Genomic DNA, 92,886 nt, shown 5'->3' on the forward strand with positions numbered 1-92,886 from the left:
GTATTCAAAAGGGCTATCCGGAACCATTTTGTTCCAGAGATTCTTCGTAAAATCCACTGATGAGGAAATTTGGTTTGTGTTCAATTTAACAGCTATGAATTTTGGATCGCTTTCACGCTCAAAGAGAAAGAGCGGTTCAACTTTTTCCCTTAATGATTTAAAGTTGAAATCTCTTATAATACCTGTTACGAATCCATCTTTCCCGTTATATGATGAAAACTTTTTTCCGATAGGGTCTTCCCATCCCAGTTTCGTTACAGCAGACTCATTTAAAAGATAATGTGTACCTGTGTAAGGGCATGCTGTATCGCCAGGCAGATATCCTTCTTTAAGATGAACTCCAAAGGTGCTGAAGAAATCCTTATCAATTGCAAGATATCCCATAGGCACTGCACCTTTTACATTACCCTCATAATCGATTGAAGCGACCCATTTCATTTCTCCCGGCAGATCGGAGGTCACTCCCGCTGAAAGTATATTTGGGTTCCGTATGAGTTCATTTTTGAATGAAATGATCCTGCTGCGCATAGTGTTGTCGTTTATAGGGATGATCATCAGCTGTTCTTTTGAAAAACCAAGATTCAGATTCTGAATGAATTTCATCTGCCTGTAAACAACAAGAGAAGAAGCAATAAGAACAATTGATATCCCAAACTGGAAAAGAACAAGCAGGCCCTGTATCCCGATACGATTTTTTGTCTTTGTAAATGGCTTTTTAAAAGTGTCCATCGGACTAATCCGTGATGATATCCAGCCCGAAGCCAGACCAGTTATAAAGGTAATCAGTAGGAATAGTAAAATATATGCCGGCAGCAGGCTTTTGACTGAATAATTCTTTGAAAGATCAGAACCTACAAGCCGTGAGAACCATGGCAGATAGTCGCTTATTGTTAAAGCAGCAGTTATAATTGAAATACCAACGAGAACCGATGCGTCTGAAATATATAAGAAAATTAATTGTGCCCTTCTTGCTCCCATTATCTTACGAATACCAAGTTCTTTAGTCCGCCGGTTATTCATTGAGAATGACAGATTTATATAATTTATACAGGCAATTGAGAGTATAAGAAAGGCAATGGTGCTTAATATGTAAATACTTTTAATATCGCTGTTGGCAGCAAATTCTCCTCCCATATTTGAGTGAAGATGTATAGATGTCAGCTCTTGAACATGATACTTTTTATTATCCCCGAAATCGGCACCATCATCGTATTCCTTAGTTGACTGGCTGACATATTTTTCCAAACTGTCGGCATTGACTGTCTGATTTGCCATAAGGTAAAGATTTGTTACAGTACTCATACGGTCTTCCAGAAAATCTTTTCTGAAGAGTGTGGTTGCTGTTGGCATCGAGACCATCATGTCGAATTGAAGATGAGTATTACCCGGTATATCTTTCATAATACCTGTCACGGTAAAGTCGATGGTACGGTTATAACGAATTGTTTTTCCTACCGGATCTGATTCCCCGAAATACTTTTCAGCTGCTGACTCTGTTAATACGACACTATTTGGCTGTGAGAGTACTGATTTGGGATTTCCAATAAGCAAGGGGAAGGTGAAAATGTCAAATACTGTAGAATCGGCTAAAACTATTCTGTCTTCAAAAAATGATATATCGCCCGACGAAACAAGTCCTTTTGATAAACGGGTTATCCTTACCGTCTTTTCTATCTCAGGAAATTTATTCTGAAGAAATGGCCCAAGCGGATTTGGAGTCTGGACCCAGGCCTCATTTTTTCCTCCAAAATTAAATGTGCCATAGACTCTGAATATCTGATCAGAATTTTTATGAAACCGGTCGAAACTAAGTTCATAGCTTATATAAATCAATATGAGGCTGGCTGCAATTATTCCGATTGTCAGACCGGCAACGTTAACAAAAGTGAAGAGTTTCTGATTCTTGAAATTCCTTATAGTGTATTGTAAATTTTTAAAGATCATGATTAATTAATTATTTAAAACTCTATGATTCCAAAAACATGCCAGTAATTTATATGTCTGATATAGAGTCATTTATGTAATTTTTGAAATTTGTATAAGTTAATATATTTTACAGTTATGTGTAAATTTATTTTACGTGTTGGAAGTTTAGTATTTACACTAATGTTATTGACTGTAATCTAATAAGGTAAATATGTTTTATTCGTATCTTAAGGCTTCAACCGGATTTTTTGTTGCGGCCCTCCAGGTTTGAAGGCTTACTGTTAGTATTGCTATTCCCAGTGCGATGATCCCTGATAAGCCAAATATCCACCAGCTGAGTTCAGTTTTATATGCAAAGTTCTGTAACCATTTATGCACTATGTACCAGCCTACAGGGCAGGAGATAACAAAAGCTATTGCCACAAGCTTAATAAATTCACTGCTTAGCAGATACATCACTTCTACGATTCCGGCACCATTAATTTTACGTATTCCAATCTCTTTGGTACGTTGAATTGACAACCAGTTAATCAGAGCAAATAAGCCCAGACATGAGAGGAAAACAGCCAGGATTGTAAAGGTACCTACTATATTGGCCAGCCTCTCTTCATCCTGGTATCTGGCATTGTATTTATCTTTTATAAAAAAATATTGAAATGGTACCCCCGGAGCCAACTCCTCCCAGGTTTCACTGATGAATTTGATAGTCCGCTGATAATGCTTCTTATCAATTCTGAGGGTCACATAGCCTGCCAGCCAGTTGGAACCTGTAAAACGGTAAATAACAGGTTCAATCTGAGTCTGCATCGACCGGATATTCATATCTTTTATAACACCAATAACTGTTAATGATTCCTCTTCATGCTTAAAACGGAGCTTTTTCCCGACAGGATTGTCCCACCCCAGTTTCCTGGCTGCTGTTTCGTTAATAATCACATTACTGAATCTGTCAGATGCTATTGTATCTGTCAGGGCCCTTCCGCTGACAATGGGAATCTGAAATACATCTGAAAAGTTTTCATCTATTGATGTTACGACCATTTCTCTGGAGTCTTCGGCTGAAGATCCCTCAGGAATTACTGCAAATCTGTTAGGAAAATTGTTCCCCGGAATATTCTCTGTTATAGAGACTCCTTTCATTTCGTATGCCTGTGCCTCTCTCTCCATAACTGAGGCAAATAGCTTTGCAAATTCCAAACGATTGCTTTCATCTTTTACCCTAAGCTGAACAGAAAGAAGGTCCTCTTCATTGAATCCAAGATCATGATTCTTCATAAATGAAATCTGTCTGGAGATAAATAATTGTGTAATAATCATTACTATAGTTATCAGAAACTGGGTGATTATAAATCCTTTACGAATCCCGGGTTTATTACCCCGGGAAGCAATCTTTGCACGAAGGATCTGAACCGGCTGATACCTGGAAAAAATGAGTGCAGGCCAGATACCCGACAAGAAACCGGTCAGGATTCCGAAGGCCAGAAGAGCTAAAATAATTTTTCCGTTTGCAAAATTGATACTTATATTCCTTTGAGATAATTCGTTAAACCACGGTAAAAACATATCAGACAGATATACTGCGATTACGACTGCTATTAAGGAAAGTGTAACAGATTCTCCGAGAAACAGGCTTGAAATCTGAAATCTTCCGCCGCCTGCTAGCTTTCGCAGTCCGGTTTCTCTGGCCCGTTTCCCCGATTGGCTGGTTGAGAGGTTAACAAAGCTGGCACAGGCAATAAACAGAACTGCAATGGCAATGGCCAGAAGTATGTAAAGATACTCTTGTGAAACCGGGGGCAAAATATCACCAGACACCCTATTGTCTGTATGGATACTTGCGAGAGACTGAATGTCATAGCTTTCTCTTCCTTTAAGATAATCAGGAAAATATTTCTCAGGAATTAAATCAAGATCTGCTTTTAAAGAAGAAACATTCTGATCTGTGAAAGTCTTTACAAAAGTTACAGCTCCCCCTCCCCACCACATATTTTGCAGATCGGGATACATTTTTTTCAGAACAAGGTGAGAGACAAGCAGGTCGAACTTAAATATCGAATTCTCTGGCAGATCTTTCAGAATCCCCTCCACTCTGAAACTGAAATCACCTATTATCAGCTCTTTTCCCAGTGGATTTTCATCTCCAAATAATTTCTTCGCAGTTTTGTCTGCAAGAACAACTGATCCGGTATTCTCAAAAATTGTTTTTGGATTGCCAGTTAACAGCGGGAAGTTAAACATTTTTAAAAAACATGAGTCGGCAGTGTATCCGGTCAGATTGAAAAAAGTTTTGCCGGCAATCATAACCGGTTCATCATCACTCAGGAAGAGAGATAATCCGGTAACCATCTCAATATCTTTGATATCTGCTCTTACCGCTTCAGGTAAAGGCAATGGAGTGGTCGCTCTGAAATCGGTTCCTCCTGTACCTTTATTAACCGATATGATCCTGTATATCTGGCTACTATTCCTGTGAAAATTATCATAATTCATTTCAAAATTCACAAAATAGAAAATGAGTATAGTTACAGTCATTCCTATTGAGAGTCCGAGAAGATTCATCAACGAAATATTTTTCTGTCTCACCAGGTACCTTAACCCAATTCTAATGTTATACCAGATCATACCTTTGTTGATTTTAAGATAGTTTTATACGTACCATATTCAAAGATAATTTGTTATACACAACTCTTCGTTTCGCATTTCAGTTTGAATGTTAAGTTTCATTACCATCTCTACAGCTTCTTTTAACCTTTCTGGATTTACAGGTTTTGAAAGGTAGTCAATGCTTTCTGCCTCAATATGATTTATTGCATTCTTCTCATATGCTGTTACAAAGATTATGCTTATTGGTTTGTCCAGGTATTCAAGCAAATCGAATCCTGTTTCTCCCCTTAACTGAATATCCAGAAAAACCACCTGAGGGTTGTTTTGGTTGATCAGCTTAATTGCACTTTCACAGGAATCGGCTTCTCCTGCAATTTCAATTTCAGGATATTCTCCCAGTAATCTTCTCAGATTTACCCTGGCCAGTCTTTCTTCGTCTACTATTACTGCTTTTAAGTGTGTCATCGCGAAAATCATTTGATGACAACAATTGCAACCCGTATACCAAATTTGCATATATCTGATTTACTGTCATATAGATTATTGGCAAGATTGTTATACGTCAAATATTTTTACAGATAAGTGTAAAATATTTGTACTAATCTATTTGCTTAATTAATACTTCATCTGGCTGCTGAAATAATAATGGTATCTCTGCTGACAGTATATGCGCCAAAATAACCGAGTGCACCATCACTTAAATTGGTATTCGGATTAGCCGGCGTTGTAAATGACATCATCTCTGAGCCACCGGAAATTGGGAATAACGTCTTATAATATTCGTATGTATTCTCATCGAGTGAGTATAGCTCAACTACAACAGTATCATTCTGTTGATATACGTTATTGCTCCATTTTAATTCAACATTATTTCCATTATAAACATCATCATCATAAAGTTCTTTGCTAATCCTGGCTTTTGTTTTATCGTTAATGTTGTAAGTTTTTAACCTGTAAAAATTGCGATTCTCCTCCGGATCGGAAAAGTGACAGCTTACCACATAACCAACCTCATAAATAATGCTTTTTGGATTATACCTGCAGGTTAATGAATCAATATTAACTTTTTGAGGAATAGTTGCTTTTGCCATATAGGTATCTCCTTCCGAAAGTATGCTGAGAGTATAATCCACACGTGATTTAGCATGTACATGTTCTGCCAGATAACTACCAGGTTCAGTTTCATTTAGCTTTACGACAGCACCTGAATTGTCTGTTAATAAAATAACAGCACCTGAGACAGGCGGGTTTGTTTTACGGGTAAAATAATCAGTTGTCTTTGACAACTTTATGATGAATTGGTTATCAGAATCACTAATTACACCTTCAATTACAAGTTTTGGTTTCATATAGTCCAGATCAATTTCGATTATACTTTCACATGATGTTGAGAGTATAAGAAGGCTAAGGAAAATCAGTAACGGTTTCATTTGTTTAAAAATTAAAATTATAAGTGACAGAAGGGACTAATTGAAAAAGAGATTGTTGAACTGCTTCTGTTTTAGAAGGATCATTTTCATTTTCCCTGAAACTTATTGAATAGGCGTTTTTACGGGCATAGGCATTGTAAACTGAAAAGTTCCAGCTCGATTCAAATTTTTCCCGCTTTTTGTTTGTAAATGTCAGCCCTAAGTCAAGCCGATGGTAGTCTGGCATACGGTAGCCATTTCTGTTAGTATATGCAGGAACAGTTACTCCATCAATAACATATTTCCCTTCCGGAAAAGTAACTGCATTTCCGGTGTTGTATACCCAATTCGCAGACACATTCAGCCTATCATTGAAATTATACATCAATACAATTGAAACGTCATGTGTCCTGTCGTGCTTTACAGGATACCATTCCCCGCCATCAATTTCATCAATCGACCGTTCAGTTCTTGATAGTGTATATCCGATCCAGCCTGTTAAGTCACCTTTTCTTTTTTTGATAAAAAATTCTGTACCATAAGCTCTACCCTTTCCGAATACCAGCTGAGATTCAACATGTTCGTTTAGAATAATATTTGCTCCGTTCTGATAATCAATCTGGTTTTGGAAGTTTTTATAATATACCTCAACTGATGTTTCAAACATATTGTCTTTGAAGTTTTTAAAAAATCCCAGGGCAACCTGATCGGCAACCTGGGGTTTCACAATTTTACTGCTTGAGATCCAGATGTCGGTCGGGAAAGAGACTGTTGAATTTGAAAGAAGATGCAGATATTGAGCGTTCCTTGCATAAGACATTTTAACAGACAGTTTTTCATTAACAATGTAGTTTAATGTCATTCGTGGTTCAGGAATTCCATAATTCTTAATTATATCCCCTTTTTTGTATGAAACTGAGCTGGTTATCTTATCATTTTCATTATATGTATACACTGTACCCGGACCAATAACGGAGCAAATTGAATATCTTAAACCGTAATTGATTATTAACCTGTCTGAAATATCATACTTATGAGAGATGTAAACAGCACTTTCCACAGCATTTTTCCTGTCAATAACTTTTGAGTTGGTAATATTTTCATTTTCTGATTTCAGCTCACCCGGATGGAATGTATGGTCTATTGTATTAAATCCGAATTTAATAGTGTTTTTTGTATTGATAAAGTATTGAAAATCTTCTTTTAAGTTGAAATCTCTGATTCCTGAAGTAACTTCTAATAGTTCCCCGATATTATAACCGATACCATAATTATAATCGCTGTATATAAGCGAGCTGTTCAGGAAAAGTTTATTGCCGAATATATGATTCCACCTTAATGTTGCAGTTTTATTCCCCCAGTTAAAGCCAACCAGATCTGATATTTTAAATACATCCCTGCCAAAATACCCTGACAGGAAAATCCTGTTTTTATCATTTATTTTATAGTTCGCTTTTGCATTAAAATCATAAAAATAAAGTTTGGTGCTTTTAGCAGCAGGATCTTTCCATAATGGTAGAAAGATATCTGCATAGGTTCGTCTTCCTGAAATAATGAAGGAACCTTTGTCCTTAACTATCGGAGCTTCTATCGTTAGCCTGGAGGCTATTAAACCTATGCCCCCCGATGCAGCAAGTTTTTTGGAATTGCCTTCCTTCATTTGAATATCGAGTACTGATGAGAGACGGCCACCATAATTTGCCGGAGAGTTACCTTTATAAAACTCCATGTCTTTTACAGCGTCTGAATTGAATACTGAGAAAAAACCGAGTAAGTGTGCTGAGCTATAAACGGGTGCCTCATCAAGAATTATCAGGTTTTGATCGGCACTTCCACCCCTCACATAAAAACCGCTATTTCCTTCACCTGCAGATTTTACTCCCGGCATCAGAGAAATGGTTTTTAAAATGTCCTGCTCCCCAAATATTACAGGAACAGACACCACGTCTTTCGGAGATATTTTTACGACACTCATTTCCGGAGCCTTTATATTTCTGTTTGAAGCTTCGCTTACTATTACTACCTCTGCAATTTCAACTGATGCCTGTTGCAATTCAGCATTCTTATTAATATTACCGGTAAGTTCAATAACTTCAGTTTTAGTATTATAGCCCAGGTATGAATAATGAAGAGTATGTATACCAACTGGCAAGGTAATTGAGTAAAAGCCATATGCGTTAGCCATTGCACCTTTATATAACTCTTTTATCTGCACTGTAGCTCCTATCAATGCTTCCCCGCTTTCTGAGCTTCTGATGTATCCGCTGATAGTATAATTTTGTTGTGCTATGCCTTCTGCAGGCTGCACAACTGTTTGGGAAAATCCAATTTTCGTGATTGTTAAAAGGATCAGGATATAGATATTTGTTGTTGTTTTCATATACTTTGTATGTTTTAATAACATCAAAGTAACTGATGCATCAGCCTCAATCAAAGGGAAATATGATTAGCGGTCAGATAATGTGATAAGTGGGAAACCCTTTGCGATGAACCAGATTGCCAATAACAATTCAAGTAAAATCAGTGGAAGATTCAGTCCGAAGTAAATTGAAGTCAGGATATCTATCATGTCGAACATTATCAGAAGACTTGCAAAAATTGTGAATATTGTACCTAAAAGACCCCAGAGTGACAGCCATCTGGGAATGAGTTTTGATTGATACAATAAAAAATAAAACATTAAACCCCCAATACTTGAGGCAAGAATCATTGCGACATGGTTCACAAAATCACGTCCTGACCGCAATAAATCACCTAAGGTCTGAAAATAAGATAAATCAGTTGTTCCTACCTTAACAAATCCCTGGCTTAACGACAATAACAACAGCAGAATTACAAATCCAATTATATTTAAAACTGCTGCAATAATCCTGAAACTAAGAAACCCAAGAGCCAGGCTCTCTTTGTACTTTCTTAAAATCGGATATAATATTATAGCAAAACATATACATGAAATAGTCCAGAGAAACTGAAATAGTGCTGCAAATAGTACCTGGTTTGTATTTGCAGATGCTTTTAACAGATAATCAGGAGCATCAATTGCAGGTGAAATACTTAGTACTCCTGCGACTATCCCAACGATATATATAACTCCGGCAAAAACTGTTCTTTTCCTGTTTGAGTTCATAATTTATTATCATTTATCTTTTTTAAAGCAATTTCGTATTCCTTGCTAAACTCTTTATTTACTGAATATTTCTCATATAATTGAATGCACTTACTGTAATAGTCTAAAGCTTTTTCATTTTTGTTCTGTGATAATAGTTCACCATATGAATAATTCAGAATGAATGAATCTGGATACTCCTGAATTGCCAGAGTATAAACTGCAGATGCTTCTTTTGGCATATTGTATTTTTGATTCAGTTCTTTACACAACTGATTGAATTCTGTTTCATCAATAAAATATCGCTTATCATTTCTGAGCGTATAGTATTTTTTAATGGCTGCATCAATACCTTCATGGCCAATTATGAATCCCATATCTTTTGCAATTGATTTTTTAGGCAGGGAATACCCTTGTCCATGGAGAATATTAATTATCTCATCTGTAATTGCATAATCGAATTTAACACCAAGTTCAGTCCGGTAGTAGTTATTTTGAAAAAGAATAATGTCAATTGAGTCTTCAACAATCCTTGTAGAGTAGGCCTTATATCCATCGGTACTTCCGCCATGACTTATTAATGTAAGGGAATCGTGCCCAACAACCTTGTCGGTAATCCACCAGCCATAACCATAATATTGCCAGTCTTTAATATAGCGTGTAAATATCTTTTTATATAAGTCCTTTGACAATAGTTTTTGAGTTTTAAAACATTCATCATTGAATTTAGCCAGATCTTCAACAGTTGTTAGAATTCCTCCTGAGCCTTTTATGAGTGACATATCAATAAAGGATGGATTCATATATCCTTCCAATAAATGATACTCATACCCGTATGCTCTTTTCAAATCAATATCAAGGTTTTTATCATGTTTGGAATCATTCATGCCAAGAGGTATAAAGAGGTTCTCTTTCAATAAGTCAGCAAAATCCTTTTTTGAAACTTTTTCGCAAATGATTGCAAGAATATTATAGGCAATTCCACTATATAAAAAACTTGTTCCTGGTTCAAACTTCAGATCAAGATCCTTTATTAATACTAAATATTGGTCGGAATTATAAGTCCACCGGACAAGCTTTTTTGAAAGGTTAGGAATTGCTCCATGATCAGGAATACCAGATGTATGAGTTAACATCTGATGTATTGTTGCCTCATTTTTTCCGGGGCCGGCATAGTTAGGGATATATTCATTTATGGTAGCATTTAAATCTATTAATCCATCGTTTACCAGGATTAATGTCATAAAAGCTGTTATCGATTTTCCAATAGAACCGGCCAGAAATTTAGTATCAGGAGTATTCGGTATATTCCATTCCCGGTTCGCTAATCCAAACGCATTCTTGTAGATAATATTTTCACCCTTTTTAACCAGAATTGTACCATTGAATTGGCCGTTTTCGGCGTAGGCGCTCATCAGATCATTAATTTTATACTCTGAACTTTGTGAGAACAAATTCTGACTTACTAACAAACCGCATAAAATTGCTATAGCTAAATTTCTCATTCTAAAAACTTATTGTTTACAAGCCTAAAAACAGGTAATTATTCTGATCGTTGCATTTGCAATTACAATCCAAATAAAAAATAATAACAAGTTCAACCAAAGAGAAATATGATTAACGGTCCTATTAAATGATAAGTGGTAAGTATGAGTAAAATCTCAGGTATTCTAGCTAAATGCTTTTAGCTTTTGTGCATATCTGCGACTGACTTCAAGTGGTTCGGGAATGTTCTTTAGATAAGCTCTGTGTTGGGAATTTGATTTCTTTTCAATGCGGTCGACATGCTCCATATTAATAATACTCGAGCGGTGGATCCTTACAAAATTATTATCAGGTAATTCTTCCTGCCATTGTTTCAGGGTTTTTAAAACAAGACAATGCCTTCCTTCAATTGTTACAATTTTTGAATAATTACCCACAGGCTCTATGAATGAAATTGAGCTGACTTTTATAAATTTTGATGTATAGTTATTCAGCTTTACATAAATACTGTCGGAGTATTCATATGTCCTGGTTTCACTCTCCTGTGCCTTTTCTTTTCTTACAACCTTCTCAATCGCAATATTCAACCTCTCAGGATTAACAGGTTTCAACAGGTAATCAATTGCATTTACCTCAAAAGCCCTTATGGCATACTCGTCATAAGCAGTTACAAAAATCACCTTTATTGAATTATTAATAACTTCACATAAATCAAACCCTGTTTCACCACCTAACTGTATGTCGAGAAAAACCAATTGTGGATTATGCATGTTAATTAATTCTACAGCAGATTCACACGAATTGGCCTCTCCGACTATTTTTATTTCAGGATGACTTGAAAGAAGCTTTTTAAGATTTAACCTGGCCAGCCTTTCATCATCAACTATGATTGCTTTCAGGGTTGTCATATTTTATTTGGATTTTCAATTTCTATTGTAGCGCAAACCCAACCTTCATCTTCAATAAGAGAAAATGAATAGTTTTCATCGTAATATAATCCCAGCCTGTTTTTTAAGTTATCAATGCCATTGCTTGTTCCGTTATTGTTCTTATCGGATGATGGAGCCGGATTTAACAATTTACCAGTATTTGATACACTTATTACAAGCTTATTGTTTGCCAGAACAACTGAAAGGCGAATAATCAGTTTTTGCTTCATTGTCTTTGTACCGTATTTAACTGCATTTTCAATAAGCAGGTGAATAATAAAAGATGGAATTGAAACAGATTTGGATGTTTCTTCAACTGAGATCTCATATTCAAATTCCTCTTCGAATCTTGTTTTCTGAATTTCAAGATATTTCAAAACTGATTCGACCTCCTTTTCAACAGTGACTGTCATTTGTTGTTTGTTAAGGGTATACCTGTAATATTCAGACATATCAATAACAAGTTTCTTCGCCTTTTCAGTATTATCATCAATTAAAGTGTAGATAGAGTTCAGTACATTAAACAAAAAATGGGGATTTATCTGGTAGCGCAGCATTTTAAGCTGAACGTCCTTGGCCAGTGTCTCGGCTTTATGAGCTGTTTCTCTTTGTTTTCCGGCCTGCACAACAAGATGAGTGAGGAAGTATGTTGCAGTTAAGAATAGGACAACCAGACTCATGCCGGGAGTGTATTTACCAATAATCTCAAGTGTTACCGGATTCTGAACTGGTAATCCACATTTAACTGCCATCCATTTAGCTAAATACAGAACCAGGGTTGGTATACTAACTGTAAATACGAATATCATAAACCATAGAAGGAACTTTTGCTTTCTAACTATTGCCCATCTGTAACCAAGCATAATTATGAAAATGAATGGTAATAATGAAATGAATTCAAAAAGAAAATTCAAGAGTATTTTTCTTGTATAATTCATTTCAGGTGGAGCCCATACGAATGAATCAACCATTCTCACAGCTGTCAGAAATAACAGAACTACCAGCAAGTGGAAAAAATACTGATGCTTCTTATGAAGTGCCTTTAGCATATTAAACGTTTGTTAAAAAATTTCATTCATCATACATTTATTCATATCTCCTTACATGCTTTTTCTGCTTTTTAATTTATTTATTCAGGTGTAGCTATGTAAAGATATTTTAAAAATTCTAACCATCCAATAATCTGTTCGATAATAACTTAATCCAAAATTCAAAAAAGGGAGCCATGTTTCATTGTTAAATTAAAACCTAAAACTATGAGTTGAAAACTCTTTTGAATTTTGAGACTGTATATTGGTTTATGAAACATGGCCCGTATCAAATGTAGAATCATTATTATAATGTTGAAAAACTATTATACAAATGGTCAAAATCCACTACGAACTGCTATTTCAAGGCTACCTGATGCTTATTAAAAGAATAAAAGCCGGTGAAAATTTTCACCGGCTTATTCAGATTTATCAGTGTTTAATCTTCATCTGATAAATGTATATAGAGAAGTCCCCCTTTTACACTTCATCATCTAACCATCTGGTACGGCGGAATCCGGTCACCTTGTAAACCTTGCCAGCTTTTCTGGTGTCTGTCATAGTAAAGGTTATCTTATCCGATTTCCCGCCGGTTGCAGTATCATATCCATCCATTACAATGATTCCTTCTGTAATTGTAAATGTGGGTGAGGGTGTTGTTGTATAGTAGGTATTCTGGACATTCCCACCGCTAAAAGATTTTCCGGGAACATCGCAACTTATTTTTCCGTCAAATCTTCCGGTATAGGATGAAGAAGTGGAAGTAGTCCTTATCCACATCTGATTAGTGCTGTTATCAGCAGTATTGAATGTAGACATTACAATAAGACCACTTGTAACATTTGGAGTAACACTTGTATCTGTAAATCTTACAAGCCATTCTCCGCAGAGCGGATAGACAGGACTATATTCAATTTCATAATCCTTATATGTTTCACAACCTGATGCCGCAACAAGCAGTAAACAAAATATTGCTATTTTATAAAAAGCTTTCATTTTCATATTTTTTTATTAAACATTTCTTTTATAATTATTTATGCCACCATAATTTTACCTGGATAGGAATTGCTGTCGATGTATTTTTGTTGTAATCAGAAGATGTTTTTGGATAAATAAGTCTTCGGGGAAACTCACCTGATCCGAGCACAGAATTCATTGATGGGGCAAACTCCCCTATTACATATGAGGGATCCTGAGAACTTACAGTCCCCGCTTTCGGGAATCCTGTTCTGTTTGTTTCAAGAAAAGCTTCCCATGCCTGGCATCTGACTGCGGCTATCCATTTCTGTCTCCAGATTGACTCCAGCATTGTTGCTGACGAGGTTTGATTAAATTCATAATTTTTACCCGGCCCAATGAATTCATCGACATTAAAATTCGCAGGAAATACAAATTCAATATCATCTGCATCTTTTGCAGCTTTCCATCTTTCGAATGCAGCCCTGACACCATTGTCGTAATCCACTTTTGCTTCAGCAGGTTTCAGCAAAAGAACATTTGCTTCGGCTTTCATAAACTCGACTTCTGCGAGCGACATAAAATATACCGGATCGTTGGCTTTAAGCAAAGCTCTCGATGTTCTGTTGGCATAAGCAGCACCTAATGTATAGCCTCCCTGTGGCAATCCAACATAGTCCCCGTAAACAGCATCAGGAGTTACTGCCCTTTCCATAAATACAGATGCCCGTGGATCTCCGTTTTTGAAAAGATACAAAGCAAGTGTGGAACTAGCCCGTATATTTTGAGGGGTATTAAGTTTACGGCGGTCGTTTTCAAAAAGCGGATTAGAACTGTTCTCCTTATTTTCAAAAACTGCTATTTTGCAATCGGCATTCAGAAGATCGCCTTCAACCAGCAATGCCTGAATTGCAGTTTTATTTGATGCAAAATCGGGATCGCGCATAAATATCTTGAGCTTCAGCGATTTCGCAAACTTTGTCCACATATCAATATCTCCCTTGAATATAAAATCAGTATTTCCCATTGGCGATGATACAGCCGCATTTTCAGCATCTGCTTTTTTAGCCAGCGCTTCATTCAGCATATTTATTAAGGAAGCATTTACAGTTTTTGCATTGTCGAACTTTGGATTAAGATAATTCTGAAAATTCAACGCTTCAGTGAATGGAATATCACCGTATGAATCAGCCAAAATATTATAAACATAGGCAGTCATTATTTTTGATGCCATCCAGTAATGCCACTCGCCGGCATTTTCGGCTTTCTTCATCGATTCCTGAAAATCAGTCAATGCACCTGCGTACAATGCACCCCAGCTGCGTGTAATATATGAGCTGCTGTTCGGGATGTTGTACGAATCAATACCAGTATACTGGTTACTCGCCGAATTCTGAGCATAGTGCTGCGACCACATACCTCCAAGCAACTGTAAATCACCACCAACAACAGAAGAGGTCCATATTAGCCCTGAAGCAAAAAACTTGTCAGACTTTACTTCAGAGGGATAGTTTGGATCTTCGTTTATATTTAGTTCGCATGAGTTTATCATCAAACTCAGCAAAACGATTCCAAATAGATATTTTTTTCTCATTTGTTTAAATTTTTAATTTTTAGAAAGTTATTTTCACATTACCTCCAAAAAACCTTGAGCTTGGTCCTGCTGAAAACTCCCCGAAATCTGAAAGCAGATCATTACCATAGTTTGTAGCCTCAGGGTCAACAAAATTATTTGTTGCCGGTGTCCACATCAGAAGATTCCTGCCGACTACGCCAAATTCAAGACCTTTTAGCGGTGTCTTTGCAATCAGATTTTTTGGAACTGAATAAGAGAGTGTAACCTCACGAAGCTTCAGAAAGGTTTTGTCAAGAACCATGTTCTCATACATTAATGTATTGGTTGAGTGGTTGTAGTATGAATACATAGCTGTTCCAAGGATCGGAATATCATTCTCAACATAAGTGTTGCCCACAGCTCTTACGGAATTGGGAACAATGAAGGGCTGCCTTTCATTGTAAACAGTTAGTGACGAATTGCCATCAAATGCAAGCATCTCAGCTGTGTTGCTCCAGAAACTGCCACCCTGGCGATAATCAAGGACAGTGGAAAGGGATATACCTTTAAAAGTGAACCGGTTATTTAAACCAAGTATAAAATCCGGCTCTCGTGAACCGACAATCTTTTTGTTTACAGGATCAACCAGTGGCCTGCCGGCACTGTTTACAATTACCTTGCCATCGGCAGTAGTTAAAGCCTGTGGTACTTTGAAAATACCTAATGGCTGTCCGACTATAGCTACGAAGTCAACACTATAGGCACCTGAAATGCGATATTCCTGAACATCATCCCAGAGTTTTACAACTTTACTTCTGTTTTGTGAAAAGGTTGTACTTATTTCCCATTCGAAATTTTTTGTTTCAACCGGTACAAGTAACAGTCTTACTTCAAATCCTTTGTTATCGACCTGTCCAACATTTCGCGTGTAGGCAGTGAATCTGGTTTCAGGTGCAACACTGGAGGAGATAATCTGATCCTTGGTGCTCTTTAAATAGTAAGCGAAGTCAAGTCCAGCACGGTTCTTGAGAAATTTGAGGTCTGCACCGAACTCAATATCAGTAGTGATTTCAGGTCTAAGGTTTATATTACCTTCCAGATTGCTTAATGACATTCCAAGTTCTCCCCCAACGGGCATATTCAAATTACCAAATCCCAGGAGAATATTAGTCGGAATATACTTTCCATATGTCCTGTATACTGGTGCATCATTTCCTGTTTGTCCCCAGGCAGCCCTGATTTTGGCATAATCAAGGATATTTCCGTTTTTCAGAGCAGGGATAGCTTCAGTAAGCAAAACTGCACCATTTACCCCGGCATAGAAATAGCTGTTCTTTTCAGGAGGAAGAGTTGAGGACCAGTCATTCCTGACTGAAAGTGTTGCAAAAGCCCATTCTTTAAAAGAGAGATCAAATTGCCCCAGCGCACCTACCAGAATCCTTTCCGATTTGGTTGATGTTGTAACTGGTTTGTCCGATCCGTTACTCAGATTATACCAGTTTGGAACAGCCAGTCCATATAAAAAGGCATCGGAGCTGTAAGTATTAATCTTATTGTAGTTCATACCAGCGACAGCATTCAACCTGAAATCTGCACCGAGTTTATAATCACCGGATATTAATCCGCTGGCATCTATTTGTCCGTTAAAACTGTTGAATTCATCATAAGTGCCTGGCTGATCGGCTTTTGAACCATAGTTCCAGGTTTCAGGTGCTATTTTAGCTACCGCATTGAAACTGTTCTGCCGGAAATTAGTAAAGTCCCCTCCGACTCGTGCCAACAGCTTTGTATTTGAAAAGATATCATATCCCAGTTCAAGTTTACCGTAAATTCTGTCGTCCTGATAGGTATTACCATTATTGTCTATCACCCAGTATGGATTCTCGGCATATAGTGTGAAGAAATTATCGATATTATGATAAATACTGTTGTAATCCTTAAGCTGTGTTAACTGAATGTCAACAGGCATTTGCGATAATTCCTGGAACAAAGTGGCCCCGTTACTGCCCTGTCCTGATGATACTGCTGTAATATCCTTCCTCACATAGGAGATGTCATAGCTGGCATTAAATTTCCTGTACCTGTGATCACCCCTGAAGGATATAATATTACGCTTGTACAGATCCGCTTTTGTTGGAACTACTCCGTCGGAGTAAGTATTCCCGTAAGACAAAGCGAAAGAGTTTTTTTCGTCACCACCGCTGATGCTGATGTTATTCTGGAATTCCATACCTGTTTCATAAAAATCCCTAAGATTGTTTTCCACGTACGTGAATGGCTTTTTCATTACCACATAACCGGCATATGTAGGGGGAATATAACCAGGACCATACCAATCGTTTGAATATGCACCCCAGACATTCATTCTGCCATCAAGCTTCGGACCCCATGAACCATTTTCCGCAGGGTCCCAGTAAGGCCAGCCCTGGCCGAAATTATGTTGAGTCTGCGGGGTTCTTAATATCTCTGATGCAGTAGCAGAGCCACTGTATACAACTGAGATTTTTCCTTCCCTGGCACCCCGCTTTGTTGTTATCATTATAACACCGTTGGCGGCCCTTGAGCCATATAGTGCAGTTGCCGATGCGCCTTTCAGTACAGTTACTGATTCGACATCATCGGGATTGATATCGTTCGCCTGGTTTCCAAAGTCAACAGAATTGTTTGTCAGATCGTTACCGGCAAAGTTATTCGACATTGGAATCCCGTTTACTACATACAAAGGCTGATTGCTTCCGGTGAAGGATGACACACCCCTTATGTATACTTTCTGTGAACTGCCTGTACCTCCACCAGAGGAGATTGATAATCCAGCTACCTTGCCCTGTAGCCCGGTTATCAGTGAAGGTGCCTTGGCTGCAGTGATCTCATTATTACTGATTGTACTTGCGGAATAGCCAATCGACTTTTCACTGCGTTTTATACCAAGTGCTGTTACAACTACCTCAGCCAGACCAACAAGGTCAGATTGAAGGCTTACATCAATTACGGTGCGGCCACCGATAACAACCTCCAGAGATTTCATCCCGATATAAGAGAAGACAAGGGTGGTCGCATCCGTAGGAACCGGCAACGAGTATTTACCATTAATATCCGTAGTGGTACCTGTAATTGTTCCCTTCAGCTGCACTGTGCAACCGATTACAGGACTGCTGTCTTCAGATCCCGTCACGGTACCGGTTATCACCCTTGTCTGGGCATTTAACAAGGTTGAAGTGATCAGCAAAACCAAAATAAGCAAATAGACTTTTTTCATGAATTTCTGATTAGGTTAATAATTAAAAAAATGCTACAGCACATAATTGTATATGTGTCTGTAACATTCAAAATTGGCAGGTTTTGCATTTACAGGAAAATAAAATCTACGAGCAGCTTTTTTAACCTACAAACGGCAGATTATTCAAAACAGATTGCATGCAGCACTGACTGAATTCCTTATTCCAATTCAAAAGTCAATATCCCGGTAATGTATTATCCTGCGGGACTCTTCGTACTTTATAATTGCAGTTCATCCCGTATTTTGACAACTCGTTGTATTCAATTTCGCGGGAATCATTTAAGGAATACTTTTATTATACCATTTAAGTATGTAATTTTATTTCCGGAAGAGAGGCTAATGAGAAACAATTATGAAGAGACAAACAGCGCTGATAATTGACGATGAGCGTCTTGCAAGGTTAAATCTTCGCAAGAAATTAAACATGTTCCCTGAACTTGAGGTAGTCGGAGAAGCATCTGGTGTAGAAAGCGGGGCCAAAGCTATCAGGGAACTGAATCCCGATCTGCTATTCCTCGATATAGAGCTGTCAGACGGAACAGGATTTGATCTGCTGAACAAAGTGGAATTCAAGGGAAAAGTAATATTTCAGACTGCTTATAATGAGTATGCATGCCGTGCCTTTGAAATCAATGCACTTGACTATTTATTGAAACCTATTACTAAAGAGCGGTTGAAAAAGGCTATTGATAACCTTTCCAATTCCTCAGATGAGGATAGTGAATATATAAATCAGAAGTTCAGATACGACGACAGGATAATGATTGAACAGAGAAAAAGTATCTACTTTATCAAGGTCGAAAATATAATTTGTATTAAAGCTGTGAGGGAATATACATCAATCTTCGAGAAAGGCGGAAAAGAGTATGTTGTACTAAAGTCAATCGGTAACTGGGAAAAAGAATTGCCCGACGAGCATTTTGCCAGGATCCACAGAAACTGTATAATCAATTTCAATTATATCGAACGGTCAGAGAGGTATGGCAATACCGCAAATATTAATCTTGCCGGAATGAAAGACTCAATATTGATCAGCAGAGGATATTACAAAGTGATAAAAACCAGATATTTCTATAAATGATTATATTGAGGTCCGGCCACCCCTAGTTTAAAACTTATCTTTTAAAAAATCATATTTATTGGGTTCCTGCTCTGACAAGGAGATCCCTCATTCCTATACACCTCCGCAAGCTCCGGTTTTCGGAATTCGGGATGACAGGACTTTTGGAGCAATAAGTGAGGAAAGAAGCGGCGAGCCGCAGCTGGGTTCAGGAGAAATGGAAGTTTGTACAATTGCGGCTTGCCGCTTCTTTCCCCTTTGTTTCAAATAGTTACCTGTCATCCCGAGTGGTAACGAGGGATCTCCGGATTCAAGCAGGAAATATTATAAACATGTTATTAGTTTCCATCATCTACCACTGGGAAGCTACCAATTACCATTCATAAAGTTATTAATGCCACTAGTAAAATATTTTTTTATAATCTGATCTAAGAGCTTAATTTTGATATAGTAAGTGAAAACTTAGTTTAATTTATAAGGTAGCATTTCATAAATTTAACAGATAACTGTTTGCACCTTAATATTTTATCAGGATGAAAACAATAAAATTAATTGCAGTACTTGCTCTGTTGAATCAAATAACCTTTTCGCAGACCCTTCCTCCTCCGCCACCACCACCTCCTCCCCCGGCTTCGGGACAGATTAGCAAAGCCGACAGTCTCTTTAATGAAGGAAACATCAAAGAAGCTGTCGCTGAATACAGAAAAATGTACATGAAAAATCGTAGCGATGCAGTGACAGTATATAATTATGCCTGTGCTTTATCGCGCAATGGCCAGATTGACACTGCTTTTAAGTATTTATATCTAAGTGTAAACCTTGAGCCTGGTGCCAGGGCACTTACAAACCCTGATCTGCTTCCGCTGAGAGAGAACAAACAGTGGAACGATTTTGAAAACCACCTTATAGGGTTGCTGAACGCGAAATCGGGAAATCAAATAAAAGATATCCCTTATGCAAAAGCATTATGGAGGCTTCTGTGCATGGATCAATACTGTTTTTATGAAACATTGCTGGCAGTAAGGAAGCTGGGACTGGAATCTCCTGTTGTTCTGGCAATGAGACGGTTACAGACTATGCAGAACCAGAAGAATCTCGAAGAACTTGAGGTATTGCTTCAGGAAAAAGGCTGGCCGAAAAGGAGCCAGGTTGGCCCTGCAGCTGCCGGAGCTGCATTCTTTATTATTCAGCACTCAAATGCAGAAGCACAACAAAAGTATATATCAATGTTAGGCGAACGGTGCCGCGAAAATGAGGCAGATTGTAACCAGTACGCTCTTATGTTCGACCGCATGAGGATGAACCAGAATTTACCTCAAAGGTTCGGGACTCATCACAATCTGGATCCGGCTAAGGGAAAGACAAATGAGCTTTATCCACTTGAGGATGAGACTAAAGTTGATGAATGGAGAAAGGAGATTGGTCTGGAACCACTTAAAGATTATCTCATCAGGGCGAATATCAAATATTAGCCTTTTGCAATTTCTTTTCAAACACCGCGGCTGAAATCCCGACTACGATCGCACCCAGGGTGATGAGGATGCCCATGATGACGCCTCCTGCAATGTCATCTGAGATGCTGGTAATTATGAAGATTTCTCCGGCAACAACAAAACAGATAATGGCAACAGCACAAAATTTAATGATACGTAAAGCTTTCAGAGTCTGTTGCGAGAAGAACTTATCCTGTCCGGCATAGCCCAACACCCTGAATGCTTTATAATGGGCTATGAAAAACGGAATTGATGCTATATAAGCATATGCCAGAAAGGGATCTTTGAAATAGATCTCAAAGAGAGTGGCATTTGCATTCCTACCCTCAAGATGAGGTTCCCATAGCAGGAAGGTAATAGCTAAGATGCTGAGAAGCACAATCACTGCCTGAAAAAATAATATGAAGCTTTTTTTCATCGGATTTAATATTAATTTTTCTGTTCACTTTTACTTAAGTGAATCTTAAGAATGAAACGTTTTCTTATTACAAATATATCACGTTATACGAATAAAATAATATTAAATCAGTATCTGTATTCATCTCAAAAAAACTTTGAATATGGTTTCATAACACAAATTATGAGTAATTTAGTTAGCTCCATTAAAGATTCTATGAAAAGGGTTCTTATCATTGCCGGTGCAATAATTCTTATTCTCACTTCATGTGAACAGGAAAAGATCATTCCGGAACCTGTACCCGATCCGGTTCCGGATCCTGTAAATATCAAAAAGGATAGTTTGGTTAAGGAAACAATTTTCCGGATCGGCAAAGATCTTTATTACAAATACAGTGATATTGAATTATATGATTCGTCAACTCATATCCTTTACTTCAAGACAACACATCCTGAATTTGACAAAAATGACCGATCCTATTTTACATTCTTTGTAAATAAGGACTCGATTTATAAAGGCGATTTTTGGCCTTCATTTCTTTCCTCTTGGCCAACAAGGCCATATGTTTCTACATGGCCTTTCTGGCTTCAAAATTTCGCTTTGCGTTTTGAAAATAAATATAATGTAAAACCTGATTTAAGAAATGATCCTCGCATAATTAAAGCCTTTAAGGATCATGAACTTCTTCATTCAGGACTTATAGTCTCGATTAACTCTGTTGAATGCGGGACTTCAGAAGTTAAATTCACATTTACTTTGACAAATAAAGACAATTCCACACTTCTGTTTCTCGATCCTGAAAAAATGGGACTTAACCTTTTTCATTATTACACCAATGGTCTGCTTTTTAGAAAATTGCCATGGACAACAGCCACTACTACTGTTAAGATCCCATATCAGGCACCAGCTTACAACAATATGTGGAAGAGAGAATGGCTTTCTGTGATTAAGCCCGGGGAATCAAAAACATTTGTTATTAATTATCCAATCAGTTCACAATTTAATTCCGGCGACTATGAAGTTACATTTAATTATCCCGGATTACTCTTCCAGGTCAGCAGAGATGAATTAATCCAGGCCGACGGAAGGATCTGGCTGGGAGATTTTATGGCGCGAATAAATATTGTGATTAAATAGTCTAGAAAAACTGTTTCCTAAAAGGGGCAAAAACCAATATTATGAAAACTTTCAAAACTTCAAGGTATATTCCGGTCCCTCCTGAAAGTATATTCGCCGCTTTTACAGATCCTGAAAGATTTGCACGATGGTGGGGCCCCTCGGGCTTTACCAATACTTTTAGTCAGTTTAATTTTAAAATTGGAGGGAAATGGTCATTTATAATGCATGGCCCCGATGGAGTAGACTATCCTAATGAAGCAGAATTTATTGATATTGTCCCGAATGAAAAAGTTGTTATAAGGCATCTGGTGCAACCATATTTTACACTGACTATCCTCATTACAAAATCAATCACTGACTCGTTGGTTAACTGGATTCAGGAATTTGACAGTGAGGAAGTAGCAGAAAGTGTTGCCCATATTGTAGAACCTGCTAACGAGCAGAATCTTGACAGACTTGTAGCGGAAGTTTGTAAAGTTTAACTATTTTGCCATGTAATCATTCACAGTAATTGAAGAAATTTGATATTACCAAATAAATACTATGGCACAAAAGATTCTCATTCTTATAAATGATGCACCTTATGGAACAGAGAAAGCGTATAATGGATTACGTCTGGCTATGCAAATTCAGAAAGATTATGAAGACACTGATTTATGTGTATTTCTTATGGCTGACGCTGTAACGTGCGCTCTTCCAAATCAAAATACCCCAAACGGATACTATAACATTGAAAGAATGTTGAAGTCAGTTCTGTTGAAAAAAGGCAAAGTTAAACTTTGTGGTTCCTGCGCTGAAGCGCGTGGAATAAAGGAAATGGTACTTATTGATGGTGCAGAATTAAGTACTATGAAGGAGCTGACTCAATTGACCTTTGAGAGCGATAAAGTAATTACATTTTAACTAATCCTTCTTCAGATACAACTTCATTGTTAATATTTCTTTTTGATGTCTATCCGCTTTGGCTAACTAATAAAAATGCAAGTAAGATATAACGGGATGATAAAAGAATATCTGAAAATTGATTTTAAATATACAATTTTTATGATTAGAGCGCTGATCAATATATTCCTTCTGAATTTAATCTTTACGGCTACCCTCAATAGCCAGACAATTGAATTCGTTATTAAATCACAGGAGAGATCATTTGAAGTAAAGAAATTCAGCAGATATCATTATGCTGCATTTGATCTGCAAAATCCAACAACATTTACACTCATCTCAAAACTGAAAATCGATAAAGTTGAGATAAGTCCTCTTAATGAAAAAATTCAGTTCATACTCAAAGAAAACAGGGTGGTTTTTACATTAAGTAAGCCTGGGTACTCATTGATTCGGATTAATGACACCATAAAGGTTTTTATTCTCGCAGATAAGCCAGAGAAAATGCCAGTTGGCGAAATCATAAATATCGTCCGAAATTATGGCGTTGATTCAACGGGAAAAACAGTTGAAACCTCAAAGATTCAAAAGGCACTTAACGAAATTTCAGGTACAGGGAAAATTTTGTATTTTCCGCCGGGAAGATACACTTCTGGTCAGTTAAAAATACCAGGCAATTCTAAAATTCATATCCCCAGGGGTACTGTTCTGAATGCCGATACAAGTTCAAATAACTCATACTTTTCAACAGATAATCTGGAAACAAAACGATTCCTGTATTTTAATGAGGCTGAGAATATCGAGATTAGCGGATATGGCACCATAAACGGGAATGGGAATTATCTTCGGAGCAGATTCGGCGATGATGCCCGGACCAGACTTATACTAGGTGCAAAATCCAGAAACATACACATTTCGGGGATTACACTTCAGGACCCTGGTTCATGGAATACGCAGGTAATTTTATGTGAAGACATTATTTTCACTAATGTAAAACTCCTGAATAATATCGACCTTGCAAATACCGACGGCTTCGATCCTGACGCTTCCAAGAGGGTCCTTATTGAAAACTGCTTCGCTTATTGCGGTGATGATAATGTGGCGGTTAAAGCCACAAACTATTCCGGCTTATTGGGTGATGTAGACGGAGTGACAATCAAAGGTTGTGTCTTCCTTACTAAAAAATCCTCGCTTAAGGTGGGAACAGAGACACGATGTGAAAATATGAGAAACATAATCTTTGAAAATAACGATGTTTTAGAGTGTGACCGCGGAATGGCACTTTATGTTTCTGATGGTGCAACTCTGGACAATATAATTTTCAGAAACAACAGGTTCGAGCGCAATTATTCCGATGCACAGAAAAAAGGCATCCATTTTGTTGTAAGTAAAAGAAATCCTGACAGCAAGCTTGGTAGTATCAATAATGTTTTAATTAAAGATTGTTCCTTTTTAGGTCCGTTTCCCAAAAAATCATTAATAAAACATGAGGGTACATCAGTCGGAATAAATGTCATTATTGACAATCTCATAATCGGCGGGAAAAAAGTGGAAACATTTGAAGAGGCAGGAATAGAAAGAATCAATGCAAATGTCTCTTTTAAGTAAAACACCCATATTTGTTCAGTTTACATTGTTGGCGCAATTTTATATGACCAATGAACAACCTTCCCATTATTCTGTTATTTACTTAACAATAAAAACAAAAATCTATGAGTAAAATTATAAAATTCGGTGAAGATGTGGAAGGTTATAACATTCCTGTATTAAATGAAAGAGAAATAAGGGCAGCCGCAGGAATGCTGTTTCTGGTACTATTCATTTCTTTGATGCAGATTTTATATAAAGGAAATTTCCTGATGATAAAGTATAGTATAATTGTTTTCCTAACTGACTTTCTGATTCGTGTCTTCATAAATCCAAGATTCTCACCTACACTGATTATCGGGAGACTGATTGTCAGGAATCAAACTCCTGAATATGTAGGGGCTCAGCAAAAGAAATTCTCCTGGATAATCGGTATAGTATTGGCAACTACAATGTTCATTCTGATGGTTGTGGTAAATTCTTATAGCCCGATAACAGGAATTGTCTGCCTGATCTGTCTTATATTCCTGTTCTTTGAATCAGTATTCGGGATTTGCCTGGGCTGTAAGTTCTATTCCCTTGTTTATAAAGAAAAAGCCCAGTATTGTCCGGGCGAAGTATGCGATGTAAAATCGAAACAGGAGATTCAGAAAACAACATGGGCTCAGATACTGATAGTTGCCGGACTTGTCATATTTATTTTCCTGGCTACCAAATTATTTAATGAGGAATTCAGCAAAAAACCACATGCTCTGTTTGGGGTTCCCGAATCCGTACAACCAAAATAGCATATTTTTTCTGCTACTTCTTTTTGTTTCCCTTCCTGCTTCCCAAATCAAGATAGTTTGGATTATGAGGATTCTTTGGATTTTTGTACCATCCTTTGTGATTGCCGTTGTCCTTTTTTACGAGCACGACACATGATGCAGTACTTAACAGAAACAGCGCACAAAGAACAAGCACTGATGCCATTTTTATCGCTTTCATTTTTAATGTTTTAAACCGATGAAAGGTACGCCTGTTCGTATCAGAACAGTTATACAATTCCAGAATTGATTTGCATAATTCACACTATAGCTTAAACAGTTGTCTAAGGCTGTTTTCATCTCATTCCGATTATTTATATTTGTTTAATTAAAATATAAGGTATACTTTTTGTTATATTTACCTGAAGGGATTATTCCGGCCACGACGGATTATTTAAAAAGAAGTGTATGAAAACAATATTTACAACCTTGGTATTTCTGCTAACAGGACTTGTTGCTGTTTTCGGTCAGGATGATTTTAAGGTGATAAAAGTCAATGGTACAATCGTCCTTAAGGCCAAAGGTATTTCGCTTGAAACAGGGACCGTTTTCTCTGAGAAAGAAGATCTGCTTTTCAGATCAGAAGATGCCACTGCTGCTGTTATAAATTCACAGAGAGGCAGGCTGGTTCTTACAAATAAAAATCACGATCTGGCCTCTGCCAAATCAAATCTGTTGCCTTCAATGTACAATATCAGTTCCCGCAGCGCATTATTGTCAAATGATTCTGATATCAGCACTAATTTTTCAGGAAAATATGTTGTTATTGATAAACAGAAGATAAATATTGATAGCAGGGCATATCCCATGAATAAAGATAACTTCTTCTTTCTCAGATACTTGTATAAAGGGGAAGAAATAAACAAAAAGCTGGCATTTTCAGGCGATACTTTGATACTTGATAAAATCACACTCCTGACTGTGGATGGAAATCCGATACCGAGTGCCGATAATACTTCAATAAAGCTCTTTTACAGGAAAGGGACTGAATCAGTTTTCATAAGTGAGTTTGATCTAATTTTCCCCGATATGAAACAGCTTGTAAAGGAGACAGAAATTATACTTTCCGAGATAAAAGACAAGCCTGCTAAAACTAAAGTAGCAGAAATTGATTCCTTTATAAATGAGTATTATGGTAAGGTGCAAAGGGAGAATCTTACTGAATGGCTCGAAACAACCTTCGGAGTAAAATAGGTCATTTCAAGACAGAATGAAATATATCCTGAATCTCATAACCTTTTCCCTGTTCATTTTAAACGGGGTTAACTCGCAAGAGGTTGTATTTCCGGTAACTAACTATACGACAAAAGATTATGGACTCAACTTTCATCCCACAAACCTCGCTGTTGTTCAGGATCACCGTGGAATAATCTACGCCGCTAACGGATTCAAATTGCTGGAGTATGACGGGAACAAATGGAATTCATACCCTATCAACAAAGAGACATGGATCCTTTCGCTGGCTGTTGATTCTTCAGGAATAATTTATGCCGGATCACAAAATGAGTTCGGTATGTTTGCCCCCGATTTTAAAGGAGAGCTTAAATACAGGTCCCTGTCTGACTCACTTGATATAAAGGACATTGATTTTACAAACGTATGGAAAGTGCATTGCTTCTCAGGAGGTGTTTTATTTCAGGCCGAGGAGAAAATGTTTCTCTATAAAAACGGAAAAACAATTGTGATTAATCCTGAAACTTCATTCCATACTTCCTTCATCGTAAACGACAGATTATATGTACGGGAAAGAGGAACAGGATTACTTGAATGGAATGAAAACACTTTAGTCAGGATAAAGGGCAGTGAGATCTTTGACACAACTGGTATTTTCCTTATGCTGCCTTTTGGAAGAGGCAAAAAGAACATATTAATTGGTACACAGGAAAAAGGATTCTGGCTTTTCAACCCTGAGAATAACTCAAATCCCTTCAGAAAATTTGATGTTGAAGACCTTCGTCTTCTGGAGAAGGCAAAGATTACAGGTGGTGTTCTTACAGGTGAAGGATTACCTGCAATAAGCACTATGCTGAATGGAGTTGTAATAATTGATACGGCAGGCCGTACAAAGGCTCTGATAAACAACAGACACGGGCTGATTGACAACGATGTGAAACAGGTAATTCCCGATCAGAGTCAGAACCTGTGGGTAGCCTTGAACAAGGGTTTAAGCAGGATTGAAATTAGCTCCCCGCTGTCAGTAAATAATGAGAAATCAGGTATTACAGGCGATGTAAACGCAGTAATTCGATTTAAGAATCTTCTTTATGCAGGCACAACAACTGGTCTGTTTGTTCAGGAGACTGGAAATGACAAAGAACTCCCTTTCAAACCGGCTTATGAACTTAATGTTCCGGTAAGGAGCATGATTGAAGTAAACGGAGTATTACTGGCAGGAACAGATGCCGGCCTTTTTCAGATCTCCGGTAAAAATATCATGAAGTTAGGCAATGAACCATCATTTACCCTTTTCTATTCTGATGATATGAAACTTCTGCTGTCAGGCGGAAACAAAGGACTGACAGCGTATAAATCCGATGGTAACTTCACTAAAATCAATTCGGTCAGGATTGAAGAAGAAGATATCCTTGGTATTGCCGGTGAAAAAGAGAGAACAGGCACTGATGCTGAATTCTGGATTGGAACCAGATATAATGGGATAATACGAATTAAAGTTACGAAAGAGTTCAGCATAAAAACTGACAGCTATAGTACCTCCGACGGACTCCCTGAGGGATGGATAATCCCCGCTTCCTTTAATTCTAAAACCCTTTTTCAAACCACTCAGGGGTTATACTGTTTCACAAATGAAAATATTGTAAGAGAGTCACTTCCCGATTCATTGAAGGATAAAGAAGAGTTCTCGAAAGGATATTTCTCTGAATTTGTAAATAATGACGACAATTTTAGTGAAGTTGTTTCATTTATTACTGAAACAAAAAACAAGATCTGGGTCTGTGCAGATAACAGGGCAGGATATCTCGATAAAACCGACAGCATGTTGTGGGTCAGCAGGCCATTCAATGGTATTGAAGCAGGAAAAATCAACACTATTTATCCTGAAGACAATGGCGTAAGCTGGATCGGAACAACTGACGGTCTGATAAGATTCGACGGGAATATTTTAAAAGATTATGATCAGTATTATCACACCCTGATCAGAAAAGTTACCCTGCTAAATAATGATTCGATCATATTCAGCGGAACTAATTTTAGTACAGACCAGGGAGTATTAAAAATAACTACTGCACAGAACAAAGGCTCTAAACAGGAATTACCTTACCGGTTTAATTCGGTAAGATTCGATTTTTCAGCAGCGTTTTATGAGTATTCTGATAAAACATTGTTTTCATACAGACTCGGAGGTAATGATTCTAAATGGAGTCAATGGACAAAAGAGACATTTCGTGAGTATACCAATCTGCATGAGGGGGAGTATACTTTCAGCGTAAAAGCAAGGAATATCTATGGAACAGAAAGCATTGCAGCCCAATACAGCTTCAATATTCTTCCTCCATGGTACAGGTCTGTTGTTGCATATATCTCATATGTTATTCTGGCAATAATTCTGTTCTGGCTTTTTGCACGTCTCTATTCATACCGGCTTAAACGGGAAAACATAAGACTTGAAGGAATAGTTACTGAAAGAACAGCGGAGGTAGTCAGACAAAAGGATGAAATTGTATCGAAGAATATAGTGCTCGAATATCAGAAGAAGGAGATCGAAGACAGTATCAGGTACGCCAGGAAGATTCAATCTGCTGTAATCCCTTCGGAAAAAGTGTGCCGTGAAATTTTACCTGAGAGTTTTGTAGTATTCAAACCTCTTAATATCGTAAGTGGTGACTTCTACTGGATCAGTCGTGTTGGTAATAAGACAATATTCACAGCAGCCGACTGTACCGGGCATGGAGTTCCCGGTGCCTTCATGAGTATGCTTGGAGTTGCATTTTTAAATGAGATTGTTAACAAAGACAATGTTACTTCTCCTGAAATTATTCTCAACCATTTAAGGGAAAAGGTTATACAGGCACTACAGCAGCAAGGCATATCAGGCGAAGCGAGAGACGGAATGGACATTGCCATTGTAGCGATTGATAATCAGGAAAAAAGACTCGAATATGCCGGAGCATATAATCCTTTGATAATGATAAGAAACGGAGAGGTAACTGATACATGTGGCGATAAGATGCCAATCGGGATCTATGAAAACATGCATCCTTTCACCAGGCACGAGATTGCTATTGAAAAAGGAGATGTATTCTATATGGCTTCAGATGGATATGAAGACCAATTCGGCGGTCCTGATGGCAAAAAGTTCAAATCGAAAAGGTTAAAACAACTTCTCCTTGAGATACATAAATATCCGATGGATATGCAGAAGGAGATCCTTGAAAAAACTTTCGAGGAATGGAAGGGTGATCTTCCGCAGGTAGATGATGTTGTACTTGTCGGACTATCCGTTCAATAAGAGCTTCTACTCCAACAGTACGAATGCTCCCCAGTAATAAGGATCATATTTTGCCCTCATTTCTTTCTGTGTAACATAAAAGGCAGCTTTTATCTCTTTCAGTTTTAACAGGTTATTATAAAAATCACTCATAAACTCGACAGTCTCCTTATCGGGTATTTCCCACAGGCTCATTATTATAAACTTCACGCCGGCCATTTTAAGCGAACGCTGCAATCCATAAACTCCTTCGCTCCCCTTTATATCACCAAGTCCGGTTTCGCAGGCTGACAAAACCACCAGATCATTTTTGCGCATATCGATTTGGGTAACCTCCTGGGCTGTTAAAACACCGTCATCAGTTGTGGTTTTTTCTGTATTTACCCATACATCATTTGCACCTGCGAGAACAAGTCCGGAACGCATCAATGGATTTTCATTGTTCACAAAACTGTTTACACCGTAAGCGCCTCTTACACCACGAAATGCCACCTCTCCGTATTCAACTGTCTGTTTATCATCTTCAAACCGCACATCATTCGGGTCGTCAAAAAAGAATCCGTGTGTAGCCAGATGAAGAATATTATATTTACCGGCGTTCTCCTTAATGAATGATTCGGTGGCATTGTTTCCACTCAGATATCTGACATCTATTTTAGCCTCACCAAGTATACTGTTTACAACATCTCCCTCATCTTTTGTACCTTTCAGATAGCCCCACACCTCAGAGCCGGAAGCAGCTTCACTATACTGAATCCCTCCCAGGATCAGAGCCGACGGTTTGTTACCTGCTGAGAATAGATTCTGAGCTGCAATATTGCCTGTACTACCCTTGATCCCGATCTGATATTTGTCGCACAGATATACACCTTTTCCATCGCTTATTGCAGGAAACGAAATCTTATTAAGGAGACCCGATGGTGAAATATATACATTTTTTACTCCTGCTAAATATGCTTCAAGAGGCTTCCAGATAAGGTTATAAAGCTTCTCGTCCTGCTTTTTTGCTGTACCATATATGTTGTTAATATCATTAATATTATTAGCTCCACTCCCATCGATAATTGCCTTGAGCTGATCTTCAGTAAATAGTTTAATCATTTCAGGGGATTCAGAATTTGCTTTTAACATCAGAGCGCAATAAGTCACTTCATTACCTCCATCCTTTTCCATCCTTTTAAAGTCAGTAAACTCAATAGCTGCCTCATCAGGTTTAAGGCTTTTCCTGACATCTTCCCATGTAATTTGTAATCCTTTTCTGTAGTCGCTGAAATCCTGGGAACTGGATACGAGTTCCCTTTCGATCGTATTGGCATTGGTTTCAAGCACAGAAACATCCTTATCACGCATCTCCACCGGAGTAGAATATAGCCTTGAGATCTCCTTCTGCAAAACAATCCATTCGTCGTATTTCTTCAGCAACTCAGGGTTATTACTGTTGAGAATCGCCAGTCTCATTGCAGTACTCGACTTAAGCATCAATCCTTTATTGAGCATGACATTATCATAGGTATACCGGGTAATCAGAGGATTCGTCCTTTTCCTCATGAGTGAGTAAGAAGAGAAAGCATGAGCGTCTGACAATCGGGTCTTATAATACATCTCCTTTTCAGCCTCAGACAGATATGTAAAATCCTGAAGCATCTTGTGATTTTTGACATTTATGTATTCAAGAGTAAGCTCCTCTTCAGTTTTAAAATCATCAATATTTGCATAAACAACAATTAATGACTTCAACATTTCACCGTACGCCGGGTGGTATGGGCCAACTGCCTTTCTGATATTTGAAGCCTTGCCTATAACAGCTCTGATGAGTGCATTAGTTAAGCCATTCATCTCATCACTTGCAACACTGGCCTTAGTATTTGAAGCACTCACTTCGTTGAAAATATTGTTACTGATTGCAATGATAACGGGTTCAGGGGCCGGATCGAAATTCAGTGTCTGCGGTAATTTCCCCGACATACTCATTTTATTCATCATTGCAACTACCCTGAGCGACAGATTTGCATCCTCAGCCATACTGTTAAATGTCTGTATCGACTTTTTCTTATCACCATTAAGATTATACCAGATCCCGAGGTTATATTTTATCGAGAGGTCAAAAGGGTGTGGTGTCTGACAGTTTAAACTGAAAACAGAATCCGATTTAATAATCAACTTACCGGCATCAGATAATCTTTTACTGTTCTTATTTTCTGCACTTTCATAATATTCTGCAGTCATTACCACAGATGCAAGGTTATTCATCATCACTGCATAGACCGGGTTATCCTGCTGATGAACCTTTTCAGCTATATCAGATGCCTCACTTATAGTTTTGGATGCAATTTCAAAGTTTCCGATTTCATAGTACATTGCCCCAAGGTTATTAAGGCAAATGGCTGTTTCAATCCGATCAGGTTTTGAACTTTTCTTAAGTATCCCGATTGCTTCAATAAAATTGTTTTCAGCAAGCTTATAGTTACCTGAATTATAGTAAAGAACAGCAAGGTTATTGAGTACGGCAGCAAAACCAGTACTCACAGCACCCAACTCTTTCCTGCAGAATTCAGCCGACCGGATAAGTCTTGTTTCAGCTGCCGGCAAATTGCCTATGTTATTGTTCCATGCAGCCTGGTCAGAATTATTCATCATAGCCTCTAACTTCGACTTTTCGCCATTTTTGGTATAAATCGCTTCTGCCCTTTTAAGGTATTTATCCTCCTGGTTAAGAAAGATCATATCGTTTTTGGCACAACCCATATCATGATATACTCCGGCATAATTGTAAAGGATTTCTGCGTACTCACGACTATCAGTTTTGTAGAGATCCATCGCTTTCTTGTCAGCCTTCCGGATCAGTATAAGTGCCTCTTCGTACTCTCCTGCCCGCCTCAGAATTATTGATGCAGCCTGTAGACAGTTCACATAGTTGGGATCATTGATTTTCCTCAGCGATTCCAGTAAACCTGATTCCTTAATTATGAAATATTTTGCCTTTTTGTAATTGCCAAGATAATAATGAGAATATGCAAGATTCCGAAGCATATTGCAATACTGGATATTATTTTCACCGATTGTCCCTCTCATAATAGCTGCTGACTCTTCTGCATAATAGAGTGCCGAATCATAACTGGCCTCAATCATGAATTTCCTGTGTAAAGATTCGGCACTGGTCCATTGTTGAGACTGGCAGAGTTGTGACGAGACAGAGCAGACCAGAATTAGTATATAAAATCTTTTCATTGGCGCATAAAATGATTGATACGAAATTAATTAAAAAGTATTATAATTGTTAGATTTGAGTAATAATCGGACCATCATAAAAACTTCTGTAAAATGAAAAACCGCCTTCTCATTGTTCTGCTATTTGCTTTCCCTTTGTTTTTAAGTGCCCAGGATACCATTTTTGTAAAATCAGGGCAGGTTATACCTGCAACAATTGTCGAAAAGAATAATACAGAAATAAAATACAAGAAATTCGGTCAAAGAGAACCGGCGGCAATTTACTCAGTATTTATAAGTGATATAAAAAGTATTCATTACCAGGATGGAATAATAGCTGATTATACACAGGCGGGTCAGCCGGAAACAGAAAACAAGCCTGTAGCTCCGATTGATAATGCAGGCACAATGAAATCCATAAAATTCAGTTTGGGAGGAGGAGTCCAGAATTTCAACAGGAAGACTGATGACAAATTACTTGTATTCTGGCGCGACAGGCTGGGCGATCCGAAAGCAACAATCGGAGGAAATACCCGTTCATTTCCTTTTAGTTTCAAGATGAACATGGCTCTGGGGAACATGAAAAGACACTGGTTAGGTGATGAGGTCCAGTTCTTCGTTACACCTTCAGATGCCATCTATGCAACTAACAGTGCAGGAACGTACGAAATACAACTTAAGAATTTTTATACAAGTATAATTATGTATTACGGTCGTTCCCTAAACCATAAGAATAACCTTATTGCAATAATAGAACCGGGGCTCGATCTGGCCTTTATGAGCGGGTACATAAAACTCAATAATATTCAGTATAACATGTATTCAAACACCGGAATGGGATTCCACACAGCGTTAGGTGCTGACTGGTTCATATCAAAAAGATTCAGTGCAAGCTTACGAGGAGGCATCCGTTCAATGAAAATTAAAGCGCAATGGGAAGACCGTACCACAGACCCGATTAAATACTATAACTTTTATGTCGACCCTCATAAGGGAGATGAGTTATTAACTATCAAATGGAATGGCCCTTACGTGAGCTTAGGGCTTTACTGGTCGTTCTATACAAAAATGAATAACCAGACGATAGATGAGTAGTTCCGGCTACTAGAACTTCAGTGCCAGACCAACTCCGTTTGACTGTAAACCCACGTCAAGTTTATATGACACTGGTTTATTAACAGCCGAATTATATAAAGTAACTGAATTTCTGATCTTCGACTTACCGGAAGCTGACATTATTATTGCTGCAATAATAAAACCGCCATCTATAACAAGTCCTGGAATACCGGCACGAATCTTTTCCTCAGAAGTCTCTTTCTTATTTACAACCTGGGTAAAAGCGAAGCTGGTAATCATTACACCAAAAGCACAGCTTGTACTTAAATTGCACAGTTTCTTTCCTTTTTCATATGATGCCAGGGCTTCGGGATGATCTTCCATAATGAGTCTTACACTTCTTGATGCCTGCACTACGCCATCGAGATAAACATTTTTCTTTTTGGCAGTAAGTATCCCCCTGGTTACGGAAGGAGTTGAAATATCACCCGCAGTTTTTTCCGACTCCCTTGCTTTATTATAGGTAATCTCTCTAGCTTCTTTTTTATATTTAACACTGGCTACATTTGACTTTGGCACTGTGTACAACGGTCCTGAAGGATTATCATATTCCCGATATTTGATAATGTCAGTTCCTTCTTCAACAATATTTACTTTTAATTCCTTTCCACTTTTAAGGATTAGAATATCCTGCGATAATAAAGGACTGCTTAGTCCGTAAAGAGCCAGCAGGAATACTGTGCATACCCTGATGACATTAAGAGTTTTATATTTCATATCAGATTTTATGGATTTCCCCAATAATATCCTAAAGATATAAATACTTTTGGTACTTATATCAAAATATTCCGCAACATTAATTACCCTGATCGGTACCGGGCTTTTTCCTGCTTTTCTTATACCTGTGCTTAAAACCGCCTCTCCCGGTTTTCGCAGAAGAGTGCCGGGGAGTGAATACTTCCGGATGATTTTCAATGATATAAGCAGGCAGAGGATTCTTTGTTACCTCGTATCCGATAAGTTTCTCGATGTTCCTCATCTTATACAAATCCTCCTTACTTACAAGGGTAACGGCCGATCCTGTTGTTTCTGCCCTGGCTGTCCTGCCCACTCTGTGAACATAATCCTCGGCATCCGACGGAACATCAAAATTTATCACAAGATTTATATCCTTTATGTCTATCCCGCGGCTTAAAACATCAGTGGCAACAAGTACCCTTGTTTTTCTCGATTTGAACCTTGCAAGAGTCTCTTCCCTCTCCTTTTGTCCAAGGTCGGATGAAATTCCCTCAACGAGATATTTTTTTGAACGAAGTCCCCGTACAATATCACTCAGTTTCTTTTTTGTCGGACTGAAGATCAGGATACTTGTATATTCCGGATTATCAGCAATCAGTGTATTTATCAACGGAATTTTCTGATTATCGCTCAACATATAGATAACCTGAATAACACCTTCGGCGGGTTTCGACATCTCAAGTGCAATCTCAACAGGATTCTTCATTATATGTCGCGACATTGCCCTTATCTTAGGAGGCATTGTGGCACTGAACATCAGCGTTTGCCTTTTTTTTGGAACAGCAGAAACTATACGCATAATATCGTCATAAAACCCGATATCAAGCATACGATCAGCTTCGTCGAGTACCAACACTTCAATTTGATTGAATTTTACATAACCCTGATTTAGATGTGAAATTAACCTTCCCGGAGTTGCTACTATAATATCAGCTCCCTTTGACAGGGCAGCCTTCTCCTGGTCCCAACCGCTGCCATCACCTCCGCCATATACTGCTAAAGATGTAATATTGAGAGTATAAGCCAGTCCCTGTATCTGCTGGTCAATCTGTATAGCAAGTTCCCTGGTTGGAACAAGTATTAGCGTATGGGTATGACTTGGCCGTGTAATTGAAATAAAATTCATTATCGGTAAGAGAAACGCAGCAGTTTTACCTGTTCCGGTCTGGGCACAGGCAATCAGGTCCTTGCCAGAGAGAATAACCGGAATAGCCTTTTCCTGTATTGGTGTGGCTTCCCTGAAGCCCATGTAATTTATTGATTCCAGCAATTCGGGAACCAGATCCAGTTCATCAAATATCATTAATGTCGTATAAATTTATAAATATTACCCCTTCTTCCACTTCCTTCATTTGAGATGTAAAGTTCACCTGTCGGGGAAAAACATATTCCTTCAGGTTGCCTGAAAAGGGCGGGATCGAGATGATAGATACCGAGAGTTTTACCATCTCTTCCAACACTGATCAGAACCCTGTTACTCCCCGAAATAAGATATATCTCCTCTGTAACCGGACAAATTGCAATACCTGAAGGCTTAAAGCCATCAAGTGTCTTCAGGTCAACAAGGAATGCAGGTTCTCTCTTTAGTTTCTTCAGTTGCAGATCAAAATAATATACCGCTTTTGATTTCCTGTATTCTGAATCCTTAATGTCCGGAGTTCCTTTGCAGGCTATTAAAAGTGAGTTTGACTGTATGTCGTAAGTGAGTCCTTCCGTGTCATTCTTAGATGACAACGGGGTGTTATGATCTGTAACCCTTATGCTCTTCTTATCGAAATTTTCTATTTCAAAAATATGCCCGTCACTCCTTAAAACATAAACAGTTTGGTCTACAACTGCAATGTCCTCAAAGTCACCATCTTTGCCAAATCTGTATTTTTCTAAGATCTTTTTATTGCCAAAATCCAGAACAAAGATATCTGCCTTTTCATCCTGTATACATAATATCTTATTGCCATCAAAATATGCAATTCCGGAAACCTCAGTGAGATTTTCCGGCAGAGTATATTTTTCAATCGGATTATTCAAATCATAGGGGAATGACATTTTAGAGTCTGAATTATTAATGTCTTTTTTTATCATTGCAGAGTTATAATCTGAAGGGGTATTGCCGCATGATAATATCAATAAACCGTATAAAAAGATAATTGATATTAATGTGCATTTTTGATCCATTATTAACAAATATCTCCGGAAAACACTAATTCTGAGCATTATTCATTTGCATAAGCTATGGTTAACTGTCAGATAAAATTTATAATAAACATATCAGAACTTCGTTAGCCCTGTCTGCTATATTATTTGCAAAAATACTTTAAATTATTGCCGGGTTTATCCAATTTTACTAATATATTTATTGGTAAGTTCAACAAGCAGAGTTAAAGAAAGGTATTCACAGACTTTAAAATGATAAAACTATGGATGTTAATTCTTTTGTACAGGACACCACATTATGGAGTATCCTGATACGCTTTTTTGTAAATCTGTTAGTGCTATATATCCTTGTAGTTTTAGTGTATTACAGGTTTTCAAAGAAGGAAGAGTTTTTATTCTCCTATATCCTTATCGGAGTAATGATTTTTCTGATCTGCGGGATCCTGGGCACCCTGGATCTTCAGATGGGACTGGCTATCGGACTATTTGCAATTTTTGCAATTATTCGTTTCAGGACCATTCAGTATTCTGTTAAGGATATAACATATGTTTTCCTTGTTATCGGGATTTCTGTAATCAATTCCCAGGCTAATATACCACCTCCGGTTATTGGTGCGGTAATAATTAATATCAGCGTTATACTCATTACACTTTCCCTGGAATTGTTTCTGCAAAAAAAGAGTTTAAGCAAACTTGACATCATCTACAGTAAGGCTGAATTACTTAAACCCGGAAACAGAAAAGAACTCTTAAAAGACCTCTCACATCATACTGGCCACGACATAGTAAAGGTGGTTATCCAAAGAATCAATATTAAAAGAGGAAATGCTGAAATTGAGGTGTATTTCAAAGATAATCTGAATGATTGACTATAATCATTCTGGTTTCTAAAGCAAAGAAAAACATCCTAACTGTTTAAATATTGGTCCGGTTTGCAGTAGAATGCTTTCATACAGGATAACCTGAGAGACTGGCACTAACTGGAAAAACTGATTTTTATACCTCTCAACTTCAGTTTTAAATGTCTCATTGTCGTTGATATGCTTAATCCTGCCAAGAGTAAGATGAGGATTAAAAGGTCTTTCTTCAGTTTTTATGCCAATACTTCCTAATCCATTTACTATTGCCCTGTTCAATTTCAGCAGTTTTTCAGATGTCATTAACCCAATCCAGATTATACGCGGGTCGGAGATGCTTCTGAAAATCCCTGTTCCGTTCAGGGTCAGGTTAAACATTCCAAATCCATCACATTTCTCCCTTAGCATCTCACATAATGGTGAGATTTTAGCCTCAGAGGTATCTCCAAGAAATACAAGTGTAATATGAATGTTCTCAGGTTTTGTCCATTTTATTGCTTCATTCTTTAGGTTGTGTTTAAGCATTGAAAAAGTATCAAGAAGGATTCCTTCCGGCTTAATTTCTAATGCAATAAAGATCCTCTTCATTCTATTTTACAATCTTTATTTAATGTGTTTTATATTTAAAATTAAAATATAATTTTGACCTGACAGAATTTCATGAAAAAATCTCTTCCAATAAAAGCCGGAAAGAAACACTCCGTATTTCTTTTAGCACTGCTTCTTATTTGCAATCAATATGATATATTTTGCCAGGGAAATATCTCAATAAGCAGACTGCAACTCGAGAATGGACTCTCGCATAATTCTGTTTACTCAATTATACAGGACGAAGAAGGATTGATCTGGATAGGAACAAAGGATGGTCTGAACAGTTATGACGGATACAATTTTAAAATATACAAGCACGAATTTTTCGATAGTGCATCTATTTCAAACTCATGGGTGAATGCTTTATTTGAGGATTCAAAAGGATTTATCTGGATTGGGACAGAAGGAGGAGGCCTGAACCGGTTTGATAAGAAATCCGGCGAATTTATCAGATTCAGGAACAAACCGGAAGTCAGGAATAGCATTTGCAGCGATATTATCTACTCAATAGCAGAGGACAATAATTCTGATATCTGGATAGGAACCAGAAATGGAATAAGTGTTCTGGACAGTACCCGTAAAAACTTTAAAAATTACTTTTACGATCCTTTAGATCCGGGTTCATTATCATCAAATATTGTTTATGATATTCTGATCGACAGTAAACAGAGGATCTGGATCGGAACCTACGGCGGAGGTCTTAATCTCTATGAAAAAGCAAAAGGAGGGTTTAAGCATTTTAAGCACAATCCCACGGATAAATTATCTATTTCCGGTGACACTATCTGGCAGGTAAAACAAGCTGTTAATAATGAAAAACAGATCTGGATCTCCACATTTTCAGGACTTAATAGTCTTGATGTATCTTCTGACAGGTTTACTCACTATATTTATAATGAAGGCAAAAGCTCTGCAAAAGGGGATAATACCTTACAGGCAATGCTTATAGGCAGAAATAACAGGATCTGGATTGGAACAAAGGAAAGCGGACTAAATTACCTTGATCTGAAAACTAAGAAAATTTACCATCTTGAAAACTCACCGAATGAAAATAAAAGTCTCAGCGATAACCAGATCCTGAGTTTATTTGAGGACAGGTCAGGTGCATTATGGATTGGAACAAAAAACGGGGGAGTTAACTTATTAAGCAGTAATAATTTCAACAACCTGAACATGGATAAGGGGAATCCCAACAGCCTTCTATCCAAGACAGTCTGGACAATCCTGGAACAAGGCCAGTTTTTATGGATTGGAACAAATAAGGGTTTGAGCAGATATAACCGGTTAACAGAGACGTACACCCACTATCTGGCGAACCAGGGAAACAAATCAATTAATGTAAACATAGTATTTTCTCTTTTTACCGATAGAGATGGTGATCTCTGGATAGGAACTTCAGAAGGCGGTTTGAATTGTCTCCCGAAAAGCTCTTCCACATTCAGGTATTACAAGCAAAATGTTTCCGATAGCCTGTCACTCAGCGACAACACAATTCAGTGCATTACCCAGGATAAAAACGGGATTCTGTGGATTGGAACCGCGAAAGGAGGACTTTGCAGTCTGGACAAGTCAACCGGATTAGTTAAAAGATACATGCCAGACTCAAAGAATCCGTACTCAATATCAGGTAATTACATAAATGATATTGTTGTTGATTCGAAAAACAATCTTTGGATAGCGACAGCCGGAGAAGGACTAAACAGACTCGATGAAAAAAGAGAACATTTTACCAGATACATTAATGTTCAGGCGGATTCAACAACAATAAATGACACATATATTGAATGTCTGTTCCTGGATAATGATACTATCCTGTGGATGGGAACATACTCAGGGGGATTAAACAGGCTGAATACCAACACAGGCAAAGTAACCCATTTTACTCAGAAAGACGGACTGCCAAGCAATATGGTTGTTGGTATTCAGGAAGACCTAAGACATTATTTGTGGTTAAGTACAAATAACGGATTATGCAGATTCGATCCACTATCCGGACAAACTATAAATTTTAACAGAAATAACGGTTTAGAGAACTACGATTACAATAAAGCATCGGTCTTCAGGGGTGAGTCAGGAACCCTCTATTTTGGAGGAACTAACGGACTGACCTGGTTCAACCCTGATGAGATTATTTATCAGGAAAATAATTCGCCGGTACGCATTGTCGACCTGGAAATTCTTGGAGAGTCACTTATCAATGTCAAGAACCAATCACTGAAACTTCCAATAAACAACAATGATACGATTGTTCTGGACTATAATCAGTCATCTATTACCTTTGTATTTAGTTCACTCTTCTTTTCTAATCCCGGAAGTATAAAATATTCCTATTATCTTGAAGGTTTCGAGAAGAAATGGAATAACTCTTCAACAAATAACTCTGTTCATTATGCAAATATTCCTCCGGGAAATTATGTTTTTAAGGTTAAGGGTACAAATAACTTCGGAGTATGGAGCGAGAAGCCTACTGAAGTAAATCTGGTAATTAATCATCCATTCTGGCAAAAAACATGGTTCCGCCTTGGAATTATCATCTTTATTTTAGGCATAGTATACCTTATAATAGTTTTAAGAGAGTACTCACTTCGCAGGGATAAAAGAATATTAATTGAAAAAGTTAAAGAAAGCACTATCGAGATCCAGCAGCAAAATACTGAGATTTCAGAACAACGTGATTTTGCCCTGCAACAAAAGAAACTTATCGAGGAGCAAAATGCTGAACTGGAAAAACACCGCAGCGGACTGGAAAAGCTGGTTCAGGAAAGAACTTCGGAGCTCGAAGTCGCGTTAGCAAAAGCAGAGGAGTCTGAACGCCTGAAATCAGGCTTCCTTGCCAACATGTCACATGAGATTCGCACTCCATTAAATGCAATAATTGGTTTTTCAGGCCTTTTAAACGACAGGGAACTTTCAGACCAGCAGAGGGAGGAATACAACAGGATAATAAATCACAATTGTAAAATGCTCCTTCAGTTAATAGACGATATCCTGAACATTTCGATAATTGAATCGGGCCGTCTGAAACTTGACAGGAAGGAGTGCCAGATAGATAAAATATTTACTGAACTGGAAGAGATTTTTTCTAATAAAACAAGCTTACACGGAGAGAAGAATGTAAGGCTTATAAATGAATGTAAGGCAACGGATCTTTCCCTTAATACCGATCGTATCCGCCTGTTTCAGATATTGTCGAATCTGATCGACAATGCTATCAAATTTACTGAAAAAGGGTCTATTCATTTTGGATATGAGGTGCTGGGAAAATCAGGCAATCAGTATATCCGGTTTTATGTCAGGGATACAGGTATCGGACTCACTGAAAAGCAGATCAGCCAATTATTTCAGCGTTTTTCGAGAGTGGCTGATTCGAACAACAAGCTTTACCGTGGAACGGGTCTGGGTCTGAGTATCTGCAAAAACTTAGTGGAGTTGCTGGGAGGCAAAATCTGGGTTGAGTCAGTACTTAATGAAGGATCAACCTTTTACTTTACTCATCCCTATAAATCGAACGGTGATACTGCGGAATTGAATAAAACTGATCAAAATGAAATAATATCTGAATTCCCGACCCGAAAAGTCATACTTATAGCTGACGATGATTATGCCAGTTTACTACTGATAAAAGCAATTCTTTCGAAAAGCAATTTTGAAGTTCTGCTTGCTTCTGATGGTTCAGAAGCATTAAAAACTGTAAAAAGTACTCATGTTGACATTGTACTGATGGATCTGGGAATGCCAGGAATGGATGGGTATGAGGCAACAAAACTCATAAAAGAATTTAATAAGAATATAATTGTCATAGCTCAAACAGCCTATGCATATGATTCTGACAAATCCAAAGCATTCCAGGCTGGTTGCGATGCAATGTTAATAAAACCTCTTAAGCAGCCTGAACTTACAAATCTTCTTCAGCAATTTTTAAAGTAATCCAGATAATTTAGAAACCCGCTGGTTATTGTACTCATTGATAAAACAGCGTGAGTGTGTGGGAGTTTTGAGAAAAAAGAAGCGAGAGTGCTCGCTTTCGCTCTCACTCCCGCTCTTTTTTAAGTGGTGCCACCAGGAATCGAACCGGGGACACATGGATTTTCAGTCCATTGCTCTACCGACTGAGCTATGGCACCTCCTTTTCGGACTGCAAATATAAACCTCAAATCTGAGTAAGCAAATAGTTTATTAAAAAAAATTCTATTTGGAATCATTTTAATCATGTGGTACATTTGCATCTTCACTAAAAGCATGCGATGGATCTTCTCCTTCACTCACTCGATAATGGCATCAGGCTGGTTCACCACAGGATCCCGGGAATGGTAGCTCACTGCGGGATTATTATAAACACCGGATCCCGAGATGAAACAGAAAAAGAACACGGGATAGCTCATTTCATAGAGCATATGCTATTTAAGGGAACCGGTAAACGTAAAGCATACCACATACTTAGCCGTCTCGAAGATGTCGGGGGAGAGTTGAATGCCTACACAACCAAAGAGGAAACAGCAATACATGCCTCATTTCTCAAAGAAGATTATGAAAGGACAATTGAACTTATAAGTGATATTACATTTAATTCAATATTCCCTGAGAAAGAGATTGAAAAAGAAAAAGATGTTGTAATTGAGGAAATCAACAGCTATCTGGATAATCCCTCGGAGCTCATTTTTGATGATTTCGAAGAACTAATATTTGCCGGTCAACCTATTGGAAGAAATATTCTGGGCTCTCCCGAATCGGTTAAATCATATTCCAAAAAAACCGTAACAGACTTTATCAGAAACAATTACAATACTCATGAGATGGTCTTCTGCTCTGTCGGAAATATCTCGGATGATAAAATACTCAAGCTCTTTAAAACCCATTTTGCAGGTATTGTTACATATAATAATGTACCAAGGGTAAATAAAAGCTGGACATACAAACCTGCCAGTCTTACCAAAAAGAAAGACACATTCCAGAATCACTGTATCATTGGAAATCTTGCTTATGATCTGAAAGACGAGAAAAGAATGGGCATGTTTCTTCTTAATAATATTCTTGGCGGACAGGGACTTAACTCAAGGTTAAACCTGTCACTCAGAGAAAAGAACGGATTAGCTTATAATGTTGAGTCGAGCTATAATCCTTACTGCGACACCGGGATCTTTTCGATTTATTTCGGAACTGATGCCCAGTACCTTAATAAAAGTATCTCAATTGCTATGTCAGAACTGAATAAACTCAGAACGACAAAACTCGGAACAATACAGCTGAGCAAGGCAAAGAACCAGATAAAAGGTTATCTGGCAAGAGGATATGAGAATCACGAAAGCCTGATGTTAAGCCTTGGAAAAAGTCTTCTTGTCTTTAACAAGATTGACACTATTGAAGATATCTGCAAAAAGATAGACTCAATCACTGCTTCAGAATTACTTGAGACTGCGAATGATATTTTTGAGCCGGGAAAGCTCTCAACTCTGACTTATAAATAGACCGAAGACGGAAGACCGAAGACGGAAGTGAAAGAAGAATTTCGGATTGCGGATTGTTGATTGCGGATAACTTCGGTCTCCGGTCTTCAAGCCTTTTAAGAATATAATATGAACAGAAAACTTGATCAGTACATCTCTTCCCACTCCTCCCCTGAAGATCAGGTTCTTGCAGATCTTTACAGGCAGACTCATATCAGGTTTGTAAATCCTAATATGACATCCGGCCATCTGCAGGGGAAACTGCTCGAGTTTATCTCGGTAATGATTAATCCTGAGAATATACTGGAAATAGGGACATTTACAGGTTATTCGGCAATATGCCTCTCAAGGGGACTGAAGCCAGGAGGCAAACTCATAACTATTGAGTTGAATGATGAACTTGAATCATTTTCTCATTCCTATTTCTGCAGGGCAGGCGTGGATTCTAAAATTGTACAGCTTACAGGCAATGCTATTGAATTGATTCCTTCAATTGATACTACCTTCGATCTTGTTTTTATCGACGGAGATAAACGGGAATACACCGAATATTATAATCTAGTAATAGATAAAGTAAGACCTGGAGGCTATATTCTGGCCGACAATGTTCTGTGGGGCGGAAAAGTAATTGAGGATGATTTAAAAGATCCCCAGACAAAAGGGGTTATCGAATTTAATGAAATGATTATCAGTCAAAAGAATACAGAAGTTGTTATACTTCCGGTAAGAGACGGACTGATGCTAATAAGAAAGACGGCGTAAAGGCGCAATGGCTCAATGGCGCAAGGGCGCAGGGGACAATCAGATCTTTGCCTTTAAGCCCTTATGCCTTTATGCCTTTACGCCTTTCATTATTGGTACAGTTTTTGAGATACACAGATAAATTCACATATATGAACCGAGCATGTTTAATTAAAAACAAAAACTTGCATGAACAAAATCAACATGCGAGCTGCATCCGACCTATTAAAATTAATTCTATACGGATGAAAAAGATTATACTTATTTCTGTCTTCTTTATTTCAGTATTATTTGCTCAGGCACAGGCTAACAGAGCAGAGCTGCTTCAGAATCTTGAACAGAATCAGACAGGAAACCAGAATGGTAAAGTTACAGCCACACTTAAATCATCAAGCCGTCTGTTCAGTACAAAGGATGATCTTACAACAGTAATACTTATTGTTCCTTCCGGATCACATGTTGAAGTACTTGGTTCTGACAGCACATATTTTCATGTACTTTTTGAAGAGAACGAAGGATATATTTTCAGACGTCACGCAGTAATAGATATGACACCTGTTGTGGTAACAGAGGCAAAACAATCTCAGCCTCAGCAACAGGCTAAGAATACCCAAGCTGCTCAGAATGAGCCAATGAGCAGGTTCGCCTATCTAGAGAACAAATACGGGTCAGGTATGGCAGCCCGTTTAAACGCAGGAAAGATATGGAAGGGGATGAATTCTGAAATGGTTAAAGACAGTTGGGGAAATGCAGAAAGGATTAACAGGACTATAAGCGGCAACATAATAAAGGAAGAGTGGATCTTTAAGAGTACCTGGCTCTATTTTGAGAATAATACTTTGATTGACTGGGGACCGATACAGAAATAAACAGTTCAGGATATTATATAAAGAAAGAGGGCGCTCAGATGAGTGCCCTCTTTTGTTATCGCCATTATTTGCCTTTTGGCTTGGCTTTTGTTGCACCGGCAGCTGATTTTTTTCCTGCAGCAGGAGCAGCTTTTTTTGCACTTGGTTTCGTTGCCATTTTTTTTAAATTTGGTTAGTCCCAGCTAATGGAGTGGAACTTTCTCCCTTAAATGATGTAGAGTCATTAAGCATGCTAATACAAATATACTATTATTTTTATTTAGACTAATTATACGGAAGGAATATTTATTAACAGAAATAAAAACGAAATTGTTAATAACCCGGATCAACCAATTAAGCGCATAGAACTCTAAGCATGTGCAAAGTACGCAAAGTCAGAACACAGTTATTCAGCTCTTTACGTCCCGAGAATTAACCTGATCGAGTTAAAGAAATAAGCCCCCTTTAGGGGGTTGGGGGCAAAAATACTGGATTAAGAAGAGGCTTTTAGAAAAGAAGAGAGGCTGCCTTTTTTGAGACAGCCTCTTAAATTTGAGCGGGAGACGGGACTCGAACCCGCGACCCCGACCTTGGCAAGGTCGTGCTCTACCAACTGAGCTACTCCCGCAAATTCACGGGCAAAAATAAGAATTTTTTTTTATCCGCCAAAAACAGTCTCTTTAAAGTTATTATTATTATTTTCGGTCAGTTTATTTTTATAATCCCTTAATCCTTAACTATCTCCTTATGAAAAAAACAATTATTTCACTTTTCATCCTGCTAATCGCTTCTCTTTATTCGTGCAAAACACAAGAAAAAGAGACTTCTCTAACCATTCCATTCGAGAAATATACCCTTGCAAATGGATTAACTGTAGTGCTAAATGTAGATAAATCAGATCCGATAGCTGCGCTTGCAGTCTATTATCACGTAGGATCAAGCCGCGAAGTTCCCGGGAAAACCGGATTTGCTCACTTATTTGAGCACATGATGTTCCAGAAATCAGAAAATGTCGGTGAAGACCAGCTGTTTAAAAACATTCAGGGTGCCGGTGGTACCCTTAACGGGAGCACCAGCCAGGACAGAACCAACTATTATGAAGTTGTTCCTAAAAATGCACTTGAGATGGCAATGTGGATGGAAGCCGACAGAATGGGCTTCCTGACAAACACAGTAACAAAGAAAGCACTTGTAAATCAGCAGAATGTTGTTCAGAATGAAAAACGTGAAAGCGTTGATAATGCTGCTTATGGATTCAACTCGGGATTAATCGCAAAAAATCTCTATCCAAAAGGTCATCCTTACAGCTGGACAGTTATCGGAGAGATGGAAGATCTGGCCAGTGCCTCAGTTGAAGACGTAAGAGCTTTTCACAAAAAATTCTATGCTCCTAATAATGCAACTCTGGTAATTTCCGGAGATATAGTTCCCGAAGAAGTTAAAGCACTTGTAGAAAAATATTTCGGCGAAATCCCATCAGGTGAGAATATCGAAAAAAGAGGCGCTATGCCTGCAGCTCTCGCAACAACAGTTAAACTTTACCATGAGGATAATTTCGCAAAAGCCCCACAGCTCACAATGGTATTCCCAACTGTCGAAAGGTATTCGAAAGACTCCTATGCTCTCAACTTCCTTGGAGACCTTCTTGCAAATACCAAGAAAGCTCCTCTTTATACCGTACTTGTTAAAGACAAGAAGCTTACCTCAAGAGTCATGGCCAGAAACGGATCACAGGAACTTGCAGGAAACTTCACAATTTCTGTTGCTGCAAACCCTGGTGTCAACCTAACCGATGTTGAAAAAGCAATCTTCGAAGGTCTGGCAAAATTTGAAACCGACGGATTCACCGAAGAAGATCTTATCAGAATCAAAGCAGGTTATGAAACAAGCTTCGTAAGCCGCTTCTCAAGTGTACAGGGAAAAGCATTCACATTTGCCGAATATGCTATGAACACCGGAGATCCTGAATACTACAAGAAAGACCTTGCAGCAGTCCAGGCAGTTACAATGGCTGACATTAAAGCTGTATATGATAAGTATATTAAAGGCAAGAATTTCGTTCAGACAAGCTTTGTTCCTAAAGGCCAGGCAAACCTCATTGCAGAGGGATCTGTAAATGCCGGCATTGTTGAAGAGGATGTTACAAAAGCAGCAGAAGTTAAAGCAGTGGATGTGGCTGAAGAACCAATTGTTAAAACACCTACAAAATTTGACCGTTCTGTTAAACCAGCAATCGGTCCCGATCCGGAAGTTACTGTTCCCCAGGTATGGTCAGCCACGCTTGCAAACGGTATCAAAGTATCAGGTATCAAACAGAGTGAGCTTCCTCTTATTCAGTATTCAATAGTAATCGATGGCGGACATGTTGTTGAACCTCTTGAGAAAGCAGGGATCTCTAACCTGGTTGCTTCGATGATGAATGAAGGAACAAAAAACAAAACTCCTGAACAGCTTGAAGATGCCATAGGTCTGCTTGGAGCATCAATAAGAGTAAGCTCAGGCAATGAAGATATAAGCATAAATGTAAGTACACTATCAAAGAATTTTGAAAAAACAATCGCCCTTGTTGAGGAAATGCTACTCGAACCAAGATGGGATGAGGAGCAATTTGCACTTGCAAAAAGCAGGATTATCAATTCGCTGAAAAGGAACCAGGCAAGTCCCGATTATCTTGCCTCAACAACTCTGAATAAACTCATCTTCGGTGAGAATAATATTCTTGCAATTGAAGCATCAGGGACTGAGGAGAGTGTTAATTCAATTACAATTGATGATCTTAAAGCATTTTACGAATTCTTTTTATCACCTTCAATTTCACGACTTCTTATAGCGGGTGATGTTGACCAGCAGACTGTTGAAACTGCATTTGCAGGTTTGACAACAAAATGGCAGCCGAAAAATGTGGTACAACCAAGTCTTAAGCTGCCTAAAACTCCAGAGAAATCAGCAATATATTTTGTCGATTTCCCAGGCGGAAAACAATCAGTTATTGCGATCGGTGGTCCATCATTACCAAGAACAAATCCTGATTATTATCCGGCATATGTTGCAAACTACAAGCTGGGCGGATCATTCAACGGGATCTTTAATCTTATATTAAGAGAGGAAAAAGGATTTACATACGGTGCACGGTCGAGTATTATGGGATATAAATCTTATGGCATCTTCAATGCCTCTTCGAGGGTGAGGACAAACTCAACACTCGAGTCTGTTACTATCTTCAAGACAGAGATGGAAAAGTACAGACAGTCAATTCCACAGGAGTATGTTGATTTTACAAAAGACGCACTTATAAAAGGTAATGCTCTCCGTTTTGAAACTCTTGGAGGACTTCTTGGAATGCTTGAAACCATGACATCGTACAACCTGCCTGTAGATTATATCAAGCAGGAAGAATCTTTTGTAAAAGGTCTCACAGTTGAAAAGACTCTGGAACTTGCAAACAAATACATTGATCCTGCAAAAATGTACTATGTTGTTGTTGGCGATGCCAAAACACAACTAAAAGAACTCGAAAAAGTTGGCTTAGACAAGCCGATACTTGTCAAGTAATATACTGTCAGACTGAGCTTGTCAAAAGCCTCTGTGTCTCTCTGTGTCTTCTCTGTGCATCTCTGTGTAAAAAAAATTAAGAACTTACACAGAGGAAGCACAGAGGAAACACAGAGTTATATTGGTTACATTAACAACTAGTTGTGTCCGAATGAAGAAAACATTTATCTTTCTGCTATTAGCACTCCTGACGCTTATCGTGGGTGGACAGGGGAATGACCTCGATAAAGGACAGGTTGGTTATATTCCTTCAGCTGAAAACCTTCAGAACCGTGAATGGTTCAGGGATGCACACTTCGGAATGTTCATCCACTGGGGAGTTTCAAGCGTACTCGGCAGGGAGATCGGATGGGCCCTGTCCGGTAAAGATGTAAATGACTACAGGGAAAACATTCATAAATTCAATCCTTCAGAATTTGATGCCGCTGCAGTAGTAAAACTGGCCAAAGATGCCGGAATGAAATATATCACATTCACAACCCGGCATCATGACAGTTTCAGCATGTTCGACACAAAATATTCCGATTGGGGAATAATGAATACCCCTTATGCCAAAGACGTCCTGAAGATGCTGTCCGATGAATGCCAGAAACAGGGGATCAGGTTATTCTGCTACTATTCACTTACAGATTTCTACCGTCCCGATTACTGTCAGGGAAACACAAAAAAGGGCACAGGGATAACCGGCGAATGCAACTGGGAAGAGTATATTCAGTTTATGAAGAATCAGTTAACAGAGATTCTGACTAATTATGGTCCTATCTACGGGATCTGGTTCGACGGACACTGGGATCAGGTTCAAAGACTGAGCAATAAACAGAACGGTAACCAGATCCGGAAATGGGGTTATGATGAGATTTATAAACTTATACATGAGCTTCAGCCTGGTTGCATGATTGTAAACAATCACCACCTGTCAACCTTTCCGGGTGAGGATTACCAGACATTTGAAAGAGATCTACCCGGGAGTAATACCGGAGGCGGGTATTCAGCAGATGCTGTTATTTCAAAGGATCTTCCGCTTGAATCGAACGACATAATCGGCAAAAGCTGGGGATATGTAACAAATGATACAATTGACAGATCGGTAAAAGAGCTGGTTCATTTACTTATCAGGTCAGCCGGACTTGGCTCTAATTTCCTGTTGAATATTGGTCCGACACCAGAGGGCAATGTCAGGGAAGCGCATAAAGAGAGACTGCTTGGGATGGGGAAATGGATGCAGACCTATGGCGAGACCATTTACGCTACAAGGAAAAGCATCATGTCGCCCTCAGACTTGGGTGTAGCGGTAGAGAAAGGAAATAAAGTTTTTCTGCATATAATTAATCCTGAAAAGCTTGATAAGGAACTTACTTTAAATAATTTCCCCTACAAGGTCAATAAGGCTTTCAGATTTGAAACTGGCAAAAAATTAGAAGTGAGGGCAGATAAGGCTTCATCATCTCTTAATATTAAAACCGGAGAACTTAATTCAGAGCTTATTGACAATGTAATTGTATTGCAAGTGTCGAAATGAAGGACCGCAAAGCACTTATTATTTGCATCAATTGATTTTTATTCTAATTTTGCACTTCTGAAATAATTCTGCCCGGATGGTGGAATGGTAGACACGCAGGACTTAAAATCCTGTGACCATTGCGGTTGTGCGGGTTCAAGTCCCGCTCCGGGTACAGAAAGCCTCGATTTATCGGGGCTTTCCTCATTTAGTAGGTGCAAATCAGGTGCAAATTTTTATTTTGTAAAAACTCTAAATTGACTTATTTTTAATAATGAAAGTCAATATGAGTAAACCGCAATTTAAAGAGCTACTTGAAGAGTATATCTTAAACCTCGAAAAGGATTATGATTCTAATCAAACAGGGAACAGTAATCATCCTACTTACTCTCTGATTAAAAATACCTACCAAAAGATTGAAGACAAATATTATTATAAGAAGTTAGGCTTCACCCTGATATACTTCTTTTTCTGCGTAATATATATAGCAATAACAATTGCCTTCCCTTCTCTCCCATTGGAATTCTTCATAGTATCCCCTTTTATGATCTTATTTTTCTTTTATATAGTAGTAACCAAACTTATTAAAACACCAGACTTAGTTGATATTATAAGTTTAGGAGATAGGATCTTACTTGTAAGAGAAAAAATAAAATACTATGATTTTGATTACCTTGAAGTTAAAGAAATGATAATTGACATCGATAAAATTTGCCATTTAGAAAGAATGGCATACTTAAAAAAGTACTATCAATTAATGAAACCAACATTTAATGGTAATAAGAATAAAAACACAAATTATGAATCAAATCCTGTTGAAAGATTGATTGCAATTGATCAAATTATTGAGACTACAAAAATTCCTTTACAAAATGAAGAAAGAGCTTTGTTGCTTTCTTGCATCCTAAGAATTAGTGATTCAGATTTCCCAAATGTAAAAACGACATTGAATGTTATAAACAAAATCAAGAACAAAGAAGAGTTGAAGGACAATGAGTTAAAGAAGGTTGAAGCGATAAAGGAGTCACTACGAAACACTATAACGATTCTTCAGGTCGCTACAAAAAATACTGAAAATTTGTTTAATACATTGGATAAAACTACTTAAATACAAAGTCATTTCAGACCTGAATTTGACTTAATTAGATAAGATATTGTCATTTTTTTGTACTGAAACTAAAATCAAGACCAGATGGATAATATCATTATAGTTAATCCCAACGATTTTTGGGATAAGCATCGGGAAATTACAAAGCAAGTCATAAGGGAAGAATTAGATAAAGAGAGTCCTCAGAGAGAAAACGGCGAAGATATCCTGGTTATTGAAGATGTGTGCAAACTCCTCAAAAAGTCAAAACAGACTATCTACAACTGGATGGATGCAGGAATAATAAAAGGCCATCATATAAATGAAAGTCTCTTCTTTTTTCGAAGTGAAATAATTGATCTTCTAAAGGGCGGTATTAAAGAATATAAGAAGAAGTGACGTAACTTTCTCATAATCAGTATAGCAAAAGTATCTATGAGATACTTTTAAAGTATGCACTAGATACTTATAAGGTATTTATTTTAACCTAATCAGATACTTTTCAGGTATATAGAAGTTGTGTAAAAAGTATCATTTTATTGTAAAAAAGTTACTTGTATGAAATATATCCCTTTAAATAAATTCCCGGAGTATGACGAAAATCCTTTCATGGAAAATGCTCTTGAGGAGATAAACAAACATTCAATTCAGAAGAAAGTATTTGTCAGAGGGAATAAATCAGTATTTAACCATGTAATAAACGACAATGGAGAAATTGTTGCACATAGCGCATTTTTGCGCACAATTGAGGTAGATGAAAGTCAATTCGTTAAAGTCTACCTAAGCCGGTTTGCAGCTTTCTATGATCTTAATAAGGCTGCAATGAAGGTGTTCGGCTACATTCTTACAAAATGCGTAATACCCAATAAGGATATTTTATATATAGATTTTGGCGAAGCAAAGGATTTTACAGGCTATTCTGCAAATAATATAATTCGTGCCGGATTGTCTTGTCTTGTAGAACAGGGAATTATTGCCAGGTCAACAAATCCTTATAAATACTATATGAATCCATTAGTTGTGTTTAATGGCGACAGGATAACGTTTGCAGATTCTTATATTAAGAAGAAAAAAAAGATTTCTGATTCAAATAAGAACCAATTATCAATTTGGTCAGCGGAATTATGAATTATTAATAGTTTGGGTATGAACTGTAACGAAGCCAAAAAAATTGACATAATTAGTTTCCTTGCAAAAAATGGAATTAATCCTGACTATAATCAAGGCGTCAACTATTGGTACAAATCTCCTCTCAGGGATGAAAATAATCCTTCCTTTAAAGTAAATTCTTATAAAAATCTCTGGTTTGACTTTGGAATCGGAGATGGCGGAGATATCATCAAACTTACAAGCTTGCTTTTTAAGGTTGATAGTTCGAATGCGTTAAAGATTTTATCTGTGAACCATTATTTTAGTCATCAAAAAGGCTTATATGAGGCAGATTCAAAGGTATTAATCACTAATGTAAAAGAAATATCAAATATTCAGCTAATTAACTACTTAGAATCACGGAAGCTAAATCTTAAACTGGCAAAAGAGTATTGTAAAGAAGTTTCATTTATTCTTAATGATAAAAACTTTTACGCTATTGGATTCCAGAACGAATCAAAAGGGTATGAACTCAGGTGCAAATATTTCAAAGGGTCCAGCTCTCCTAAAGATGTGACTCAAATTAAGAATAATGCTGATAAGCTCTTAATATTTGAAGGATTTATAGATTTCCTATCATGGTTTAGTTGCAAACTATTTTTTACTGGAAAGCATGATTACTTAATTCTAAATACTCTTTCATTCCTGAACAAAGGTAAAGCTTTGATAAAGGAATATAATGAAGTGTTACTCTTCCTGGATAATGATGAAGCTGGTAAGAAGGCTACTGCTGAACTTATTGGATCTAGTCTTTCTAAATGCATCAATATGTCCACGGGTTATTCAGAATTTAAAGATCTTAATGATTCATTATTAAGAAGATAAATAGTCGCACTTTCATCTTAGTATGCTCAACGTTTCTGGTATTTTAAGTAAATTATATAATATTTTTAAATATTTATAATATTTTATTATGTTATAATATTTAAAATATATTATTTTTATGTAATATTTATAATATTCACAATATTTGCACTTTTATAAAGAGAATAAATGAAGAAAATAGTTATTGCTAATCACAAAGGTGGAGTTGGAAAAACCACTTCATCAATAAACATTTCTGCCGGGCTCGCAAAAAAGGGAAAAAATGTACTTATTATAGATGCAGATCCTCAATCCAACCTTACAGAGAGCTTTGGCATTTTTGATCCCGTTAAAGATTTATACGTTTCTTTCAGTAAAGGAGAACCGCTACCAATAATAAATGTCAAAAAGAATTTATCCATAGTCCCAAATTCTTTGAATTTCTCAGGAATAGAATTGGAAATTGCAGGAAGAATGCCAAGAGAGATTATACTAAAAGAACTTATGACAGGGCTTGACAAAACTTATGACTACTGTATAATAGATTGTCCTCCCTCACTTGGCTTAATTACCCTTAATGCCCTGGTTGCTGCAGACGAGGTCTACATACCAATGGAAGCTGAATTTTTGGCATATAGGGGAATTGATTCGATTGTTGGAATTATAAATCTGGTTAAGAAGCACTTTAACCCTGGACTTAAGATAAAAGGAGTATTTTTCACAAAATATAATGAGCAAAGGGTTCTTACCAAAGAAATTAAAAACCAGATTAAAGGATATTTCGGCGACAATCTTATGAAAGCAGCAATAAGAGTTAATGTAGCACTGGCCGAGGCTCAATCAAGTGGGAAAGATATATTTGAATATGACTCTAACAGTAACGGGGCAAAAGATTATATGAGCCTGGTAAATGAAATTATAAAAAATTAAGTCATGGCAAAGAAGAACTTTGATAACCTCACTAAGAACAGTCACCTGGGTGGAGGTTTAAGCAACCTGATTCCGGAAATGAACAATGAGCAGGAATCGAAAAAACCTAAGGTAGTTTACAAGGATGTTCCCAAGACTTTTCTAATGGTACTCGAAGATTATGAATACCTGCAAACCTATTCAAGATACATGGCTTTTCATAGCAACTCCAAATACCCCTTAAAGAGGTCCCTGAGCGATGCTATTAAGTTACTAAGGGAAGCTCACCCGGAAATACAATAGAATAAAAAAAGGCCCCTGAGATTCATTTTTCAGGGGTCTTTTTTCCTGGAGTAAAAAGAAAGAGGTGGCAGATGTGAAAGTTTATAATGTGAAAGTCAATGTCTGCAATACAACCATGATCGAGTGACCGGGTTTATGCCACCTCTAATGTTCTAAGGTAAAATAATTTTAGGGTTTAAACAAAAAAAAGGGGGGTGTATACCCACCGAAATTTACTTTTCTTCAGTTTTTACCTTACTTTGAAATTCTACTGTATCAACTGTACAGGTAAGAACCGCAATTGCTTTCTTAGCATCTTCTTTGTCGATGTAAGCCCTTGCTGAAACGTCGCCCTGTATGGTAACTTGAGTTCCAACTTTAAGGAAAGGGAAAACTTTTTCACGGTTCCATAGTGAACACTCGAACCATGTTGTTTCAGTGACTTTTTCACCGTTTTTAGCTGTGAAGTGTTTATCACAAGCAACGTTAAAGTTAAGAACTTTAGAATCACCAACCTGCGCAACTGGCTTCACTGAGCGAATGTTGCCTGTAAAAATTGTTACGATCATAGTAATAAATTTTTAAGTAAATAATAATATAATGCTGTAAACCAGCAATTTTACGTGAAGTGCAGCCTACAAGAATAAATAAGGAAAAAAGGAAACGCAATAAATAACATAGTGGCTTTATGGCGTAGTCTTTTGAGCGGGGCGGCATGTATTGCATTGGCCTCCATTTTAATCGTTAGGTTAAATTTATGGAAAAATCTGGTTAAATGACCATGAGGCTTAGCCGAATACCGCTATTCCTTAATTTGATTTTAAGTAAAAGCTGGCTGAAGCGTTCCCCCTGCCGAGCGAGGATCACACAGCGAGGAACTTTTCAATTCACAAAGGGTGCAAAAGGAAAGTAGTTTTCAATTTGTAGCCTTCTTCATACAAACTGAAATCTCCTTTTTAGACAAACATTCTTTATCTTCTGTGTTTGGCTAAAAACCTTGTGTAGGCAAAGCCTGCCTTTATTGATCTTTAAACACAAAAAAATACCCCGAAGGGTATTAATTTTATATCTGACCTTCGTCAGCAAAGCTTCTGTAAAGATCTCTTTCAGGAGTGAGGATAATATGATCGAGGAGTTGAATGTCAAGGAGATTTCCAGCCTCTTTTATTTTATTTGTTATTTTCAGATCGCTCTCGCTTGGATTGCTATTTCCTGAAGGGTGATTATGAGCGACGATTATTCCTGAAGCGTTAGCCTTGATGGCATACTGGAAAATCAGCCGTACATCAGTTACTGTGCCGGAAAGTCCTCCTTCAGAGATCGTGGTAATTCCAAGGACCTTGTTTGCCCTATTTAGCAGGAGCATCTTAAAAGACTCCTTATGTTCAATTGAGTTTTGATTCCAGGAGTCGAAGAAGATCTTGTGTGCATCCCTGGAACAACTAACTACAAGGCGCTCCGAAGGTTTAACTTTAGTCACGTAGGTAAGAGTAACTTCTGCTACATGAAGAAAATCGATTGATTGCTGGGTGGACTGTGTGTTTTTCATAATACGATAGAATTAAGTTAAACAAAGTTTTTACCAGCGGACGAAAGCCAGAAGGACTAAATAAGTGCAAAAGGAAACGGAATAAATAGTGCAACGGTTTTATGCCGTAGTCTTTTGAGTGTGTTGGATGTTTGCGGGTATCGCCATCGTTTTAGGACTTATGGCTAACTTTGTAAAAAACTTGTTTATAGACGTGAGCCTAGGGCGAACACCACTTCTGAATTATGATTTTAGTCGTGTACCATTGTACCGATCAAATCATCGCATTAGCGCTATGAAGGGTTTAGAACACACAGAAACTTTTTCAGCTTCGAGGCTTCCGAAGCGAAGCGAAGCCTGCAATATAGCGACACGGGAATAAATAATGTGATAGTAGAGAACACCACTTCAGTGAAATGCCCTTGAAATTTAAATGTTTATAATATATCTAATAATTCTAATACATTATTTAAATATAATATCAACCCAAATTAAAGTGCTAAGCATTATTCCATGGTCCTTTCTCATAACCTTGTTTATCTACTTGAGAAAGTACCTCATTCATTGAACCAGTTCTGTATCCCGTCAAATCAATTGTTATATACGTGAACCCTGATTTCTTACATATCTCTTCGAGTTGACTCTTTAAACCCCAGGCTTTATCCATTTCAGAAGGAATAAATTCAAGACGAGCAAGATTGTCATGGCTTCGTATTCTAAACTGAGTAAATCCTAGTGTTCTGAATTCAAATTCTGCTACCGCAAGTCTGTCAAGCTTCACTTTTGTTATCTTTTCACCATAAGGAAAACGCGAAGCGAGACATGCATAAGACTGTTTGGTGGCAGTTGGGAGATTTAATATTTTTGAGAAATGACGGATATCTCCTTTAGTAAGTCCCGAATCTGCCAAAGGAGAAATTACACCTTTTTCCTTCTTTGCTTTCATTCCCGGACGAAAATCTTTAAGATCATCAGCGTTACTTCCATCAAAGACAACTTCAAAACCTTCTTTTTGAGCTATAAATTTAATTTTACCGAACAGTTCGTTCTTACAATAATAACATCTGTCAGGCGGATTATCTGCGTAACCGGGAATATCAATTTCTTCAGACACAATTATCCTGTGTCTTATGCCGAGCATTAATGCAAGAGACTTAGCTTCCTCAAGTTCATAAAAAGGGTAGGTACTTGATGTGGCAGTAATCAACAACAATTTGTCTCCATAAACATCTTTTGCCATTCGGGCAAGAAACGTACTGTCGACTCCCCCTGAGAATGCTATGACCGCACTTTTATATCTGCCTAAAATGTCAAGAAGTTTAATACGGTTTTCTTCCATATTTCAAAAAATTAAGTTTTCCTTATTTAGATAGCTATAATTGATTACAAAGAAGTATAAATATTCATTTACTCGATCTCACTTTTTAGCTTGCATAATGAATGATTCCATAAGACATCATGCATAAATGAAGGAAATATGATTTTGAGGAATTGGCTGGAGAAATTGAATCCGACGAAAATAGATAATAATTGCTCACCATTAATTTCCTTATTTTCTTTTTTAAATCCATCGATTTCAAAAAGTAATATTCCACCTCGTCCGAATCCATCGAGAATCTCATAACGAATAGATTGACCGGGGATAGCATTTACAAGACGGAGGTTAAATGAAAGTGGTTTTAAGAAAATATTATAACGAATTATACTACCGGGTTCATTAGGTTCACCTGAAATTCTGCTCACCTTAATAAATCTTGGATTAAAATATTTCCTGCCATTATCCCCAAATTTACCTAATTCACTGAAGATCTTATCCTTGGGAGAGCTTATTCTGATCGTGTACATGCTTTTAAAATCCAATGATTTTATCTCCTTGCTATTCCAGAATTCGTTTATTATCCTTTCTGTCTTCTCTTCAAAAAGCTCCTTTGCGACACCGGTGGTAAGTCTGCTGAAATTACCCCATTTCAATCCAAATACTAATTCAGTAAAAGAATTGCGTAATGTGATAAAGAAACCGCCATATATTATTGACCATAGTGCAAAAGGGTGATACATATTTAAGATGATATTTCTATAATTGTCTTCTCCGCTTGCTATGTTCCAGAGTATTTTTTCAAGTTTCCTGTTCTTCCTTGCCTGTGTCTTCCTTTCAGTGATAACAGCCTGATAAATTATCCTGCTGAACAAAGAGTTGTTAAAGCATACTCTTATGAAAATAAACACAAGTTTCCCCAGTTTGTTATTTATCTTATATTTTCTTATAACTGATATATAACCAGCTTTCAAGCTTTTTTTATCAATGCCTCCTGAAAGGATCACCTCCGCAATTTTTACTGATATTTCATATGCAGAACCTATACCGTCTTTATACAGATTGGAAGTAAACATATCACCAATAACTACAATTCTGTCTCCAAATGGTTCTTTTGCCACTCCTGTAGTCATAAATGGACTACAAACACAAATATTCTTTAATTTTAACCATTCCGGAAGTATGTTTTTAATATGGGGCAGGTGCATGAATTCATCTATTATCCGAAGGTTATCCTTTGGTTTTGCTTTATCGATGCATTTTCCAATTAAAACAACGGTAATATATTCTCCCTTGGGCACTATTGAGATCATCTCCAGTTTCAAGTTAGGGGAACCATGTAAAATAAAATAAAGTTCTCCCTTAATCTTTTGAATGAAATCATCATTTCCCATGGAACTTAATTCAAAAATGATGGTTTTTCTAACCTGGGGAGGCTCGAACCCTGGTATAATCTTCTTTAGCCAGGAGACAGGATATTCTGTTTTATCCGGTCCATGACCTAATTTGCCATTCACCCCACCTGCAAACGCAACAAAATCTGTTTCTAGTTCCAGAGTATTGCCGTTATAACTTACAATAATTTTGCCCTCCTTGGAGTACCTAAGGTTAGTAACTTCAGCATTGATTATATTCGCCCCTTCCTTTGTAGCACTACTCAGCAGAAAGTTATCAAAATTATAATTGCTGTCAGTCCTTCCTTTTGGTCTGGATCCTCTGTAAACTGACTTAATATCTCTTAATACATCAAGAGATATTGTTTTCCAATCGGCAAATACATTGATAATTTCAGCAGTATCCAATATAATCTCGGGAGGCAAATCGAGCCCAAGGTCAGTTAAGGCATCACAGACTCTCGGGCTTAATCCTCCTGCACAATAATTGCACTCTCCGATGGAGCATTCATTAACAGTTTGTCCCTGGATACTCAATGTCGGTTTCTTTTCAAGAATGAAGACTTCAATTTTCCTGCCCAGCTTTTTAGCTTTTCTTAAAAGATTCAGAGCGAAAAATGAACCTGAAGGTCCGCCTCCGATTATGACCACTTTCGAACCATCGATCAGCTTCAATGTTTGGTAAGAATTTCCGGGAGGCTTTAAAATATCGAGGTTCATGACTGATTTTATATTTATGTTATATCTGTTTCTTGTCAGGCAGAGTATCATAACCTGATTTGAAATGTCCAGGAATTAATGATCGTACCAGTCCTGTGAAAGTTATAAGCCATGACACAAGCGCGATATAAATAAAAATGTCATATATCCAGTGCAGAAAAGGTATATTTAATGCTTCAGCCATCCGGTATGTGGCAACGGTATACATTCCCTGAGGAAATACTGCCCCCCAATAAAGTGCGTCATATTTCAAAGGATATTTTTTGTAGACATGTCTCCAGATTGCCAGTATAAAAAGCATTGGGATCCACCATGTACCTGTAGCCCAATAGAATACCGTAAAACCTTTAAGAAAAGGGAGCAGCGATTGCAGAAAAGGTGCATCGGGGGAATTGATTATTAATACAGACCCGGCAAGAGTGGAGATGGCCATTGCGCCCATGTTGATCCAGTACGGAGGAGCAAGGTCTCCGGGAGAAAATTTAAAAAATGTATAACGATAGAATATGAGGGATATCATCCATATATAAAACATGCCTCCCCATAACCACATTGAGAGCGCAAAAAAGTTAACTTCTACCCTGTATGGCTGCTGTATATGAGAAGCAACCAGAGCACTGAGTATTGCAACCGACTGAGTGGCAACAATGGCGGTAAGCCAACCTCCTGATATTCCTTTATCAAGAGTGGGTTTATCCTGTTTGATTGTCAGGGAAGTGAATATTGAATAGGTTAAAAATATCCACAGTAAAACTCCAGTTATCAATAATATCAATGCCACATTAAAGATATCATACATCAATATATACTGGGCTCCTAGAACACAAGTCCCGGCAACTGATGTAAAAAAACCCGGTCCTTTCTGATGGTCAGTCAAATCGTTTACCACTTCCCCCAGAAACCAGATCAGACGCAGAATGGTCAAAATCCATAAGATGACAAAGAAAACGTTATTCAATAAGAACAAAACATTCGCAATAAGATTCAAATCCATTAAGTGCGAAGCAATGGAGATGATTCCGGTAGCCATTACAAGTGCAAAATAGGCAGGAGAAAGATTCTTAATTCCCGTTTTTGTTTCAAGCATGATGTGTCCAGAAAGCATTGATTTAGACTTTTAGTTAAGTAAGGTAGCTTTGCTTGTAATATTCTTAATGGCAATGCGTTGCAAAATTATGCAAATTGCTGCCAACACTGCAAGGAACATCCAACATGTAGTCCAGACTCCTGTTGTTTTCAGAAGATAACCAAATAAGATAGGACCGAAAAATCCTCCAAGCCCTCCAATGACGCCTACTATCCCCCCCACTGTACCCATATTGGCAGGATAATAATCTGAAATATGCTTAAAAACAGCTGCACTTCCTATTCCCATCATTATACCAACCATAAAGATAAGAACCATTAATATCCACTTATTGGCCTGAAAATAAATATGAGTAATTCCCTTAGCCAGAAGTTGTCCTTTGCTTACTGTATCACCTGCTCTTACATTAGGTTCATGCCGGAATATTGCAGTAGGAAGGAATAAAAATCTTTCATCTTCATTGTTGATACCGAATCTGATAGTAACCTCGGAAGAATCACCTGTTTTGTTCTGAAGAAAATATATATCCTCACCCACCAAAATCTCACTTCCGGAGACAGAAGTTACTGTACCCGGTTTTGTTGCCATAATTCCCTGGCCAGGAGTCTGGATTTCGGTTCTGGGTACAAACAGAAAGAACAGGCAGACTATTGAAACACCAAATACCCACAATAGAACTGTGCGTGCACCAATTTTATCGGCGAGCCAGCCTCCTGCAGCCCTTACTAATCCGGCTGATAAACTAAACGTGCTGGCCATGAATCCAGCCGATACAATAGATAATGAATAGACGTTTACATAATATGGAATGAGCCATTGGGCAAGAGCAACAAAACTCCCGAAGGCAAAGAAATAATATAGTCCGAACCGCCAGACTCTTGTTTCTTTCAAGGGCGATAACCGCTGACCCATTGTTTTTGAATCTTTTGGTTTTCTGTTTTGTGTTCCTAAAAGAAAAATTACTCCAACTATTATAAGCATTATAGCATACAATTTCGGCAAAGTACGCCATGCTTCAATATAAGCACCGTCTTTTGTTAGCATATTGAGAATGGATGGTGCAAAAAGAGTGGTGAGAGCAGCTCCAATGTTACCGGCACCAAAAATACCCAATGCTGTACCTTGTCTTTCTTTGGGATACCAGAGAGATGTATATGCCACACCGGCAGCGAATGAAGCTCCTGCTATTCCAAATCCGAAACTGAGCAGAAGAAAAGTAGTGTAGCTGTCTGCCTGTGACAGTAAGAACATAGGAATAGCACTGAAAAACAAAATTGCCGACATCACCCATTTGCCTCCGAATTTATCGGTAAGGATTCCTACCGGCAGCCGCAAAATCGAGCCTACCAATACCGGAACGCCCAACAGCCAGCCAATCTGAACCGGGCTCCATTTAAATACTCCTTTACTGACAAGGAATGTAACCAATACTCCATTTATCATCCATGCAGCAAAACAAACAATGAATGCAAGAGTGTTAAAGAATAAAATCCTGTGAGCTTTTCCGCGAGATTCTGATTCCATTGCTGATAAAATTTATTCAATTAATTATTGATTGGCTTAACTCCTTCGCGTGTGTTTTTGGATGCACGCATCTCCTTCTGGTCTCGGTTCCAGATTACAAGCTGATAATTACGCCATAAATAAAATACGGGATAAACCAGAAAGTGCATCAATCTTGTAAAGGGGATTAATCCGATAAAAATGAATGCTGATATAGTATGAATTTTGATAAACAATGGCATCGTGGTTATTACTGATATGTCGGGTGAAAGTATTATCAGCGATCGGAGATATGGAACGAGTGATGATACAAACCAGCTTGTGCCCCAACGGTAAAAGTAAGCGACTAAGAGACCAGTAACTACCTGAATTCCAATAACAGAATAAACTATCAGGTCCATTGATGAAGTAACAGAATGAAGTCGTTTTACCTTAATTCTTCTTATAATCAGCAACACGAGCCCGGCAAAAGTTATTAAGCCGAAAGCAAATGCAGTAATCTCTATGATCATAAGCCCGGAAGGCATTGCAGTCAGAAAAATTATACTCTTTGGCATTAAGAATCCGATTAAATGGCCAATAAGCAGGACTACTATACCTGAGTGAAAAAGCCGGCTTCCCCAGAATAACATATTTGATTCGAGGAATTGTGATGAATGACTGGAGACCGAATAGCCATAATATTTTATACGCAATATGCTGCCGATGATAAAGATAAGAACAGCTGCATATGGTAATCCAATAAGAAAAAACAGATCTGTCATAGTCAGGTTTTAATGTTTCTTATTATTCATTTTGGTGAAGTCCATTCCACAAGCGTATATTCCTGTAGATTCGATCTCTTTCTGGTTTATTATATAGGGTTCCAAAATGGAGTTACAATAACTGCTTTCAAGAACCATAATAAGGACTATTATTAAGTTCCTATAGATGTTCTGGTCAGTTCTGAAGTTTTCAAGCATATGTTTTAATGCCGGGAGCAACATTATAACTACCAGTTCTTCCCTGAATTGCAGATCCTTTATTTTCGGAATCAGTGTAAGAACGTTCGGCAAATGATCAGGAAACTCAGTGCCACAGTTATTTTCTGCCTTCAGTTGTTCACTTTTCATGTTTAGGAGAAATTGCCCTCTCTTAGACTCTTCTCCGAAAAGTACATAGCCGACATCAAGGTAGCATGTCGCATTGACATCGAATGTATTAATATAATATTCCTGAAGCTCAGAAATAGGTTTGAATGTAAAATGCTCTTTAACAGGTAAAAAAAGTTCAGTTGTCTTGAGCCCATATTCATTAAGTTCAGAATGGAGTAAATCAACCACCTTCCTGAAATCTCTGTCGGGGTAGCAAAATAGCTGAGCAATATGACTACAAACCTGCATATCAGAAGACCCTTTTTGTCTTTATTTTTTCACCAAAACCGGAATTACCTTTTCTGTCGTCCGTACTCTCTATCATTTCAATAGCTTCTTCACGGTGTTCGGGCGGGATAACAAAACGTTCATCATATTTAACAAGAGAAGTAAGACGGTAAATAGAATCTGCAATGTCAGGTGTTAATCCGGTGGACCGGAAGGCAGAATCAATAAAGGTTTTTTCGATATCATTCACAGTTACGCTTCGCCTGTGATACCTGACAGTCATCAGTTTCTTAAGAACTGTTTTTATAAGCTCCTGATTCCCGTCAGAAAAAAGATTTGCCAGGTATTGTACTGGTAACCTTGTCTCATCAATTTTCCCCCATAAGCTTTCAGTAGCAGAATCGTACATACCATTTGTGACTTTCCCAATTACCGGCAACAATGGTGGCACATAAAACAGGTTTGGCAAAGTGCGGAATTCCGCGTGAAGAGGCAATGCAATTTTCCACTCCTTCACAAACCTGTAAACAGGAGATTTTTGCGCAGCTTCTATTGTAGAATCGGCAATTCCATTCTTTTTAGCCAGCTTAATTACCCTGCTGTTATGCGGATCCAGATAAATATCTAACTGTCTGTCTATGAGCTGATCATCGGTTGATGATGCAAATTCTTCTATTTTGTCAGCATCGTATAACAATACGCCCAGATATCGGATCCGTCCAACACACGAATGCATACAGGCGGGAGCCTGCCCTGATTCTATACGCGGATAACAAAGCAGACATTTTTCCGATTTCCCTGTTGTCCAGTTATAATATGATTTTTTGTAAGGGCATGCAGTCACACATAATCTCCATGCACGACATTTATCCTGGTTAATAAGTACTATTCCATCTTCGCCGCGTTTGTATACTGCTCCGCTAGGGCATGCAGCCACGCATGAAGGGTTGAGACAATGATTGCACATTCGCGGAAGGTAGTGCATGGTCATCCTTTCAAGCTGAAACATCGATTCCTTTTCTTCAGCGCTGAGATTGTTTAAATTGATATCATTTCTTCCGTAATCCGGCGTTCCGCTCAAATCATCATCCCAGTTTGGCCCTCCCTTAACATCGATTGGGTCACCGGTTACAAGAGATATGGTCCGGGCCGATGGCTGGTCATCTCCCGGAGGGGCTTCAAATAAATGGTCATAATCATAGGTCCAAGGTTCGTAATAATCATCCATTACAGGCATATCCGGATTATGATAAAGCTTAGTCAAGCCAGTAGGCTTGCCGGCAACACGAAGTTCGAGTTTATCGCCATTTTTCACCCATCCGCCTTTATATATCTTCTGGTCTTCCCATCTTGTTGGATAACCGGTTCCCGGCTTTGTTTCAACGTTGTTCCACCACATGTATTCAGCACCCTTCCTATCTGTCCAGATATTCTTACATGCAATTGAACAGGTGTGACAGCCAATACACTTATCAAGATGAAATACCATTGCTATTTGTGATCTGATATCCATAGATTTTCAGTTTTTCCAATTTAGAATTCCAGTTTTTTCATTTTCTGAACAATAACAAAAGTATCCCTGTTAACACCAACAGGTCCCCAATAATTAAAATGATATGTGAACTGACCGTATCCTCCTGCAAGTAGGCTTGGTTTCAGCCTTAATCTTGTAAGACTATTATGGCCCCCCGATCTTTTACCTCCCCTGACTTCCGATTTAGGAACAGTATAAGTGCGTTCCGTTGCATGATAAATAAGACAGATCCCTTTTGGTATCCGTGCACTAACTATTGAGCGGGTACTGTAAACACCATAATCATTGAATACCTCAACCCAGTCGTTATCATTAATACCCAATTCTTCGGCGTCCTCTTCACTCATCCAGCATGGTCCTATTCCCCTCGAGAGGGTATGCATTCGTATATTGTCGGTGTAGGTTGAATGTATTCCCCACTTGCCATGAGGTGTCAGTACATTCAATACCAGTGACTTACCTGTAGATTCAGAGTTCTTCAAATCACCCAGGACACCCGGTTTTGGCGATGGTTTAAATGTTGGCAGGTTCTCTCCAAACTTAATATACATTTCGTGATCGAGGTAGAAATGCTGACGGCCTGTTAGAGTTCTCCATGGAACTGATTTTTCAATATTATATGTAAATCCTGCATATGCCTTTCCTTCGCCCATGGTGCCTGACCAGACAGGTGAATTAATATATCTCCTGGGCTGCGATTTCAGATCGTCGAAATTCAGTTTTACGTTTTTATTACCTTCCGACAGATCAGTGAGTTTAAGGCCTGTACGTTTCTCTGCATTTTCATAAGCCCTGTTTGCAAGGACTCCGTTAGTAAGAGACGACAAATGCAGAATGGCATTAATTACCTCTTCATCATCCTTTAGCGATGGGTAGAGTTTCCCGTTTACCTCCTGCAAATGATCCTTGTAACTGAACATCATGTCATAAAAATCGGAGCAATTAAAATTGTTACCATGTGCCCCTATCCCATTTCTGATATTAGGGCCAAGTGAAATAAACTTATTGTAAATCTGGGTAAAGTCGCGTTCCAGTACAACAATGTTATGCATTGTCTTTCCGGGTATAGGCTCACATTCATCTAAACTCCAGTCTTTTATAGTTTCCTGTGAAATTTCACCGATTGAATCATGTGCAATTGGCAGGTTGACGATATCTTTTACAGGGAGGGGGATATGAACTTTGGCAAATTCAGAGGTTACCCGTGCTATATTCTTAAAGATATCCCAGTCTGATTTGGCTTCCCATGATGGTTTAACAGCAGCCGAAAGAGGGTGAATAAACGAATGCATATCGGTACTGTTCAGATCGTTTTTCTCGTACCACGAAGCAGTTGGCAAAACAATATCTGAGTACAGAGCAGAAGTATCCATGCGAAAGTTGATATCAACGATCAGGTCAAGTTTTCCCTGCGGTGCTTCATCGTGCCATTGAACATCCTTAACAAGATCTTTTGATACTTCTGAGGCAATCGAATTGTGATGAGTCCCAAGGTAATGTTTAAGAAAAAATTCATGTCCTTTGGCACTTGACATTAATGCATTACCGCGCCATATATACCACACGCGTGGAAAATTTATCTCTGCATCCGGATTGGCAACAGAGTGGGTAAGTTTTTTGGATTTAAGCTGTTGAACAACATAATTCACGATTGCTTTGTCATCCTCTGCCCCGTTTTCAACAGCTTCCCTGGCAATCTCGAGATTATTCTTATCGTATTGCGGATAAAATGGCATCCATCCGTTCCGGACTGCTTTCACGATCATGTCGGCAGTATGTTTTTCTGTAAGTTCATTTTCAGGAACTGTATTGTAATCGCTATGGTTACCATCGTATCGCCATTGGTCAGAATTCATGTAATGCCAGATAGGGGTCTGTTGCAATCGAGAGGGTCCCTGCCAGTCCTTGGCTGCCATTATTGCGCCCCAGGAATCAACCGGAGCAAGTTTCTCCTGTCCCACATAATGGTTCATTCCACCTCCGTTCTTTCCTATACAGCCTGTAAGGGCTAGTGCCATTTGTCCGGCGCGGTATATCAGATTGCCGTGATACCAGTGGTTTATACCGGCACCAATTATAATCATGCACTTTCCCCGGGTTGCTTCAGCGGTTCTGATCCATTCGGCAGCAAACTGAAGTAATGTTTCACTTCCGATACCTGTGAACATCTCCTGCCAGGCTGGAGTATAGGCTGAATACCTGTCTTCATAATTTTCAGGGTAATCGCCCGGAAGTCCTCTGCTGACCCCATACTGGGCCATAATTAAATCATAGGCAGTTGTCACCGGTACTTTCCCGTCAATAGTATCAATCAGCTTCACCGGAACTCCCCTGAGGCGTGTTTTATCCATTGCGTAATCGGTAAATTCAACCTGAAATACATCATCTTGCCTTCCCAGAATAGTTAATATAGGGTTGTATTCCGTATTATCCTCACCATCAATAGGCAAGGTACTCCAGTTACCATCTTTTGAGTCCCAGCGATGACCAACACTTCCGCGCGGACAAACAAGCCTTCCACTCTCACCATCAATGTTCAGGAATTTCCAGTTCCCATTTTCAATATTTTTTAATTTCTCTGTTCTGTTTGCTCTCAGTAATTTACCGGGAGTATATCTGGTACCTTTTTTTTCAAGTTCTACGAGAAAAGGGCTGTCGGTATATTTTGCAGTATACTCCAGAAAGTATGGAATCTGTTTCTCATAGTGTGCCTCTTTTAAAATTATGTGAGTAACTGCCATCCAGAAGGCACCATCCTGACCTGCGTGCACAGGGATCCATGTATCGGCATACTTGGCAACCATATTAAAATCAGGTGAGAATACAACTGTTTTAGTCCCGTTATGACGAGATTCTGCAAAGAAGTGTACATCAGGGGTTCTTGTCATTGCAAGGTTAGCACCCATTACGGCAACGAATTTTGCATTGTACCAATCAGCACTTTCAGCCACATCTGTCTGCTCTCCCCACATTTCAGGAAATGAAGGAGGGAGATCGCAATACCAGTCATAGAAGCTCAGGTTCAGTCCTCCCATAAGTTGCAGAAATCGTGAACCGCTGGCATAACTGATCATTGACATAGCAGGTATTGGTGAAAAACCTGCAAGCCTGTCGGGTCCGTATTTCTGAACAGTATAAATGTTTGCGGCAGCTATCATCTGAAGTGCATCCTCCCAAGAGACGCGTCGCAAGCCCCCTTTGCCCCTTGCCTTTTGATATATTCGACGTTTAACAGGATCTTCCTGAAGGTTTTTCCATGCGGTGACAGGATCTTGCGATTTATTCTTTTCTTGCTGAAACAGATCCAGCAATGCGCCTCTCATAAGAGGGTATTTAACTCTTATGGGGCTATACAAATACCATGAAGCTGATATGCCCCTCTGGCAGCCACGTGGTTCATATGGAGGAAGGTCATTATCAAAAACCGGATAGTCAACAGCCTGGGTTTCCCAAACGACAATCCCGTCCTTAACATGAATATTCCAGCTACAACCACCGGTGCAGTTAACTCCATGAGAACTTCGGACAACCTTATCATATTGCCAGCGGCTGCGGTAAAAATCCTCCCATTTCCTGGTTTGTGGCGATATTAAATCTTTGATCCAACTCATATTATCTTGAATATCTTGTTACTATCTCGAGAATCTTTCCTGCCTCTTTAAAATTTCATCATTTACACTTTTACGTTTTCTTCTGTACCATATAAGAGCAATTGAAAGAATCAGAAAAAGGCCTGAGATTAAGGCAAAATGAAAGAACCAGGTTTTCTGAACAATAGGTTCAACCAGATTCTGTGCGTCAGCACTTTTCAGAAATAACTGCAGATATGCAATCTCTTCTTCAGTTAGTTCATTATGTTTATAGGCAATAGCCATCGATGGAAACGGAGGTACACCTATAATCCCTTTAAGTCCGGCAAACCCGTTTAACCTGGTGAAGGACTTTGAAAGATCTTTGGCAAGTGTTCCTCCCCTGGAAATGTTATTATATGAAACATTATGACAAGCAATGCAGGAAGTTCCGCCATTACTGAATCGTATACTTCCGTTAAACAAAGCAAAACCTTTATTTATATCATAAGAAGAGTTTGTTTTCAGAATTGAATCAACTTTTTGTTGCAATGCTTTCATCGCAGGGTCGATATTATTAATACCTCCAGATAAACCTCCATCTATAAATGCAAGAATTTTATTAATCTGTTCAGCAGTAAGCTTATTGTCAGGCATTGGTACATTGTTAAATTCAGTAAAAATTGCCTTTGCCTGCTGATCTCCCGATTTGAGCATTCCTACAGGCGATTGAATAAATCTTATAAGCCATTCATTAGTTCTCAGTCTTGTAACTCCTTTCAAATCTGGTCCTATCATACGACCGCCTCCGATTGAATGGCAGGCTGCACAGGGTTTGAACAATTCTTCACCCTCCTGAGCCTGAATAAAAAAAGTCGTAATGCAAAACAACAAAAGAGTAGAGAGCACACTAATTTTAATATTAATTTTCATTTCCTTTTATATGATGAGTAGGTTATAATAATTAAATTTTTCTTATACCGGAATCTCAAATTGTGTTTTCCATACAGTTGAATCGCTAATTGATGAAACAGTCACCTCAAACATTTTTCTGTTTGACTCTGAGACTGATACTCTACGTTCAATAATTTTCCCGTCACCGTTCTCTTTATGTCTGACAATATCTCCGACACGTGGCATAAAGGGATATGAAATTGTCAGACGCTGATCATCATCATCAGTTAATTTCATAGCTTCATTAAACAGAATATTTTCAAATATTTCTGCAAATTCAGAATCTGGCGTTTTCTCCTGCCCACTATTCTCTAATCCTTTAATCCATTCCATAAATATGATACTTGTGTTCTTCCTGACTTCAGTCTCAATATCTTTTTTAAATGGGCTTCTTACATGCTTATGATTTGAAAACCAATAGTCAAATCCAGGATTCAGGAATCTGGATTCAACAAGAGAGTGGTAATTGTCCGTTTCAGATTTAGCTTTAGCCATACTAATATTAGCAACGTTCTATTTGAAAAATATTTTACCTGCCTTTTTTATTTTTAACAGGTTGATAATTATATATATGATTACACCCCATACAGCCGCTAAAATTCCATTTGCCAGCAATAACAACCAGACAGGGCTTTTGTCGCGCGAGCCCCACAATGACCTCCTGCTAAATATTTCATCCTCTGTTTTCAAAGGCATTCCCCACTTTTGTTCAACGGTTACAGTTGCGTCGTTATATAAAAAGCTGTTTTCAACTTTGCTAAGTATAGTTACATTACCTTGAAAATCCCCGATGATATTATCCGGGAAAAGGACTGTAACTTTTCCATCGTTTCCCGAGAAATTTGTTTCCTGACCTAACTGCAAAAGACCAAAATCACGTTCGATATAGAAGTGTACATCAATTTCCGTTAGAGGCTGTTTAAGAGAGTCAGCGCTTCTGATAAAGGCTGTAATCGTTTTTTGTACATCGTTAGCAGTTAACTCAATTTTCAGATCCTTTGCAGGAGGCAATGATGAAGGATTTACGAGTATCCTTAAATAATTTATAACGGACCATATTTCATTATCCGACAATATCCCTTTAAAAGGAGGCATTTTATTCCTTCCTGATTTTATTTTATAGAAGATTGTTCCATCGGTCTGATTCTGAACTGTATCTGAAATTAAATCTGCGCTGGCCAGCAGCCCCTTTCCATCAGCTTTTGCACCATGACAGGCTGCACAGGAATTGATATAAACACTCTTACCGACAGAAATATTCCTTGGATTTATTTCAACAGGATTTTCCCTTCCGGCATCTTCAGCAACTACAAGCCATTCACCAGTCTGAGAGTATGAGTCCAGAGAAAAGGCAAGCATAAGAGCGCTGATAATAATCCTGACAATATGCATATTACTATTTATAATTATTTATGGTTACTGTATCAATGCCTCTTTCATGCGCTGTTTCGCTTATTGGGATAATGGGAAACACCTTTATGAATAATGATATTGCAAGAGCCACCATGGCAATACTTCCAATGGTTATACTTATCTCTGAAAATGTCGGATTATAATGGTGATATGAGAGGGGATAATTCTGAACCGGTAAATATGGATGAAGCAGAGTAGGAGTTACGATTAAATATCGTTTAAAGAATGCCCCTGTTACAACAAAAACGGCAATTATCATAAGAGGTTTCGGCTTTCTGAAGTATCTGAAGATCATAAGAATTATCGGTATTATCATTCCTGCAAACTGGACAAACCAAAAAATCAGTGCAAATTCCCCTTTAAAAAGGTCTAAAATATGCGCTCCCTCGGCTGATTTCATTTTATAGGCAGGTACCATAAATTCGTTGATGTTAAAATACAGATATAACACTGATGTAAGTACCATCAGTTTGCCCATCATATTAAAATGTTCGTTTGTAATATAATGTTTGCACTCATATCTCTGTCTGATAAAATACATTACGACAATAACGGAGGCTGCTCCTACCATAAAGGCGCCGGCAACAAAATATGGTCCGAATATAGTACTATCCCATCCAGGTCGAAGTGTCGAAGCAAATAACCAGGAAGTAACGGTATGAATCGAGAATGCTATGGGTATAATTAAAATCATTAGAGCATGTATTGATCTGTTAAGCAGCTTAATCTGATCTTCAGTCCCCTGCCATCCGAGTGAGAGTGATTTATACATGGCTTTCCGCCACCTGGGTTTATCTGACATTTTCTTACTTAGCAGTGCAATATCTGGTATAAGAGGTATGTAAAGCAACAATAAGCTTATAATCAAATAGGTATTGACAACGAGTATATCCCAGACTATTGGAGATTGAAGCCTTCCGTAAGCAAAAATATGCCAGAGCCTGTCAGGACGTCCCATATCGACAACAATGATTGCCAGTGCAACAAAAAGTGCAGACACTGCAATTATTTCAGCTATTCGTGTAAGTGGGGTTGCCCATTTGACATGACTTAGTTTTAAGATGGCAGAAATTAACGAACCAACAAGACTTACTGCGATCAGAAACACAAAATTTGCAATATATAGTCCCCATGAGGCGATGTCGCGCATGTCCGTTGTACCAAGTCCGAACTTTAACTGTCTGACATACATAACCAAAGCCAGAGCTATAAGTATTAACAAAAAACCGATCCATATTTTGAATGACTTGTTTGTTCTGTTCATTGAAACAGTAAGGTCCTTAATAATTTCCTCTAATTGTTCTTCCTTAACCTGCTCTTCCTGTCTGTATAGATCTGTCATTTATGCTGAAATTATCCGTTAGAAATTTCACTTTCCGGCAACATGGTCCTGTCTTTTGGTGGCAAATAATAAACAGAAGGAGCAGTTCCCAGGTCTTCCATTAAACGATATCCAGCATTTTTCGCAAGCAATTCACTCAGGATAACTGTATCTCCCGAGGTACCGTTGGTTACTGAATCCTGATATATATTCCCAAAATAATAAACACCATTAGGGCAGGCTGATACACAATAGGGTAGCTTCCCTTCACGAAGACAGTCTGCACTGAATGTACATTTTGTTACCGTACCCTTTTTTTGCGGAACATTCTTCTCGATATCATATGGTACATCTTTGTACTTATCTGCATCCCGCGGTTCATACCAGTTAAATGACCTGGCCGAGTACGGACATGCTGCAATACAAAATCTGCAGCCAATGCAACGCTCATTATCAATAAGTACTATGCCGTCGCTTCGTTTGAAAGTGGCATCGACCGGACATACTTTGACACATGGCGGATTATCACAATGCTGGCAGTGCTTCGGCATATAATATGGTGCAGTATGCTCACTATCCTTCATTAGCAGAACATTTAAATGATGCTGCTCCGGACGGAGCTGATGAACTGCCTGACACTTATCCATGCATTTCCTTGCATTTTTGCACCTCGCGAGATCAACTACAAGAACAAACTTCTTTCCGGGAAGACCATTACGACTTGTACTGTTGTGATCAGGTGAAAGGTTTTTATTAAGTGTTGAGATGTAAGCTGAATCAACTTCAACCAATTCATTGCTGCTATTGAGTAAAGTTACTTTTTTCCCAGATTCGGATCCGGGTGACTTACTATCACAACCCTGCGTAATGACAGAAGAAATGGATAGTGATCCCAAGCCAAGAGTGCCAATCTTCGCTAAAAAATTTCTTCTTGAGTTTTCCTTTTCAGTTTTTTTCATTTTAAGACTGTTAATCCTAATCTTTACAATTTATTAAACTTTATTTAATAATTAAACTATTGACAATTAAAACATAACCTGAAGTGAATTATTTCCGGTAAAAATTGTAAAATCCGGTTGATCACCTGTAACCCAAAAATCAAAATTATAAAATATTTTTATAAAAAGACTATAAGGTCTGATTGTATTTTATAATATTTACATAATTTTGTAATAAGATTAAACGTAATGTTCAACAAAGAGACCGAATATGCCATGCGTGGATTAGTGTATATCCAAGTGCAGAATTATGCTGGTATAAGGCCCGGGACTTATGAAATTTCACGGGAGATATGTGCTCCCCGGTTCTTTACTGCGAAGATCCTTCAACGGCTTGTAAGAATGGGATTGCTAAGGTCATTTAAAGGAAAGAATGGCGGGTTTTATTTTGATGCCGACAAACCCGAACTCACAATTAAAGAATTAATTTATGCAGTTGAAGGGGACAAGAAAATTACCGGTTGTGGATTTGGCCTTGAAATCTGCGGATCAGATAATCAATGTTCGATACATGACCAGTATGTTCCCATCAGGGAGGCTATTGAAAAACTAATTTCTACAGAAACAATCCAGTCTCTGGCTTTAAAGCAGGAAGAAGCAGGGGAAAAATTTAATTTGGAAAAAATCAATATAAAAAGACTTATGAGAAATGTAACAAAAATTTTATCAGATGAACATCAGAACATTGTCAAAGTAACCGATATTGTTTTGAATGAATGCGACCAGATGGAAAAGGGTAAAAGTACCAACAATGCATTTTTTGAAAAAGTGATTCTTTTCATTCAGAAGTATGCCGACGGATTCCACCATAAAAAAGAAGAGGATATTCTGTTTAAAACTATGCTTAGCAGTCTCGATAATATGCATTGCAACCCTATTCCTGTAATGTTAAATGAGCACGATGAAGGAAGGGAGTATGTAAAATATATGATTGAAGCCCTCAGCCAGAATAATAAGGAAGGACTAATTGAAAATGCCAGAGGATATTGCCATCTGCTGCAGGATCATATTTATAAGGAAGACAATATTTTATACCCTATGGCAGAACAATCGCTTAACGAGGAACAGAAAAAACAGGTTGAAGATTCATATAAGGAAGTTAAAGTTGTCGAATATTTAGATACAGATATTCATACGTTTATTGACAATCTAAAAAAATGAAATATTCCGGATCCTGCCTGCAGCTGTAATCCTTAAGTATTTCAAGAAATATATTATTTAGAAGAAGGATTTTAATATTCCTATAAATATGTGGATCCCAAAATATTGTAATATGTTATATCCGTAGATTTATTCCACATACAATCTTTCTTTTGAGCGAAAACAATAATGAACAGCTGAATTATATCAGGGAATAAGTGTCCTGAGAAATGATTTTACTCCCGGGTAATTTTCAACAATCCTGTAAACATCACATTCGCGACAGTCTTTATTTAAACACGATGAACCTTTTTCTGAGGCAGCCCAGCAAGGAGATTTATCACTTACATATGCTTCGCATTTTTCACGTACGGCAACATCGCAGTTCGTTACGGCCCAGCATGGAACCATTGCAAATAATGATCTTATCCCGGCAATATTTAAACCATCGTCAACCAGTAACTTGTGTATATATTTCAATCTTAAAATATCTACCTGGGAAAATAAATTCCGACCGGATTTTTTCTTAAATGGGATTATAAGTCCTTTGTCAATGTATTGTCTTATAGAATGAACTGGTATTCCGGAAAGACTTGCTGCTGTACTCAGAGTGTATACAGGAGTGGTGCTGTTAATAATATTCATTTCCGAAACCATAAATCTGGAATATTTTTTACTTCATAAAGTACAAATGTAGCTATTGTTTCAGGAAATCAACAGTATGTGTGACAAACATGTAATTATTCCCTGTTCATATTGTTAATTATTTAACAAAAAGATATTCAATATGTTATTTATCATATTACGTATATTATTCAACTATTTATTTACTTTTGATAAATATATGTGATTTCTTCAGTACCGTTTTTGAGATTTAATCAATTCATTTTTGATATTAACATATTTCACTCAATTGCGAAACTCAACCCATGCCTCACTCAAAATCCTGAAACAATTCGAAATATCAGGCTTTCAGCTCCGCCTAAAATTTGATCCAATTCAGGTTCAGATTCTCTTTGTTACATATTGAAATTAATAACTCTGATAATATGAAATCCGCTCTTCTATCTATCCTTTTAATGGTATGCGGCATACCAATCAACGCCCAGCAAGCCATCTCTTCTTCTGGCGGTAATGCTTCCGGCAGCGGTGGTTCTGTAAGTTACTCCGTTGGACAGGTGGCCTATACTAACCAAACAGGCTCAAATGGTTCAGCAATACAGGGGGTTCAGCAACCCTTTGAGATTTCTGTTGAGACCTCCATTGAGGAAGCCAATGATGTGTCCCTTGAATTCGTTGTATATCCCAATCCTGTAACAGATTACCTGATTCTTAAAATCAATGGCATCATAGAGACGCGATGCATCGCGTCTCTATACAATATAAACGGTATCATCCTGCAGACAATAAAGGTTGAAACAAATGAAACTACAATTCCAATGCAGGGATATTCGTCGGGCACCTATTTTTTAAAGCTATCGAAAACGATGCAAAATTTTGTGTCGACACGGGTAATCAAAACCTTTAAAATAGTTAAACATTGATGGTAGAGACGCCATGCTTGGCGTCTCTACACAAAACATATACAAGAATTGAATAAATTAAACAAAACCATATGAAAAAATTATTTACCCTCCTGACAGCAGTAATAATCGCTGCAACAGTTTTTTCCCAGGCCCCTTCAAAATTCAGTTATCAGGCTGTTATACGAAACTCAGGTGGAGTTTTGGTACAGAGCCAGGCAGTTGGAATTAAGATCAGTATTTTGCAGGGATCTGCAATAGGCTCCGCTGTATATGCAGAAACACACACTATTACAACTAATTCAAACGGTCTTGTAACCCTGGAGATTGGCTCAGGTTCTGTTTTTAGCGGCAATTTTGGCTCTATCGACTGGAGCAACGGGCCATATTTTCTGCTTACGGAAACAGATCCCACAGGTGGAACAAGTTACACAATAAGCGGTTCAAGCGAATTGGTAAGTGTGCCTTATGCCCTCTATGCAAAAAATGCTGAAACAGCTGATTACAATAATCTCTCAAATCTGCCAGCCTTGTTTAATGGTGCTTATAGTAGTTTAACAGGTACCCCTGTTATTCCGACAACAACCAGTCAGCTGACAAATAACTCAGGATTTCTGACTTCTTACACAGAAACTGATCCAGTTTTTTCAGGATTTATAAATATTACCTCGCCTGCAAATAACCAATTATTAAAATATAATTCTGTTTCAGGCAAATGGGAAAACTGGACTTCCAATTTTCTTACAGGTTTTACAGAAACTGATCCCTTATGGACCTCAGCCAGTTTAAACTATTACACAAAAAGCCAGACAGATGTACTTATTGCCGGTCATGCCCATGATGATGCTTCGACAACAGTAAGCGGATTTATGAGTGGAACCGATAAAACTAAACTAGACGGATTAACAAATGCAGATGGTTCTGAAACCGTAGTAACTTCTGGTACCAATGTCTCAGTTACAGGTTCCGGAACCACCGGCAGCCCATATATTATTAATGCGGCAGGAAGCAATGGCTGGAACCTGACAGGAAATGCGGGTACTGTTGATGGTACAAATTTTATTGGTACTACTGACGGAGCTCCTTTTAATATAAGGGTCAATAATCAAAAAGCCGGAAGAATAGATCCTGCTTTATTTAATTCTTTTTATGGTTTGCTGGCAGGCAATTCCAACACCACCGGAAGTGCTAACGTTGCTATTGGAAGCGGGGCACTCCGCTCCAATACCATTGGAGCAGGTAATACTGCCAGCGGAACAAATGCACTTTACTCCAATACTGAAGGACAAGGCAATACTGCAACCGGAAGTAGTGCACTCAATTCAAACACCACCGGAAACAGAAATACAGCTACCGGTCTTTTAGCTCTCAGAGCAAATACAACTGGATATTATAATACTGCAACAGGCTATGCCGCATTATATTCACAAACCACAGGATTCGAAAATACTGCCTATGGTTACCAGGCACTTAACAACCTCACAACATCATACAGAAATACAGCTACCGGATTCCAATCTCTTTATTCCAACACTGGATATGATAATGCTGGTTTTGGATATCAGGCACTTGCTGATAACACGACCGGAGTATCAAATACAGCCACCGGAAGTAATTCCAACAGGTTTAACACCACAGGGTCAGCTAATACATCAGCCGGATATTCTTCACTTTATTCAAACACACAAGGCTATTCCAATACTGCTATTGGATATCAGACGCTCTATACAAATACCACAGGAAATTCAAATACTGCATTGGGATATGATGCAGATGTAAGCACGGGTGCACTAACCAATGCTACTGCAATTGGTGCAGGCTCGATCGTAAATACGAGTAATTCCGTTCAGTTAGGCAATTCATCTGTAACAAAGGTTTATGCCGGAACAGGTAACACAGCCACACTTATTGCGGGAGGCTTGCAGATGACAGGAGGAATGCCCGGAGTAGGCAAAGTACTTACTTCAGATGCGAGCGGAGTGGCTTCATGGACAGCCCCCGCTGCAGGAGTAAATGCCGACTGGAATGCAGTTAGCGGAGCTTCAGAAATTTTAAATAAACCCGTACTTGCTATAGTTGCCACAACTGGTAGCTATACTGATTTGACCAATACGCCTGTTGTAGATGGTTCTGAAACTAAAGTACAATCCGGAGCCAATGTTTCAGTTACAGGTTCCGGTACTACCGGAAGCCCCTATATTATTAATGCAGCAGGAAGCAGTGGCTGGGGCCTCACAGGAAATGCAGGCACTGTTAATGGTATAAATTTTATTGGAACCACGGATAATGTACCATTAAACTTCAGAGTAAATGGCCAGGTAGCAGGCAAAATTTTCCCGGCAAACAATGATACATATTTTGGATACCAAACAGGTCTTGCTAATACAACCGGTAACGGAAACACTGGATTTGGACATCAGGTTCTTATATCTAACACATCTGGAAATGACAATGTTGCATCCGGATATCATGCACTAAGATATAATACAACAGGGAGCTCAAACAGTGCATATGGTACGATCGCCCATTTTTCCAACACTTCAGGAAGTAACAATACTGCAATTGGGAACGCTGCCTTATATTCTAACACTACAGGAAATTCAAATACTGCATTGGGAAACTATGCCGATGTAAGTACCGGGAGCCTGACCAATGCCACTGCAATTGGTGCTAGTGCTATTGTAACAGCTAGCAATAGTATTCAACTTGGCGATGCTGCAGTAACCCAAGTCTTTGCTGGAACAGGAACTACTGCTACGCTAATAGCAGGTGGTCTTCAAATAAAAGGTGGAACACCAGCAGCAGGCAAGGTACTCACTTCGGATGCAACAGGTGTTGCAACATGGCAGGCTGCAGGTGGAGGAGGCGGATGGAGCCTTACTGGAAATGCCGGTACTGTAGATGGGACAAATTTTATTGGTACAACAGATAATATTCCTCTCAACTTCAGGGTAAACAATCAAAAAGCCGGAAGAATTGATGGGGCACAGCAAGTTACCTTCTATGGGTATCAAGCAGGCAACTCAAATTCTACCTCAACAAACTCTGCTTTTGGCTATCAGGCGCTGTATACAAATACCTCGGGCGGGAACAATACTGCTATTGGCCGAATGTCAATGATGTATAATACTACCGGAGGTTCAAATACAGTTATGGGTAACCTGGCACTACTCTCTAATACCACTGGAGACAATAACGTAGCAATAGGTGATAATAGTGCAGTATCAAATTCTACAGGACGATATAATATTGCAATTGGTTCCTTTGCGCTTAACTCAAATTGGGTTGGATCCTACGCCACGGCTATAGGTGCGAGAGCAATGTATTATTCCAATAGCACCATGACCCCATTTACTAATTTTAATGTGGCTGTTGGATTTGAAGCCCTTAGAGGGTCAACAAATGCCGCTGCAAATACAGGAAATGCGAATACCGTAGTTGGATATCAGTCGATGTTAAGTAATACAACAGGAGTCGATAATACTGCCAGCGGATTTTCCTCCCTTTTTTCTAATACAACCGGAAATTTGAATACTTCATACGGAAGCGTTGCACTTTACTCTAATGCTACTGGAAGCAGAAATACAGCGATTGGGACTAGTGCACTTATCAATGCTACAATGAACGACAATACTGCACTTGGGAGAGGTGCCGGTAGTAATATTACAATAGGAAGTAATAATATTGCAATAGGCAGTAATGCCCAGGTACCCACACCTAACGCCAGCAACCAGGTAAGAATCGGAGATGCAAATATCACCTATGCGGGCATACAGGTGGCCTGGACAGTCACCTCAGATAAACGATTCAAATCAGACATTCAGGAATCAAACCTGGGATTGGATTTTATTACCAGCCTGAAACCTGTATCATATTCCCGTATCAACGATGTCAGCAAAAAACGTGAATATGGTTTAATTGCACAGGATCTGGAGGAATCATTGAGCATGTCAGGTGCAACCAATAATGGTATTATTGCAAAAGACGATGAGGGCATGTACAGCGTTCGTTATAATGATTTAATGGCCCCAATGATTAAAGCTATCCAGGAACAGCAACAATTGATAAAAAGTTTGCAGGAAGAAATCGGGCAGTTGAAAGGCCAGAATGAACAAAAACAGTCGATACTGAGCATACTGGAAGTCGAAAATGCTGCAATTAAATCGGATCTTGAAAATCGTTTGAAAGTACTTGAGGAGCTGATCGCAAAAACTGCACAAAAGTAATCTGGTAGGGACATTGACCTGATTTTTGAATGAATAAACGAACCTTATGCCGCCACCATTAATCAAAACAGTTATTGATTATTCTCTTACAATAATTTTTCTTCCGCTGCTCATTCCTGTAATGCTGATACTAGCTTTTATTGTCAGATTATCAGGCGAGGGTCCTGTTATTTACTCTCAGGAACGCATTGGAAGGTTCGGGAAACCCTTTTTTATCTATAAATTCAGATCGATGCACTTTGCTAATAATGGAGGAGTGCCTCTTGTATCCTGTATAAATGATAAACGATTAACAAAAATCGGAAGGTTCATGAGAAAATATAAAATTGATGAAATCCCTAATTTTATTAATGTTCTTTATGGCGAAATGTCGCTTATTGGTCCCCGCCCCGAACAAAAATATTATATTGATCAGATCGTTCTAAAAGCTCCTCAATATACATTGATTCAGACTATTAAACCAGGAATCTCCTCATGGGGTCAGGTTAAATACGGTTATGCTTCAAATGTAGATGAGATGCTGGAAAGACTTGATTATGATCTCTATTATATGAAAAACAAATCGTTATGGCTTGATCTGAAAATATTGTATTATACCATTCTGACAATTCTGAAGGGAGAAGGAATTTGAAGAGGTAAGAAAAGCAATATCCCAATCTGGAAAATTTCGTTCTAATTATTTAGCTGAGTGAGAACTTTAATAATCAGGAAATTAACATTTCCCAAGAAGAGATATGTTACAAGTTTCCCAAAACACAGAAATATGGAATTTCGATAAATTCAATCCGCTTTATTATATCCTTTAACTTTTCATTCCAATCAGCAGGGTATAACTCTTTCAGGGTTCTTTCTAATAAGTTTTTTATTATTATATAACTCAGTAATTAGAAACCATGTTGGTTTCTCAATTCCTTTTCGGGTTGTATTGATTTCAACGTTGGTATCAAAATAAAGGTCAAGTACTTTCTTAACAACTTTAGTGTACAACCTTTCCTTTGAGCGATAATAATAATGAACAGCTGATTTATTTACACCAGCCTGCATTGCAATTTGTTGAAGTGTAGTTCCGTGATATCCGAATAACATGAAGATCTTGTATGCAGAGTCAAATATTCTATCTTCTGTTTTTGCTAATTTTTTAATCATGTATTTGGTTCTAAGTTATAAGAAAGCATATGTTTCTCTTTCTGATCTTACAGAATTATTCTTTCAGTATTTTTCTTGCCATTTTCAGTCGATATACCTGAAATCTCAATATATTCGAATGATATTGGTATTCCTAAGGGATTATTGGTTGCCTTAATAAATACACTTTCAAGCTCAGAGAGTTGATTATTTATTTCTGAATAAGCCTTGTAATTGCCTGTTATTGATTTTTTACGATAATTTCAATCCGGCTGAATCTGCTATTTACTAACAGGAATGAAGATTTTGTTTCATCCATCGAAGTACATTTCAGTCAAAAATCTTCCGCTGAATAAAAGACAATTCCGCAATACTGCCATCCTCTTCATACCTTTCCAATACATCTTTACAGGCCTTTCACTATTCAGAATATTATCTGCTGAGAATTCTGCTTCAAAAATTATTGTGTTTGTATTAAACGACCTCTGAAGGTAGAACAACATTTTATCAGTCTTTGGCGGCAAAGGGTAGTAAGACTGGGCCTGAGTAGCATACAGATTGATAAATAATAGAATTCCTGTTAGCAAGTGATAATTCATCATACTTTTATTAAAAACATTTAGAAATCAAATCTGAATCTCATCCTTATGCCATATTCAGACACATTTGGATTATCCAGATATGTAAACCGTCTAACGAGATCAACCCTGAAGAATTTGAAGATATTGCTGACTCCAATGCTTCCTTCAATGTAAGGAGTTTTACCAAGTGTATAGGTATTTGGAGTACCGTTTGTCTCTACCGGCAATCTGAACAGATCGGTTTTGCAGCGAAGGATCATTGGTCTTGGTAACATTGCCATACAATGCTTTTAAAGTAATTACTTCTCTTAATTTCAAACCATTTATGACCGGAATTTTATTAAGAAAAATCCATTAAAAGAATGATCAATTAACAAGGACATATATTGGTCGGTTACAAACTCAAGAAAATTCATCATATTGTATGACTCTATCTGATAGGAGTAGGATTGGTTTGCCTGAGGTATATTCAACAACTGATACGGCACTTTCCGAAAATTTTTCCGCCACTCAATGAGACAGCCGAATAGCCCAGAACAGAGAAATAGAATCTCTTACGGATAGAAAAACGCAGGTTCTGATAGTTGTAATCATTTCCCCAGGCTTTTGAACCGGCAATGTACCGCAATTCGATAACGGGGTATTTTCCCATTATTGGGATACGGTAAGTTTTACCCTGATAAAATTTTTCGTTTGGTGCGTACCTTAAATTGATATAGAATTCAGATATACTCAAGCTGTTTACATCGTTGTATTGCGATAAATAATCTGTATAGTTGAAATAAAGTGTCCCCCCGGGTGCCTGGTTAGTAAATCTGTATCCCAGAGTGTATGAAAAATTATTCTTAAATTCATTAAGATTTTCTATTGTTAATGTTTTATTATAGAAAATTTTATCATTCACACCTCTTTTGATTGATAAGAGAAAATTATCTTCCATCAGAAATTTCATTTGCTGACCCGGAAGCTGAGTTTCGTTCTGAATGCTGATTTTCAAATTTTTTGCAGGGAATTGCATGATGTCTCTTCTCATGAACGACCATGTGCCTCCCAGGTAATACTTAAAGCGTTGATCGGTAAAGCCGTAGGCTCCATAGGTCTCTAAACTGAATCGCTTATTGAATTCATAAGTGGTCCTACCTCCAAATCTCAACCGAAAACCTTCGATTGGATTGTACATATAAAATGTACTGACCGGTCCGATTTCGAATTTGCCCAAATCTGTATATCCAAACAATACAAGGTTGCAACATTCTTTACTCGCTTAAAAGCCGGAATATTTAAAATACTATCCATTGCAGTATAAGTGCCTGCCTCGGATTTACTAAGTGGTGTTGGTCGTGATCTTTCCCAGTATTGTTTGCTGCGATCCATCGCACTATCTGTAATTTTGATCTTCTCCCCTTGACAATAGTTTTTCATTTTCGGTGGGACTGAATCTGTAATTAGTGTATTTGACAAACTTTGGCCAAATAGTCCCCTGCTTTTCTTATTAATTCCAAAATTTACAGAGGTTTGATCCGTTGACAACATCAAATTATTATTTCCTACTCTTTCATACTCCTGAATAATCTTTATGTCAGTTACCCAATTCAGGTTAATATCTTTATTTACCGACATTTCAACTCTTTTAATTGCATAGCTGCCATCCGTTGTTATATATAAGTATCCCTGAAAAAGAAAATCATTTTTATTTCGCGAACCAAAATACATTCGGGTATATTTTTCACTGCCTGATTGTATGGTATCTACTATATAATAACGGTAGAAAGTTGTTGCTGAAGAGGCAATAGGACTCAGGAACTGATTGGATACTAATAAGATATTTTCATCGTAGATGTTAATGTCCTGGTATAAATATTTGATATTTTCTTCCAATCCCTTTTATTATCAACTCCAGGAATTGTAACAACTTTATGTGCTGTTATGGCTTCTTTTACTTTCTTTGGCGAACGCAGATAGGAATAGTCCGATATTGATTCTTTCAAATATATCGGCAGGATCTTTTTCCCATTGTTTTTGACTGAATCTATATTTTCGAACACAAACTGAAAATGTCTGAAGATTTTTTTCTTCTGATAATCCTGAGTTATGTCGTTGATTGCAAATTGAACTTTCTCATATTTCTCATTTTCGAGTAGTCTAAAGCCTCAATGCTATTTTGCTTTTTATTGGCAATTACTTTTCAATTAAATCAACTGCAGCATTATTCCTATTCTGATATTTTGTTTTCTAACAACAACTTCCTGCAAAACCTGGACCGCCGGATCCATTTTAATTACTATATTTTTTTAGAATTCTTCGATAAGAAAACAATTTCAGATTTATATCCGACATATGACGCTATAACCTTGTTTTTAGAGGGTAAAAAAGTTTTTTATTGTGAGTGCAAAACCTCCCTTTAAATCCGTTATGGTTCCATCTCCATAATCTGGTAAATAGATATACATAAGCCATAGGCTCATTAGTCTGCATCGACTACAACTCCATTAAAACCTCTTTTGAATTGTTTGAGACAAACAAATCCAAAGATGTAAGGAAATAAATAAACTGAGTAATGACTTTTAAGTTCATGCTAAACGAATAGTTTTTGGAAATTTTCAGATTGATTACATACTGCCATATTCTGTTTTATGATAATTCCATTTTCTAAAAACCCAGTATTTTTGCATAGTATAGTTAAAGACAATTGATTCAAATAAATCGGTTGCAATACGGTTTGATTCTGTAATCGAATCCCAGAAATGTTGTAATAAGATATAGCCTGAAGACTTTAACAGAATACTGTTAACTACAACGAGAACAAAATTTCATTAACTGCGCTGACATTGATTTTTATAAGGAATATCCTTGGAATAGAAAGTCCATTTTTTACTAGCCAAAATTTACAATGGCTCAATCACCCCGCCTATGGCAATACTAATTGTATAATGCAAATTAAATATCTGGGTGAAGAAAACCATAATGAAGTAATCCACAGTCCACCTAGAAATGCTGAGAACTGAGCTTTTATAAATACAAGCAATTTCAGGCGATTTTCCGGTATTTGTTCTTTTTCTTTTCATTATTATCGTATTCATTTGCAAGCTTCAATAGCTTACCAGTATCTATAATATTCATTACTAACAAGATAACTGTGACTAACAGAGAGACATACTGAATTGATCCCTTAAAAGCACTTCTCCCAATAAAATCAAAGAGATGATAATTCGAACTCGGTGGGGCCAAAGAGACCAGAATCAATAGAGTATTTGCCTGTAACTTTCTGTATCGAACCGAAGTGGTGATCATTCCCAACCATACAATACCACAAAGCCAAATCCAACAATTTCCCAAGGCCCTTAGTATAAACAACAAAACCCAGCCCCATTAAAATAACTCCTAACCAATCAAATATGATGTCGAGTGCGAACCCGTACCATTTCCGTTCTTATGCCGATAGTAGGCAATTCTTCCATCGAGCGAATTGCCAACCAACTTATTGCATATCCCAGTACACCAAGCAAAAGATATGGTGGCCATATATGCAGCTAATAAAAACTCAAAAAGTAAGGAGAATATTGCTCTCCAAATCCAATACCTGTAAGCATATCCGAAACTTATCCACGAAGGAATACATTGAACTAAAAATGCCAGTGCTTTTGCTCTAGCTTTCTTAGAATATTTGTTCGTTCCCGTCAACAGAAATGAGTTCTATAATTTTGTTATGATTGAAATCTGCAGTTTCCATAGTTTTGCTTAAAATTGTTTTTGAAAACAACAGTGAAATCAAATCTTAACTTTTCAGTCATTAACCCAAACCGAAGAATATCCAACCGAAGACTGAAATAGATATTGTAATAATCAGACCCATGATAGGATTGACAAAAGAACCCAATATCCTCAAGAAATTTCGGATGATAATAAAAAGTCAGTCCCAGATTGGAGCCTGTTTAATGAAATCCGCACCCCAGCATTCAAATCACCAAACATCCACGTCGATTCGCCTTTAACCGAGATATCAGCTTTTCTTAGTATTCTCATCCGTTTTGATGGCAGCTATATATTGGAAATTGTATTATGCCAGCGAATGTTACTGGAGATTCCTTCCAACTTTTTCTCGCCCATGCCTCAGGATGAATTTGAAGAGAACTTTAAAAACGGATATGCACTTTCCCTTCGAATCGGGTGTTTATATTTGTTGTAACTGAAACCAAATTCCTGATAGTTAGTAGCAAAAATCTCCAGACTTTACATTTACTTCACCATTTTCCAGAAAAATCGCCATCCTGCCCGTTGGAAATGATGGCATAGCGTCCGAAAAGACTAAATTCTTCCATCTCTCCCATTTAACATATAATATAAGGTAATTTGAGGCATGTAACTTGGTGTGCGCATCTGATATGACCTCTCCTGATACATACGGAGAATAATTTGCGGTGTCAGGACAACCAATAATCGTGAGTTTTTACTTTCTCTGAGATAAAAATTCGGGAACTATTCACCTCAAACCACAAGGGTCTAATGTTTCCAATATCAGTTGGGGAACGTAAACATAGCTATTCCCTGGTTTACCTGGGATAATCTCCATATGGCCAATGCGCCGGGAATGGAATCCCGGACCCGTCCAAAGACAGAAACTACATAAAAAGCTGGGATCAAAATACAATAAGAATGAATTTTTCATGTCTGTATATATCAAATATTAACAATTATCTCGGTATCGATCTTTGGCAGGAAAACCATTCCTAACGGTAAATAGCCAACCCGGAATCTGGAAAACCAACACTTCATTTAAAGGAATTTCCCCATTATTACCAACTATATTCATAAGATATAAAACTCTGCTTCCCACACGAAATAAAAATGCAGTTCCTGAGGCAGGAGTTATACCTGATAGGAGTCTGGTTTTAATTTCACCCCCAATAAATAAACCCGCATTCTTCCCCGGGCCTACCAGTAATAATTATCGGGATAGTGCTGGCTGACTTATCCAGTATTTGTTGCCAAATGTATGATGTGAATGAAGAATCCGAGATTAAGAGGTAAGAATTCAGTATTTTCAGAGAGTTTATAATGTAAGAATCTTGGGGAAACTGTAAACTCACGCTATGCAGATCATCTTCAGAGATCATATACGGGACATAACTTATAAAAAATGAGACATCCCGCTTATCATTAAAAAAAAGTATAACCGGCTCCTGTAGATATAAATCCAATTCCCCTGCATACTGAAATTTGACGTAAGGTAAGGCAGAAACCTCCTAAACCGCGATGAATCAGTAAGCATTGAGTTCTGGCTGTCTGCATTCCCCGAAATGCAAATAACAAGATCACAATTAATCCTGCGTTAAAGACCACCGTTTCAATATTGAATTCATCATTTGAGATTTGAATAATATAAATGCTTTGTTGCTGTACACCATACGTGTTTATATAGGGAATGCTATCCTGATAAGGAGCGAGTATCTCATGTCTGTGAGAATGACCATGCAGGGGTGAACAAAACATTGTCATACTTGGCAATCGTTAAATGAAATTCTGTTTTAAGGGGAGCTGTCTAAAATCTTCGTTAAAAGGTGGTGTGTGGAAAACCACCACAGCTACTAAATTGCGTTATCAGGCTCAAGTTCGTTTCAAGCCATTTAATGTCAGGCACTAACCCAACCTATTAAATTGTATTCCTGCTATTGTATTAATGAATATAAATTTTACAGTGCTGAAAATAAAGATGAAATTCATTCACCAAACATCTTCTCATAGGCATAGCTGACATTCCCGACAAGGTCATCTGATTTCCAACAGTCACAAAATATGGACTTTTCAGTCTCAGTAAGATATTGTTTATCCAAAATTCAGACTGCTTTAGCAAGCCGAAATCAGAAAAATCACCTGTATGTATTGCAGATCAATCCCGCAGCATCCTAGCTTAATCGCGACAAAGGCTGCTGTTTCATCCACACGCGCCCGGTGCGTATCACCTGTCACCGCAATTGTAATTGTATCATCAGTTGTCTGTCCTTTCAGCTTTTCAATATTACTTGCATTTAAGCAGAACTGTTCTCCGGAGAAAAATCAACGATATAGGGAGAATAATCGATCATATCCGTACAAGAGACAGAAGTCAGTACAATTATAAAAAGCAGTATTCTCATAAGACCATCTGATAATGAAGGAAAATATACCGTTATTATTTTTTCGAGAGATAGATTATTTTCACGGGATTTTAAGTCACCTGACAGATTAATGTACTCTGTCAAAAGAAGGCCGGTTTGAAAATCCTAATGACTCATAATTGGAAAACCCCAATTCCCTCCTTCGGGAAAAATAAGACCTTTGCTCATCCTGCCAAAAACCAGTATTTTCATCATGCACAAAACATTTCATAGCATATTTCCCTTCCAGTAAGTTCTCAAATGTCACTGATGATGAACCATTAATTATCTTCCCTGTAAGTACCTTTAAATACTTTTTAAAATGTTCATCCGGGGAATGCATCCTCCCTGCTGTACAAAGCAAATTGTACTGTGCCATCTGAATTTCAAGCCTCATTGCTTCTACTGTAAAATCAAAAGTAACTTCATGATCACTGTTAGCTGAAGAAAGTAGCAGGATAAGTAAAAATGCCCTTTAGGATACCTATTGCTCTCTTCATTTTAATTTTCTTTTCTTTTTGTAATTCTTTTTTACTTCGGTATCAACAACGTAGTAAACCATAGGTAACAGATAAACCGACAGAATTGATGACAACAGTCCTCCGATGATAACCAGGGCTGCCGTTTGTTTCCATTCACTTGCTGTACCCTTAAGCTAAAGCAATGGGTAACATTCCGATGGCCATAGCAAGTGTGGTCATTAAAATTGGCCGCATACGCTCCTTTCCCGCAATGATCAACGCCTCTTTATAACGTTTGCCCCGGAAACGCTTTTAACTGATTAGTAAAATCTACAATAAGGATGGCATTTTGTTACAAGACCCATGAGCATAATCAGACCAAGTTGAGCAAATAATGTTAAATGATTCAATGATAGATTTAAGACAGGAAGGCCCCAATCCAGCCATCGGTAAAAATAAGGCTACAAACGGATAAATATAGCTATCATAGAGAGCTACCATGATCAGCCATAAATACATAAATGAGATTAGTTAGAACCGAACCCAAGGCTTTAAAACTTTCATTCTGTCTTAATATCTGCTCCCCAACCAGGTTAATTTCACGCCTTCAGGCAATGGTTGAGGTTTTCAAAAGCTTATTGCTTCATCAGCTAATGTGCCGATGGTCTTCCAAATGATTCAGATGTCAGTGTTATGGATGGTTGTCTGTCTAATCTTTCCAACAATGAAGGCGAATTATCCTGCCTGACTTCTGCGATTGTGATACTGATGGAGTATGTTCATTGGATTTACGATGGAAAGACGTTGTACATCTTCGTACTTTCTCTGTTAAAGTCAAAGCCATATTCTGACCCAGGATATTCTGTTTCCATCTTCGGTAAGTGTGGCATCATCGTTTCCTCGTGAAGGCGGTTCTTAAATTTCCCAACCCGACTATGCAGTTGTTAAATCCCAGGTGCTATCTTATCTTTATCAGGTATCACCTTAACTCCAGGGCTTCCTTCTTCGACTGATAACTGAACATTATCGGCACCCGGTATTTTTTCAATTACCGCTCCAGTTCATTCCTGTTTTCATCACCAGAGCCAAATCGCTTCCGCCTCGGGTTATCTTGATGGGAGCTTTGCTTGGCAGCAAGCCCTAAAACTGCCATTGAAAAGTTAACTCCGGAAAACTCTTTCTTAAGCCCCTCGCGGAGCGATTTCATAAACGCTCCGGTTTTGATTTTTCTTTCCTTTTCAGTCTTCAGCTGAATTGTAAATCCTGATAGATTGGCCGAACCAACCCCTAAACTTCCGATGCCTGTACTTGGCCCGGCGATATTGCTGAAAAGTGTTGCCACTTCAGGTTGCTGCAGGATAAAGTTCTCTACCTGAGTTCTGATATTGTTATCCTGAACGGTTGTAGTTTTATCATATTCAAGATTTAGCTGGAACTTCCTGATCCACCTGTCGACATCATTTTCTTTGCCTACTGATTGCCTTGTTTCCATTATCACAACTGTCATAATCAGCAGAAAAACTACTATTCCTGTAAAGGCAATTTTATGGCTGAGAACCCATACTAACTGACGGCCATACCAATCGATAAATGCTGTTAATTGTCTTTCAAACCAAAGCAGAAAACGATTTGTGAAGTTGGTCGGTTTTAAATCTTCCTTTCCCAATACGCGAAGCCAGCCAGGGCACAAGGGTGAAACCTACCAATAAGCTGGTAAGAGTGGATGTAATTACAACGATTGAAAATTGTTTCAGCATATCTGCTAAATACCTGCAAAAACAGAATGGGAAAAGAAAACAACCACATCGACGAGGTTATTGAAATGGCTGAAAATCCAATTTCCATACGTCCCCCAATACTGCGGCTCCTATCTTTGCCCATATCGAGATGACGCTGAATCATTTTCCAGAATTACAAATTGCATCATCCACCAGAATCCCATAATTAAAGACATGGCCAGCAGGGTCATCAGGTTCAGGTGAAACCATCAGCCACATTACGGCAAATGCGGTAATTATGAGGTAGGGAATTGCGATTAAGACAATTAATGAATTCCGGTAACTTCTTAAAAACAAAAACATTACCAGTGATACTAAAATAACACTTAGCTAAAATAAGGTCATCAACCACCGAATTTACTGCTGCAATAGTCATGTCCGTTGAATCATCGGCAACATGAATTTTACACCGTGTATTAGTTTGCACTTTCAATTTGTTTAAGCTTGCATGAACTAATTTTGAAACTTCCCACGGCATTGGCATCACCTTGTTTCTTCAATAACATACCAATTCCGTTTACTCCGTTATACCTGCTAACAGAACTTATTTCCCTTATGCCATCAATAACGGCAGCAACATCTTTTACATATACCGGCATTCCTGGCGCAGGCATAGCCACCTGAACATTCATTATATCATTAACTGATGAAAATTTACCGGTTAAACGGACTAATTGTTTTCTTTTATCAGTTTGTGCTTTACCCGCAGGCAAATATTCCTGAGCGGTTAATAGCCTCCACAACCTGGGAAAGTGATATTTTATAAAGTTTAAGTTTATCCTTATCTGCCTTAACCTGAATTTCCCGTTCTTCGCCACCAAGCAGGGTTAATTTCTGCCACTCCTTTTAATTGCTGGATCTGTGGAAGATAATCATCTTTCATTTTTGATAGAATTCCGTAGCAGGCAGCTTGCTCGTTGCGCTTATCGAAATGATGGGCAGATCGTTTGGCGAGACCTTACTCATAAAATCAGCTTTAAAATATCTGCAGGTGGGTCCTTTGCGGATATTATCATATAGCGCTGGGCATCCTGCATGGCAATGTTCAGATCCATACCATATTTCACGTTGGCGATAATAACAGAGGCATTGGAAACATCGACTTGGTCTCAAGGTAATCAACACCTTCGAGATTCGACAAAAGCATCTTCAATTTTTCTGGAGACGGAGGTTTCACTTCATTGGGTTCGACGCAAGGATACATTGTTTTTATTAATACTACCGGCTGGTTAAAGTCAGGCAACAGTTCATACCCAAGGTTTTGAAGCCTATTATTCCCCAATAAGGCGAATACGCTGAAAAGAATTATTATCAAAGAAGGGCGATTGATTGATATTTTAGTAATATTTATTATTCCTGATTCTTAATTGCTTACTGATACATTTGCCCCGTCAAAAGGTTAATAAATCCGTTGGTTATTATCACCTCGCCTCCGGTTAATCCACCTGACACTACTGCTTTATTCTGAAACCTTGTTGAAATGGTAATATTTTTAAGAATAGCCTTACCATTATTTACTAAATAAAACCTGTGGTTGAATGTTTCCCAATAAAACATTATGTGGTGTCGATAATGATATGTTTTTCATCACTTTCCTTTAGTTGTACACTGCCAAACATGCCTGATTTGATTTTTAAATCAGTTGTGCCTCTTAACTGAAAACTGCACAGGAAAAGCTTATATTTCCCATATTGTTTTGGTTACGGTCACAATAACTTTACCCAACAAAGCTGTTTCAGGATATATCTGCAGTGAGCGTATAAATTTGATTTAGCTCAAATTCGAGATACCCGGTTTCCGGGATATTTACAGTAAACTTCAAATTAGAGATATCAGTAATTTGCAGTAATGGAATTCCTGAAAAAGTGGCAAAAGCGCCTTCTTCGGTAAGTTTCGCTGTAACAATCCCGCAAAAGGAGCCATAATGGTGGTCTTATTAATCTGCTCCATTAATGTAGCTTGTACATGGGCCGATTTCTGGTTTTCAGTTCCGTCTTTTCCAACTGAACACCCTGAATTGCATCCTTAGGAGCAAGTATCCTATACCTTTTCACATCGGCTTCCAGCCCTTCAATCTGTACTTCAACAGTTTGCAGTTGAAGTTTCATTACGAGTTGTTCAATTGAATTAAAGTCTCTCCTATTTTTACACTACTTCAATATCAACTAAAACCAGGT

General features: G+C 38.0%; 69 protein-coding genes, 3 tRNA genes and 2 pseudogenes (1 of these 74 cut by a window edge). 28 read left to right on the top strand and 46 right to left on the bottom strand.

Annotated elements, in window-relative coordinates; translation table 11 throughout:
- From IPJ16_16100 to IPJ16_16155, 12 genes are all read right to left on the bottom strand, one after another.
- Positions 1-1,944 carry the 5' portion of an ABC transporter permease gene (locus tag IPJ16_16100; GenBank protein ID MBK7628693.1) on the bottom strand. 432 nt of this gene lie to the left of the window's left edge, so only the first 1,944 of its 2,376 coding nucleotides appear in the window; the start codon lies at positions 1,942-1,944; its stop codon lies beyond the left edge, outside the window.
- Positions 1,945-2,142: 198 nt separating this feature from the next.
- Complete coding sequence (locus tag IPJ16_16105; GenBank protein ID MBK7628694.1) at positions 2,143-4,548, bottom strand: ABC transporter permease; 2,406 nt, start codon at positions 4,546-4,548, stop codon at positions 2,143-2,145.
- A gap of 39 nt (positions 4,549-4,587) precedes the next feature.
- Positions 4,588-4,995, bottom strand: a complete 408-nt coding sequence (locus IPJ16_16110; protein MBK7628695.1) for a response regulator — start codon at positions 4,993-4,995, stop codon at positions 4,588-4,590.
- Between the two features lie 158 nt (positions 4,996-5,153).
- The gene (locus IPJ16_16115; GenBank protein ID MBK7628696.1) at positions 5,154-5,960 is read right to left on the bottom strand and encodes a DUF4249 domain-containing protein; all 807 of its coding nucleotides are present in this window, start codon (positions 5,958-5,960) and stop codon (positions 5,154-5,156) included.
- 4 nt (positions 5,961-5,964) lie between these two features.
- Positions 5,965-8,319: a TonB-dependent receptor gene (locus tag IPJ16_16120; protein MBK7628697.1), complete on the bottom strand. Its 2,355-nt coding sequence runs from the start codon at positions 8,317-8,319 to the stop codon at positions 5,965-5,967.
- 66 nt (positions 8,320-8,385) lie between these two features.
- Positions 8,386-9,066 (bottom strand): DUF4386 domain-containing protein, encoded by a 681-nt coding sequence (locus IPJ16_16125; GenBank protein ID MBK7628698.1) that lies wholly within the window; start codon positions 9,064-9,066, stop codon positions 8,386-8,388.
- A complete protein-coding gene (locus IPJ16_16130; protein ID MBK7628699.1) occupies positions 9,063-10,550 on the bottom strand; it encodes a beta-lactamase family protein in 1,488 nt (495 codons plus the stop codon). Before IPJ16_16130 ends, IPJ16_16125 begins: the two co-directional genes overlap by 4 nt.
- Positions 10,551-10,715: 165 nt before the next feature.
- Positions 10,716-11,438, bottom strand: a complete 723-nt coding sequence (locus IPJ16_16135) for a response regulator transcription factor (GenBank protein MBK7628700.1) — start codon at positions 11,436-11,438, stop codon at positions 10,716-10,718.
- Positions 11,435-12,508, bottom strand: a complete 1,074-nt coding sequence (locus IPJ16_16140; protein MBK7628701.1) for a histidine kinase — start codon at positions 12,506-12,508, stop codon at positions 11,435-11,437. Before IPJ16_16140 ends, IPJ16_16135 begins: the two co-directional genes overlap by 4 nt.
- 459 nt (positions 12,509-12,967) lie before the next feature.
- Positions 12,968-13,483 (bottom strand): hypothetical protein, encoded by a 516-nt coding sequence (locus IPJ16_16145; GenBank protein ID MBK7628702.1) that lies wholly within the window; start codon positions 13,481-13,483, stop codon positions 12,968-12,970.
- A 34-nt stretch (positions 13,484-13,517) separates the two neighbouring features.
- Positions 13,518-15,038 carry a SusD/RagB family nutrient-binding outer membrane lipoprotein gene (locus IPJ16_16150; protein ID MBK7628703.1) on the bottom strand — a complete coding sequence of 507 codons (1,521 nt, stop codon included), beginning with the start codon at positions 15,036-15,038 and terminating at the stop codon, positions 13,518-13,520.
- A 19-nt stretch (positions 15,039-15,057) separates the two neighbouring features.
- Positions 15,058-18,255 (bottom strand): SusC/RagA family TonB-linked outer membrane protein, encoded by a 3,198-nt coding sequence (locus tag IPJ16_16155; protein MBK7628704.1) that lies wholly within the window; start codon positions 18,253-18,255, stop codon positions 15,058-15,060.
- A 373-nt stretch (positions 18,256-18,628) separates the two neighbouring features.
- On the opposite strand from IPJ16_16155, the gene IPJ16_16160 reads away from it, so the two are divergent.
- Positions 18,629-19,357, top strand: a complete 729-nt coding sequence (locus IPJ16_16160; GenBank protein MBK7628705.1) for a response regulator transcription factor — start codon at positions 18,629-18,631, stop codon at positions 19,355-19,357.
- A 512-nt stretch (positions 19,358-19,869) separates the two neighbouring features.
- On the top strand, positions 19,870-20,808 hold the full coding sequence (locus IPJ16_16165; GenBank protein ID MBK7628706.1) for a hypothetical protein: 939 nt from the start codon (positions 19,870-19,872) through the stop codon (positions 20,806-20,808).
- On the opposite strand, the gene IPJ16_16170 is transcribed toward IPJ16_16165, so the two are convergent.
- Positions 20,798-21,247 carry a DUF2975 domain-containing protein gene (locus IPJ16_16170; GenBank protein ID MBK7628707.1) on the bottom strand — a complete coding sequence of 150 codons (450 nt, stop codon included), beginning with the start codon at positions 21,245-21,247 and terminating at the stop codon, positions 20,798-20,800. The genes IPJ16_16165 and IPJ16_16170 overlap by 11 nt on opposite strands.
- Positions 21,248-21,409: 162 nt before the next feature.
- Between IPJ16_16170 and IPJ16_16175 the strand changes: the two genes are divergently transcribed.
- From IPJ16_16175 to IPJ16_16195, 5 genes are all read left to right on the top strand, one after another.
- Positions 21,410-22,363: a hypothetical protein gene (locus IPJ16_16175; GenBank protein MBK7628708.1), complete on the top strand. Its 954-nt coding sequence runs from the start codon at positions 21,410-21,412 to the stop codon at positions 22,361-22,363.
- Positions 22,364-22,404: 41 nt separating this feature from the next.
- On the top strand, positions 22,405-22,827 hold the full coding sequence (locus IPJ16_16180; GenBank protein ID MBK7628709.1) for an SRPBCC domain-containing protein: 423 nt from the start codon (positions 22,405-22,407) through the stop codon (positions 22,825-22,827).
- Between the two features lie 61 nt (positions 22,828-22,888).
- Positions 22,889-23,248 carry a DsrE family protein gene (locus IPJ16_16185; GenBank protein MBK7628710.1) on the top strand — a complete coding sequence of 120 codons (360 nt, stop codon included), beginning with the start codon at positions 22,889-22,891 and terminating at the stop codon, positions 23,246-23,248.
- 75 nt (positions 23,249-23,323) lie between these two features.
- Entirely contained in the window at positions 23,324-24,835 is a 1,512-nt protein-coding gene (locus IPJ16_16190; GenBank protein MBK7628711.1) for a glycoside hydrolase, read from the top strand.
- 104 nt (positions 24,836-24,939) lie between these two features.
- The gene (locus tag IPJ16_16195) at positions 24,940-25,602 is read left to right on the top strand and encodes a DUF4395 domain-containing protein (protein ID MBK7628712.1); all 663 of its coding nucleotides are present in this window, start codon (positions 24,940-24,942) and stop codon (positions 25,600-25,602) included.
- Between the two features lie 13 nt (positions 25,603-25,615).
- On the opposite strand, the gene IPJ16_16200 is transcribed toward IPJ16_16195, so the two are convergent.
- A complete protein-coding gene (locus IPJ16_16200) occupies positions 25,616-25,801 on the bottom strand; it encodes a hypothetical protein (protein ID MBK7628713.1) in 186 nt (61 codons plus the stop codon).
- Positions 25,802-26,028: 227 nt separating this feature from the next.
- Between IPJ16_16200 and IPJ16_16205 the strand changes: the two genes are divergently transcribed.
- A complete protein-coding gene (locus IPJ16_16205; GenBank protein ID MBK7628714.1) occupies positions 26,029-26,814 on the top strand; it encodes a hypothetical protein in 786 nt (261 codons plus the stop codon).
- Positions 26,815-26,830: 16 nt separating this feature from the next.
- A complete protein-coding gene (locus IPJ16_16210; protein ID MBK7628715.1) occupies positions 26,831-30,088 on the top strand; it encodes a SpoIIE family protein phosphatase in 3,258 nt (1,085 codons plus the stop codon).
- Positions 30,089-30,094: 6 nt separating this feature from the next.
- On the opposite strand, the gene IPJ16_16215 is transcribed toward IPJ16_16210, so the two are convergent.
- Entirely contained in the window at positions 30,095-33,295 is a 3,201-nt protein-coding gene (locus IPJ16_16215) for a CHAT domain-containing protein (protein ID MBK7628716.1), read from the bottom strand.
- Positions 33,296-33,388: 93 nt separating this feature from the next.
- Between IPJ16_16215 and IPJ16_16220 the strand changes: the two genes are divergently transcribed.
- On the top strand, positions 33,389-34,369 hold the full coding sequence (locus IPJ16_16220; GenBank protein ID MBK7628717.1) for a hypothetical protein: 981 nt from the start codon (positions 33,389-33,391) through the stop codon (positions 34,367-34,369).
- Between the two features lie 9 nt (positions 34,370-34,378).
- Here the strand turns inward: IPJ16_16220 and IPJ16_16225 are convergent, their stop codons facing one another.
- The 3 genes from IPJ16_16225 to IPJ16_16235 form a co-directional block, all read right to left on the bottom strand.
- A complete protein-coding gene (locus tag IPJ16_16225) occupies positions 34,379-35,107 on the bottom strand; it encodes a hypothetical protein (protein ID MBK7628718.1) in 729 nt (242 codons plus the stop codon).
- Between the two features lie 79 nt (positions 35,108-35,186).
- Positions 35,187-36,431, bottom strand: a complete 1,245-nt coding sequence (locus tag IPJ16_16230) for a DEAD/DEAH box helicase (GenBank protein MBK7628719.1) — start codon at positions 36,429-36,431, stop codon at positions 35,187-35,189.
- Positions 36,431-37,210: an SdiA-regulated domain-containing protein gene (locus tag IPJ16_16235; GenBank protein MBK7628720.1), complete on the bottom strand. Its 780-nt coding sequence runs from the start codon at positions 37,208-37,210 to the stop codon at positions 36,431-36,433. The genes IPJ16_16230 and IPJ16_16235 overlap by 1 nt, the downstream gene beginning before the upstream one ends.
- 335 nt (positions 37,211-37,545) lie before the next feature.
- Here IPJ16_16235 and IPJ16_16240 point away from each other — a divergent pair, with 335 nt between their 5' ends.
- A complete protein-coding gene (locus IPJ16_16240) occupies positions 37,546-38,151 on the top strand; it encodes a DUF4956 domain-containing protein (GenBank protein MBK7628721.1) in 606 nt (201 codons plus the stop codon).
- A gap of 18 nt (positions 38,152-38,169) precedes the next feature.
- Here the strand turns inward: IPJ16_16240 and thpR are convergent, their stop codons facing one another.
- Complete coding sequence (gene thpR / locus IPJ16_16245; protein ID MBK7628722.1) at positions 38,170-38,727, bottom strand: RNA 2',3'-cyclic phosphodiesterase; 558 nt, start codon at positions 38,725-38,727, stop codon at positions 38,170-38,172.
- A gap of 72 nt (positions 38,728-38,799) precedes the next feature.
- Here thpR and IPJ16_16250 point away from each other — a divergent pair, with 72 nt between their 5' ends.
- A complete protein-coding gene (locus IPJ16_16250; GenBank protein MBK7628723.1) occupies positions 38,800-42,657 on the top strand; it encodes a response regulator in 3,858 nt (1,285 codons plus the stop codon).
- Positions 42,658-42,781: 124 nt separating this feature from the next.
- Here IPJ16_16250 and IPJ16_16255 read toward each other — a convergent pair.
- Positions 42,782-42,854 (bottom strand) — tRNA-Phe (locus IPJ16_16255).
- A 120-nt stretch (positions 42,855-42,974) separates the two neighbouring features.
- Between IPJ16_16255 and IPJ16_16260 the strand changes: the two genes are divergently transcribed.
- The 3 genes from IPJ16_16260 to IPJ16_16270 all read left to right on the top strand — a co-directional run bounded on the left by IPJ16_16260 (position 42,975) and on the right by IPJ16_16270 (position 45,784).
- On the top strand, positions 42,975-44,195 hold the full coding sequence (locus IPJ16_16260; GenBank protein ID MBK7628724.1) for an insulinase family protein: 1,221 nt from the start codon (positions 42,975-42,977) through the stop codon (positions 44,193-44,195).
- A 108-nt stretch (positions 44,196-44,303) separates the two neighbouring features.
- Complete coding sequence (locus tag IPJ16_16265) at positions 44,304-44,936, top strand: O-methyltransferase (GenBank protein ID MBK7628725.1); 633 nt, start codon at positions 44,304-44,306, stop codon at positions 44,934-44,936.
- A 224-nt stretch (positions 44,937-45,160) separates the two neighbouring features.
- On the top strand, positions 45,161-45,784 hold the full coding sequence (locus tag IPJ16_16270; protein ID MBK7628726.1) for a hypothetical protein: 624 nt from the start codon (positions 45,161-45,163) through the stop codon (positions 45,782-45,784).
- Between the two features lie 534 nt (positions 45,785-46,318).
- Here IPJ16_16270 and IPJ16_16275 read toward each other — a convergent pair.
- Positions 46,319-46,391: transfer RNA gene (locus tag IPJ16_16275), tRNA-Gly, on the bottom strand.
- Between the two features lie 119 nt (positions 46,392-46,510).
- On the opposite strand from IPJ16_16275, the gene IPJ16_16280 reads away from it, so the two are divergent.
- From IPJ16_16280 to IPJ16_16320, 9 genes are all read left to right on the top strand, one after another.
- Positions 46,511-49,315, top strand: coding sequence for an insulinase family protein (locus IPJ16_16280; GenBank protein MBK7628727.1), 2,805 nt, complete (start codon positions 46,511-46,513; stop codon positions 49,313-49,315).
- 151 nt (positions 49,316-49,466) lie between these two features.
- The gene (locus IPJ16_16285; protein ID MBK7628728.1) at positions 49,467-50,834 is read left to right on the top strand and encodes an alpha-L-fucosidase; all 1,368 of its coding nucleotides are present in this window, start codon (positions 49,467-49,469) and stop codon (positions 50,832-50,834) included.
- Between the two features lie 70 nt (positions 50,835-50,904).
- Positions 50,905-50,988, top strand: a tRNA-Leu gene (locus IPJ16_16290).
- Positions 50,989-51,099: 111 nt separating this feature from the next.
- On the top strand, positions 51,100-51,921 hold the full coding sequence (locus tag IPJ16_16295; GenBank protein MBK7628729.1) for a hypothetical protein: 822 nt from the start codon (positions 51,100-51,102) through the stop codon (positions 51,919-51,921).
- Positions 51,922-52,005: 84 nt separating this feature from the next.
- The gene (locus IPJ16_16300) at positions 52,006-52,299 is read left to right on the top strand and encodes a helix-turn-helix domain-containing protein (protein MBK7628730.1); all 294 of its coding nucleotides are present in this window, start codon (positions 52,006-52,008) and stop codon (positions 52,297-52,299) included.
- Positions 52,300-52,458: 159 nt separating this feature from the next.
- On the top strand, positions 52,459-53,028 hold the full coding sequence (locus tag IPJ16_16305) for a RepA protein (protein MBK7628731.1): 570 nt from the start codon (positions 52,459-52,461) through the stop codon (positions 53,026-53,028).
- Between the two features lie 18 nt (positions 53,029-53,046).
- A complete protein-coding gene (locus IPJ16_16310; protein ID MBK7628732.1) occupies positions 53,047-53,874 on the top strand; it encodes a toprim domain-containing protein in 828 nt (275 codons plus the stop codon).
- 168 nt (positions 53,875-54,042) lie between these two features.
- Positions 54,043-54,783 carry a ParA family protein gene (locus IPJ16_16315; GenBank protein ID MBK7628733.1) on the top strand — a complete coding sequence of 247 codons (741 nt, stop codon included), beginning with the start codon at positions 54,043-54,045 and terminating at the stop codon, positions 54,781-54,783.
- 3 nt (positions 54,784-54,786) lie between these two features.
- On the top strand, positions 54,787-55,065 hold the full coding sequence (locus IPJ16_16320) for a hypothetical protein (GenBank protein MBK7628734.1): 279 nt from the start codon (positions 54,787-54,789) through the stop codon (positions 55,063-55,065).
- Between the two features lie 212 nt (positions 55,066-55,277).
- On the opposite strand, the gene IPJ16_16325 is transcribed toward IPJ16_16320, so the two are convergent.
- From IPJ16_16325 to IPJ16_16395, 15 genes and pseudogenes are all read right to left on the bottom strand, one after another.
- A complete protein-coding gene (locus IPJ16_16325) occupies positions 55,278-55,613 on the bottom strand; it encodes a single-stranded DNA-binding protein (GenBank protein MBK7628735.1) in 336 nt (111 codons plus the stop codon).
- A gap of 494 nt (positions 55,614-56,107) precedes the next feature.
- On the bottom strand, positions 56,108-56,593 hold the full coding sequence (locus IPJ16_16330; GenBank protein MBK7628736.1) for a JAB domain-containing protein: 486 nt from the start codon (positions 56,591-56,593) through the stop codon (positions 56,108-56,110).
- Between the two features lie 478 nt (positions 56,594-57,071).
- On the bottom strand, positions 57,072-57,911 hold the full coding sequence (gene larE, locus IPJ16_16335) for an ATP-dependent sacrificial sulfur transferase LarE (protein MBK7628737.1): 840 nt from the start codon (positions 57,909-57,911) through the stop codon (positions 57,072-57,074).
- A 68-nt stretch (positions 57,912-57,979) separates the two neighbouring features.
- The gene (locus tag IPJ16_16340) at positions 57,980-60,001 is read right to left on the bottom strand and encodes a hypothetical protein (GenBank protein ID MBK7628738.1); all 2,022 of its coding nucleotides are present in this window, start codon (positions 59,999-60,001) and stop codon (positions 57,980-57,982) included.
- 19 nt (positions 60,002-60,020) lie between these two features.
- The gene (locus IPJ16_16345; GenBank protein ID MBK7628739.1) at positions 60,021-61,106 is read right to left on the bottom strand and encodes a tellurite resistance/C4-dicarboxylate transporter family protein; all 1,086 of its coding nucleotides are present in this window, start codon (positions 61,104-61,106) and stop codon (positions 60,021-60,023) included.
- Positions 61,031-62,612, bottom strand: a pseudogene (locus tag IPJ16_16350) (NarK/NasA family nitrate transporter). The gene IPJ16_16345 and the pseudogene IPJ16_16350 overlap by 76 nt, the downstream one beginning before the upstream one ends.
- 20 nt (positions 62,613-62,632) lie before the next feature.
- Entirely contained in the window at positions 62,633-63,355 is a 723-nt protein-coding gene (narI, locus tag IPJ16_16355; GenBank protein ID MBK7628740.1) for a respiratory nitrate reductase subunit gamma, read from the bottom strand.
- A gap of 9 nt (positions 63,356-63,364) precedes the next feature.
- Positions 63,365-63,973, bottom strand: a complete 609-nt coding sequence (locus IPJ16_16360) for a hypothetical protein (GenBank protein MBK7628741.1) — start codon at positions 63,971-63,973, stop codon at positions 63,365-63,367.
- A 1-nt stretch (position 63,974) separates the two neighbouring features.
- Positions 63,975-65,465, bottom strand: a complete 1,491-nt coding sequence (gene narH / locus IPJ16_16365; protein MBK7628742.1) for a nitrate reductase subunit beta — start codon at positions 65,463-65,465, stop codon at positions 63,975-63,977.
- 20 nt (positions 65,466-65,485) lie between these two features.
- Complete coding sequence (locus IPJ16_16370) at positions 65,486-69,097, bottom strand: nitrate reductase subunit alpha (protein ID MBK7628743.1); 3,612 nt, start codon at positions 69,095-69,097, stop codon at positions 65,486-65,488.
- Between the two features lie 21 nt (positions 69,098-69,118).
- Positions 69,119-69,988 (bottom strand): cytochrome c, encoded by an 870-nt coding sequence (locus IPJ16_16375; GenBank protein MBK7628744.1) that lies wholly within the window; start codon positions 69,986-69,988, stop codon positions 69,119-69,121.
- A 42-nt stretch (positions 69,989-70,030) separates the two neighbouring features.
- A complete protein-coding gene (locus tag IPJ16_16380) occupies positions 70,031-70,504 on the bottom strand; it encodes a hypothetical protein (GenBank protein ID MBK7628745.1) in 474 nt (157 codons plus the stop codon).
- Positions 70,505-70,522: 18 nt separating this feature from the next.
- Positions 70,523-71,401, bottom strand: a complete 879-nt coding sequence (locus IPJ16_16385; protein MBK7628746.1) for a cytochrome c — start codon at positions 71,399-71,401, stop codon at positions 70,523-70,525.
- Between the two features lie 4 nt (positions 71,402-71,405).
- Complete coding sequence (nrfD, locus tag IPJ16_16390) at positions 71,406-72,764, bottom strand: polysulfide reductase NrfD (GenBank protein ID MBK7628747.1); 1,359 nt, start codon at positions 72,762-72,764, stop codon at positions 71,406-71,408.
- A gap of 11 nt (positions 72,765-72,775) precedes the next feature.
- Positions 72,776-73,702 carry a 4Fe-4S dicluster domain-containing protein gene (locus tag IPJ16_16395; GenBank protein MBK7628748.1) on the bottom strand — a complete coding sequence of 309 codons (927 nt, stop codon included), beginning with the start codon at positions 73,700-73,702 and terminating at the stop codon, positions 72,776-72,778.
- Positions 73,703-73,930: 228 nt separating this feature from the next.
- Between IPJ16_16395 and IPJ16_16400 the strand changes: the two genes are divergently transcribed.
- Positions 73,931-74,902, top strand: coding sequence for a hemerythrin domain-containing protein (locus tag IPJ16_16400; protein ID MBK7628749.1), 972 nt, complete (start codon positions 73,931-73,933; stop codon positions 74,900-74,902).
- Between the two features lie 186 nt (positions 74,903-75,088).
- Here the strand turns inward: IPJ16_16400 and IPJ16_16405 are convergent, their stop codons facing one another.
- Positions 75,089-75,538 (bottom strand): MerR family transcriptional regulator, encoded by a 450-nt coding sequence (locus IPJ16_16405; GenBank protein ID MBK7628750.1) that lies wholly within the window; start codon positions 75,536-75,538, stop codon positions 75,089-75,091.
- A gap of 392 nt (positions 75,539-75,930) precedes the next feature.
- On the opposite strand from IPJ16_16405, the gene IPJ16_16410 reads away from it, so the two are divergent.
- The 3 genes from IPJ16_16410 to IPJ16_16420 all read left to right on the top strand — a co-directional run bounded on the left by IPJ16_16410 (position 75,931) and on the right by IPJ16_16420 (position 81,261).
- Positions 75,931-76,425, top strand: coding sequence for a T9SS type A sorting domain-containing protein (locus IPJ16_16410; protein MBK7628751.1), 495 nt, complete (start codon positions 75,931-75,933; stop codon positions 76,423-76,425).
- Between the two features lie 71 nt (positions 76,426-76,496).
- Positions 76,497-80,630 (top strand): tail fiber domain-containing protein, encoded by a 4,134-nt coding sequence (locus tag IPJ16_16415; GenBank protein MBK7628752.1) that lies wholly within the window; start codon positions 76,497-76,499, stop codon positions 80,628-80,630.
- A gap of 46 nt (positions 80,631-80,676) precedes the next feature.
- A complete protein-coding gene (locus IPJ16_16420) occupies positions 80,677-81,261 on the top strand; it encodes a sugar transferase (protein MBK7628753.1) in 585 nt (194 codons plus the stop codon).
- Positions 81,262-81,449: 188 nt separating this feature from the next.
- Here IPJ16_16420 and IPJ16_16425 read toward each other — a convergent pair whose 3' ends face one another.
- The 9 genes and pseudogenes from IPJ16_16425 to IPJ16_16465 form a co-directional block, all read right to left on the bottom strand.
- A complete protein-coding gene (locus IPJ16_16425) occupies positions 81,450-81,776 on the bottom strand; it encodes a TetR family transcriptional regulator (GenBank protein ID MBK7628754.1) in 327 nt (108 codons plus the stop codon).
- Between the two features lie 47 nt (positions 81,777-81,823).
- A complete protein-coding gene (locus IPJ16_16430; protein MBK7628755.1) occupies positions 81,824-82,000 on the bottom strand; it encodes a DUF4833 domain-containing protein in 177 nt (58 codons plus the stop codon).
- 66 nt (positions 82,001-82,066) lie between these two features.
- A complete protein-coding gene (locus tag IPJ16_16435; protein ID MBK7628756.1) occupies positions 82,067-82,357 on the bottom strand; it encodes a DUF4833 domain-containing protein in 291 nt (96 codons plus the stop codon).
- A gap of 17 nt (positions 82,358-82,374) precedes the next feature.
- Entirely contained in the window at positions 82,375-82,617 is a 243-nt protein-coding gene (locus tag IPJ16_16440; protein ID MBK7628757.1) for a hypothetical protein, read from the bottom strand.
- A 188-nt stretch (positions 82,618-82,805) separates the two neighbouring features.
- Positions 82,806-83,516: a hypothetical protein gene (locus tag IPJ16_16445; GenBank protein MBK7628758.1), complete on the bottom strand. Its 711-nt coding sequence runs from the start codon at positions 83,514-83,516 to the stop codon at positions 82,806-82,808.
- On the bottom strand, positions 83,486-84,214 hold the full coding sequence (locus IPJ16_16450; GenBank protein ID MBK7628759.1) for a hypothetical protein: 729 nt from the start codon (positions 84,212-84,214) through the stop codon (positions 83,486-83,488). The genes IPJ16_16445 and IPJ16_16450 overlap by 31 nt, the downstream gene beginning before the upstream one ends.
- Before the next feature lie 4,344 nt (positions 84,215-88,558).
- Positions 88,559-88,867, bottom strand: coding sequence for a DUF2141 domain-containing protein (locus IPJ16_16455; protein MBK7628760.1), 309 nt, complete (start codon positions 88,865-88,867; stop codon positions 88,559-88,561).
- Between the two features lie 99 nt (positions 88,868-88,966).
- Positions 88,967-92,060 (bottom strand): annotated as a pseudogene (locus IPJ16_16460) (efflux RND transporter permease subunit).
- Between the two features lie 598 nt (positions 92,061-92,658).
- Positions 92,659-92,817 (bottom strand): hypothetical protein, encoded by a 159-nt coding sequence (locus IPJ16_16465; GenBank protein ID MBK7628761.1) that lies wholly within the window; start codon positions 92,815-92,817, stop codon positions 92,659-92,661.
- Positions 92,818-92,886 lie beyond the last annotated feature (69 nt).

Source organism: Bacteroidales bacterium (genome assembly GCA_016709865.1).
Classification (GTDB): Bacteria; Bacteroidota; Bacteroidia; order Bacteroidales; family VadinHA17; genus LD21.

Bases quoted from the DNA above. Each gene is read 5' to 3' on its own strand.
- IPJ16_16105 (MBK7628694.1), bottom strand. From the start codon at position 4,548: ATGATCTGGTATAACATTAGAATTGGGTTAAGGTACCTGGTGAGACAG.
- IPJ16_16110 (MBK7628695.1), bottom strand. From the start codon at position 4,995: ATGACACACTTAAAAGCAGTAATAGTAGACGAAGAAAGACTGGCCAGG.
- IPJ16_16115 (MBK7628696.1), bottom strand. From the start codon at position 5,960: ATGAAACCGTTACTGATTTTCCTTAGCCTTCTTATACTCTCAACATCA.
- IPJ16_16120 (MBK7628697.1), bottom strand. From the start codon at position 8,319: ATGAAAACAACAACAAATATCTATATCCTGATCCTTTTAACAATCACG.
- IPJ16_16125 (MBK7628698.1), bottom strand. From the start codon at position 9,066: ATGAACTCAAACAGGAAAAGAACAGTTTTTGCCGGAGTTATATATATC.
- IPJ16_16130 (MBK7628699.1), bottom strand. From the start codon at position 10,550: ATGAGAAATTTAGCTATAGCAATTTTATGCGGTTTGTTAGTAAGTCAG.
- IPJ16_16135 (MBK7628700.1), bottom strand. From the start codon at position 11,438: ATGACAACCCTGAAAGCAATCATAGTTGATGATGAAAGGCTGGCCAGG.
- IPJ16_16140 (MBK7628701.1), bottom strand. From the start codon at position 12,508: ATGCTAAAGGCACTTCATAAGAAGCATCAGTATTTTTTCCACTTGCTG.
- IPJ16_16145 (MBK7628702.1), bottom strand. From the start codon at position 13,483: ATGAAAGCTTTTTATAAAATAGCAATATTTTGTTTACTGCTTGTTGCG.
- IPJ16_16150 (MBK7628703.1), bottom strand. From the start codon at position 15,038: ATGAGAAAAAAATATCTATTTGGAATCGTTTTGCTGAGTTTGATGATA.
- IPJ16_16155 (MBK7628704.1), bottom strand. From the start codon at position 18,255: ATGAAAAAAGTCTATTTGCTTATTTTGGTTTTGCTGATCACTTCAACC.
- IPJ16_16160 (MBK7628705.1), top strand. From the start codon at position 18,629: ATGAAGAGACAAACAGCGCTGATAATTGACGATGAGCGTCTTGCAAGG.
- IPJ16_16165 (MBK7628706.1), top strand. From the start codon at position 19,870: ATGAAAACAATAAAATTAATTGCAGTACTTGCTCTGTTGAATCAAATA.
- IPJ16_16170 (MBK7628707.1), bottom strand. From the start codon at position 21,247: ATGAAAAAAAGCTTCATATTATTTTTTCAGGCAGTGATTGTGCTTCTC.
- IPJ16_16175 (MBK7628708.1), top strand. From the start codon at position 21,410: ATGAGTAATTTAGTTAGCTCCATTAAAGATTCTATGAAAAGGGTTCTT.
- IPJ16_16180 (MBK7628709.1), top strand. From the start codon at position 22,405: ATGAAAACTTTCAAAACTTCAAGGTATATTCCGGTCCCTCCTGAAAGT.
- IPJ16_16185 (MBK7628710.1), top strand. From the start codon at position 22,889: ATGGCACAAAAGATTCTCATTCTTATAAATGATGCACCTTATGGAACA.
- IPJ16_16190 (MBK7628711.1), top strand. From the start codon at position 23,324: ATGCAAGTAAGATATAACGGGATGATAAAAGAATATCTGAAAATTGAT.
- IPJ16_16195 (MBK7628712.1), top strand. From the start codon at position 24,940: ATGAGTAAAATTATAAAATTCGGTGAAGATGTGGAAGGTTATAACATT.
- IPJ16_16200 (MBK7628713.1), bottom strand. From the start codon at position 25,801: ATGAAAGCGATAAAAATGGCATCAGTGCTTGTTCTTTGTGCGCTGTTT.
- IPJ16_16205 (MBK7628714.1), top strand. From the start codon at position 26,029: ATGAAAACAATATTTACAACCTTGGTATTTCTGCTAACAGGACTTGTT.
- IPJ16_16210 (MBK7628715.1), top strand. From the start codon at position 26,831: ATGAAATATATCCTGAATCTCATAACCTTTTCCCTGTTCATTTTAAAC.
- IPJ16_16215 (MBK7628716.1), bottom strand. From the start codon at position 33,295: ATGAAAAGATTTTATATACTAATTCTGGTCTGCTCTGTCTCGTCACAA.
- IPJ16_16220 (MBK7628717.1), top strand. From the start codon at position 33,389: ATGAAAAACCGCCTTCTCATTGTTCTGCTATTTGCTTTCCCTTTGTTT.
- IPJ16_16225 (MBK7628718.1), bottom strand. From the start codon at position 35,107: ATGAAATATAAAACTCTTAATGTCATCAGGGTATGCACAGTATTCCTG.
- IPJ16_16230 (MBK7628719.1), bottom strand. From the start codon at position 36,431: ATGATATTTGATGAACTGGATCTGGTTCCCGAATTGCTGGAATCAATA.
- IPJ16_16235 (MBK7628720.1), bottom strand. From the start codon at position 37,210: ATGATAAAAAAAGACATTAATAATTCAGACTCTAAAATGTCATTCCCC.
- IPJ16_16240 (MBK7628721.1), top strand. From the start codon at position 37,546: ATGGATGTTAATTCTTTTGTACAGGACACCACATTATGGAGTATCCTG.
- thpR (MBK7628722.1), bottom strand. From the start codon at position 38,727: ATGAAGAGGATCTTTATTGCATTAGAAATTAAGCCGGAAGGAATCCTT.
- IPJ16_16250 (MBK7628723.1), top strand. From the start codon at position 38,800: ATGAAAAAATCTCTTCCAATAAAAGCCGGAAAGAAACACTCCGTATTT.
- IPJ16_16260 (MBK7628724.1), top strand. From the start codon at position 42,975: ATGGATCTTCTCCTTCACTCACTCGATAATGGCATCAGGCTGGTTCAC.
- IPJ16_16265 (MBK7628725.1), top strand. From the start codon at position 44,304: ATGAACAGAAAACTTGATCAGTACATCTCTTCCCACTCCTCCCCTGAA.
- IPJ16_16270 (MBK7628726.1), top strand. From the start codon at position 45,161: ATGAAAAAGATTATACTTATTTCTGTCTTCTTTATTTCAGTATTATTT.
- IPJ16_16280 (MBK7628727.1), top strand. From the start codon at position 46,511: ATGAAAAAAACAATTATTTCACTTTTCATCCTGCTAATCGCTTCTCTT.
- IPJ16_16285 (MBK7628728.1), top strand. From the start codon at position 49,467: ATGAAGAAAACATTTATCTTTCTGCTATTAGCACTCCTGACGCTTATC.
- IPJ16_16295 (MBK7628729.1), top strand. From the start codon at position 51,100: ATGAGTAAACCGCAATTTAAAGAGCTACTTGAAGAGTATATCTTAAAC.
- IPJ16_16300 (MBK7628730.1), top strand. From the start codon at position 52,006: ATGGATAATATCATTATAGTTAATCCCAACGATTTTTGGGATAAGCAT.
- IPJ16_16305 (MBK7628731.1), top strand. From the start codon at position 52,459: ATGAAATATATCCCTTTAAATAAATTCCCGGAGTATGACGAAAATCCT.
- IPJ16_16310 (MBK7628732.1), top strand. From the start codon at position 53,047: ATGAACTGTAACGAAGCCAAAAAAATTGACATAATTAGTTTCCTTGCA.
- IPJ16_16315 (MBK7628733.1), top strand. From the start codon at position 54,043: ATGAAGAAAATAGTTATTGCTAATCACAAAGGTGGAGTTGGAAAAACC.
- IPJ16_16320 (MBK7628734.1), top strand. From the start codon at position 54,787: ATGGCAAAGAAGAACTTTGATAACCTCACTAAGAACAGTCACCTGGGT.
- IPJ16_16325 (MBK7628735.1), bottom strand. From the start codon at position 55,613: ATGATCGTAACAATTTTTACAGGCAACATTCGCTCAGTGAAGCCAGTT.
- IPJ16_16330 (MBK7628736.1), bottom strand. From the start codon at position 56,593: ATGAAAAACACACAGTCCACCCAGCAATCAATCGATTTTCTTCATGTA.
- larE (MBK7628737.1), bottom strand. From the start codon at position 57,911: ATGGAAGAAAACCGTATTAAACTTCTTGACATTTTAGGCAGATATAAA.
- IPJ16_16340 (MBK7628738.1), bottom strand. From the start codon at position 60,001: ATGAACCTCGATATTTTAAAGCCTCCCGGAAATTCTTACCAAACATTG.
- IPJ16_16345 (MBK7628739.1), bottom strand. From the start codon at position 61,106: ATGCTTTCTGGACACATCATGCTTGAAACAAAAACGGGAATTAAGAAT.
- narI (MBK7628740.1), bottom strand. From the start codon at position 63,355: ATGACAGATCTGTTTTTTCTTATTGGATTACCATATGCAGCTGTTCTT.
- IPJ16_16360 (MBK7628741.1), bottom strand. From the start codon at position 63,973: ATGCAGGTTTGTAGTCATATTGCTCAGCTATTTTGCTACCCCGACAGA.
- narH (MBK7628742.1), bottom strand. From the start codon at position 65,465: ATGGATATCAGATCACAAATAGCAATGGTATTTCATCTTGATAAGTGT.
- IPJ16_16370 (MBK7628743.1), bottom strand. From the start codon at position 69,097: ATGAGTTGGATCAAAGATTTAATATCGCCACAAACCAGGAAATGGGAG.
- IPJ16_16375 (MBK7628744.1), bottom strand. From the start codon at position 69,988: ATGAAAATTAATATTAAAATTAGTGTGCTCTCTACTCTTTTGTTGTTT.
- IPJ16_16380 (MBK7628745.1), bottom strand. From the start codon at position 70,504: ATGGCTAAAGCTAAATCTGAAACGGACAATTACCACTCTCTTGTTGAA.
- IPJ16_16385 (MBK7628746.1), bottom strand. From the start codon at position 71,401: ATGCATATTGTCAGGATTATTATCAGCGCTCTTATGCTTGCCTTTTCT.
- nrfD (MBK7628747.1), bottom strand. From the start codon at position 72,764: ATGACAGATCTATACAGACAGGAAGAGCAGGTTAAGGAAGAACAATTA.
- IPJ16_16395 (MBK7628748.1), bottom strand. From the start codon at position 73,702: ATGAAAAAAACTGAAAAGGAAAACTCAAGAAGAAATTTTTTAGCGAAG.
- IPJ16_16400 (MBK7628749.1), top strand. From the start codon at position 73,931: ATGTTCAACAAAGAGACCGAATATGCCATGCGTGGATTAGTGTATATC.
- IPJ16_16405 (MBK7628750.1), bottom strand. From the start codon at position 75,538: ATGGTTTCGGAAATGAATATTATTAACAGCACCACTCCTGTATACACT.
- IPJ16_16410 (MBK7628751.1), top strand. From the start codon at position 75,931: ATGAAATCCGCTCTTCTATCTATCCTTTTAATGGTATGCGGCATACCA.
- IPJ16_16415 (MBK7628752.1), top strand. From the start codon at position 76,497: ATGAAAAAATTATTTACCCTCCTGACAGCAGTAATAATCGCTGCAACA.
- IPJ16_16420 (MBK7628753.1), top strand. From the start codon at position 80,677: ATGCCGCCACCATTAATCAAAACAGTTATTGATTATTCTCTTACAATA.
- IPJ16_16425 (MBK7628754.1), bottom strand. From the start codon at position 81,776: ATGATTAAAAAATTAGCAAAAACAGAAGATAGAATATTTGACTCTGCA.
- IPJ16_16435 (MBK7628756.1), bottom strand. From the start codon at position 82,357: ATGATGAATTATCACTTGCTAACAGGAATTCTATTATTTATCAATCTG.
- IPJ16_16440 (MBK7628757.1), bottom strand. From the start codon at position 82,617: ATGGCAATGTTACCAAGACCAATGATCCTTCGCTGCAAAACCGATCTG.
- IPJ16_16445 (MBK7628758.1), bottom strand. From the start codon at position 83,516: ATGTACAATCCAATCGAAGGTTTTCGGTTGAGATTTGGAGGTAGGACC.
- IPJ16_16455 (MBK7628760.1), bottom strand. From the start codon at position 88,867: ATGAGGCTTGAAATTCAGATGGCACAGTACAATTTGCTTTGTACAGCA.
- IPJ16_16465 (MBK7628761.1), bottom strand. From the start codon at position 92,817: ATGAAACTTCAACTGCAAACTGTTGAAGTACAGATTGAAGGGCTGGAA.